Source organism: Desulfobotulus mexicanus (assembly GCF_006175995.1).
Lineage (GTDB): Bacteria > Desulfobacterota > Desulfobacteria > Desulfobacterales > ASO4-4 > Desulfobotulus > Desulfobotulus mexicanus.
Map to the genome: position 1 here is coordinate 1 of NZ_VDMB01000016.1, position 86,701 is coordinate 86,701.

Consider the following 86,701-nt stretch of genomic DNA (forward strand, 5'->3'; position numbering starts at 1 on the left):
CATCCGGAATATTACCGGGCTGCTTAGTGAAGGCTATGGGTTCACGAGCCTTCACGGAATACAAGGTCAAAAGCTTGATCGTATTCAGTCCGTCGCCATCTTTGTTGAATCCCTGCCGTGCCTCCGATTGATTTTCAGAGTAGGTCGAAACAGTGGTAGAATCAAACGCCAGCACAGGAGATTCTGCCAAGCGTGCCGCCCGAGCAGAAAAATAGCACTGGACGCCTTCTTCATTGCGCCCTACATCCTTAAACAGCTTACCATAAACGTCTTCAGAGATTGCTTCACGATATGGAAGGGGGTGCATCACCTGCCAACTCTCAAGGCGAGGCAGCGTGTTGCCACCGGAACCGATCCAGTAGCGTGCGATAGATAGAATTTTTGCCGCATCACCCTCACTAAATGAAGCACGTACATCATCATCAATTCCGGAAGCCTTGCCAACCCATTCCAGGATGTCCGTTAGCCCGGTATGCTGACGGGTTGCATCGGCAATACCTCCTTCGCCTTTGTTTTTTTTGGGACGAGTCACTACTACTTCTTGTGTTCCTTGCTTGATTTTGCCCTTGAGCTTCTGGCTTACCGTATAGGTCTTTTTGGCCTTTTCATCGTAGGCCGTAACCCTTTCATAGATATAAATATCTCCATTCGCACGCTTTTCACGTCGTTCACCGATGTGAGTTTTTCCTGTTATTGGTTTAGCCATGCGTAAATCCTTCTTTAGAATGTACGCTTTATCCGATTTTCAGGCTACTAAAGTATAAAGAGTAACCTAATCCCGTCTGCACAAAAATAAGGGGGCCGAATGTACGGCCCCCATGGAATATTCTATTTCTGCCCTGCCCCGCCTTCAGATTTCCGGAGCAGCATAACCCGCATCTTTATGGAAAACAAGCAAAGCCGCCGTGGTGGAGGTGGGGTGGAATTCCCCCGCCTCCGTCAGGGTAATTCCCAGATCTCGGGCCACAAGAAGGCCATGGATCACCCTGTTTTCTTCAATGGCAATGCCAGGATACCCCGGAGAATAACGACAACCCTTCTCTGCCCCCGCAAGGCATACAAGCCTTTCATGGAGCATGGCTGCAAGATCTTCGGCAATGCGGTCAGAAAGCCCCTGCAAAAGATGGGCGCTTTCCGTATCCCCTGAAACCTTGAAGGCTTCCGTAGCTTCAGAAGATGCCCGTCCCGCCGTGGCAATCTGCAGTCCCACACAGTCCCTTTTTCCATCCCCAAGGGGCCTTACAAAATCCGCCACACAGAAAACATCCCTTTTGCCGGAGCCGGTCTGCATCTCTGTATGAATGCGAGCCACCTCCCTCTCAGGATTCTCGGGATCAAAAAGAAGAATATACTGCCCCTCACTGTTGGCAGGAAACAGGGCCACGCGGCCAGAGGGTTTGACAAGGCCTTCTTCCTCAGCCTTTGTTATCCATTTATCATACAAAGCCTCCCCATCCTGCCGGTCCTTTCCCATTTTCCAGTTCAGGGAAAAGAGACTTTTTTTGCGTATGTCCATGGCTAAAGGAGAAGGATTCAGGGTTTCGGATATAAAGGATGAAATTTCAGGGTGTGCATCAAAGGAGATCTTACGCCTTGGCAGACTTGCCAGAAGCCCGGATTTTTCTCTGGATTTTTCCTGCCCGGAACGCCATGCAGAAATAAGCTTTTCCCGATTCTCTTCAATTACAGAATCCCTTCTTGATGCAATCAGTCCTTCCATGAGATTCACACTGTCCATGGCGGTCTGGCAGTAAAAGACATCGGGCTTAATATTTTCCACATCATCACCGCCCCGCAGGGCAACGGTGGCGGCATGGCGCAGATTCACAGGAGCCCCACCCACAAAGACCGGTATGGAAAGTCCCTCCTCATCCATGCGTTTGACCACAGAAATCATGTGATTGGCAGTCTGCACCAGAAGGGCACTCATACCAATGGCATCGGCCTTTTCCCGGATGGCCGTTTCCACAAAGGCATCCACAGGAACCTGCACCCCAAGATCAATCACCCGGAAGCCGTAATTTTCCAAGAGGGTTTTGGTAAGATCCTTTCCGATGGAATGCACATCCTGATAAACCGTACCCATGACAATGGTGGCCTTGTAGGCATCCTGAACAGCCCCTTCGGCCATAACATTTTCGAGAAATCCCATGACCGCCTTCATCACATCCGCAGCCTTCAGAAGATGGGGCAGCGAAGCTTCACCTGCTGCAAAACGCTCTCCCAGTACATTCATGGCCTCCATGAGATAATCGCTGATCAGGGCAAGGGGTTCATGGTCTTCCAGAGCTTTCACCGCATCCAGCACAATGCTGTCCTGATAGGCAATCTCCATACCCTTCCATGTAACCGTTCCGGCCTCCCGTTTTTTAAAACCGTCCTTAATCTTTTCACTGAGGGTTTCCGCAGGAGAAAGGCCCTCATAGGAAGAACGCCTTTCCACCCTGCGGCCCTGCTTGCGCTCGGCTATGTCCTCAAGGAGGGCATAGGCATCCATGTCCCTTTCCAGCACCACCTTCAGGCCAAGGGCATAATCTGAAGCGTCGAGACTTTCCACCGGAGCATAGTGATTAGGGTTGACAATGGCCGCATCCAGCCCCTTTTTTCTGCCCTCATCCAGAAAGACAGAGGTCAGCACCAGACGCATGTAAGGCTTCTTGGCAAGGCCGTTTGTGAGATTACTCACACCTATGGTGGTCATAATGCCGGGATGGGCATTTTTAATCAGGGGAATGGATTCCAGAGATTCCAGGGCAAAATTCATGCCTTCCACGGATTCCGATCCAATGGGAAAGGCATTGATGTCAACGAGCAGCTGGTCCGGTCCCACACCATGGGGAGCAACGGCCTCCACAAGGCGGGCGGCAATGGCCTTTTTTTCTTCCCTTGTCTGGGCAGGACCTTTGTCATCCGCCGCAAGGGCAATATAAAGGGGATTGTGAAAGGCCGTATGGGTGCAGATAAAGGCAGCCTTGGACATGCCTTCATGTCCTTCCATGGAAATGGAGTTGATCAGAGGCCTTCCGGGATAGGCTTTTACTGCGGCTATCAGCGCATCCGCATCAAAGGAGTCTATGCACAAGGCCCCTGGGAAATCCACGCAAACACCCTGAATAACCTTGGGCAGCACGATTTTTGTGTCCACGATATTGGAATCCATGCACACATCCAGAACCTCACAGCCCAGATCCTCAATCTGCTCCCGAACCACCTCATCCAAGGCATCCATATCCAGAAGACCATCATGCTCCACCGCATCCCTCACCTTTTTGGAACCCCGCACATTGAGGCGTTCGCCAATGCGAATCAGCCGAGAATCGCTGTCCAGCAGCACGGCCTTGGAAGGGCCAGCCAGCCAGACACCGCCTTCGGGCTTTCTCTCCTTCGGTTTTCTTCGGGCTGCCTCCTGGGCCACGGCCCGGATATGATCCGGCGTGGTGCCGCAGCACCCTCCCACAATATTCACGCCATAGGTATCCATGAAACGGGCCAGATGGGCAGCCAGATCTTTAGGAGACTGGGGGAATACGGTTTTGCCGTCTATGTTTTCGGGCAGCCCCGCATTGGGCAACACGGAAAGGGGCAGAGGGCTGAAACGGGAAAGCTTTGCCACCGTTGGCTCCATGAGATCCGGGCCGATGGAGCAGTTGATGCCCAGAGCGTCAATACCAATGCCCGAAAGGGTGACAATGACCGCATGGATGTCTGTTCCAAAAATCTGCATACGGCTGTGGGCATCCACCGTCACCTGACAGATAATGGGAAGGGCAACGCCCCTTTCCGCCATGGCTTTTTGGGCGCCGGATACGGCAGCTTTCAGCTCCAGCATATCCTGCTGGGTTTCAAAGAGCAGCACATCCACGCCCCCGTCCACAAGGCCTTTCACCTGCACCCGGAAATTTTCCTCTATACTTTCCCAGCTTCCCCGGTGAAGATCCGCTTCCGTGGGAGAAAGTACAAAGTTGGAAGGCCCCATGGAGCCAACCACAAAAAGGGGGCGACCATCGTAATCGGGCGAGGCTGCATAAAGCTCCTTGGCCTCCTTTGCAATGGCAGCTCCCTTAAGACTTATCCAGTAGGCCATGTCTTCCGACGACAGGGTATTTAACTGTATGTTCTCTGGAATTCCTTCAAAGGCAGACGAATCAAGACCTGAAAAATCAAATTCCTCAAGGCGCAGGGGGCTGGCTCCGAAGGTATTGGTTTCCACTCCGTGGGCTCCGGCCTCAAAATAGGCCAGATGAATATCCCGAAGGGCATGGGGCCTTGAAAAAACCAGCATATCCGAAAGCATTTCATAGGATTCACCGCCAAAATCCGCTGCGGTCAGGCCAAGGTTCTGTATCATGGTACCCATGGCACCGTCTAAAACAAGGATGTGGGATTTCAGGGCTTCAAGAAATGTCATGGGCTTTCCTTTAAAGATAAAATGGCAGAAGAATCTTTTAATAAACTTTGAAGAATTACCATATCAGGATCTTTTGATCTATGGATTTCTTTTTTTCGAAAAAAACCTGAACTTAAGCGACAGGGAAGAATTCTTTTTCTTTTGCTCCTCCCATGCTATGCATAAAGAAGATTCCAGCAAGTACACACCAAAACATCTGCCACCGCATCCCAAGGAAACGCCCATGATGTATCTGGACCTTGTCCTGAACCTTGCCCTCCTGATTGCCCTAAGTATTGTCTCCGGCTTCATCTCAAGAAGGTGGCCGAAAAAAAGCCGTACAGGCCCATGGCTGCAAGGCCTTCTCTTTGGCAGTGCCGCTGTTTTAGGTATGCTGAAACCGCTGGTTCTGGGTCCGGGTCTCATTTTTGACGGCAGATCCCTCATGATCAGCCTCTGCGCCCTCTTCCACGGTCCCCTTGCGGGCATCATTGCAGCCCTCATGGCCACCCTCTGCCGCATACAGCTTGGGGGCGTCGGCGCTTTCACGGGTATTCTGGTAATAATCTCTTCCCTTGCAATAGGCCTTGCCACCCATTTTTATCTCAAACCTCGACAAAACATTCCTTCCACAAAGGATCTCTTTCTTTTTGGCCTTGCTGTACATCTGGCCATGCTGGCACTCATGCTCACCCTTCCCGGAACCTCCCTCTGGCTGGTCATCCATAACATGGCCCTGCCCATCCTCCTCATCTATCCCCTGGCCACGGTTCTGGCAGGCAGGGTGCTGACGGAACAGGAAGTTTCCATCCAGTCCCTTGAAAACCTTGAAAGGGCAAAAAACAATCTGGATACCACCTTAAAATCCATAGGTGATGCCGTCATTGCCACAGACAGAAAAGGCAATATCACCCTGATGAACCCGGTGGCGGAAAACCTCACGGGCTGGAACCTTAGTGAGGCTTTACAAAAACCCCTCATCGAGGTCTTCCACATTGTCAGTGCGGAAAACAGAAATGCTGCGGAAAACCCTGTAAAAAAAGTACTTGCCAGCAAAAAAACCGAAGGCCTTGCCAACCATACCCTGCTCATTGCAAAGGATGGAACAGAGCGGCAGATTTCAGACAGTGCTGCACCCATTTTTCAGGATGAAGGCATTCTCACCGGTGTTGTACTGGTGTTCAGGGATGTCAGCGAGGAATACAGGATGTTGGAAAACCTGAAGGAGAGCGAAGAGGATTACCGCAGGCTGTTTGAAGAACATGCCGCAGTCAAGCTCATTTTAGATCCCGAAACCGGTGATGTAATTGATGCCAATGAAGCGGCAGCAAATTTTTACGGCTGGTCCAGAGAAGAACTGAAGAAAAAGCGCATTCAGGATATCAACACCCTGTCTCCGGAAGAAATAGCCGCAGAAATAGAAAAGGTGAAAAAGGAAAAACGTATTCATTTTGAATTCCGCCACCGCAGGGCAGACGGCTCCATCCGGGATGTGGCCATACTCTCCAGTGTCATCCGCCTGAAAAACAAAGAATACCTGCACTCCATCATCCATGACATCAGCCAGCGCAAACGCCTGGAAGCCCAGCTTATCCAGTCCCAGAAAATGGAATCCATCGGCAGACTGGCCGGAGGTGTGGCCCACGACTTCAATAATATGCTGGGTATCATCATGGGCAATGCGGAACTGATGGAAACAAGGCTGGATGCCTCACACCCGGCCATGGACGAGCTCAGGGAAATAAAAAAAGCAGCAGAACGCTCCACAGAGCTGACAAAACAGCTACTGGCCTTTGCCCGCAGACAAACCATAGCCCCCCGGGTACTCAACCTCAACCATAGCATTGAAGGCATGCTTAAAATGCTGCACCGTCTGATCGGTGAAGACATTGAGCTCCGGTGGCATCCTGCAGAAAATCTCCGTTACATAAGAATGGACAGCAGTCAGCTGGACCAGATCCTTGTAAATCTTGCAGTCAACGCCAAAGATGCCATTGCCGGTGTGGGAAAGATGACCATTGAAACGGTCAATGCCTCCTTTGGGGAAGACTATGGAGAAAGTCATGGGGACTACATTCCCGGCGACTATGTTATGCTGGCCGTAAGTGACAATGGATGCGGTATAGAAAAAGAGCATCTTACCCAGCTGTTTGAACCTTTTTTTACCACCAAGTCCCAGGGCAGCGGCACAGGTCTGGGACTCTCCATGATATATGGCATTGTCCGTCAGAATCAGGGTTTCATCAATGTCTACAGTGAGCCGGGAAAGGGCAGCACCTTCCGCATCTACCTGCCAGCAACGGATGAAGAAATTCCCGCTGCACCCGATGCAGAAAAAACATCCCTTCCGCAAGGAAAAGAGTGTATTCTTCTGGTGGAAGATGAGCCTGCCCTTCTTGAGCTGACAGGCCGCATACTGGAAAAGCTGGGATATGAGGTCATGGCCGCATCCACACCCAAAGAAGCCATTGCTCTGGCAGAACAGCATGGTAAAAAAATTCATATGCTGCTCACGGACGTGATAATGCCACAAATGAACGGACAGGAACTCAGCCTGAGCATTGAAAATTTCTGCCCCGGCATCCACTGCCTTTTCATGTCCGGTTATACAGCCAATGTCATTGCCCACCACGGTGTGCTGAAACCGGGTATCAATTTCATCCAGAAACCCTTTTCCATGAAAGATCTTGCGGGAAAAATACGGGAAACCATGGCTCGGTGAAACCACCGGCAAAACCTTCCAAGGAGACTGCCATGCCAAAGCAAGCCTTTGCCCTACGTCTGCCCTTTTATCATTCCATGCTTTTCCGCATCAGCATCCTTGTGCTCATGCTATCCACAGGTCTTCTCATAATTCTCGGGGGCTGGCAGTATCTGAGCGCAAAAAACAGATTTGAAATACGCCTTGAGGCGGATGCGGATCTCATCATAGAAAGGCTGGCACAGACCCTTCAGGAGCCCCTGTATAATTTTGACATGTCACAGGTAGATGCAGCCCTGCATTCGGAGATGAAGGATAAACGAATTCTGGCCATAGGGATTCATGGACAGATGAATCAGGAAAATGAACCAGACATCTGTATCGGCAGAAACCGCAAAGGAGAAGTTGTCTCAACGGAAAAACTTCCTGACACACGCAATTTCTTACGAAAAATGGATGTTACCCATAGAGATGAAACCATAGCTGCCATTACCCTGATCATGGATCCTGCATTTTTCAAAGATGGTCTCAGAAAGATTTTTTATGATCTGATCCTAATTATTCTGATTCTGGATATTCTGCTTTTCATAACTCTGGTTTTCACCCTGAGGCGGGTGGTGGTCATGCCCCTGCGCCGCCTAACAACCGCTGTACAGGATGTGGCCCAGGGTAAGGGGGATCTCACCCGTCGCATTCCCATAGCATCCAAAGATGAAATGGCACTGCTTTCCCACTGGATGAACACCTTTGTGGATGCACTGGAAACCAAGGCAAAAATTGCCCGCAAAGTAGCCGATGGAGATCTGACCGTCACCATACCCGTCCTCTCGGATCAGGACACTCTGGGCCAGGCCCTTGCCACCATGATTCGCAGACTGGCTAGGGCCGCATCGGAAGTACGCATCGCAGCCCGTCACAGCGTGGAAGCCAGCAGAGATGTTCTGACCATCTCCAACCGCCTGCGTCAGGGCACCCTGACACAGGCAGAATCCGCAGAAAATCTGAGTTCACGGATGAGGGAAATGAGCCTTGCAGTGTCCCGCAATCTGGCCACAGCCAGAAATACGGAAAACGGTGCCATGAAAGCCTCAGAAATGACCGACGCCAGCGGTAAGGCCGTGGAAGATGCAGCCCAGGCTATGATAAATATAATAAAACGTATTGGCATAGTGGAAGAAATAGCAAGGCAGACCCACTTACTGGCGCTAAACGCAGCCATCGAGGCCGCCCGGGCCGGAGAACATGGCCGTGGCTTTGCCGTGGTGGCCGATGAAATAAGAAAGCTTGCTGAAAAAAGCAGGGAATCCGCCGTGGCCATCGGAAAAATGGCAAGGGATGGCAGCGCCATGGCAAAGGATGCCAGAGAACATCTTGAATCTCTGGTCCCGGAAATCAGGGGAAATGCAGACAGGGTTATGGAAATCAGAACCGCCAGTGATAAGCAGGCCGATGCCATTGGTCAGGCTGCTGAAATTCTGGGGGGACTTGAAACCGTAGTGCAGGAAAATGCCAGATCCGCAGAACAGATGAGCCTTGCCTCCCAGGCCTTAAACCGCATTGCCGATCAACTGGAAAGTCAGGTACAGTATCTGCAGATCAGGCAGGAAGAGGATAAAAACTGAACATTACAGGATTCGAACCTCTGTTCAGCCATATCTTCTGAACAACTGCAAGTTACCCAGAAGCAACCCACGCAGTGTTGCGACGTATTGTCATAAAGTAAATTGTTGTTTGCCCCCAAATCCGCTACGGTTGCCACCGCAGCCGGAACAATACAAAATGTAACCCTATAACCATCTGAGTTTAAAAGAACTATGGTCAAGACACTCAAAAGTTACATTCAGGGCAGAGAATTCCGGTTATGTTTCTTATAAAGCTTTGCAAGAAAACTGCCTGCCAGCCCCATTTTTATCGTGGCCACCAGTGCCATTATAATTACCTTTGTCATTTTTATCCTCCCCTTTTAAATCCTTGACGGAAAAATCCTTCTTTTATGCATTATATTGACAGCAAAAAAGCTTTTACCTATGTATTGCCTTAAATGGAAAGCCTGCCCTCTGCCCATGGGGCAGAAAACAGACTTTAAAATCTTAATGCCCACATTTTTTGACAGATACTCCTGAACCCGATAAAAAGCCCGTATGATTTCACTGTTTCTGCTATACAGACTTAGATATTCATATTTCAGACAGTTTTTTATCCAAGCCTATAAGCTGATATAATATTATTTTTATTCAAAAAATACAATCAGGAGTTTTTCTGCCATGCGTTTTTTTCTGCTTTTTGCAACCTCCCTTTTCTTCTGCACCATGGTTCATGCAGAACCCCTGAGGGTGGCCCTGCTGCCCATCCCCGATGCCCTTCCCTTTCATGTGGCGGAAAGCAGGGGCTATTTCAAAGAAGCCGGAGTGACTGTACAGGCCATCGCCGTTGCCAGTGCCCTGGAGCGGGATCAGCTCATGCAGGCGGGCCGCATCCACGGCATGATCAATGAAATGGCAGGAACTGCCATATTCAACCGGGATGGTATAAGCATGCAGGTGCTTCAGATTGCAAGGAAACCCATGGGCAGCTCCCCCCTCTTCCGCATTCTGGCCAAACCAGGCAGTCCCTGTAAAAATCTTGAAGACTTAAAAGGTATTCCCATAGGGATCAGCCGCCATACCATCATTGAATACCTCACTGACCGCATGCTGCAGGATGCGGGAATAAAAGGTGAAGATATCCGCAAGCGCTCCGTTCCTGCCATACCGGAACGTTTTCAGCTTCTGATGCAGGGCCGGCTGGAAGCAGCTGTCATGCCCGACCCTCTGGCCTTTGCCGCCATGGATCAGGGAGCCGTTGAAATTGCCAATGATCTTTCGGCACCCTTTTACAGTGCCAGCGTTCTCAGCTTTGATATACGCATCATCCGGGAAGAAAGGGCCAAAACCGAAGCCTTTCTTTCGGCATGGAACAGGGCTGCGGAAGACATAAACAATAATCCCGAAGACTTCAGGGATCTTTTCATCCAAAAGGTGCGGACACCGCCACAGGTACAGAAAAACTATAAGATCCCGCCCTTTCCCGTGGCAGAACTTCCTTCACAGAAACAATGGGAAGACATGATGAACTGGATGCTTGGACAGGGCCTTATGGATCAGGCCCTGAAATATGAAGACAATATAGCTTTCCCCGAAGGGATAAAGCCCAGGCCATGAGTATGATCCGCATTCATCAGCTTTGCTTCGGATATTCCGGGAAAGCCCTTCTTTTTGAGAACTTCTCCCTGACCATTCCCAGAGGGGAGTCCTGGACCCTCATCGGACCCTCGGGCTGCGGTAAATCCACCCTGCTTTCTCTGATGGCTGGACTGCAGAAACCCCGCAAAGGCAAAATTGAGATTGAAGGACATACCCTGAAACGCCCGAGACCGGAAAGCGGACTGGTATTTCAGGACCATGGCCTGCTGCCATGGGCTACGGTGGCAGACAATGTTGCCCTGGGCCTGAACATCCGCCGCTATTACGGTGCCGATGGCAGGCATTCCCCCAGAGGATGGCAACATGATGCGGAAAAACAAAATAAAACCGTGTCCCGCTGGATACAGCGTCTCGGACTTGAGGGTAAAGAGGACCTGTATCCGGCCCAGCTTTCCAGAGGACAGCGTCAGCGGGCCGCCATTGCCCGGACCATGGTCATGAAACCGGACCTGCTGCTCATGGACGAGCCCTTCTCCGCACTGGATCCCCCCATACGGGAAGAGCTTCAGGGCCTGATGATAAGGCTTGGCAGGAGAGAATCCATTACCCGTATCACCGTTACCCATGACATTGCGGAAGCCGTGATTCTCGGAGAAAAAATTCTTGTTGCCAAAGCAGGCACCAACCAAAGGCCTACAATTCTGAAAAACCCCGTGGCACTGGAAAAAGACCCCAGAACCCATAAAGATTTCAATGCCATGTGCAAAGGTGTGCGCCAGGCTATGGGAGAGCAGCCATGAAATCCTGTACAAAGGGCATACTGGAATCCGGTGCAGGCATTGCCGCCCTTCTTGTTTTCTGGCAGGCCGGGGCCATGGCCTTGGACCGTCCAATTCTGCCCGGACCGGTAACTGTTCTGCCCCTTTTTTTCCAGCATCTGTGGGGAGATCTGGGACTTCACTTTCTTGCCAGTGCAGGCCGGGTAATCCTTGCCATACTCATTGCCGTATCTACAGCAGCCCCTCTGGGACTGATACTGGGCCAGTCTCCCCGTATCAACCGAATTTTCTCCCCTGTGATCACCATTTTATATCCCGTACCCAAAATCGTTTTCCTGCCGGTAATCTATGTGCTCATGGGCATCACAGACTTTTCTAAAATCTTTCTCATCTCTTTGATTCTTTTTTTTCAGATTCTTGTGGTGGTAAGGGATGAAGCAGCCAGTCTCACGCCGGAACTCATTGCTTCGGTACGATCCCTTGGGGCCGGAAGACGGGCGCTTTTCCGCTTTGTCTATCTTCCCGCCACCCTTCCCGCCATTCTCACAGCCCTGCGGGTTTCCGTGGGAACGGCAGTGGCCGTGCTTTTCATTGCGGAACAGGCCCTGACCCAGTGGGGCCTTGGTTACTATATTGTGGTGGAAACCTATCAAGTGCTGCGGTATCCGGAAATGTACACCGGCATCCTTGCCATGGGACTTCTGGGCAGCCTCCTTTACGGTGTAATCCGCATCATAGAAAGAAAATTTGCTCCCCATCTTTTCATCAAGGACATGGGATGAATACCACGACTCAAAAAGAGGCCTGGATACTGGCCGCAAGACCCAAAACCCTGCCCGCTGCCTTAGGCCCTGTAATACTTGGTATTGCCGCTGCAGGCAGCATGGGGAAATTTCATTTCATATCAGGTTTTCTTGCCCTGACAACGGCCCTGCTGCTGCAGATTGCCGTCAACCTTGCCAACGACTATTTTGATGCAAAGGCAGGCCATGACAATGAAAAGCGCCTAGGCCCCATACGAGTCACCCAGAGCGGCCTGATAGACGGCAAAAAGGTTCTGGCTGCCATGGTCCTGTGTATGGTTCTGGCCCTTTGCTCCGGCCTCTATCTGATTTTCCGGGGCGGAATTCCGGCTTTTTTCATCGCTCTTTTCTCTTTTATCGGTGTGCTGAGCTATTCCGCAGGACCCTTTCCCATGACGGAAAAGGGTCTTGGGGAAGCCGCAGCCTTTCTTTTTTTCGGACCCGTAGCCGTCTGCGGCACCACCTGGGTCATGGCCCTTGAATTCTCTGCACAGGCATTTATGGCTTCCCTACCTGCGGGACTTCTCATTGCCGCCATTTTATCGGTGAACAACATCCGGGATATTGACAGCGATGCAGCCACAGGAAAACGCACCCTTGCCGTACGCATGGGAGCCATTCCAAGCCGCTATTTTTTCACAGCTCTTGTTACAGTGGCCTATGTCTTCCCACTTGTCCTTGCCCTGAAAAGCAACACCTGGATGCTGCTGGTCTTCCTCTCCTTTCCAAAGGCCATTTTTGTGATTCAATCCCTATGGCACATGGAGGGTAGCCTTTTAAACGAAGTGCTGGCAGACACGGCAAAGCTTTCCTTTTTTTTCTGCCTTCTTTACGCTGCAGCCATGATGGCAGGTGTGCCTAAGGTCTAAGGTCAAGGTCTAAGGACTTTAAGGTCTTTAAAGACCCTAAGAACTTTAATAACCTTAAAAACTTCAGAACTTTAAAAAGGCCTTTGTGCCTTCAAGGAAAAAAAATGTTTACCATCAATATCCCAGGCTTCGGAAAAATCGAAGCCGATCACCTTGTCCTTGACTATAATGGTACTCTGGCCCAGGACGGACAACTCCTCGACGGCGTAAAAGAGCGTCTGCAACATCTCTCTGAAGATATCAAAATTCATGTGATCACCGCGGATACCTTCGGATCTGTGAAAAAGGCCCTGAACGGGCTGCCCCTCAGTATTGTTTCCATCCCGCCGGGAAATCAGGGGCAGGCAAAAAAAGAGTACGTGGAAAGCCTCAGAAAAGAGAAGGTCATTGCCATGGGCAACGGCCGCAATGATGTTGCCATGCTGCAGACAGCCCGTATAGGCATCGCCATCATGATGAAGGAAGGAACAAGCAGTCAGGCACTGATGCAGGCAGACATCACAAGCAGTCATATTTGTGATGCCCTGGATCTTCTTCTCCACCCCTTACGTCTTACGGCAACCTTAAGAGATTAAAAGGAGAACCCCATGATTCCCCGTCTTTTTACCCTTGCTGCTGTCATATGCCTGATACTTGCCATCTCCACCCTGATCCCCCGGGCAGAAGCTTCCAAAGAATGCCTGTTCGGATACAGAGCCATCTGTACCTTTACACCGGGCAGCACCATTATTTTAGGAATGATGGCCTATATTTTCCATGATATGAAAAAGAAAATGCAACAGCGCAGCGCCTGACCGGGCGTTCTCAAAAAATCAGATAAAAAGCCTTTATCTGGTACAGGGCTATAAGACTGACAGCATTCCAGCATAAAACATGATGCTTATCAGGCAGGTGATCAACCACTTCAAATCGTGTTTTTTTGCTCTTCGGAACAATATGCCCAGTACCCTTTATTTGCCTATGCAAAAAAATCATATTATACACATGTTCAATTAAAGGCGGCTTTTCCGGCCGCCTCTTCTGTTCACGAAACCATTGGAAAGGAAAACCATGAACACTGCTTTTGTCACCATTGATCCGGATCTCTGCAACAAAGACGGCATCTGTGCTGCGGAATGCCCCGTTAAAATTTTAGGCATCCCCAAAAAAGGAGAAATGCCCGCACTTGTACAGGGGGGAGAAGCCCTGTGCATCCGCTGCGGCCACTGTGTCTCCGTATGCCCGACAGCTGCTATCCGTCTGAACTTTCTGGCACCCGAAGACTGCATTCCTGTGGACAGGGATCTGCTGCCCGATGAAAAGGCAACAAAGCATCTTCTGGCCACCCGCCGGTCCATCCGCAATTACAAAAAAGAAAGCGTGGACAAAGCCCGTCTGGAAGAACTGCTTCAAACGGCAAGTTGTGCACCCACGGGCCATAACAGCCGCTGCGTTCAATGGCAGGTCATTTATGATACGGACGAGGTCCGCCGCCTCACCGCCATGGTGGCCGACTGGATGCGCTACATGATCAAGGAACAGCCCGCCATGGCCAAGGCCTTTCATCTGGAAGAAACCGTTGCAGGTTTTGATCTGGGGCTGGACGTGATCTGCAGGGATGCGCCCCACATTGTCATCGCCTGTGCCCACAAGGCTGCCCCCACAGCAGCCATAGACTGTGCCACGGCCCTTGCTTATCTGGAAGTAGCGGCACCTCCCATGGGCCTTGGAACCTGCTGGGCCGGATTCTTCAATATCGCAGCCACCTTCTGGCCGCCACTGAAAGAAGCACTGGCCCTTCCCAAGGGTGTCAACAACCATGGTGCCGTGCTTGTGGGAACTCCCCGCTTCAAATATCACCGCATCCCGACCAGAGAGGCTGCGGCCATCAGCTGGAAATAAAAAATTAAGGAAACATCCACCGGTGTGTCCCCTTAAAAATCCGGTGATGTTTCCTTCTAGAATGTTACTAAGGCTTCAACCGAAAAGACTACCTTGATCTTCTTATGGGCCATACGGACACTGGTCAAGATCCTTCCCTCCTGCATGACAGTCTCTATGTGCTGTGTTTTAATGTTCAGCATTACGCATCCCCCCGGCATCATACCTGCGTGCCGGAGGGAGATGTGCATTTCATCCTTTAAAAAAGAGCAGACTTGCTATAAAATATAAAAATATTTTCTTCTCCCATGCCTTATGCCAGATGCTGCCTTGCATCGGGCTTCTTTTCCATGCACCCTTAGCCGATCTTTCCCCGCCTTCCAAAGGAGTAAGCCATGCCCAGCCCTTTCCCCTCCCCCGCAGATACCGGAATCATCCCAGGCCTTGATGCCCTCAGCATCCTGAACAATGCGCCCATAGGTATTTTCTCTTCCACACCCCAGGGGCGTTTTATTTCCGTCAACCCTGAAATGGCCCGGATGTGCGGCTATGAATCCCCAAAGGATCTGATAGATTCCATAGAAAATATTTCCACACAGCTTTATGTTAATCCTGAAGAAAGAATAAGTTTTTTAAATATTCTGAAAAACATGGAGGGTAACTCACCCTTTGAATGCAGCTTCCTCCGAAAAGACGGCAGTTCCTTTCAGGCTTCCCTCATCGCCAGCATCATCCGTGACCATGAAGGCCGGACACTTGCCATCCACGGTTTTGCCACAGACATTACGGCTCAAAAACAGGCAGAGGCCGAAATCTTAAGCCAAAAAGAAAAACTTGAAAACATAGCCGTCAATGTGCCCGGTGTCCTTTTCCGTTTTGATGTACTATCCGATGGAAAATATGAGATTCCCTATGTGAGTGAAGGATCTCTGGATATTCTGGAAATCTTAAACCATAGAGAAGATTTTTTCTTAGCCTTCCTCAACGGAATCCATGCCGAAGATCGAAAGGCCTTTCTGGATTCCATTGAAAAGGCCGTCACAGAAGTCCGGCCCTGGCGTTTTGAGGGTCGTTATTTAAAACCATCCGGCAGCACCATCTGGTTCAGTGGAGCCTCAAGCCCCACAAGACATGAAGACCGCATTGTTTTTCACGGTATAATGCTGGATGTAAGCAATGAAAAACAAATAGAAATTAAGCTTGCGGAAAGTGAAGAAAAATTTCGTTTTCTCGTTGCTTATTCCTATGATCTTATCTGGACGATTAAAACCGATGGTGTATTTTCATATATTTCACCTTCCTGGAAAAACATATTAGGCTATGAACCTTCCAATATTACAGGAACGAAATTTCAGCCCCTCGTACATAAAGAAGATGTCTTCTTGTGCGAACAATATATGGAAAAAACACTGTTTTATAAAAAAGCATTACCTGGTCCTCAGTATAGGGTTAAACACGCAGATGGAACATGGCGTTGGCATGAAGGCAATATCAATCCAGTTTTTTCTGAAAATGGAAATTTTTTATATTTTGTTGGTATTTCAAGGGATATAAATGATCAAAAACTGGCAGAAGAAGCACTTCTTAAAGCCAAAGAACAGGCTGAAACCGCCTCAAAGGCAAAGGGTGAGTTTCTGGCCAACATGAGTCATGAGATCAGAACTCCCATGAACGCAGTTCTCGGCATGACCCATCTTCTCATGGATACGGAGCTTTCCGAAGAACAACGGCGTTATACGGAAAATATACAGTCAGGCGGAAAATCCCTTCTCACTCTCATTAATGATATCCTCGATTTTTCCAGAATCGAGGCAGGAAAAATGCACCTTGAGTTAATGGATTTTGACCTGAAAAGTCTTCTGGATGATTTCAAGAGCACCATGGCCCTACTGGCCAATGAAAAGGGACTTGATTTTTCAATCCGGATAAGACCGGAGACTCCCCTTCTTCTCCGTGGTGATCCTGCAAGGCTGCGCCAGATACTGACTAACCTTACGGCCAATGCCCTGAAATTCACCCAGAATGGTGAAATACAGATCTCCATTGCCGTCGAAAAGGAAGAAAATCAAGGCGTGTTGCTGCGTTTTACCGTCAAGGATACAGGCATTGGCATCCCTGAAAACAAAACGGATCTCATTTTCAACAAATTCAGTCAGGTGGATACGTCCATAAGCCGCAGATTCGGAGGCTCAGGCCTTGGACTTGCCATATGCAGGGAACTTGCAGATCTCATGGGTGGAAAAACAGGCGTAGAAAGCCTTGAAGGCAAAGGCTCCTCATTCTGGTTTACGGCCCGCTTCGAAAGAACTCAATCTGCTGAACAGGACCAGCGCCCAGGGCCAGCCTCCAATGATTCACAAAAACTTGCCCATGGCAAAATACCCATTCCACAGTTTACAGGCCGTGTTCTCATTGCAGAAGACAACGATACCAACCTTGAAGTAGCCAAAGGCCTTCTTAAAAAATTCGGCATCAGGGCAGACAGTGTGACCAATGGCCTTGAAGCCCTGCAAAGCCTGGAAAACCAAACCTATGATTTGATACTTATGGATGTGATGATGCCGGAAATGGACGGACTTGCGGCCACGGAAAAAATACGGAAACAGGAGCTGCAGGGATGGCTTCCGGACAATGTAATCCCCGGTACAGACCTGCCATTCTCCTTTCCCCGAAAAAAAACACCCATCGTCGCCATGACAGCCGGGGCCATGCCCAAAGACAGGGAGCGCTGCCTTGAAGCAGGTATGGACGACTATATTGCAAAACCTGTTCATCCCGATGAGCTTTCAAGGGTGCTTGCAAAATGGCTTGGGGGAGTAACTCCTGACGATACTTTTGACACATCATCCGGTGCTTTCTTATACCTGCCGGAAGAAAATGAAAGTTCTCACCTCTCCGGAATCAAAAGCTTTCCCGTATTCAACCGCAGTGCCCTGCTAAGCCAGCTCATGCATGATGAAGATTTATTTAAAAAAATTATCAAAATATCCATAGGCTCCCTTTTTCTGCTCATTCAGGAACTGCAGGCAGCACTGGAAACAGACAACGGTCCGGCTGTGCATCTGCAAATTCACACGGTCAAGGCAATGGCCAGCAGCATCAATGCCGATGCCCTCTGTGTGCTGGCAAAAAAAATGGAAGAAGCTGCCAAGGACGGAGACATGGACACCGTCCGTAAAGGTGTTGCTGCACTGGAAAGGGAGTTTGAAAAGCTGTGCAGGGCCTCTGGAAAGGATCTTTGATAAAAAATTTTATACTACGGGAGCCTGAATGTTGAAAAATCAGCCAGCCGGGCATAATAAAACAGGCGAGGCAGGAGAAAGTTCTCAGACAAGACTTTTCAGGTTGAGACATTTTCTTCTCTTTCCCGTGGTACTGGCCTTTGTTTTTTCATCTGCCCTTTATATCTATCTGGGTTACCAGACCAGCCTAAATACCATCTCAGGCTCCCAGAAAAAACTTGCCCATGAAATCGGCTCAGGCGTGGCACTTTCCCTTAATCGCCTTTTCAATACGGTAATCACCGTTGCCAGGGTCAATCAGGACATGCTGAACGAAGCGATGCTGGAAAATCCAGAACTCCTTGCACGCTATTTTGCATCACAGCTCTGGAATGTACCCATTCTGACCTTTGTTTCTGCAGGCAAGGCCAACGGAGAGTATATAGGGGCAAGGCGCAGCTTTGATAATGATGAGATTCAGATTTCAACGGTGCTGGAAAATGAGGGAAATATCTGGAAAACCTTTGCTCTGGATGCTGAAGGCCAGCGTGGGGAACGTATCATGGGCGGAGAATTTCCCTTTGATTCAAGATCAAGACCCTGGTTTCAGCACGGAGCCAAAGCCGGTGTTCTGTCCTGGTATCCGGTGTACAGGTATGCATCCTTTGATGAATTTGGCATGGGCGTCAGCATTCCCATCTATGACAGCAGCAGAAAACTTCTCGGAGTACTGACCGTAGATTTTTCTTTGCGGCATCTTTCGGATTTTCTCAAAAAAAACCACAAGCGGGGCCAGAGTCTTCTTTTCATATCAGAACCCAATGGAAAGCTGCTGGCCACATCCGCAGACTTTCCCGTACATTTTGAAGAAAAAGGAAAATTAATCCGCTATGGTCTGAATGATTATCCCATGGATATACTACAGGGAATTTTCAATGACCCGGCCCATGAACCCGAAGATCTCAAGCCCCGCTTTCTGAAAAAAAAGGGGCAGAATTATCTCCATCTGCGCCTGCCCTTCAGCGATAACCATGGTCTGAGACTCAATATTGACATCATACTTACAGAAGATGACCTTGCAGATCTTGTCACCAGAAACCTCTGGAAACAGGCGGGCTTACTTTTTCTCTTCTCCCTTGTCATTGCATTCTGGATAGGAAGATTTACACACTCCATAATCCGGTCCGCCGAAGAAACAACAGCCCATGCCCTGCGCCTGTCAAAGGGAGATTTTTCAAGCCTGAGCGAGTTTAAAAGCCCTGTTCTGGAATTTTTCCAGCTTACCTTTGCCGTCAATGCAATGGCAAAAAAAGTTCAGGAACTTGTAAGGAATCTTGAATACCAGATTGCCGAAAGAACGGCACAGCTTATGGAAAGCGAAGCCCGATACGCAAGCCTGTTCAAGGATTCCCCCTCCCCCTGCTTCATAATAGAAAATAACAGATACACAGACTGCAACCATGCGGCCGAAGCCATGTTCAACGAAACCCGGAAAACCATTCTCCAGTACAGCCCTGATTTCTTTTCCCCAGAATTCCAGCCCTGCGGCAGCTTATCTTCCGTACTGGCCGAAAAGAAAATTAATGCTGCCCTTGAACAGGGAAAACAGCAGTTTGAATGGCTTCACAGTCGGCGGGGCAGCGGAGATTTCTGGGTACTGGTTTCCCTTTCCGCCATCCGCGTTTCTGAGCGGATGGTACTTATGGCCGTATGCCGTGACATTACAGAACTGAAGGATGCTTACCACCAGCTTGAAGTCCGCAGTATGGAAGCAGAGGAGCTTGCGGCAAAAGCCGAAGCTGCCACAATGGCCAAGGGCGAATTTCTTGCCAACATGAGCCATGAGATCCGCACACCCATGAACGGTGTCATAGGTATGGCAGGTCTTCTTCTAGATACACAACTCAACGGTATCCAGCGCCATTATGCGGCAACCATAGAGTCCAGTGCAAAATCCCTTCTACAAATTCTCAATGATATTCTTGATTTTTCCAAAATTGAGGCAGGCAAGCTGGAGCTGGAGATTCTGGATTTTGATCTCAAACGCTTCATGGAAAGTTTCTCAGATGTCATGTCCCTGCGGGTACATGAAAAAAAACTTGACTGGATTTCTGCCATTGATCCAGATGTACCCTGCCTTCTCATGGGAGATCCCGGAAGGCTTCGTCAGATTCTGACCAACCTTACGGGCAATGCCCTTAAATTTACGGAAAAAGGGGAAATAAGGCTATGGGTGAGTGTTCAGGAAAAATTTGAAAACAGGGTAGCCTTACGCTTTACCGTGGAAGACACAGGCACAGGTATTCCGGCAGAAAGACTCCCCCTTATTTTTGATAAATTCACCCAGGTGGATGCATCCATAAGCCGCAAATTCGGCGGTACCGGGCTTGGCCTTGCCATCTCTCGTCAGCTTGCGGAACTGATGCAGGGTACAATCAGCGTGGAAAGCAAGGGGAAAAAAGGTTCCAGCTTCTGGTTTACCGCAGTCTTTGAACTACAGACTGGAAAACAGGCAGACCCTGAGAATACCCCGTTTAAAAGGAATTACAGACAAACACAGCCTTTGCCCTCTTTTTCCGGCCGCATCCTCGTTGTGGAAGACAATATCACCAATCAGGAAGTGGCCTTAGGTATTCTACAAAAAATCGGGCTCCGTGCAGATACGGCGGCCAATGGGCTGGAAGCCCTCCATGCCCTGAAAATTCTGCCCTATGATCTGATATTCATGGATTTGATGATGCCGGAAATGGATGGCCTTGAAGCCACACGCCGCATCCGGGACCTTGAAGCAGAGGCCGATGGATTATGTGTAGATGAGATCTCAGGAGTCAGAAGATCAAGGATTCCCATCATCGCCATGACAGCAGCAGCCATGAAAAGGGACAAAGAACGCTGCCTTGAAGCGGGTATGGATGATTACATCCCAAAACCACTGGAACCAATGGATCTTGTGCAGGTACTGGAAAAATGGCTGCCTGAAGCAACATGCAGAGAAGTTTCAGGATCTGCCTTTACAAAACAGAAGCTGGAATCATCTCTTCCGGACATTGGGCAGCAGGAAACAAAGCTCCCTTCATCCTGGAATCATCAGGGCCTTTTAAAACGTCTCATGGGGGATGAAAATTTAATGAAAAAAGTGGTGGGAATCTGCATGGACAGCCTTCCCCAGCGTATGGATGAACTTAAAACAGCCCTTCATGCAAAGGATCTTCAGACAGTTCTGTTTCAGACCCATACCATCAAGGGCAAGGCTGCCAACATCAATGCCGAAGCCCTCAGCCTTATTGCCGGAGAAATGGAAATAAGTGCTGAAGCCGGAGATCTGGAAACTGTCCTGAAAAAAATGAAAGACCTTGAAATATGCAAGCAGGAACTCCGCAAAGCAGTAAAGCAGATATTTCCAGAAATTTTAAAAGATGAAATCAGGGAAATAAATTGATGAAAAAAACACTGATGAAAAATCTGCTTCCGGCGATCTTTTTTCTGCTTTTTCTCCTTGTACTCATAGGAGCCGGGCTTCTCTGGCAACAGCAGAACGCCAGACTGAATGAAAGAATGGCCCAGAAAGCCACTGCCCTGTCCGGGCTTTTTCATCAGGGCCTTGAAATTCAGACAGATGGTCTTCGTGCTGCGGCCCAGATCATTGCCATGGATAAGGGCATGCAAGAAACCATGAAAGAAGGGAATAGAGAACAACTGCTTTCGGACTGGCGGGAAACCGGAAAAATCTTAAGCCAGAACAATGGCATCAGCCATTTTTATTTCTGGAATGCAAGGCGTGAATCCCTCATACGAATCTACAACCCTGATAAGCTGGGGGGCATCAATAATCGCTTCACGGCATTGCAGGCGGAGAGAAACCAGAAAGCATCTTCCGGGCTGGAGCTGGGTTCTCTGGGAACCTTTACCCTCAGGGTGGTGCAGCCTGTGTTCAGCAAAGGAGAACTCCTTGGTTATGTGGAGCTGGGTAAAGAAATAGAAGATCTTCTTCAGGCCCTTCATAAAGAAAATTCCACCACTGAAATTGCCATAAGCATTTTCAAATCTGAACTGCAAAGGGATGACTGGGAAAGGGGCATGGAGCTTTTAAAAAGGGAGGCGGACTGGGAGAGATTGCCCCACAGTGTTCTGATCTATGCTTCCATGGGCCGCCTGCCTGATATGTTTGACGGGCTTGCCAACCATGATCAGGTAAAAGGGCATGACCACAAACTTGTTGATCAGGAAGTCCAGTCAGAGGACAGGAGCTGGAGGGTGATGGCACTGCCCCTTCATGATGCTTCCGGCAGGGAAGTGGGGGATCTTCTTATCATCAATGATATTTCTTCCATAAAAGCGGCTTTCAGTAAGGATATAATCATAGGAGCCATGCTGACGGCCCTTCTTCTGGTGGCTCTTCTGGGTCTTTTGTTTTTCATGCTGCGCAGAACCGAGAGAATGATTTTATCTCAGCAGGAAGCACTGATGCAAAGTGAGGAAAAGTTCCGTCACATCACCGAAGGCATAGGGGATGTAGTCTGGCTGCATTCCCAGGATAACAGCTCTATACTCTATGTTAACCCAGCCTATGAGACCCTCTGGGGCCGGAGCTGCCAGAGCCTTTATGAAAAGCCCCAAAGTTTCATGGAGGCCGTGCATCCCCTTGACAGAAAAGATGTTTTCGCAGCCCTGGAAGTTTATATACTCTTAGACCATTTTGATATGGAATACCGCATCCTGAAGCCAGACGGTACCTTCCGCTGGATCCATAAGCGGGTCTTTCCTGTTCGTAGCATGGAGGGTGACCTGCTTTACCATGCGGGCATTGCCACGGATATAACGGCAAGAAAGCTTGCGGAACAGCAGCAGGAGGCCTTCCATCAACGGCTGCTGACGGTAATGGATGCCATGGATGCCCTTATCTACATTGCGGATATGGAAAGCTATGAACTCCTTTTCCTCAATGCCTTTGGCCGCAGGGCCTTTGGGGACGGTGTGGGCAGAAAGTGCTGGGAGGTGCTCCAGTCCGGTCAGAGCGGACCCTGTTCTTTCTGCACCAATTCAAGGCTCCTCAATCAAGATGGCAGCGCTTCGGGCATCCATCACTGGGAGTTTTTCAATACGGCCAATGACAGGTGGTATGACTGCCGGGATCAGGCCATTGTCTGGGAAGAAGGCCGTCTGGTGCGCATGGAAGTGGCCATGGACATCACGGAACGCAGGCAGGCCGAGGAGGAAGGTCGCAAAATGCTGTCTTTGCTGGACAGTATCCTGAACTCCCTGGAAGAGGGTATTCTCGTCATTGACCGCAGCGGAAGAATCAGCCGTCACAACAAAGCCTTTCTGGATCTATGGCAGATTCCCCCTGAAATTGCCGATGCAGGTGAAGAAACCCTGCTGAAGCATGCCCTGTCCCAGCTTTCAGACCCTGAATTATTTTATGTCAAAGTCCAGCATCTCTACAAAACCCTGGAGGCCAGCAGCTTTGATGAAATCCATTTTAAAGATGGCCGTGTCTTTGAGCGCTATTCCCAGCCCCAGTGGCAGGGATCACAGGTGATCGGAAGGGTATGGTGTTTCCGCGACATAACATCCCGCAAAAGGGTAGAGGATCAGCTCCGCAGATTGTCACAGGCAGTAGAACAAAGCCCTGCCAGCATCGTGATTACGGATCTTGAAGGCAAGATCGAGTATGTAAACCCGGCCTTTACCCGTGTAACGGGTTACAGCTTTGAGGAAGCAAGGGGCCAGAACCCGAAAATCCTGAAATCTCCGGACAGATCTTCCGAAGAATACAGGGAAATGTGGGAAACCATAAGTTCCGGAAAGGAATGGCGGGGAGAATTCAAAAACCTCAGGAAAAACGGAGAGATCTTCTGGGAAGCCGCATCCATAACCCCTATTTGCAATGATAATGGCAAGGCAACCAATTATCTTGGGGTCAAAGAAGACATCACCGAGCGCAAACGGGCCGAAGAGGCCCTTCTGGAAAGCAACCGGAAGCTGGAGGCGGCCATTATCCAGGCCAAAGCTCTGACTGTTCAGGCTAAAGCCGCAGCCCATGCCAAGGGTGAATTTCTGGCCAACATGAGCCATGAGATCCGAACCCCCATGAACGGCGTCATGGGCATGACGGGTCTGCTTCTCGATACGGAGCTGGATGAAAGGCAGCTTCGCTATGCCAGAACCATAGAGTCCAGTGCCCGGTCTCTTCTGGGTATTATCAATGATATACTTGATTTTTCCAAAATCGAAGCAGGGAAGCTGGATCTGGAAATTCTTGACTTTAACCTTGAAAATCTCATGGACGATTTTTCAGAAGTCATGGCCCTGAGAGCCAATGAAAAGGGGCTTGGCTGGCAGACCTCCATTGAACCCGATGTACCCTGCCTTCTTCAGGGCGATCCCGGTCGCGTGAGGCAGATTCTGACCAACCTTGCGGGAAATGCCCTTAAATTCACGGAAAAGGGGGAGGTTCAGATTCAGGTATGTCTGGAAAAACAAGGAAGAAAAGAAGTATGGCTCCGCTTTTATGTACAGGATACGGGCATTGGCATTCCGGAAGACAAGATCCCCCTTCTTTTTGACAAGTTCAGTCAGGTGGATGCCTCCATCACCCGAAGATTCGGGGGAACAGGCCTTGGCCTTGCCATCAGTCGGCAGCTTGCAGAACTGATGGGTGGGGAGATCGGAGTAGAAAGTCTTACGGGAAAAGGGACCACCTTCTGGTTCACGGCCCGTTTCGGTCTTTTGGAAAAAGAAAAAGAACTCCGGCTCCAGACCCATGAACGGCGGAATACACTGGCGAAACTTCCGCATTTTTCCGGTCGTATTCTTCTTGTGGAAGACAACATCACCAATCAGGAAGTGGCCTTAGGCATTCTTGGAAAAATGGGGCTGCACACGGATACCGCTGCCAATGGACTGGAAGCACTGGAACTTATAAATATTCTTCCCTATGACCTCATACTCATGGATGTGATGATGCCGGAGATGGATGGCCTTGAAGCCACACGCCGTATCCGGAGTCTTGAGACCAAAGAAGATCCTGATAAAAATAAAATAGCCACAATTCCAAGACCGGGGATTCCCATCATCGCCATGACAGCAGGGGCCATGCAGCAGGACAGGCAGCGCTGTCTGGAGGCGGGGATGGATGACTTCATACCAAAACCCGTGGAGCCGGGTATGCTGGCGAAGGTTCTGGAAAAATGGCTGGGTATCGGGAAAGCGGGGATCTTCCCAGCCCTTATCTCCTCTATTGAGAAAACCCATGGCAGACCGCAGGAAGGGGGGATGGGAAATCCCCCCGGGGCCGCTGTCGTATTTGACCGGAATGCCCTTCTGGAACGTCTCATGCAGGATAGAGATCTGCTTCGAAATGTACTGGAACTTTCCCTTGAGGTGATGCCCCAGCGCATTGGAGATCTGAAATCAGCCCTGGATGTCAAGGATATGAAAAACATACACCTGCAGGCCCATACCCTGAAGGGCATGGCCGGTAACATCAGTGCGCTGGACTTCAGTGAGCTTGCTGGGGAAATGGAAATCGCCGCAGCCTCGGGAGATCTGAAAGCTGTAGAGGGGAAAATGGAAGATCTTGGCAGTGCCTATGAAAAACTCCGCAGGGTTCTGGAGGGTTTTTTGAAGGATCAGCCGGATGCAGGCGAAAAGGGGAAGTCATGATGAAACATCCGACATATAAGACAAGGTTCATCATGGTTTTTTTTTGTTCGCTTCTGTTCTTTTTTCACACCTTTCTGTCTCCGGGCATGGCCTGGCAGGAAAGGGATGAAGAACCTGTGGATTCTGCCCTCCATAGCACCCGCTTCCTTGAAAGTATTTTAAGGAGTGCACCTGCGGGCATAGGCATGGTTAAGCATCGTGTTATCACGGCAGCAAATGACTATATCCTTGATTTAACTGGCTACTCAAGGGATGAACTTATGGGTCAGAGTGCCCTTATGCTATACCCATCTCAGGAAGAGTTCGACTTTGTGGGCCGGGAAAAATACCGACAGATCAGCCAGAAGGGCACAGGCTCGGTTGAAACCCGCTGGCTCCGTAAGGATGGGGAAATCCGCCATATCATACTTTCCTCAACCCCCCTTGATCCTGAAAATCTGGATGATGGCGTCACCTTTACCGTTCTCGACATCACAGAACGTAAAAAGGCAGAAGCATCCCTGCTGTCCCGGACCCGCTGGTTTCTTTTCGGTCTTTCCTCCTTTATTTTTCTACTGACGTTGCTGACAGCATGGCTTATCCTCAGCCTCAGACGACAAAAGCAGGCCCAACAGGCCCGGCAGGCAGGGGAAGTTTCCCTGAAGCGTCAAAATGAGATTTTAAATGCCCTGCTGACCAACCTTTCAAGCGGTGTGTTTATGGTGGAAGCCCCCAGTGGCAGGCCCCTCATCGCCAATCCCATGGCTGAAAAACTTCTGGGCGTGGGTGTGCTGCCCGAGGCAAGCCGTCACAATCTTTCCGAAGTATATAAAGCCCACAGACCCGGCAGCACAGAACCCTATCCTGTGGAAGAAATGCCCATCATCAAAGCCATGAAAGGCGAAAGTTCTTCTGTGGATGATATGATTGTGGAACGTCCCGATGGCAGCAAAGTCTGGCTGGAGATTTTCGGGGTTCCCATCCGCAATGAGAAGGGAGAGGTCTGGGCCGGTCTGGTTCATTTTCAGGATATTACAGAAAGAAAAGAGGCGGAGTCCGAGCGGGAGAAATTGCAGAATCAGCTTTTTCAGGCGCAGAAAATGGAGTCCGTTGGTGTTCTGGCCGGTGGGATAGCCCATGATTTTAACAACCTCATACAGGTAATGCGGGGCAATCTCGAACTACTTACCATGGAAACAAACTTTGATGTCCGGACGATGAAACGTCTTCATGTTGTGGTCGCTGCCATGGACAGGGCGGCAAAGCTTGTGCAGCAGCTTCTTCTTTTCAGCCGCAAGGTGGAATCCAGCAGGATGAAGGTGAATCTGAATCAGGCCATAAGAGAGGTGAGCCGTCTTCTGGAGCGCACCATTCCAAGGATGATTTCCATGGAGCTGCACCTTGCCTCAGATCTTGGTTCTGTATCTGCTGATCCTGTGCAAATGGAGCAGGCCCTCCTCAACCTCGCCAACAATGCGGCAGATGCCATGCCAGAGGGTGGCAGACTGATCTTTGAAACGGAAAATGTGCTTCTGGATGAAAGCTTTGCCAAAGCCCACCCCGGTGCGGGAACAGGCTCCCATGTGCTGCTCAGTGTATCGGACACGGGTTTTGGCATGGACACCGCAACCCTCACACAGGTCTTTGATCCCTTTTTCACCACCAAGGAGACAGGCAAGGGTACAGGCCTTGGCCTTCCTTCGGTGTATGGCATTGTAAAAGCCCATGGAGGACATATTCAGTGCTACAGTGAACCGGACCATGGCACGACCTTCAGGATCTATCTTCCTGTAATGGAGCAAGAGCGGGTTCAGGAAAGGGAAACTCCGGAGGAGATCTGCCCTGAAAACGGAAGTGAAACCATCCTTTTTGTGGAGGATGAAAAACCTCTTCGGAAAATGGGGCAGGAGGCTCTGGAAACCTTTGGCTATACCGTCTTGCCTGCCGCCAGCGGAGAAGAAGCTCTGGAAATATATAAAGTAAAGGGCCAGGAAATTGATCTGGTATTGCTGGATCTGAACATGCCGGGCATGGGTGGCCACAGGTGTCTGCGGGAGCTTCTGAAAAAAAATCCCCTTGTGAAGGTGCTGATCTCCAGCGGCTATTCGGCCAATGGTCAGGCCATGGAGGTTATGACCTCAGGTGCAAAGGGCTTTATAGCAAAACCCTGGCAGCTGAAAGATCTTAAACTCAAAATCCGGGAAGTGCTGAGTTAAAATCCTTTGGGAATTGACTTAAAAATACCGCACCTGGTGCTGTCCATGGGTTCAGGGGAAAGGCAGAGGACATGAGGGCTTTTTTGAAAAAACTGAATTTTTTCCAAAAATTCAGAGAGCTAAAACAGACAGAGGCAAAGGCGCTGGCCCAGCAGGAACAGTTGCAGGGCATTGCCGATCATATGCCGGGAGTCCTGTTCCGCTTTGATGCCCTGCATTCCGGTAAATATGAGATTCCCTATATGAGTGAAGGGGCCACAGCTCTTTTGGAAATTTGTTGTCATTCCCCCTCTTTTTTCACAGACCTTCTTGCCGGTGTGCATCCCGAGGACAGGGAATCCTTTCTTATATCCATTGAGAATGCCGTTCGCCGAGTCTGTCCATGGCATTTTGAGGGTCGCTATGTGAGACCTTCCGGTGGCACACTCTGGTTCAGCGGAGCCTCCAGCCCCAGGGTTTATCCGGATCGGACTGTTTTCCATGGTATCATGCTGGATATTACTGAACGCAGGCAAACCGAAGACCAGTTAAAAAAAAGTGAATATCATTACCGAATTCTGGCAGAAAATGTAATCGATGTCATCTGGGCCTGCGACCTGAATCTCAACATGACCTATGCCTCTCCCTCCGTATATTTACAACAGGGATATACACCGGAAGAGATTCTCAAGGTGGGGGCTCAGGACAGATTCCCCCTCCGCTCCCTTGAAATTCTCCAGAAAATCCAAGCCGAAGAAATGGAAAAAGAAAAAGATCCCCAATCTGCCAAAAACCGCACCATCCGAATAGAGGTGGAGGCCTATAAAAAAGACGGCAGTATCTACTGGGCGGAATTTGTACTTACCTTCATGCGGGATGAAAAAGGAAATGCCATCGGTTATCAAGGAGTTACCCGTGACATAACTGAACGGAAAAGGACAGAAGAAGACCTGATGCTTGCCAAGGAACAGGCCGAAGCCGCAGCACATGCCAAGGGTGAGTTTCTGGCCAATATGAGCCATGAAATCCGAACTCCCATGAATGGAGTTCTCGGCATGACGGGGCTCCTTCTCGATACGGAACTGGACGAAACCCAGAGCCGCTATGCCCGTACCATAGAGTCCAGTGCCCGATCTCTCTTGGGCATTCTCAATGATATTCTTGATTTTTCCAAAATCAAGGCAGGAAAACTTGAGCTGGAAATCATTGATTTTAACCTGGAAAGCCTCCTTAAGGATTTCAGTGATTCCATAACCCTGAGGGCTCAGAAAAAGGGGCTTGAATTTCTTTATGGCATCGATTTGGATGTTCCTTTTCTGCTGAAAGGAGATCCGGGGCGATTGCGCCAGATTCTGACCAACCTTGCGGGTAATGCGGTGAAATTCACTGAAAAAGGAGAAGTTGTTATCCGTGTGAGTCTGGAAAAAAGGGAGGGGGACGGGGTCTGGCTCCGATTTAAGGTTCAGGATACGGGTATGGGTATTGCTGAAGACAAACTCTCCCTTCTTTTTGAGAAATTCAGCCAGGCGGATGCCTCCATCACCCGCAGGTTCGGTGGTACGGGGCTTGGCCTTGCCATCTCCCGCCAGCTTGCCGGGATGATGGACGGGGAGATGGGTGTGGAAAGCCTTGAAGGCAGCGGTTCCACCTTCTGGTTCACGGCCCGTTTTGGCTTAGTGGAAGAAGAAAGCAGAATCCAGTCCCAAGCCCGTGCAAAGCAGAATACCCTGGCGGATCTGCCACTTTTTTCCGGTCGCGTCCTTGTTACCGAAGACGATGTCACCAATCAGGCAGTAGCTATGGGAATTCTTAAGAAATTAGGGCTTCGTGCAGATGTGGCAGCCAATGGCCTTGAAGCCATCCATGCCCTGAAAACCCTGCCCTATGATCTGGTACTTATGGATGTGATGATGCCAGAGATGGACGGCATTGAAGCCACACGTTGCATCCGTGGCATGGAGGCGGAGGGGAAAGACCTTTACGGAGAAACAAGCTGCAGCAAAAGAAAAGGAAGAATTCCCATCATCGCAATGACCGCCGGAGCCATGGAAAGGGACAGAGCGCGCTGTCTTAATGCAGGCATGGATGGGTACATTCCCAAGCCCGTGGAACCAGAGGAGCTTGCCAGGGTGTTTGGAGAATGGCTAGCCTCCCCTGCCTGAGGGAATCTTTAATTTCTTGAATAAAAGCAGGTATTATGTCATTTTCTGGTATATTATCATAAAACTTTATGCAACCGGAGTCTGACCTGTTTTTCCAAGTTATGTTTTGTCATGGCTCTTCCTCCGGACGCACCCCTTCCCCAAAGCTTTTCAACTTCATACCCTCAAAAGAACAGGACTTCCCATGCGTGTGCTGATAGCAGAAGATGACAGTGTTTCCCGCACCGTGCTGGAATCCATTCTCAGAAAAAACAATTACGAAGTTCTTGTAACCGAGAATGGTTTAGAAGCCTTTGAGGCCATGTGCCAGCCCGATGCTCCGGCCATTGCCATACTGGATTGGATGATGCCCCACATGACGGGCATCGAAGTGGTGCAGAAAATACGCAAGGAATGCAGGGACTGTCCGCCCTATATCATCATGCTCACATCCAGAAATGATGCGAAAAGTCTGGTTCAGGGGCTTGAAAGCGGTGCAGATGATTATCTGGCCAAGCCCTATGGTTCAGAGGAGCTTCTGGCAAGAATCCGTGTAGGGGAGCGTATGCTTCAGATGCAGAATACCCTGGCTACCCATGCAAGGGAGATGGAGACACTGGCCGAGGCAAGGGCAAAGCAGTTGATCCATGCTGACCGTATGTCCACACTGGGTGTTCTTTCTGCAAGTATGGCCCATGAGATAAATAATCCCGTCACCTTTATATCAGGCAATACCCAGACAATTAAAAGGGTCTGGAATATTCTGATGGAAAATCTTAAAAACCGGAATGCCCTCCCTGAAGATGACCCGCAGATAACCTTCATTCTGGAAGAAACGCCAGCCATGCTTGAGGGGATTCTCAAAGGGGTTAACCGGATTACTCAGATTGTAAAGGGACTGAAGCTCTATGCCCACAGGGGCTCCGGAGAAAAAACCCCCTGCCTCATTCAGGACATTCTGAAAAACGCCCTTGAGTTCTGCCGTAACATCATCCAGCCCCACATGGAAATCCATGTGGATATCCCTGAAAACCTTCCGGAAATCTTTGCTCACCCCCAGCAGATAGAGCAGGTCTTCATCAATCTCATAACCAATGCCATCCATGCCATGGGTAAAGCTCCTTCAGGGGAAATCCTGATCAAAGCCTGTGAACAAGAAAACAGTATACAGGTAGAAATAAAAGACCGGGGACCGGGCATTCCTGCAGATGTCCTTCCTAAGATCTTCCAACCCTTTTTTACCACAAAAAAAGCAGGAGATGGCACAGGCTTAGGCCTTGCCATCATAAAAGACATCCTTGAAGAACATGACGGCGGCCTCCATGCCGCCAATGCTGTGGAAGGCGGTGCCGTTTTCACCTTTCACCTGCCCTTGAATCTTCCGCACAGACGAAGCCCTTCAACTTAAGGTGATTTCTTGAAACAGAAACACCTCCTGTCACCCTCTCCCCCTGGGTGAAGTTATATGGGTAAATCTAATACCGGAAATAACCTGAGGAGAATTTAATGAAAGGACACCTGCTGATAGTTGATGATGAAAAGGAAATCCGTGACATGCTGAGCCGACACTTCCGCCTCATGGGCTATGAGGTTCTCACTGCGGAGCATGGCCTGGATGCCCTTTCCATTCTGGAAAAAAATCGGGTGGATGCGGTAATCAGCGATATCATGATGCCGGTAATGGATGGGGTGGATCTTCTACGTGAAATCCGCAGACAGTATCCCATGGTTCGCGTCATCATGATCACGGGCTATGTGACCCTGGAAAATGCCCTGGCCTGCATGCGCAATCAGGCTGACACCTGTATTTTCAAGCCCCTCAATGATCTTGGCGAGCTGGAGGAAGCCGTGCAGACAGCCATTGCGGCCCAGGCCCGCTGGACCCGTAAATTCAGAGAACTCACAGGAATGAAACCCGGCACCCATGGGGGGCGATCATGAGCTTTTCAGAAATGGGTATAGATCCTGAACTTCATGCAGAATTCATTGATGAGGCCCTGGATGGCATGGCGCAGATTTCCGATCTTTTTGTGCGCCTGGAAGCAGATCCGGACAATCAGGAAATCATGGGCGCCATCTTCCGCCCCATCCACTCCATCAAGGGCAATGCCGCTTTTTTCGGGCTGATGCAGACCAAGGTGCTGGCCCATGAGCTGGAAACCCTGCTGGACCGCATCCGTAAAGGTGGGGTTGCTGTTACTTCGGGCATCACGGATATCCTGCTCAGGGGTTCCGATGCCCTGATCTCCATGCTGCAGCGTTCTCGCCAGAACGAAAAAGAAGTGCAGGATGCCATTGCCTTTGAAAACCTTGTCAATGCAGTTAACCATGCAGCAGAGGGCGAAGAAGCCAGCGAAAGCATTCTCTGGCGCAAGCTAATGGAGCAGCTTGGTGCCAATACCGCTGCCATGGAAACGGCAAGACAGCTGGCCGGTTTCTCCACCGCAGGCAGAGCAGTTCTGGACAACAACCCTACAGAAGATAAGGGCAGCTTTGGAACAGACAGTAAGGCCCCTGCTTTTGCCCACGAGATAAGGACCATACTGGAAAATACAGGGGATGAACCCGATGCTAAAAAGCTCACAGAGCTTTTTACAGACTGCCTTAACGCTGCCAGCAATGAAGAATCAAAGGAATATGCAAAAAAAGCACTGGGAGAAATCCCCATGCTGGATGCCAGTATAGGCCTTGGAGATGAAATATCCAGAGAATCCCTTCTGGGGCATCTTGCGGACATGGATGCCTCCGGTGCATGGAGTCATTCATCAGAAGAAGAGATTGAAGAAAAAGCTGAGAACGGAACAGAAACCCCGGAAGCACCATCCGAAGAGCAGGATGAAAAAGAGCCGGAAGTATCTTCTCCGGCAGCTTCAAATACATCCGGCAAAACCATGCGCATTCCCGAAGAACGCATTGATGCCTTTTTATCCTATGTGGGAGATCTGGTCACCCTTGGTGAAATGTACCGCCACCTTCAGTCCAGAATCACTTCCATTCCTTCAGCCCACGGGGCTGCCATGGAGCTTCGCCGCACTAACGAATCCTTTGGCAACCTTTCCATGGCCCTGCAGAACAGCATCATGGCCATACGCAAGGTGCCCATGAAATCCCTTCTGCAGCGCTGCCCCCGCATGGTACGCGACATTGCAACTCCCAGCGGTAAAATCATTGAAACCCAAATCCTGGGCAATGACATACTTGTGGATAAAAGCCTGATCGATACCTTTGAGGCCCCCCTCAGCCACATGGTAAGAAACGCCGCTGACCATGGCATAGAAGCACCCGAAGAAAGGCTTGCCAAAGGAAAACCGGAAAAGGGCCATATACTCATTGAAGCTTCCGAAGCCGGTGAGGATGTAATCCTCAAAGTAAAGGATGACGGCAGGGGCTTAAACCTTGATGCCCTGAGGATAAAAGCCCTTGAACTCGGCTTTATCTCACCCGATGAAAAACTGTCCGAAGAAGCCCTTGTATCCCTTCTTTTCCGTTCCGGCGTTTCCACGGCCGAAGAGGTCACGGACATCTCCGGCCGGGGTGTGGGAATGGATGTGGTTAAAACCAGCATAGAACAGATGGGCGGCCGCATTGCTGTGGAAACAGCTAAGGATAAAGGCTCTGTTTTTGAAATAAGGCTTCCTAAAACAGTGAACACCCAGATACTCACCGGCTTCATCGTGGTCATGGAAAAAACCCGCTATATCTTCCCCATGGAAAGCATTGTGCGCTGCTTTGCCCCGGAAGAAGGAGAGATTGTCACCATACCCAAAAAGGGCCGCTGCGTTCAGGACAAAGGTGACTGGATACGGGTCCGCAGGCTAACGGAATGTTTTCAGCCACACAAAGAAAAAAACAGGGAAAAGGATCTTCCGGAAGGCATTGTGGTGGTGGTGGAAAGCGATACCGGCAGAATTGCCGTGCATGTGGATGCCATTGAAGGCGTGCAGAAAATGGTCTTAAAGGAAATTCAGGGATTAAATATGAACGAAAACTTCTTTGCAGGAGGTGCCCTCATGGGGGATGGCACCGTTGCCATGATTGTGCATGTAGCCAGCATCACAACAGAAAAATAAAAAAAGGAGAATGCCATGCAAGATTCCTGGACCATCGGAAAAAAGCTGATCGCAGCTTTTACCAGCCTCACTGTAATTGTGCTGTTTCTGGGGATTATCGGTTATTATGGACTCACTCAGATGGAAAATTCCATTGATGAAATCGGTGAAGTTCGCCTCCCCAGTGTTCAGAGCGTTCTGGAAATGGAGCTTCATTTAACAGAGATTGTAGAATCCATGCGTACTCTTCTCAACCCCAGCAACAGCATGGAGATAAGAAAGGCACAGTATGCTGATATTGCTGAAGCCAGAGAAGCTTACAATACTTACAGAGCCATTTATGAACCTCTGCCCCAAAGGGCCGACGAAGCCCGGGAGTGGGAGGCTTTCACAACCATACTTCCTCAATGGGTAGCTGCAAACAACGCAGTACTGGCCATGCATGAAGAACTTGACCGTATAGCCATACTTGACCCGAACAGTCTCATCGCTCACCTTCAGGCCTTCCGTGGAGATCATTATGCCCTGGAACTGCGGATAGCCAACCTTCTGATTTCAGGCCGGAATTTTGAAGGCGGTGAAAACCACAGAAGCTGCGGATTCGGCCGCTGGCTTGAAGGTTTTTCTACGGAAAACCCTGTACTGCTCAGAGCACTTGCATCCGTATCTGAGCATCATCGTATTTTTCACTCTTCCGTGGGTGAAATACGCACAGTCTTGCAAAACGGAAATCAGCAGGAAGCTGTCCGCATCTTCAATGAACGCATGCAACCGGCGGCCGAAGGAGTTTTTGAAGGTTTTTATCAGATGATAGCAGAAGCAGAGCGGGCTGGTGCACTTTATGACAGGATTAATAATGAAACCATGACCCGGCTGCGTAATTTACAGGAACAGACCATGCATCACCTGGAACGAGTCGTGGATATAAACATGGAAATCAGTGAAGAAGAAATGGCCGCTGCCCACAGTCAGGCCTTATTCCTTGAAATACTGGCCCTTGCTTCCATGATTGCTGGTGTCCTCCTTTCCATTGCACTGGGCTTTTTCATCACCCGCAGCATCAACACCAACTTAAGCCGCATCATAGCAGGGCTCTACGACGGCTCAGATCAGGTGGCTTCTGCCTCAGGTCAGGTTTCTTCCGCCAGTATCTCCCTTGCAGAAGGTGCCAGTGAGCAGGCCGCATCCATAGAAGAAACCTCTTCTTCCATGGAAGAAATGTCTTCCATGATCGGCAAAAACGCCGACAATGCAGGGGAAGCCAACAGCCTCATGGGCCAGACCCGCCAGGTGGTGGAAACTGCAAATAAATCCATGGCTGAACTAACCTCTTCCATGACGGATATTACCAAAGCCAGTGAAGAAACTTCTAAAATCATTAAGACCATAGATGAAATTGCCTTCCAGACCAACCTGCTGGCCCTCAATGCAGCCGTGGAGGCAGCCCGTGCCGGAGAAGCAGGCGCAGGTTTTGCCGTGGTGGCCGATGAGGTGAGAAACCTTGCCATGCGGGCTGCGGAAGCGGCAAAAAATACGGCAGCTCTCATTGAGGGAACCGTAAAAAAAGTAGAAAATGGAAGCGGACTTGTTACCCGCACCAATCAGGCCTTTGCTGAAGTGTCCGTCAGCAGTGAGCGTGTAGGACAGCTTGTGGCGGAAATTGCCGCAGCATCCAAAGAGCAGGCCCAGGGCATAGAACAGATCAACAAGGCCGTTGCTGAAATGGACAAGGTGGTACAGCAAAACGCTGCCAATGCCGAAGAATCCGCATCCGCATCCGAAGAAATGAATGCCCAGGCAGAACAGATGAAGGGCATGGTACAGGAACTGGTGGCCATGGTGGGAGGTGCTGCTGCCAGTGCCAGAAGAAATACCCATAGCCAGCCCAATTACAGGGAAGAAAGCTACAGCCACCCGGCCCCTGCAAGGGCACAGGCTCCGGCAAGGCAGAACCATGACAGAGGCCTGAAGAGACCACCCCAGACCAAGGGCAGGGAAATCAGCCCTAAGCAGGTCATCCCCATGGATGATGATGATTTTGGCCGGTTTTAATCATGGGAATGGAAAGTGAGAAGTAGAAAGTCACTATAGGGGCAGGCCACTGTGCCTGCCCATCCTTAATAAAGACCCTGAAGCAAAGATTTCTCAACATGTGATATACTGCTTTGGCAATCAGGGTTTTAAGGTTTTTGATATTGATAAAGGATAGGACATGACATAGGCTGTCTAAAACCCATCAAAAAATGCCATTTATTTTCACCGGTTTTTAATATCCACCACCTGACTATCCGTCAAAGGCAGAGGATTTTTGATAGTTATTTTAAAGGGAATGCAGTGAGCGCTGTTTGATAAGCGGATAAAAACCGGGCAAAAATTTGAGACCATTTTAGACGGCCTAAGCCTGAAAGGAAAGGAGCTTGCCATGACTACAGCGGAAAGATTGATAAACGAAGGTATGATGATGGGCCGTAATGAAGGTGAGGAAATTGGTGTGGTTAAAGGCATGTACAGCGAGAAGTACCAGACCATTATGAGTCTCCGTGAGTTTAATATGAAACCAGAGGATATTGCCAAGGCAACCAGGCTTACCCCTGAGAAGGTCAGAGAAGTCCTTGCCGCTGGTGACAAGGGGCTGGATCTGCTCATAGGCGACAGCGCCACCAAACAATAGTTGCGGCTCCATATCCATCTGCTCTGCTGTGGTTGCTGTATTTGCAGCCATTGCAGGGTTGGGGATTCTTTTTTCTTTGCCCTGCTTTATTTGACTTCTTCAGTTTCAGTTCAGCCCCTACCCTCCCCCGAATGCGGACACGATTCTTGGGAATTCTTTTTCTCTTTTATAATGGGTTTTTCTGTGTGGGCCTTGCCCTGCTGCATGTTAGGCTCGTAGGAGCGGGCGTATGAAAACAACGATCAGAATTACAACGGATCTGGTTTATCAATGGGCAGAATCATTAAAAGTCCCGTCCCCTAACTTTAACTTCGTAAAAAATCGTGTCCCTTGACTGTTGTTCTTGCATTCAATGGAAGCTGTATGATAAAAAGAGTTTACATTTTTTATCATATATGTTTTTTTGTAATTATTTTTTGAAACATGACCTTGAGCATCTCTATTCTTGCCACGTTTTGGATGCTACACATTAAAAAACTCTGACTCACTTAAGGGTATGCATACCCTTTTCATCAGCTTCTGAGTGACAAGGATAAAGCATGATAAAAAATGTTTTTTGTGTGGCTAAAACATTGCGGGGGGGGCAAAAACCCTTAGCAAAATCCTTCTTCTCTGTACCTGTCAAAAAATGGACCCATTACTTAAAAAAAACATCCTCCTGCCCTGCTTCAATTTTTTTCACTCCAAAATTCAGCCCTTCCCTGTGGTTATACTGGGTAATGGCAGAAACTTCCTACCTGCACCAATTCTTTTTCTTTCATAGGTGTTCAGAAAATCAGAAATCAAAAACAGAGAAACTGGCTGAAGCAAAAAAAACATGGGAGGAGATTTCATAATGAAAAATATTCGTATCAGTATGAAACTGACCGCAGGATTTCTAGCTGTTACTTCCATCGCCCTTGTCATAGGTCTGATGGGCTGGAATGCCATCGGCAAACTGGAAAAAGGAATCATCAACATGGCGGACAACCGCATTCCGGATTTACTGGCTTTAAGTAATCTGAACCGGGAACGCATGGCCGTCCGGGCACAGACACTGGATGTCTGGATTGAAGAGAATTCTGACCATGGGGTTGCGGTGGCCTCCTACCGCCGCATCCAGCAGCAGCGCAGGGCAAGCTGGGCTGAAGTAGACGAAGCCATGAAAACCCTCAAAAGCATCCCCAGGGCAATGCCCAGGGGCCGAGAACTCCTTGCAGCCGTTGAAAAAGAATATGAAGCATGGCGCAAGGTTTATGTGGAGCTGGACAGCCTGATAGACCGCTTCATCAACAGCAGAAATTCAGAAGAGCGTTCAGTCCTTTACCGTGAATACCGTGCAACAACGGACCGGATGATTCCTGTTTCCGAAGCCATGGGTGCGGCCCTTGAAGCACTCATTGAAAACAACAACACCAATACAGGCAGAATGGCTGCCGCACAGGTGGCACAGGCAGAACGCATGAAAGGAGTGATCCTGATTTTTATTGCACTGGGAATGGTGTCCGCCCTTGCCGTCAGCCTTCTTATCACCCGCAGTATTACAGACCCACTGAAAGAAACCGGCATAATTTTTAAGGCCATTTCCACAGGCGACATGACGTGCAGCGTACCCGCAGGACTGCTCAGAAGAAAAGATGAGCTGGGGGTCATGGGTAGCCGCATTAATGAAATGCTATCTTCCCTGAAAGAAGTTTTTTCCACCATGAACAATGGCGTCAGCACCATGGCTTCCTCTTCCACGGAACTTGCCGCCATATCCGAACAGACAAGTCAGGGAGCGGAAGAGTCCAGCTCCCGTGCTGAAACCGTAGCTGCGGCAGCCGAAGAAATGACCGTTTCCGCAAGAAACATGGCAGAAAAAATGGTTCATTCCTCAGAAAGTATCGGCAGTGTGGCCGTGGCCATGGAAGAGATGAGCAGTACCATTTCAGAAATTGCAGCGAGCACTGCCAAGGCCAGCAGGAGTACGGAAACATCCGTACAGGAAACAGAAGGCTTTGCCTCCATCATGGAAGAACTTGGTCAGGCAGCCAGAGAAATCGGCAGGGTCACGGAAGCCATCAGTGAAATATCCGAACAGACCAACCTCCTTGCCCTGAATGCCACCATCGAAGCGGCAAGGGCCGGAGAAGCAGGAAAAGGCTTTGCCGTGGTTGCCGGAGAAATCAAGATCCTGGCCCAGCAGACAGCGTCTGCCACGGGAGATATTCGCCAGCGCATTGATGGTATACAGCAGGTTTCCCAGAAAGCCCTTACGGATGTGCAGAACATTGTATCAAGCATACGGGGAGTCAATGAAATTGTGACAGGCATTGCCTCAGCAACGGAAGAACAATCCGCTGCCATTCATGAAGTAAAAAGCAGCCTTTCCAGAGCTTCTGCCATGGTCAATGAGGCGGATACTCAGAGTACAGAAATGACTTCTGTATCCGAAGAAATTGCCAAAGACATGGCTTCGGTCAGCATGGCTGCCATAGAGGTAAAAAGTGCCAGCAGTCAGGTCCTGCAGACGGTGCAGGAACTTTCAGGGCTTTCCGAAGAAATCCGTACCATGATGATGCGCTTTAAACTTTGAACCATCACCCCTGCACTCAGGCGAACTAGCTTCAGTACATTGAACAAATCCAGTTTATGGCCTGTGTGCAGGGCAAAGCCCCGACCCTTCTGGCTTCGAGAACCTCAGCCAGCACCCGAAAGGAGAGGGGAAAAAAACAGCCATCCCCCAAGGCCCCCTCTCCCCCACCGTTTTTTGCAGTCACATTTTTCAGAAAGGAAACAGGATGAAAAAATGGAACGCAGTCCTTGCTGCCCTTCTTCTCTTTTTCCCTTTTACACTTGCAGGAAGCTCTTCCCCCCTGATTATTGGCATTGATGCAGACATGAGCGGTGGATCAGCAAAGGCGGGCCAGTCCATTTACAGGGGCACTTTGCTGGCGGTCAATGAAATCAATGCCAGAGGCGGACTTCTGGGAAGGCAGCTCCATCTGGAAGTAAGGGATCACCGGGGCAACCCCGCAAGGGGCCTTGCCAATATGAAAGAATTTGCTGCCATGCCGGATCTTCTTGCTGTGATGGGCGGGCTGCATACACCGGTGGCTCTGGCCGAACTTCCCCTGGTGCATGAACATGGCATTCTTTTTCTCATACCCTGGGCCGCAGGAACCGACATTGTTGACAACGCCCATGATCCCAGTTTTGTGTTCCGGGTTTCGGTCCGGGATGCGGATGCCGGGGACTATCTCATTGGCAAGGTGCAGGAGGCGGGATACAAAAAACCGGGGCTTCTGCTGGAGCAAACTGGATGGGGCCGATCCAATGAACAGGCCATGCGTAGAGCCATGGAAGAAAAAAAAATGCAGAAGGCCGGAGTCCGGTGGTTTCACTGGGGAGCCCAGAACATGACACCCCAGATCCTCTCCTTGAAGGATGCAGGCGCCGATGTCATCATGCTGGTTGCCAATGCGCCCGAAGGACTTGCCCTTGTAAGATCCATGGCTGCCCTGCCCTGTGAAAAAAGGCTGCCCATCGTTTCCCACTGGGGAATTACAGGGGGTGACTTTGCAAATGAGGCAGGAGACCTTCTCCATGACATCTCTTTGTATGTTTTACAGACCTTCTCCTTCAGCGCAGCTCCGGTGCCCGAAAAGGCAGACCACCTTTTTGCCCTTTATAAGAAGGAATATCCAACAACCACCCTGCCCGAAGATATTCCCGCATCCCCCGGCCTTGCCCATGCCTATGATCTGGTGCATCTCCTTGCAAAGGCAACAAAAGCCGCAGGCACTTCAGAAAAAAGGGCCGTTCGTGACAGCCTTGAAACTCTTTTATCCCATGAAGGGGTCATGGGCAATTACAGCCCTCCCTTTACCCCCCAGCGCCACGATGCCCTGAACTCGGACAGTTTCATCACCGCCTGCTTCAATAAAAAAGGCAACATTGTGCCATGCCAGATCACACCGGCAAAAAGGCAAAGTGAGAGATGCCAATGAATCATATTGCCAGCCAGCTACCGGAGGCAAAGGAAGACGGCAACACATCAGGCTTTCAAGCGCCAACCAAAGAAAACCCTGATTTCCTGTCGTATATTCTGTACCGCATGATCCCTCCTTCCCTTATCGTTCTTTTTTTAATGGGCTGCATCATCATCGCCGTCACCCGATCTTTCATCCTTGCCAACGCCCAGGAAAGGCTGGAATATGAGGCCGACAGGGAACAGCAGAGGATAGAGGAAAAAATAAAGGACATTAAAAAAATTGCCTCTTCCCTTGCGGAAAACGATCTGATCATCAATGGAATCATTGATACGCTGGAAAGGGAACGCTATCTGCCCCTTTTTTTCCAGTCCTTAAATTTCACGGGTTCCGTTTCTTCCCACATTGCCCTGCTGGATTTTGCGGGTCATGTGATTGTTTCCAATGAGCAGAAAAGCTTCTGCCATGCCTGCAAAAAGGCAGCAGAACACCTGAAAAAAACAGGACTTCCCATTTTTTTCGACAAAGATATCCTCATGATTGCAAGCCCTGTTCTGATCCATGGCTTCCATGAAGGAACTGTCATTATCTCCTTTCATCCCAAAGATTTTACAGCCCTTCTTGAGCTGGACAACACCCCAACCCCAATTGCCCTTTTCAGTAAAAATGAAGAACAGACCCTCATGGCCAATGCAGGTTTCAAAAATGCATTCGGAGAAAAAACGCCAACACTGGACCCCTATCTTCTGGTGCGCACAAGAAATATTCTGGATATTCCGGATATCTACCTTGCCGTGGGGCAGGATAAAAAAGTGGCCACGGCAGCCCTGAAGTCCATAGGCTTTTATATGGCAGGAATCGCTTTTTCCGGAATCATCCTGCTGGTTCTTGCCATTTTTAACAGTACCCGTATGGCTGTCAGGGAGGTAAAAATTTTAAGCGATGGCATCCGGGGGATAATGGAGCATAAGGATCTGGCCCACAGGCTTGGGGCTTCCGGACCAAAGGAGTTGCAGCAGCTTGCCATGGCCTTTAACAACACCCTTGAAACCCTGGAATACAGCACCATTTCCAGGGAAGAACTGGAGCAGGTCAATTCAGCCCTTGAAGAAGCCATTACAAGGGCGCAGGCCATGGCCATGGAAGCGCAGATGGCAAGTATCGCCAAAAGTGAATTCCTTGCCAACATGAGCCATGAAATCCGCACCCCCATGAATGCGGTGATGGGCCTGAGCCGCCTGCTTTCCGACACGCCCCTCAATGACCAGCAAAAAGACTGGCTTGCAAAAATCAACCGGTCTTCCCGCCTTCTTCTGGGGATCATCAATGACATTCTCGATTATTCCAAAATTGAAGCAGGAAAGCTTGAGCTGGATCCCCATCCCTTTGCCCTGGATGCGTTGCTGGAAGAGGTTCAGGATCTTTTCATGGAATCGGCAGCGGAAAAGAAACTGGCCTTTACCCTGACCATCCCGGAGAACATGCCCAAAACCCTGATGGGTGATTCCTTAAGGCTGATGCAGATATTGAGCAACCTTGTCAGCAATGCCATCAAATTTACGGAAAAAGGTTTTATTTCCCTCATCGTAAAATTGAATCCTGAATCCATGGCGGGAAGTGAAAACAGCTCTGGATCTGAAAAGCCAGATACAGCACTGGCAGATCTTGTTTTCTCTGTGGAAGACAGCGGTATCGGCATGGATGAAGATCAAGTGGCAAAGCTCTTTCAGCCATTTTCCCAGGCAGATACATCAACCACCCGCAAATATGGCGGCACAGGCCTTGGACTTGTCATCACCAAAAGATTGGTGCAGGCCATGGGAGGAGAACTTGCACTCTCATCCTTCCCCAACAAAGGCAGCACCTTTTCCTTTGATCTGAAACTGCCCGCCACAACCATGCAACCGGTCAAAAACCATGAAAACGCCGAACGTCCTTCCTTCAGCGGCTACCGCATTCTTCTTGTGGAGGACAATCCCCTGAATCAGGAAGTGGCAATCCATTTTATTGAAAAAACGGGCGCAGCGGTCATCCTTGCGGAAAATGGCCTCAAAGCCATTGAAATGACAGAACGTGAAAAACCGGATCTGATTCTCATGGATCTTCAGATGCCTGTTATGGACGGCTTTGAAGCAACAAGAAAAATCCGGGAAATGGAAAAGCCTGATGCCAGACCCCTGCCCATCATCGCCCTTTCTGCTGCGGTGATGGAAAATGACCGCATAAGGGCCAGAGAAGCAGGCACCAGCGGCCATTTGGAAAAACCCATAGATGAATCTGAACTCTACCGAACCCTGTCCGGCTTCCTTGACCCCTGTGGCCTCATCATAAAAGAAAATACCTGCACCCCCACAGATCTTTTTCCTGAACTCAAGGGATTTAACGAAAAAAAAGCCATGGCCGCATCCCTCGGGGACAGGGCCTTTTATGTAAAAATACTGAAATCCTTTGCAAAACAGCTTGGGGAAGATTATATCCCCAAAGCAAAAAATATCCATCAACTCAATGCAAAAGAGATACAGCACATGGCCCACAGCCTGAAGGGAACAGCCGCAACGGTGGGGGCTGTTCAGATTGCAGAGATTGCTGCATCCATGGATGCCATCTGCAAAGATGAAAAAATCCCTTCCAAGGCCCTTGCTCTCTCCCTTGAAAGGGCCCTTGAATCGGCATATTCTGAGATCAGCATTTTTTTATCCTCGGAAAAAGTCCCGGAGCAAACCCTACAAAACCCCGCCGACGAAAAGGAAGGGCTTAAGGCGGCAAAAGACCTCCTTGACATGCTCTGTCAAAATGTCTTTGTGGAAGACACTCTTCTTGATCCTGCCCTTGATTTTATATGCAAAAAACACGGTGCAGACAAAGCTCTTAAAATCCGGGAGCTTGTGGAAATATTTGATCTCTCGGCAGCGGCTGAAGATCTTGATAAACTGCTTGGGGAAGAGGAAGCGGGAGACAAGGGAAACCCCAAAAAACCGTAAAGGAGTTTCAGGCATGACAATGAAAATAGAAAGAAACAGGCTGAAACCCCAAAAGATATTCCCAAACCCCATCCCTGCCCCATGGCTTTCCATGGCAGGGGCCCTTGTCCTGTTGTTTTTTACCATATCCATACCTGTGCAGGCAGAAGAAAGAAACCTTAGTGACAATCAAAGGCTGAAGGCCCTTTCCATGGCCTCCTTTGAAGCCATCTTTCTTTCGGAAAAAGGCATATGCATCGAGCAGAATCAAAGTGCGGAAACCCTGTTCGGTTATACCCTGGATGATGCAAGGGGAAGGCCGGGCACAGACTGGATAGCCCCCATAGACCGCCCCATGGTGATGGAAAAAATGATGTCCGGCTATGGGGGGGCCTATGAGGTCCGGGCTTTGAGAAAGGATGGCACAGAGTTTCACGCTGAAATTCAGGGCCGCATAATAGAGGTGGGAGACAGGCGGATACGGGTAACGGCACTGCGGGACATCAGCGACCGTAAAGAACTGCAAGCAAAAATGGCCGCCAGCACAAGGTTTTTTATGCTGTGGCTTTTCGGGGTCATCTTCCTGCTTCTTGCTCTGAGTACCGGGCTTTTTTTCAGCATTCTGCAACGGAAGCGCTCTGACTCAGAACTCAAAAAAAGAACATGGGAGCTGGAGTCCATTTTTAAATCCGCCAGAACCGTCAGTCTGATCAAGACCGACATGGATTCCATCGTTGAGGAATTCAGTTCCGGCGCTGAAGAAATTTTCGGCTATACCAGAGAAGAAATGATCGGCCGCCATGTTGGGATTCTGCACACAGAGGCAGAATCATTCATTCTAAAAAAATATGTGGACAGATTGGTGCAGGGAGAAGGCTTTACCATAGAAACCGAACTTGTAAGAAAAAACGGCAGCCTCTTTCCTGCCCTCTTCAGTGTCCAGCCTGTGTATGACACCAATGGCAGCATCATCTCTACCCTTGGCATTACCTTTGACATCAGTGAACTGAAAGCCGCAGAAAGTTCCCTTAGAAGAAGCGAGCTGAAATACCGCCTCCTGTTTGAAAACATGAATGCGGCCTTTGCCCTCCATGAAATGATCTACGATCAGGATGGCAGACCTGTGGATTACCGCTTCCTTGAAATCAACCCCATGTTTGAAAAACTGACGGGTGCCAAAAGGGAAATGATCACAGGCCGCACCGTTAAGGAAGCCATACCGGAAACAGAAGACTACTGGATAGAAACCTTCGGTCAGGTCTGTCTTACAGGGCAGCCCATATCCTATGAAAACTATTCAAAGGGTATCGGCCGCCATTTCGATACCTTTGCTTTTTCTCCTGAAAAGGATCATTTTGCCGTATTTTTTGTGGATATAACGGACAAAAAAAAAGCAGAAGAAAATCTTAAAACAAGTGAAGAGCGCTTTAACCGGGCAATTTCCGGAACCGGAGCAGGTCTCTGGGACTGGGATATGATAAAGAACACGGTGTATTTCTCCCCCCAGTGGAAAAAGATGCTGGGCTATGAAGACCATGAAATTCCAAACGACTTTTCCGGATGGAGACAATTATGGCATCCTGATGATGCCCTGTATATTGAAAAATCAATTCAGGAGTACCTTGATGGAAAATCAGAAAGCTATGAGGTTGAGCATCGCCTCCTGAATAAAGAGGGCAACTGGCAATGGATTCTGACACGGGGAGAAATTGAAAAGGATGCATCGGGCAGGCCCATCCGCTGGACAGGCACAAATATTGACATCACCCACCGCAAGCAGGCCGAAGACGCCCTGAAGCTTGCCAAGGAAGAGGCCGAAGCTGCCAATGCCGCCAAGGGAGAATTTCTGGCTAACATGAGCCATGAAATCCGCACCCCCCTCAACGCCGTGATCGGCTTAAGCCGTCTTATGGCAGATACACCTTTAAATATCCAGCAGCATAACTGGCTTGAAAAAATAAACCGCTCTTCCCGCCTCCTTCTGGGGATCATCAACGATATTCTCGATTATTCAAAAATCGATGCAGGCAAACTGGTGCTTGATTACCAGCCCTTTACCCTCAAGGACATCACCGAAGAAATAAAAACCCTCTTTAAGGATGCTGCCGAAAAAAAGGGGCTGGAGCTGGTACTGTCCGTCTGTCCGCAAATTCCAAGGGTGGTAAGGGGCGACTCCTTACGGCTGATGCAGGTTCTCACCAACCTTTTAAGCAATGCCATCAAATTTACTCCCAAGGGCTTTGTTGCCATGAGCATCGGCCATAATGTCTGCCACGCAGAGGAAAAAACGCCTGTCCATACGGTTCAAAGCCCAAAAGGACTTCTGTTCAGCGTGGAAGACAGCGGCATAGGCATGGACAATGAGCAGATAAAAAAAATCTTTCAGCCCTTCTCCCAGGCAGACACATCCACCACAAGGATGTTTGGCGGCACAGGCCTTGGCCTTGTGATCTCCAAAAAACTTGTGGAAGCCATGGGCGGCGAGCTTTTATTCCATTCCGAACCCGGTAAAGGAAGTACCTTCTTTTTTTACCTGAATCTGGAAGAGGCTTCTTCTGAAAGAGGCATTGCAGACAGACCGGAAGCTTTAGGGGAAAAGATGCACTTTCTGGTGGTGGATGATCAAAAACCCGCCAGAACCGTTCTGAGAAAAATCCTTGAGAGCTGGAATGCCAGCGTCCATGAGGCTGGCAGTGGGATGGAAGCCATTGAGGCGGTTATGGAGGCAGATAAAAAAGAAAAAGCTTTTGATTGTATTCTCATGGACTGGAAAATGCCCGGAGAACTGGATGGGCTGGGAGCCATTAAAAAACTGGATGCGCTGTACAAAAACAAGGTGCTGAAAGGCCCCAAATCACCGATATTTGTGATCAGTGCATACAGCAGAGAAGAGCTTCCCCGTGAAAAACCCCTTTTCAAGGCCTTTCTGTCCAAGCCAGTAACCGCTTCCGATTTATTTGAGGCCATGGTTGAAGCTCTGGGCAGCGGCAATCTTCCTCGCATCACCCCAAAAAAAGATTCAAAAATTCCTGCCCTAAGCGGTTACAGAATTCTCCTGGTGGAAGACAACGCCCTGAATCAGGAAGTAGCAACCCGTTTTATTGAAAAAACAGGTGCAGGGGTCATCCTCGCAGAAAATGGCCTTAAAGCCATTGAAATGACAGAACGTGAAAAGCCGGATCTCATTCTCATGGATCTTCAGATGCCCATCATGGATGGATTTGAAGCCACCCGTAAAATCCGGGAAACGGAAAGGCCCGACAAACAGGGGCTGCCCATCATCGCCCTTTCTGCTGCGGTGATGGAAAATGACCGCATAAAGGCCAGGGAAGCGGGTACCAGCGCCCATATGGCAAAGCCCATTGATGAGGCGGAACTGTACCGCACTTTAGCCAGATTCCTTGAACCCAGGGGCTGGATCAATAAAGAAAAACCAGAAAACGACGTGAATCACTTCCCTGAACTTTATGGCTTTAACCGTAAAAGGGCCATGGCAGCATCCCTTGGGGACAGGGCCTTTTATGTGAAAATGCTTACATCCTTTGCAAGGCAGCTTGAAGAAGTCTTTATCCCCAACACCCAAAAAATAACCAGGCTGAACCCGGAAGAAATCCAGCACATGGCCCATGCCCTGAAGGGAACCGCCGCAACGGTGGGGGCTGAACAGGTATCAGAAATTGCAGAAACCATGGATAAAACATGCAAGCAGGGCAAGCTTCCTCCTGATACCCTTATACATTCCCTTGAAAAAGCCCTTATATCTGCCGAATATGAAATAAGAAACCTTTTATCCTCAGAGCAGAAAGGGGAAAAAAAAGCCCCCCTTTCTGTCAATGAAGAGGAAGGCCGCAAGGCCCTTGGGCTTCTCCTTGCCAGCCTTCAACAAAGCGAACTTGCAGATGATGCCCTTCTGGACACGGCCCTTGATTTTATAGAAAGCATGCACGGCCCGGAAACAGCGGATGAAATCCGCAGATTTGTGGAAATTTTTGATATGGATCAGGCCGCAGGGCGGATTCAAGGATTGGTTCTTCCTCAAACAAAGGAATTTTGATGCATACTTTTGAAAATCCTCCTGAAAAATCAAAAATTATGGTTGTGGATGACCAACCAGTGAATATCCACTCTCTGGCAAGGCTTTTAAAGGACGACTACCAGATACTTGTGGCCACAGGAGGCATCAAGGCCCTTGAAATTGCCAGAAGTGACAATCAGCCCCAACTGATTCTTCTGGATATACAGATGCCGGACATGGATGGTTACGAGGTATGCCGAAGGCTTCAGGCCGATGAAAAAACCCGGAAAATACCAATCATCTTTGTCACTGCAAAGGATTCCGGCTCCGATGAGGAAGAGGGCCTTGCCCTGGGAGCCGTTGATTATATTTCCAAACCCTTTGTGCCCGGTGTTGTCAGGGCAAGGGTTGACAATCAGATCCGGTGGAAACTGGCCGAAACAAAGCTTAAAAAAAGCAATGAAGAACTGGAAAAAGCCACGGCCCTGGCACGGGATCTTGCCGTGCGTGCGGAGATGGCAAACAATGCAAAAAGCGAGTTCCTTGCCAACATGAGCCATGAAATCCGCACCCCCATGAACGGTGTCATGGGCATGGCTGGCCTCCTGCTGGATACGGAACTCAGTACACAGCAGCGCAGATACACAGAAACCCTCTACGCCAGTGCTTCTGCCCTGCTTTCCTTAATCAACGATATCCTTGATTTCTCCAAAATTGAAGCAGGCCATCTGGAGCTTGAGACTCTGGAATTCAACCTGAGACCCATGCTGGATAGTTTTGCTGGCATGTTTGCCTTTAAAGCGGATGAAAAAAATCTGGAGCTGATCATTTTCGTCGAAGATACCGTTCCGGACCGACTCATTGGCGATCCCGGCCGCCTTCGCCAGATTCTGACCAACCTTGTGGGCAATGCCATCAAGTTCACCCATGCGGGCGAAGTGCTGATCCACGTCAGCCTTGAAAAGGAGGAAGATTCCGGGGTCCGGCTCCGTTTTAATGTGCAGGATACCGGCATAGGCATCCCAGAAAAAAAACTCAACCGTCTTTTCAAACAGTTCAGCCAGGTGGATGCTTCCATATCCCGACAATTTGGCGGTACAGGCCTTGGTCTTGCCATATCAAAAAAACTTATACAGCTCATGCAAGGAGATGTGGGGGTAAAAAGTGAGGAAGGTAAAGGCTCCTGCTTTTCCTTCACCGCCAGATTCCAGACCGCAGAAGAAAAAAGCTGCAAAAGCATCCTGCCTGCTGAACTTGGCGGTCTGCGGGTTCTGATTGTGGATGACAATGCCACCAACAGAGAGGTGCTGCGTATCCGTCTGGAATCAAAGGGTATGATCGTTGAAGAGGCGGCAGGCGGTCCAGAGGCCTTATCAATACTTTATCAGGGCCTTGAAAAAGGCCAGATATATCCCCTGGCCATACTGGACATGCAGATGCCCGGAATGAACGGAGCCGTTCTGGGGCAGGCCATCAAATCCGATCCCAGACTGAGGGACATCCGCCTTGTCATGATGACCTCTGCCTGTATGCGCGGTGACGGCGTAAAAATGAAGGACATCGGTTTTTCTGCCTATCTGGCAAAACCCGTTCAGTATGGCGAGCTTTTCACCTGCCTCTTACTGGTGATGGGAAAAAATGAACCCTCTTCTCTCATAACAAGGCATACGGCCAAGGAAGTACAATACCATTGCGTACCGGATTTTTCTGAAAAGAAAACCAGCATTCTCCTTGTGGAAGACAATATCACCAACCAGCAGGTGGCATTGGGGATGCTTTCAAAAATGGGGCTGAGGGCAGACACGGCTGCCAATGGCCTTGAAGCCCTTGAGTCCATGAAAATGATTTCCTATGATCTTATTCTTATGGATATGCAGATGCCTGAAATGGACGGACTCACTGCCACAAAAATTATCAGAAAAACAGAAAAACTTTTTTCCATAAAACCCGTACCCATCATAGCCCTGACAGCCAATGCCATGAAGGGAGACAAGGAAAAATGCCTTGAAGCAGGCATGAACGCTTATCTTGCCAAGCCCCTGATGACCGAAGAACTTGCAGCGGTGTTAAACAAATGGCTTGAAACAGATGACAAGGACGGCAAAAACAAGGATGGCAAAAGTCCCTATCTCTCCTTTGAAAGAAATGACCATCGGCCAGACACCCATTCCCGGCCCTGTCAGGCCCCTGCAAGGCCATCTGTTGATTCAAAAGAATACAGATCATCCCTGATAAAACCGCCTTCAGCCCGTCTTGTCTGGAATGCCGAAACCCTTGAAATCATGCTTTCCGGTGACAAAGAGCTTTCTGAAACTATTAAAGAAACTTTTATTGTTGAGATTCATAAATATGCAAACAAACTTAAATCCGCACTGAAATCAGGCAATGCTGAAAATGCCAGGCATGAAGCCCATACAATGAGAGGCTCATGTGCTTATGTGGGCGCAGAAGTCCTCATGGATACGGCATCACATATAGAAGAAATGATACTATCAGGTAATATGGAAACGGCCCTTACTCTGGTTCCGGTTCTTGAAAATTGCCTTACGGATCTTCTTAAGGCTCTGGGCTCTGAATAATCAATATGCGGGGGCTTTCCATGGAAAACAGTGACCAGCTTGCAAACCTTAGCGAAAATACGGAAAAACCACGGGTACTGATTGTAGATGATCAGCCGTTGACCTTACAGGCACTGGCAGTACTCCTCAGAAACGATTACCGGATACTTGTTGCCACAAATGGCATCAAAGCACTGGAGCTGGCGCACAGCCCTGAACCGCCCAACCTGATTCTTCTGGATATACAGATGCCGGACATGGATGGTTACGAGGTCTGCCGAAGGCTTCAGGCCGATGAAAAAACCCGGAAAATCCCCCTCATCTTTGTTACAGCCAGGGATTCCGGCTCCGATGAGGAAGAGGGCCTTGCCCTTGGAGCCGTTGACTATATTTCCAAACCCTTTGTGCCCGGTGTAGTCAAGGCAAGGGTAAAAAATCATATTCTGCGTCGTTTTGCCGAGGATGCACTGGAAAAGGCATCTGCCAAAGCTGAGGAGCTGGCGCAACAGGCTGAGATGGCAAACATTGCCAAAAGCGAATTCCTTGCCAACATGAGCCATGAAATCCGCACCCCCATGACCGGTGTCATCGGTATGGCAGATCTTCTTCTGGACACCCACCTTGATGAAATACAGCATCGCTATGCCAAAAGCATACAGTCCAGCGGCAAAGCACTGCTGGATATTATCAACGATATACTGGATTTTTCCAAAATCGAGGCCGGTAAACTGACACTGGAAACCATATCCTTTGATCTTCAGCAACTCATGGATGACCTCGTGGACAGTATGGCCCTTAAAGCCATCCAGAAAGGCCTTGAGTTCATTGCATTCTGTGAACCGGATGTTCCCCTTCACCTCCTTGGAGATTCCGGCAGGCTGCGGCAGATACTGATCAACCTCACTGGCAATGCCCTGAAATTTACAGAAAAGGGAGAGGTTCTGGTGCATGTTTCTGTGGAAAGCATGGGAAAAGGAGACGTACAGCTCCGCTTTCAGATCAGGGATACGGGCATCGGCATTCCGGAGGATAGAAAAAATCTGCTCTTTAATGCCTTCAGCCAGATTGATGCATCCGTCAGCAGAAAATTCGGTGGTACAGGACTTGGGCTTGCCATATGCAGACAGCTTGCCGCCATGATGGATGGGGAAACAGGGGTGGAAAGCGTGGAGGGTGAAGGCTCAACCTTCTGGTTCACGGCCCGGTTTGGTCTTGACTCAGCGGACAATAAAAGCCGGTCAGCAATTTCTGCAACCCTTAAAGGACATCATATCCTTGTGGTGGACGACAATGCCAGCAGCCGGGACTTTATTTCCAAACAATTGAGAAATATAGGCTTTCAGCCCGAAACGGCAGCAGATGGTAAAGAAGCTTTTGCTTTGCTGAACACATTCCATGACGGTAAAAAACCTTTTTCCCTTGCCCTCATTGACAGGGATATGCCGGATACGGATGGCATGGCCCTTGGAAAAAAAATAAAAGAAGATAGCCGTTTTAAGGATCTTTTCCTTGTCCTGCTCACTCCCCTTGATCAGACATACAAGAGGCTGAATGAAGAATCCGGTTTTACGGGTTTTATGAATAAACCCCTGCGGCAATCGGATCTCTTCCATATCCTAAGATCAGTATTGACAGATGAAAAGCTCCCTTCCTTCGAAACCCTTGAAGGAAAAACAGTATGTCCTGAAATATATAGCCTTCCCTGCTTTTCCGGCCGCATTCTCCTTGCGGAAGACAACACCACCAATCAGGAAGTGGCCCTTGGTCTTCTGCAGAAATTCGGCCTTGGTGCAGACATCGCAGATACCGGTCTTAAAGCCCTCCATGCCTTTAAAAGCAGTACCTACGACCTTATTTTCATGGATGTAATGATGCCGGAAATGGACGGCCTTGAAGCCACAGGAAAAATCCGAAACCTTGAGGCAGACCGTTTAAATTTAATTGAAAATACAAGGGAAAAAGAATCAGAAACAGGCTTTTTACAAAAGGTTCCCATCATCGCCATGACAGCAGCAGCCATGCAGCAGGACAGGGATCGCTGCCTTGAAGCGGGCATGGATGACTTCATCTCGAAACCCGTAGAGCTTCCTGATCTAGCCCGGATACTGGAAAAATATCTGCCTTTAAACAATGAGACAGAAAAAGCACCCTTAAGGCCGGAAGAAAATAACCAGAAGAAAACAAAAGAAACTACACGCAGATCACAAATGCCAGAAGATATTGCCAATGCAACAGAAACAGATCCTTTGATTTTTGATTATGGGGGATTTTTAAAAAGATTCATGAACGACCAAGCTATCGTTGATAAGGTTTTATCCATCTGCATGGAAAGCCTTCCCCAGCGCATGGAAGATCTGAAAACAGCACTTAAAGCCAATGACCTTGCCAATGTGCATCTGCTGACCCACACCCTCAAAGGCAAAACCGCCAACATCCATGCAGCAACCTTTTCCTCCCTGGCAGGGGAAATGGAAAAAAACGCTGAATCCGGAAATCTGGATGGGGTACGCAAACAAATGACAGGCCTTGAAGATGCCTATGAAGAACTTAAAAAGGCTGTGGATCAGGTATTTTCTCTGGATAGCGGGAAGTGAAATTGAGCTCTCATTCCAGGATGCTGTTGCTCCCGGAACTTCATTCCGAGAGAACAAGAAGCAATGCTGCCTTTAATAAATTCCATACAGATATTAAAAACTTCACACTGATTCCTGAAGATACTCAGCAGATTGCAGGCTATGTGGAAGGACTTAAAAATGAATGTCCTGAAGCAAAGATTTCTCAACATGTGATATACTGCTTTGGCAATCAGGGTTTTAAGGTTTTTGATATCGATAAAGGATAGGACATGACAAGCAATACAGTTCTGAAATTCATAGGAAAGAGGCTTGTCATTGCCGCCATACTGCTGCTTCCTTTGGCCCTTCATGCAGAAAAGCTGGAACTGCTTGCGGATGAGAAGGCTTATCTGAACAGTCTGGGTGAAATAAGCATGTGTGTGGATAATGACTGGGAACCCTATGAGCTTGTAGATGAGCATGGCAATTTCACCGGCATTGCCGCAGATCTGATAGGCATTGTTGCAGAAAGACTCAATATCCCCTTTGTCATTATTCCCACAAAGGACTGGGCCGAAACCCTGGAAGTTTCCAGACAGGGTGGCTGCATGCTCATCCCTTTTCTTAACCAGACCCCGGCCAGGGAAGAATGGCTGACCTTCACCGAAGCCCTTTTTACAAACCCCAATGTTTTCATAACCCGTAATGAACACAACTACATTTCCGACCCTGCAGAGCTGGTGGACAGAACTGTGGTCCTGCCCCATGGAACATCCATGGGGCAGTTTCTGCGGGAAGATTACCCCAACCTGAACATAATCACAGTGGAAAACGAAAACGAATGTTACCGGAAGGTTTCCGCAGGAGAAGCGGACATGACCCTTCGTTCTTTGACCATGGCAGCCTATACCATCCGCAGAGACGGCTGGTTCAATCTTAAAATTGCGGGCCAGCCTCCTCAGGATCATTACATGAACCGGCTCCGCATGGGTGTACTCAAAGAGATGCCCGAGCTGCGGGATATTCTGAACAAGGCAATTGTTACCATCACACCACGGGAAAGGGATAGCATCGTCAATGAGCATGTGAACATTGTGGTGGAAACCCCGGTGAATTACAGGCATCTGTTCAGGGTCATAGCTGTTTTTTCAGTTTTTCTCATCCTCAGCCTTATCTGGGCCTGGCAAATCAAAAGCCGTAACAAGAAACTGCTGGAACTGAGCGAAAACCTGCGCCAGAGCGAACGCAGCCATCGCATCATTTTTGAAAACTCACCATTAGGAATGTTCTATCTGGATACCTCTGGGACCATAATGAAATGCAATGACCAGCTCCTTGAGATTATGGGCTCCACTCGTGAAAAACTCATCGGTTTCAATACCATGACCCTCTTGCCAGAACCTATCAGAAAAATTACACAAAAAGCCCTGAATGGTGAGCAGGTAATTCATGAAGACATCTACACTTCCATTACAGGCAAGAAAACATCCTACCTGCGTCTTATCTATAATCCCGTCCATCCCGGTACTTCCCCCACAGAGGTCATTGCCACACTGGAAGACATCACCGGACGCAGGCAACTGGAAGAAGAAGTCCGTTTCAAAGATAAGCTTCAAAGACTGGTTGCTGAAGTTTCAGCGGACTTCATCAATGCCAACACTACTAATATCGATATAAAAATAAATTCCATGCTCCAGAAATATGGAGAATTTATGGGCGTGGACAGAACCTTTGTGTTCAAGTTTTCCGAAGATGGGCAATACATGTCAAACACCCATGAGTGGTGCGCTCCGGGCATAGAATCTGCAAATGCAGCCATTCAGAATTTCCCTTTGGCCGAACTGCCAACTAACTATGAAATCTTCCACCAGCGAAAAATCTTTTATGTACAGGATGTGGATCAATTGCCAGATGGGCCGGATAAAAGGCTCTTAGAATTCCAAAAGGTCAAGTCAGTGCTCTGTATTCCAATTTTCCGTAACAACCAGATTTTAGGTCTTTTAGGCTTTGATGCTGTCATAAATAAATGCATTCTGGATCAGGAGCAGATAGAAATACTTAGGGTAATGGGCAATATCCTGGGCGACACACTGCTCAAGAACCGTTTTGAACAGGAACTCCTGCAGGCAAAAGAGCAGGCCGAGCTGGCCAGTATCGCCAAGAGTACATTTCTTGCCAACATGAGCCATGAGATCCGTACCCCCATGAATGGTGTCATGGGCATGGCAGGACTGCTCATGGATACCCGCCTTGATGAAGTTCAACATCGATATGCAAAAACCATAGAGTCCAGCGGCAAGGCTCTGCTGAATATTATCAACGACATACTGGATTTTTCCAAAATCGAAGCCGGTAAACTGACACTGGAAACCATAGACTTTAATCTGCAGGCTCTGATGGATGATTTTGTGGACAGCACAGCCCTCAAAGCCAGCGAGAAAAAGCTTGAACTTATAACCTTCCTTGAGCCTGATGTTCCCCGTCATATCCTTGGTGACCCCGGCAGACTGCGGCAGATACTTATCAATCTTACGGGCAATGCCCTGAAATTTACGGATAAGGGAGAAGTCATTGTTCATGTTTCTGTCGAAAATATGGATATAAATGAGGTACAGCTCCGCTTTTGCATCAGGGATACGGGCATTGGTATTCCGGAGGATAGAAAAGATCTGCTCTTTAATGCCTTCAGCCAGGTAGATGCATCCGTCAGCAGAAAATTCGGAGGTACAGGACTTGGGCTTGCCATATGCAGACAGCTTGCTTCCATAATGAAGGGTGAGACAGGAGTTGAAAGTGTTGAGGGTGAAGGCTCAAGCTTCTGGTTCACGGCCCGTTTTGGTCTGCAGGCGGATAAAAATAAAAGCAGGCCTGAAATCCAGAAAAGTCTTCAAGGGCTTCATATCCTTGTGGTGGACGACAATGCCAGCAGTCGCAAATATCTGTCCAAAGAACTTGAGTTTATGGGCTTTAAACCTGAAACTGCGGCAAACGGAAAAGAGGCTCTTGACAGGCTTGTCTCTTTCCATGGCCAGAAAAAACCCTTTCGCCTTGCCCTCATTGACAGAGATATGCCGGATACGGATGGCATGGCCCTTGGAAAAAAAATAAAAGAAGATGATCGTTTTCAAGATCTTTTCCTTGTCCTGCTCACTCCCCTTGATCAGACATACAAGAGGCTGAATGAAGAATCCGGTTTTACGGGTTTTATAAATAAACCCCTGCGGCAATCGGATCTCTTCCATGTACTGAAATCGGTATTGACAGATGAAAAGCTCCCTTCCTTCGAAACCCTTGAAGGAAAAACAGTATGTCCTGAAATATATAGCCTTCCCTGCTTTTCCGGCCGCATTCTCCTTGCGGAAGACAACACCACCAATCAGGAAGTGGCCCTTGGTCTTCTGCAGAAATTCGGCCTTGGTGCAGACATCGCAGATACCGGTCTTAAAGCCCTCCATGCCTTTGAAAGCAGTACCTACGACCTTATTTTCATGGATGTCATGATGCCGGAAATGGACGGCCTTGAAGCCACAGGAAAAATCCGAAACCTTGAGGCAGACCGTTTAAATTTAATTGAAAATACAAGGGAAAAAGAATCAGAAACACGCTTTTTACAAAAGGTTCCCATCATCGCCATGACAGCAGCAGCCATGCAACAGGACAGGGATCGCTGCCTTGAAGCGGGCATGGATGACTTCATCTCGAAACCCGTAGAGCTTCCTGATCTAGCCCGGATACTGGAAAAATATCTGCCTTTAAACAATGAGACAGAAAAAGCACCCTTAAGGCCGGAAGAAAATAACCAGAAGAAAACAAAAGAAACTACACGCACATCACAAATGCCAGAAGATATTGCCAATGCAACAGAAACAGATCCTTTGATTTTTGATTATGGGGGATTTTTAAAAAGGTTCATGAACGACCAAGCTATCGTTGATAAGGTTTTATCCATCTGCATGGAAAGCCTTCCCCAGCGCATGGAAGATCTGAAAACAGCACTCAAAGCCAATGACCTTGCCAATGTGCATCTGCTGACCCACACCCTCAAAGGCAAAACCGCCAACATCCATGCAGCAACCTTTTCCTCCCTGGCAGGGGAAATGGAAAAAAACGCTGAATCCGGAAATATGGATGAGGTAGGCAAACAGATGACAGGCCTTGAAGATGCCTATGAAAAGCTTAAAAATGAGGTGGAAAAGATTTTTTCTCTGAAAAGCAAAGACTGAACCTCGCCATGCCTAAACCAAGGGCTTTACGGCGACTTTCGGTATGGAATGGGCCAAAACAATGCTGTTTCCATACTGGACCTGCATTTTTTTAGAACCCATCAACTACTAAAAATCATTGGCATCAGGAATTCCCTGATACTGCTGCACATCCTTCACCCCCTGCGCCACTGCCGCTACTGCCGCAGAAAGGGCGTCCCTGTTCTTATTCCTGCAGATTGTCTCCATGCGACAGGCAGCATCCCGCAGGGCCTCAGCGCCCACCTGTGCGGAGATCCCTTTCAGAGTATGGGCTTCCAGCTTCATGCCATCGAAATCCCCCTCTTTCAGAAAATCCTGCATTTTCTCAAGATGAAGGGGAATGGCCGCATGGAAATCATCCATTATACCGGCGGCCAGCTCCAAATCCCCCATGGTCATGATTTCAAGGGTTTCAGGATTCCATACCTTTACTCCATGTTCCGGGGAGGATGGCATTTCACCTGCCCCGGCACCTTCATGGCTGCTCCGGTTTCCCAGCCATTTCTGCAGCACTTCAGCCAGCGCATGGGGAATGACGGGCTTGGCAAGGTAGTCACTCATGCCTGCTTCAAGGCATCTTTCCCTGTCCCCCTGCATGGCATAGGCGGTCATGGCAATGATTGGGATACTCCGGTTGATATGGGAGGCATCCCAGGAACGAATTTTCTGTGTGGCAGTGAGTCCGTCAATGACTGGCATCTGTACATCCATGAGGACAAGGTCGTAGGATTCTTTTTCAAGCATTTCCAAAGCCTCAGCCCCATCCCCCGCCGTATCCGCATCCAGCCCCAACCGGGATAAAATGCCAAGGGCCACCTTCCGGTTAATGGAATTGTCATCCACAAGAAGAATACGATATCCGCTTCCGGCAAAGGAAGGCAGGGTTTCCCGGATGGTGTGCCGGGTCAGGATGGAACCCGACGATGGCAGCCCCTCTTCCTTAAGACCCAAAGCCATGCAGCAGAGAGCCTGAAGATCCTGATGAATCACAGGCTTTGGGAGCACCCCCGTAAAACCGATATCCGCCAGCTCAGCGGCCTCCCCCCGCTGTGCAAGGGAAGAAAGCATGATCAGCCGGATATCCGCCAAAGCGGGCCTTGCCCTAATAATGCGGCCCAGCTCCCTGCCATCCATTCCCGGCATCTGCATATCCAGAACCGCAATGGGAAAGGGATCTTTATTATAAACGGCTTCTTCCAGCATCTGCAGGGCTTTTGGCCCGTTTTCCGCCTCGGCTGGCCGCATGCCCCAGAGATTCATGCGGATACGCAGCACCTCACGATTGGTGGCATTGTCGTCCACAATCAAGCAGGAAATACCTTTCAGGCCTTCGGGCGGGAGAGAAGGAATCCAGGCAGCCTGATCCTGGAGCTTCAACTGCAAAGTGAACCAGAAGGTACTGCCTTCTCCTTTACGGCTTTCCACGCCCATTTCTCCGCCCATGAGGGTGACAAGTTCTCTGGAAATGGCAAGGCCTAAGCCCGTCCCCCCATACTGGCGTGTGGTGGAGCTTTCCACCTGAGAGAATTTTTCAAAGAGCAGGTGCTGTTTTTCTTCAGGAATACCAATACCCGTATCCCGTATAGCAATATGAAGCCCTACATGATTATCTTCCCCGGAGAGTTTTCCTATGTGGATGCTGACTTCACCATTTTGTGTAAATTTAATGGCATTGCCCACAAGATTGGTGAGAATCTGACGCAGCCTTCCTGGATCTCCCTGCACCCGCGAAGGAACTTCCGGGGCCATGTCAAAAACAAGTTCAATATTTTTTTCCTGCGCCCGCAAGGCCATGGAAAGACAAAGCTCCTGCACCAACCTTTCAAGGTCAAAGTCCAGCATGTCAAGGCTCAGCTTACCCGCCTCAATCTTGGAAAAATCCAGAATGTCATTGATCAGCCCCAAAAGGGCACCAGCGCTGCTGCTGATGGTTTCCCCATAGCGTCGCTGCTCATCATCGAGCTGTGTATCAAGGAGGAGATCTGTCATGCCGATGACCCCGTTCATGGGGGTGCGGATCTCATGGCTCATATTGGCAAGAAATTCACTTTTAGCGATGCTTGCCATCTGGGCCTGCAGGGCCATTTCCTGGGCCTGACCAATGACATCCTCCAAAGCATGATTGGTCATTTCCAGCTCTTCTCTGGACCGGACAAGCTCCATTTCCGCTTCCTTACGTGCCGTAATGTCCTGAATGGAAAGAAAGATTCCCGAAACCACAGGGTCATGGAGAAGGTTGCAGCCTCTGGTTTCCACCCAGACCCAGTGACCCGTTTTATGACGGTAGCGATAGGAAATACGATCCTTTGCAAAGGGCTCCGTACTGACCCTCCCTATGGCCTGCCGCACGGCGGGCAGATCATCGGGATGAATCATCGCCAGATTATCCTGCATAGATGTCTTTTCTTCCGGAGTATAACCGAGAATACTTTCCACCTGAGAACTCACATAGGTGGCATTGCCGTTGAGATCAATAATCTGGGTGATGGTATCCGAATTTTCCTCCAGAACCCGAAACCGCATCTCACTGGCCTTCAGCCTTTCCTCCCATTCTTTCTGCTGGGTAATATCCGTCTGGATTCTGTCCAGACGGACGGCCCTGCCATCCTCATCCTTCACAAGGTAACAGTTGGCACTGACCCAGCGCACTCTGCCATCTGCATGGAGAATCCTGTAGCTGTGGTTTATGTATCCCTCTTCTTCAAGCTTCTGCCGTACATTCTCAAAGCGTTTCAAATCCTCGGGATGAACCGTACTGAAATAGATATCCGGATTGTCATGGAAAGACTGCAGGGGAAGACCGTAAAGGGATTCTGCGGAAGGGCTGATGTAAAAAAGAGTTTTCATGTCCGGCCAGCTTAAGGACCAGACCACATGGGTGAGATTATTTAAAATATCAATGAGCTTTTTCTCGTTCTCAAGAATTCTCTTCTGGCTTCGCCGCAGCTCGGCCACAGCCCTGCGGTGCTTGTAAATCCAGAAAAGAATGGCTGCAAATGCACAGGCTGTAAGGAAAAAAAGGGGCTGCGTGAAAAGGGCCAGAAACGTAAATAAAAGAAGGAGAGCGAGTCCGGCAAAGGAGCGTTTCAGCACTGTTTTCGTCCGGATTTGTTCAGAAGGCATGGCACACTCTTTCCGGTCAGCCAGGCCGCATGATACGGCCTGCCGATGTCATTAAAAAAAACCTGAAAAAAGCCGATGTTCAGTCAATCAGAGCGCGATAAACCGGGAAAGGAACTCCCTGTCTTCCTTTATCCACCGAGAATACACCGTTCACTCTTTTTTTGAAACCTCAAAAAAAGCCCCCTCCCCCCTGCCATGGGGAGTGCCGCATTGAATTATTTCTTGAACAAAAAAGTACTTTATGTCATTTTTAAAAAACTTTTCACTGATTCTTTTCCAGTTCCATCTCCATTAAAAAACTTCCGGCTTTCTGCCGAACCTTCTCTGTCCTGGCTTTTAAGACCTGTTTTTTTATTAAATCCCATTCCCGGCAAAACCTCCACCCAAGGAGATGAGGTAAATGGTGTTTCTGTTTTCATGGAATCATCTGAAAAATCCCCCTTTACCCAAAGAAAGGAAATCCGCCCAATGATTATTCAGGTATGCAGCGAAGGCCACCTTGAAGCAGCAGAAAAAATTGCCCGCCGCATGGCTTCAGATCCAAGGGTAAAAAGCCTTTTAATACTCGGATGCGATGGTAACGAATGGACAAAGGAAGAAGCAGATCCACTGTTCCAATCTCTTCCCGTTCCGGTTTTTGGAGGCATCTTCCCGCAGATTATTGCCGAGGGGAAGAACCTTGAACAGGGCACCCTTGTGGCAGGGCTCCGTCATCCCGTAAAACCCTTTGTTATTAAAGATATCAGCCGTCCTGAAACAGAGCTTGAAGATGAACTTGACGATCTCCTTTCCAGCGAAAACTTTTCTTCTGCAACACTTTTTGTCTTTGTGGATGGCATGGCAAAACGCATTGCAGAACTCGTGGAGGGCCTTTTCAGTACCCTTGGCCTTGAACCCAATTATGTCGGCGGCGGTGCCGGTTCCCTCAGCTTCAAGCAGAAGCCATGTATTATTACCCCGGAGGGGCTTCTTATGGATGCGGCCGTTCTGGGACTTTCTAAGGTATCAAGCGGCATCGGTGTCGCCCATGGCTGGCATCCGGTTTCAGAAACCATCAAGGTGACAGCATCCTCAGCCAACAGGGTTCTTTCCCTGAACTGGAAACCCGCCTTTGACGTGTACAGGGAAATCATAGAAAAACACGGAAATGTTTCCTTTGAAAAAACAACCTTTTTCGATATTGCCAAGGCCTACCCCCTGGGTATCGCCCGCATGGGCGCGGAAATGGTGGTGCGCGACCCCATACTCACGGAAGAAAATGCCCTTGTCTGTGTGGGCGAGGTTCCGGAAGGCAATTATATCCACATTCTGAACGGAGACATGGACTCCCTTATTAAAGGTGCCGTGGAGGCCAGAAACACGGCATCAGCCAACTACAGGGGAGAAGAAAAAAATCCGGTCCTCTTTTTCATGGACTGCATTTCAAGGGTTCTCTTCATGGGGGATGATTTCCGCAGGGAGATTCAGGCCGTAGAACAGGGCAGCGTTACCTTCGGAGCCTTGAGCCTTGGAGAAATAGCCAATACCGGCGATGCCTTCCTTGAGTTTTATAACAAGACAGCAGTTGCAGCCCTGCTTGGAGATGCCTGTGAACCCTGATATGTATAAGGATGCTTTCCTTCAGATCGCCTTTGCCATCAGTGGAGAATTCAGCCTCAAAACCATACTGAAAAACAGCCTTAGGGTTTTTCTCAGAAAGCTGAACTGCACCATGGCCGCCGTGGTGCGCACCGACAAAGGGGAGCCGGTGACGGAACACATCCTGCCCAAAGCCATGGCAGGCCATGGGGGCTACCTTGAACCCATGGCCAGTCTGGCCCATGCCCTGGAAGAAGCTCCGGCTCTCCCATGGCACTCCGTGCAGCATGGCGAACAGCACTGCTATGCCTTTATGCTGGAAGATTTCGGCTTTCTTTTTCTTGCAAGGGCTGCGGCCTTTGATAATTTTTTTCTCCATGAAATGGCTCCCATGGGCAAAATGCTCGCAAGGGCCTGCCTTGCCTGCCTTGCCCTTGAAAGAAGACAACAAAGCGAAGAAGAAATGCTAACCCGCAAGGCGCACTTTGAATCTGTTTTTACCAGCACCAATGACGCCATGGTTTACTTTGACACAAACCATTGTATTTTTAACGTAAATGAACGTTTTACGGAATTGTTCGGCTATACACTTGAAGAAGTATCGGGAAAAAATATCAATACGGTTGTTGATCCCCTGAAACAGGAACATGAATACGGCTCTCCCAGAATTCTTGGCGGAGAAACCATAGAAATGGAAGCCGTCCGATATGCCAGGGATGGCCGGGCCATTGAAGTCATGCTGAAGGGTGGCCCTGTCCGCATCCATGGCATCATTCAGGGCGGCTATGCCACCTACTCCGACATTTCAGAGAGAAAAAGAAATGAGCGCATGCTCCTTGAAAGCAATTTTCTTCTGGAAAAATCCATAGAAAGGGCCAACCATCTGGCCGAAGAAGCAAAAATGGCCAGCATCGCCAAAAGTGAATTTCTGGCAAACATGAGCCATGAAATACGAACCCCCATGAATGGCGTTCTGGGCATGGCAGGCCTGCTTCTGGATACAGCTCTGGACGAAAAACAGCGCCGTTATACGGAAACCCTTGAGTCCAGCGCCAAAGCCCTGCTCTCTCTGATCAACGATATCCTTGATTTTTCCAAAATTGAGTCCGGTCATCTGGAACTGGAAGCCCTGAATTTCAGTCTGAGACCCCTCCTGGATGACCTCGCCGCCATGATGGCTTTCAAGGCTGACGAAAAGGGACTTGAACTCATCTTGTTCATTGAAGAAAATGTTCCGGATCGCCTTAATGGAGATCCGGGCAGACTGCGTCAGGTACTCACCAACCTTGTGGGCAATGCCATCAAATTCACCCATGAAGGAGAAGTCCTGATCCATGTGAGTCTGCTGGCAGAAAAAAATGATGACATCACCATGGAATTCAGAATCCGGGATACGGGCATCGGTATCCCGGAAGACAAAATACCGCATCTTTTCAATCAGTTTACCCAGGTAGATGCTTCCATATCAAGGCGCTACGGAGGAACGGGCCTTGGCCTTGCCATCACAAAACAACTGATAGAACTCATGGGAGGAAATATTGAGGTTGAAAGCGTGGAAGGCAAGGGATCGGTATTCTGTTTTTCCGTAAAAATGCAGGCAGGCTTACCGGTACAGCAGGAACAGATTGCATGTGCAGCGCTCAGCGGTCTCAGGGTACTGCTTGTGGATGACAATGCGACAAACAGGGAGATACTGCATATCCGCCTGAAAGCCGCAGGCATGATCATTCATGAGGCAGAAAATGGCCCTTCAGCACTGGGGGCCATTTATCAGGCCCTTGAAGAAAAAAAACCCTATGCCATGGCCATTCTGGACATGCAGATGCCGGGCATGGACGGCGCATCTCTGGGCAGAGCCATAAGATCCAATCCCCTTCTTAATGATCTCCGCCTGGTCATGATGAGCTCCTCAAGCCGTCGGGGAGACAGCGCCATGGTAAATGAAATCGGCTTTTCCGCCTATCTGACCAAACCCGTTCCCTATGGCGAACTTTTCATCTGCCTCTGCATGGCCCTTGGCAGCAGGGAACCTTCGGACCTTGTAACCCGGCATACGGCAAGGGAGGCCCGCTACAGCCGCCAGCCTGATTTTTCAGAACAAAAAATCCGCATCCTTCTGGTGGAGGACAATCTCACCAATCAGCAGGTGGCCCTTGGCATGCTGGAAAAAATGGGCCTTCAGGCAGACACCGCAGAAAATGGCGAAGACGCACTTTTATCCATCAAAGCCCATGCCTACGATCTGATTCTTATGGATATGCAGATGCCCCGGATGGACGGTCTCAGGGCAACCAGGGAAATCAGAAGAATAGAAGCCGCTGAAAGCAAAAAAACTGTGCCCATTATTGCCATGACCGCCAATGCCATGCAGGGAGACAGGGAAAAGTGCCTTCAGGCAGGCATGAATGACTATATATCCAAGCCCGTAAATCCGGAAACACTGGCAAAAACCATTAAAAGGTGGCTGAGCCTGCAGCCTGCCCCTGAGACAATGCCTGTGGAAACAAGGGCGGCAGATTCTTTTCCTGCACCAGAAAAACCCCATGTACCCCAGAGCATATCATCGGATTTCATTACGGATACTCCCTCTGCAAACAGGCAGTCACCTGCTGCCTGGAACCCCATGACCCTTGAAACATATCTTTACGGGGATCTGGATATGGTGAAAACCATTCTGGAAACCTATACGGCACAGCTTCCCTCATCCATGCACACCCTGAAAACGGCCCTTGAATCCGGGAGCCGGGAAGAAGCCCGGCATAAAGCCCATGCGCTCCGGGGTACAAGCGCCAATGTGGGGGCTGAAATTCTTATGGATATGGCTGCAAAGATGGAAGAGAGTATCTTCCATGGGGATATGGATACCGCCGCTGCCATTTTCCCTGAACTGGAAAAAAAGGCGTACCATCTCATTCGGATTCTGAAAGATAAAAAAATGATACCTCCCTGACATGCCAGGAATAAAAATTGCTTAAACATATGGACAGGCCTTGAACCTGCTGATCTTCTCACCTGCACCTCCGGGAGAGGTCCGACACACAGGACACAAGCCGGGTCTGCTTCATGGACTGAAACCTGTTGGCCCGAGTGCCGGGGGGGGAGGGGCAATAAAACAGAAGGCCACCCGCAGAAACCAAACACCAAACAAATACACTACTGTATCAAACAATTACCGCCACAGGCACCCATGGGGAGAAACAGCAATGAAAGCGATCATAGACTTTTTTACAAAAAACAAAGCAGGCATCGTTTTTTTCAGTATCACCCTTGTCCTTTCCCTTTCAGTCGGCCAGATATTCCGGGATCTGCCCCTTATTTTTTTACTTCTTCCAACGGTGGCAGTCCTTTTTGTCTTTTACGTCCATGGGAAAAAGAAAGAATCGGATGCCATTGATCTTGCCACGGAATACTTAAAAAAAAGCGCCCTTGTGGATTATTGTGTCATGGGCAGCGCGTATAAAGCCCTGTCTGAACTGGAAAACGGATTTACGGACATTCTTGGAAACAGGGCGCAGATTGAAAGGGTATTCAGAAATGCCATGCAGGCAGACCAGAGCAATCATTTTTTAGGATTCTGGGTCTGCTGGTCTGAAAAAGAAGACAGCATCTATATCTACAGAGACGGCAATGACCTAAAAACCATGCCCCTTGATGACTACAAAGACTGGGACTACTACAAAATCCCCATGAGAAAGGGCGAAACCTGCATCATCAAACCCTTTTACTTTGAACTTGAAGGTCAGCAGGTTCTCATGACAACCCTTTCCATACCCTTAAAGAAACAGAACCGGATTACAGCCGTCATAGGTATTGACATCAGGCTTGAGGTGGCCAAAGAGATTGTTCCCGATCTTGTTTTTATGATGACGGATTATCATGGCAAATCAAAAGCTGAACTTGAAAAAATTGCAGAAACCCGCAGCAACGCCTTCCACCCCCTGTACCTGTCCATAAAAGCCCTTGGAATCTATTATGATAAGATTCTGGAATATGCCAACACAGTAGCTTCTTCTGCCACGGAGCTGTCTTCCGTAAGTGACGATACCAGCAGAAGTCTCCATACCCTTTCTGAAAAAACAGCAACGGTTGCCGCCGCCGCAGAGGAGGCCAGTGTGGGAAGCGCCACCATTGCCGCCAGCATGGAACAGGCGGCAACCAATCTCTCCAGCGTTGCCAGTGCCTCGGAAGAAATGAGTGCGACCATCAACGAAATTGCATCCAACACGGCGAAGGTGAGATCCATCAGCTCCCAGGCTACGGAGCAGGCAGCAACCACCTCTTTTATGATGCAGCAGCTTGGCACGGCCATCCGGGAAATCACCCTGTTCACAGAAACCATCACTGAAATATCGGAACAGACCAACCTTCTCGCCCTGAATGCCACCATTGAGGCTGCCCGTGCCGGAGAATCCGGCAAAGGCTTTGCCGTGGTTGCCGGTGAAATCAAGGAACTGGCCAGACAGACAGCTGTGGCCACAGAGGATATCAAAAAAAGGGTGGAAGGCGTTGAGGGTGCCGCCGGGGATGCCATCAAAGATATCGACAAAATTACTGCCATCATAAAAAATGTGGGGGAATACATTGCAGGTATTGCCACAGCCATTGAAGAGCAGTCTTCCGTAACCAGCGAGATGGCATCCAACATTGCCCAGGCTTCGGCGGGAGTTCATGAGGGAACCGAAGCCGTGGGCCAGACAGCTTCCGTATCCAAAACCATGGCTCAGGATATTGCGGATGTGAACAATGCGGCAGCCCATATCAGATCCGGTGGGCAGCAGGTACAGATAAGTGCTGCCGAACTCTCCCGCCTTGCAGAACAGCTCAAGGGACTTGTCGGCTGAGGCGACCATATATGACTCCGGCTTTATTTCATAATATGAGGACTAAAACACTGGAAACCACATGCCACTGAAATCAATCAGCTTTATCTGCTTTTTTCTGATATTTTGTCTGTCAGCCCTGCCCCTCTGGGCAAAACCAATCCTCCATGTTCCAGAGAGGGTATACACCTTTGACACCCTGCCCGAAGGCAGCATCATCACCCACCGTTTCATCTTTCACAATACCGGAGACAGTGAACTGCGCATACTAAAGGTAAGCCCCGGCTGAGGCTGCTCTGCGACCTCCTTTACGGGGCGCATCCCTCCCGGTGGCGAGGGACATCTTGATGTAAGGGTAAATACCGCAGGCTATGCCGGTCGCACACTGGTTCAGACCATACCCGTAAGAACCAATGCAACAGACAACCCTGAAATCCAGTTTGAAATCAGAGGTTTCATAAAGCCCTTTGCCATCATGGAGCCTTCCGTCATCCGCCTGCATGGCGCTTCCGGAGACACCATTGAACAGAAGCTTATCCTGAAACCGGACCCGGAATACCCTTTTGCCGTTACAGGCATACGTGCCACAAGGGGCGGAGACTTCGATTTCAGCATCTCAGCTCTGGATACAGAATACGGCTATCTTGTCTCCACTTCCAATACAAAAAAAGAGGCTGGCCGCTACTATGATACACTGATACTTGACATTGAAAGCTCCATAAGAAAAGACATCCGCATCCGGGTGCTGGGGGATATCCGGCCTCCGGAAAAAAATCAGCACTGAACCCTGCAGGATAAGGGGCAGGATTTGTGTCTGACTGAGGCCACACTTAAAAGGTGATCCTTACAGGACAGGACCGGGAAAATTTTTCATAATTGCAGGCCTTAGCCTGCCCGCATCATAGCCACCTGACCAGACATGGCTGAGTCAGATAAGGCATCAAAAAAGGAAGTTCTATGCAGATCTTTAAAGATATCAGCCTCGTTGCCTTTGACTGCGACGGCGTGATGTTTGACTCCAGCAAAGCCAACCAGACCTATTACAATACCCTTCTCAAAAATTTTGACCTGCCGCCCATGGATGAAAAGGACTTCCATTATGTGCATATGCATACCTCAGCAACAGCCATTGACTATCTTTTTGAGGGCAGGGTTGATCTGGAAAAGGTCAGGGAAAAGCAGAAAAACTTCCATTACCCGGATCTTTTTCCCCTGATGATTGAAGAGCCGCACCTGAGAAAAGTGCTGAAAATCCTTCAGACAGATTTTAAAACCGCCGTTGCCACCAACCGATCCAATACCCTGCGTCCCCTTCTGGATCACTTTGATCTCACAAAGCATTTTGATATGCTCATCACATCCATGGATGTGGTCAGGGCCAAACCCTGGCCCGACATGCTGGAAAATCTTATCAGCTACTTTGGCATAGGGCCTGAAAACCTTATCTACATCGGGGACTCTCCCCTTGATGCACAATCGGCCTCGGCAGCAGGCTGCCATTTTATCGGCTATGGCCCTAAAGATCTGGGGGCGGAAGTCCATATCACAAGCCTTGCAGGACTGCCGGAACTGCTTCAACCAATCAAATAAAAAGGTCAACGATGAAAAAACTACCCATAGGCATACAGAACTTCAGGGAAATCATAGAAAACGGGTATGTCTATGTGGACAAAACAAAAGACTACCATAACCTGATTCAGAACAAATACTGTTTTTTATCCCGACCCCGACGATTTGGCAAAAGCCTTATGCTTTCCACATTAAAGGAAATCTTTAAAGGGGAAAAAAAACTGTTTAAGGGCCTGTGGATAGAAAATAAAATTGACTGGAACATCCACCCCGTCATTCATCTGGATTTCAATCTTATTACCCATCACCTTGATATTGAAACCTTTGAAAGAACCCTTCTCCATGCCTTGAAGAGTAGCGCCCTTGAATACAATATTTCCATTGACGAGGAAGATCCCAAAAACTTTTTCCAGCAGCTTGTTACTGCCCTTTCTAAAAAAGCGAAGGTTGTACTGCTTGTGGATGAGTATGACAAAGCGGTCATCGACTATATTGATGCCCCGGACAAAGCAGGAACAAACAAAGATTATATTGCTTCCTTCTACGAAGCCATAAAGGGTCTGGATGCATGTTTCAGATTTGTTATGCTGACGGGTGTGACAAAGTTTAGCAAGGTCTCTGTCTTCTCAAAACTGAACAACCTGCGGGACATCACCTTCACCGACACCTACAGCACAATGCTGGGTATTAGGGAAGAGGAGCTGTATGCCAATTTTGAACCCCATCTGAAGCAAAGTGCCGACGCACTGGACATTAAAGATGACGAACTCAAATCAAAAATCCGAACCTGGTACAACGGTTACAGCTGGAATGGCAGAGACAAGCTTTACAATCCCTTTTCCATTTTAAGCTTTTTTGCCGAAAGCTCATTTAACAACTACTGGTTTGAAACAGGAACCCCCACTTTTCTCATAGAGCTGATCCGAAAAAATCATTTTCTGCTGCCGGACCTCGAAGGGATAGAGGTGGAAAATTACAGTTTCGGCAGTTACGGCCATGATAACCTTGAACCGGTTCCCCTTCTGTTTCAAACGGGTTATCTCACCATCAAAGAAAAAAAAAAGGGCTTTTCCGATGAAATGCTTTACAGACTGGGCCTTCCCAACAGAGAGGTAAAACGATCGCTTCTCAACAATATTCTTGGATATTATACAGGAAAAGGGGTCTCCCATGCCAAACCACCCTACCTGAAAATGCTTCAGAGCCTTGCCTCGGAAGATTTTGAAAGCTTTATTCACTTCCTGACAGCAGCCTTTGCTTCACTGCCCTATAACCTGTACCCGGCAAAGGAAGATTATTACCATTCCATCTTTTATCTGATCCTTGTCATGCTGGGAGCGGAAATTGATGCAGAAATACTGACGGATAAGGGCCGTATGGATGCCGCCATTCATTTTTCAGATAAAATATATATTGTGGAATTCAAAACAGGCGATGTCAAAAAGGGCATGCAACAGATCAGAAACCGAAGATACTGGGAAAAATTCGGTCTGCGGAATAAAAAAATCCTCCTGCTTGCCGTAGGCGGTTTTGACGAAAAGAAGATAGAATATCTCATTGAGCATCCCTAGCCTGCAGAACAAATCCATGGCTTTGGATCACAGGGGCAAGGGCTGCCCCTGCAATTTTTACCGAAAGTCGCCGTAAAGCCCCTGGCTTTAGCCATGGGGATATAAGGCGACGGTTTTGAATTGATTTGCATTGAAATATACAGACTCTTAGTATATAATAATAGTCATGAAATATAAAAACAATAACAATGTCGTATACTCCTGTAAATACCATGTAATATGGTGTTCAAAATATAGAAGACAAGTATTGACAGGAGCCGTTGCTGAACGGCTCAAAGATCTTATAAATCAAGTTGCTTCTGATCGTCAATCTGAGGTCATTGAACTGGAAATTATGCCGGATCATGTGCATCTGCTGATAGAAGTTGATCCCCAATATGGCATTCACAGGTTGGTAAAGCAGCTTAAAGGTTATTCATCAAGGATACTACGCAAGGAATTTTCAASTATAAAGTCACGCCTGCCAACTCTCTGGACAAACAGTTATTTTGTGGCAACGGTAGGAGGTGCGCCTCTTTCCATAATAAAACAGTACATYGAGGAACAGAAGAACCGATGACTGAAACCTTCATAYATGAGATACCGCTGATAACAACACCCCATGACGAGGCAGTGCTTGATGTGCGTCTGGATGCGGGAAGGAACYTGTACAACGCYTGCTTGCGTGAGTCCTTGCGCAGGCTGGATCTCATGCGTGAATCAAAGATGTTTCAGGCTGCGYGCAAAACTCCCAAARGTAAAGAAAGAACTGCCCTATTCAATGAGTGCAATAACAGGTTTGATTTTAAAGAATACAGCATTCATGCCTTTGCAGCAAAAACCTGTAAAGCCTGCTGGCTTGGGGATCACCTTGATGCATTCACAATCCAGAAGACAGCCTCAAGAGCGTTTAATGCCGTAAAAGAATATGCCTTTGGTGGACGRGGAAGACCCCGTTTCAAAAGATACGGTTGGTTCACCTCCATTGAAGGCAAAAGCAATGCTTCGGGTATTCGRTGGAGGAAGGGGCGTGTTCTCTGGAACGGTCTTGATATAGCTYCARGGTTTGATCTGAAGGATAAACATGGTGTCGAGGCYCATGCCCTTTCATGCCGGGTTAAATATCTGCGTCTTRTAAAACGGACCATCAAAGGTAAAATCTGCTGGTTTGTTCAGCTTGTCCTTGAGGGRAAACCCCATCAAAAGAGAAAAAATGAGMTTTCAGAGGATATATGCGGTCTGGATATTGGCCCTTCAACCATTGCCATTGTYGGCACTAAAGATGCTGTTCTGACTCAATTTTGTGATGAAGTCGTCCAGCCATGGAAAGAAATCAGACGCAAACAGCGAGCCCAAGACAGAAGCCGCAGGGCAAGCAATCCCGATAACTACAATGAGAATGGTACGGTAAAAAAAGGATCACGGAAATGGCACCGTTCAAACCGATACAAAAAACGCCAAAAACAGATTGCTGAATGTCAAAGAAAACTTGCTGCAACCAGAAAAAAGCAGCATGGAGAGCTTTGCAACAAAATTCTAAGCCTTGGCAAAAATGTAAAGACGGAACAATTATCCTATAAATCCTTCCAGAAAAACTATGGGCGCAGTGTTTCAGTGCGTGGTCCAGGAATGTTTGTCAGTGAAATAACCCGCAAAGCTGCAAATGCTAGCGGTGGTGTTGAGCTGATAAATACTCGGACAACCCGCCTTTCCCAAACCTGTATCTGCGGTACTGTCAAGAAAAAACCCCTTAGCCAGCGTCATCATATTTGCAGTTGTGGTGTAACGGCTCAAAGGGATCTTTTTTCGGCATTTCTGGCAAAACATTGTAGCAACAACACCCTTGGCATCCATCAGGCGAATAAAGACTGGTCGGCTGCGGAACCGCTGCTGCGACGGGCGATGTCAAGGGTAACAGAAACAGCAARTCGGAGGTCTGTGCCTTCGAGCTTCGGTATCCGGAGACAGAGCTGTTCGTCCGTCAAAGACAGATCGGAATGTATCGAGGTCGTGGATGCTGTAGCCGCAAGGCGAGAGCCACGAAGAGATGCAGTCCTTGCTGTCAGAACCCCCTGGCTTTAGCCATGGGGAGGTTCAGTAAGTCTCCCAAATCTCCTTTTGACGTTACAGGCATAAAAACAAAAACAACAACTCAAGATATTCTTGATGCTGTAAAAGAATCTCGGGCAGGGATTGGCGAATAAATATAAAAGTTTTTTGATTTTCTAGTTTAAAGCCTTCTCATCAGCAGGGGCAGGGCATCGTTAAGGGGCAGCCATTTTGTAAGAACATGCATCAGCTCTTCGGGAAGAACAGGCTTTGAGATGTAATCATCCATACCCGCCTCAAGACAGCGTACCCTGTCCTGTTGCATGGCTCCGGCGGTCATGGCGATGATGGGAATTTTTGTGTGCAGGCAAGAAGAATTTCCTTTTTCGATATGGTTCCCACGATGAATGCGGCCTGAAAACTGAGGTATGGATACCTGATGCAGTGGTTTCAAGGACGGTTTTTGCCTGACAGTCGGGGCAGATATCCTCACAGTCCCTGTATGTCCGGTAACATTTTGTGCCAAGAATTCTTTTTTCTTCAGGTACAGAAGCAAAACCATTCCAGTTGCTGTATAAAATGTTCATATCCGTATCATGGATGGAGACCATGTCCGGAATAAGGGAAAGCATCTGCTGAAAGCGTTCTTCGTTTTTTATGACTGTCTCATCCGCTACCCTTTCTTTCACAGGAGCGATTTTCGGGCAGAGGGCAGGATTTTCGCAGGTACAATGTGCTTTGTGTTTTTGTTCGACAAGTCGGTCTCTACGCTTCTTTTTTTTCATGGGCTTTTTCCTGAATCAAAGGGAGCCATTTTTCTACCTTTTCTTTCAGTTCCATGGCGTGTACGGGTTTGGCTATGTAGTCGTCCATTCCTGCTGCCAGACATTTTTCCCGGTCGCCTTCCATGGCATAGGCTGTCATGGCAATGATTGTGATTTTGCTGTTTTCTATGCCGGAATCAGCACTTCTGATTTTTTTTGTGGCTTCCAGCCCGTCCATCACGGGCATCTGCACATCCATGAGAACCAGATCATAGGTATCTGTTTTCAATTTCTGCAGGGCCTGTGCGCCGTCTTCAGCCAGATTCGCCGAAAACCCAAGTTTTTTGAGAATCCCCAGAGCTACAACCTGATTGGTGGCATCGTCTTCCACCACAAGGATGCGGGCTGTTTTTTCATGGAAGAGCTCCTGCGCTTTGCCAGAAGATGTATCGGATGGCATTGGGTTTTCGAGGACTTGCTGTTGTTTCTCCTGAATAATTGTAAAGTAGAAGTTGGAGCCTTGACCCATGATGCTGAAAAAGCCTATTTGGCCTCCCATCATTTCCACAAGTTCCTTGCATATTGCAAGGCCAAGGCCGCTGCCCCCGTATTTTTTTGTAATGCAGGGTTCCAGCTGGCTGAATTTCTGAAAAACAAGTCCGTTTTTTTCCTCTGGAATGCCTATGCCCGTATCTTCTATGGAGAAATGGAGCAGAACCTCTTTATGGCTCTCCATTAGGGGATGGATATGTAACCGGATTTCTCCCTTTTCGGTAAACTTGATGGCATTGTCCAGAATATTGAGAATAATCTGCCTTAAGCGCAGACTGTCTCCCCGTAGGTTTGTCGGGGTTTCGGGGGCTATGGAGAAGCAGAGTTTCAAGTCTTTCTGCCGGGCGTTGAACTCCATGGCAGATAAAATGTCCTGCACCATCCTGTTGAGGTTGTAGTCTGAGATATGAAGTTCCATGCGCCCGGATTCAATTCTGGAAAGATCCAGAATATCATTGATGATTCCCATGAGAGAGCTGGCACAGCTCCCTATGGTCTCGGCACAGCTCCGTTGTTCTGCATTCAGTTCTGTATCCAGCAGAAGCGTATTCATGCCCATTATGCCGTTCATGGGGGTGCGGATTTCATGGCTCATGTTGGCCAGAAAATTGCTCTTGGCGATGTTGGCGGCTTCAGCCTGCTGGCGTTTAAGGCGAAGTTCCTCCTCCATTTCTTTTCGGCCTGTGATTTCGTTGCTCAGGGTAGCCACACCTATAAATTTTTTGCAGTCCTGACCGTATACGGGAAATTTGCGGCTGAGGAAGGTGCGGATTTTTCCGTCATCCGTGCGGATGGTTTCTTCCATGGTGAGTTCCTCACCATGGGGAAGCAGCATGGCTTTTTCGTCGCCTTCCATGAACATTTGAATATCTTCAGGGCTGGCAATGCCGTGGAAAAGATCCCTGTCCGTTTTGTCCCGTAAAGCTTCCGGGTCGTTGTGGCCGGTGAGCTTGAGATAGGCCTTATTGACATGGATATAGCGCAGGTCTTTGTCCTTAAGAACTGCAATGGTATCACTGCTTTCCAGAATGGCAGAAAGGTAGGCAGCCCTTTCTTCTGTTTTTCTGTGGGCGGTGATATCCATGAGGGTTATCAGGGCATGGCGTTCTCCGCTGATAAAAAGGGGGGCACCGCCAACGATGAAGGATACGGGGTTAAGCTTGTTGGATATGGTGAAGCTGTGGGTGCTTTCAATGTCTGTACTACTCTGGCCCGTTTCAAATATTCTGTTGAGAACGGCACTGATGCGGCAGTGGGAACAGTTCTCATGGTTCCGGCAGCCCTGCAGGGCGTACTCACAGCCGAGAATATCTCCGGGATTTTTTAAAGCTCTTTTTTCCAGAGGTTCACTGCCTGCAATGGGCATGAGTGCTGCATTGATACGGGTCACAAGTCCCTTTTCATTGACGATCATCTTGCCTACGGGTGAGACATCAAAAATGGCCTTCAGGTTAGCCTGTTCCTGAAGCTCTGTTTCATGTCTTTTGAGTGTGATTTCCTGCTGCTTTTTTTCTTCTGTAATGTCTGTTCCGTGGGAGATGATGCCGCTGATGCTGCCCTTTTCATCCGTGGAAGGGAAGTACTGCATGCGCATCCAGCGTTCTCCCTTGCCCGGAAAAGGTACAAAAACTTCATAGCTTATTGTTTCTCCTCCAAGGCAGCGGTTGATATGGGGTTTTATGCTTTGCTCAAAAAGCTCTTCTCCCATGAGATCCGAGACGGACAGCCCCTTTATTTCTTCGGTACTCCGCTCGAAAAAACGGGCGTAGGCGAGGTTCACATACTGGTATAGATAATCTCTTCCCACCATGGCAATGGGGTGGGGAAGGGCATCCATAACCGACTGGGGAAGGGCTATGTTTTCTGGTTTATGGGCTTGTGTAGGCATATTCACGTCTTTTCTTTGTTTCATTTTTGAAGAGACGCCATCCTGATACATTTTTTCAAGCGACTGGAAACCGCTTCTGCTATGTTCAGTGGCCTGTGCAGTTTTTTTGGTTTTGCCATAAAAGAAGCTGTGAGCTTATTTAGAAGTTCTTAAGGTCATTAAAGTCTTTAGGGTCTTTAAAGTCCCTGAATATTTTAAGGAAGGGCAGGCGTTAAGGACTGCCCTTAACGCCTGGTTTTTACGGCCCCTGTTTTGTAGGGGCACCCTTTATGGGTGCCCGGAGCAAGAAATCTCCACTTCCTACTTCTCACTTCTCACTTTTTACACCCCATGATCAGAAGCGGCCGAAATCATCGTCATCATCCATGGGGATGACCTGCTTGGGACTGATTTCCTTGCCCTTCGTCTGGGGTGGTCTCTTTAGGCTTCTGTCCTGATTCTGTCTTGCCGGTGCAGGGGTTCTTGCAAGGGCCGGACGGTTCTGGCTTTCTTCCCTGTAACGGGGCTGGTTATAGGAATTCTTTCTTGCCCTTTCAGCAGCGCCACCCACCATGGCCACAAGTTCCTGTACCATGGATTTCATCTGTTCGGCCTGGGCATTCATTTCTTCGGATGCGGATGCGGATTCTTCGGCATTGGCAGCATTCTGCTGTACTACCTTGTCCATTTCCGCAACGGCCTTGTTGATCTGCTCTATGCCCTGGGCCTGCTCCTTGGATGCAGCGGCAATTTCCGCCACCAGCTGACTTACCTGGGTGTTACTGGAAGCCACCTCGCTAAAGGCTGTATTGGTGCGATTCACAAGCTCGCTTCCCTGCTGCACCTTTTTTACAGTACCATCAATGAGTTCTGCGGTATTTTTTGCTGCTTCCGCAGCCCTCATGGCAAGGTTTCTAACCTCATCGGCCACCACGGCAAAACCGGCTCCGGCTTCTCCGGCACGGGCTGCTTCAACGGCGGCATTGAGGGCGAGAAGGTTGGTTTGGAAGGCAATTTCATCTATGGTTTTTATGATTTTAGAGGTTTCATCGCTGGCCTTGGAAATGTCTGTCATGGAGCGGGTAAGCTCAGCCATGGAGGAAGTGGCTGTGTTTACCACCTCCCTTGTCTGACCCATGAGGGCATTGGCTTCCCCTGCATTGTCGGCATTCTGCTTGATCATGGAAGACATTTCTTCCATGGAAGAAGAGGTTTCTTCTATGGATGCGGCCTGTTCGCTGGCACCTTCGGCAAGGGAGATGCTGGCGGAAGAAACCTGACCCGAGGCCGAGGCTACCTGATCTGAGCCTTCATTCAAGCCTGCAATGATACGGCTTAAGTTGGTGTTGATGCTGCGGGTGATGAGAAGGCCCAGAGCAAGGGCAAGGATGACACCGAGGAGGGATGCCACAGTAACCAGAATTTCAATAAAGACAGCCTGAGACAGGGCGTTTTCTGTTTCCGTACGGGCTATTTCTCTGTTGATGTCTACAAGCTGATCGAGAATGCTCAGGGCAGCCCTTTCCCTTGCTGCAGTAACCACAAGGGCCTGTTCCTTCATGGCTTCAAAGATTCTTACCGATTCATCGGCTATGGCCTGCATCTCAGCAAAGCTTCTGAATACGCCATCCATGGCAGGCTGCATTTCGTTGTTGAAAATCTGGCGGGCTGCTTCAGTTCTGCCTGAAGCCACGGCTTCTTTGATGCGTCCCACAGCCTCATGGAAGCGGCGGTGGGGTGTTTCAAAATCCCGGAGGGCAGTTTGGAGCTGGCGGTTGTCCGTCTGGAAGGTGGGGAAATATCGGCCAGCATTGCAGGCTGTATGGTTTTCGCCCCCTTCAAACCTTGCTTCAGGATTTTCAATGAGGCTTCTTACCTGATCCACAACCATATAATGGTCTTTGGCAAACTGCTCGATGCGGCGGGAAAGGGCCATGGGATCGGCAATGCCGTTGGCATCAATGGCTCTGGCCATTTCCATGGAGCGGTCGTTTTCCCTTGCAAGGGCTGCAATGGTAGGTTGGAATTCGTTCCAGAGTCTTGCTCCATCCGGGGTTTTGGGGAGAGGACCGTAAATGGCAGCAGCTTCTCTGTAGTTGTTACGGGCTGTTGTAAAGCCCTCATACTGGCGCTGGCGCTGTTCCATGGAAAGGCCGGGAATGGCAAGGGTCCGCATATTGCCCCGGGCCAGTCGCAGATTGCTTTCCATCATGAGAAGACTGTCTACGGCAGGAAGTCTTACTGCACCTACCTCATTAATTGATTTTTCACCCTGATTTGCACCGTAAAAGCCTGCAATACCCACAAGAAGGGTAATGATGGCAACAGCTATAAAAGATACAATGAGCTTTTTTCCTATGGTCCATGTTCCCTGCATAGCTATCCTCCTGATTGTTTATTGGGATAAGGGGTTCATTCTTCCTGGGTGAGGGTGTCAATCTCTTCGGTGGTCAGGATGCTGTCGATGTCCAGGAGGATATTGACCTTGCCGTCCATTTTGGCCATGCCGAGAATATAGTCCGTATGGAGTTTTGTTCCAAAGGAAGGGGCAGGTTCGATGTCTTCGCCTTTGATGTTCAATACTTCAGACACAGAATCCACTACGCAGCCCATCTGGATGGAGGAGGAAAGCCCCCTTACCTCAACGACAATGATGCAGGTCCGGTCCGTGTAATCCGTGGCTGGCATGGAAAATTTCAGGCGAAGATCCACAACGGGAATCACCTTGCCCCGGAGATTGATGACGCCCTTCATAAAATCCGGTGTCTGGGGTACGGAGGTAATGGGCATCATACCGATGATTTCCTTTACCTTGAGAATGCCGATGCCGTAGTTTTCTTCTCCCAGGGAGAAGGTCAGATACTTGCCTGCACTGGCTGTTTCGTCCATGGAAAGCTCCTTTGCTGCTGGAGGGTGATGAAAGAATAAAAGGTGGGGAAATGAAATGTTTTTGCAGTTACTGTCTGAATGATACAGATATTCTCATGAATGGCTCTGTGAAAACAAGCTTTTTTCTATCTTATAATGTTTGTGGTGTTTTTAAAGCTATTTTTTGATAAAATAGTAGCTTCCCTGAGATGTGATACAGTCAGAAAATTTCTTGAAATACCATGATTTATTTGGTTTTGCTGTTCCAGTTTTTTTCACCTCAGCCATCTCAGGGAGACGGCTGGGGTGAAAGGCACCTTTGTTTTATAAATGGATCTTAAATCTTAAACTGCCCGACCATTTTTTTAAGGGATTCTGAAAGCCTTGAAAGCTCCCTTGCACTGTCATTGACCTGGCTTCCATTTTCTTTCATCTCACCCATGGCGTGATTTATACCTGCAATGTCCTTTGTGACCTCTCCCACCACGGTGGCGTTCTGGCTGGCATTTTCATGGACCAGCTCAATTCCTTGAGATACCTGAGCCACATTACCCGCAATCTCACTGGCTGCGGTGGACTGCTCTTCCACGGCTGCGGCAATATTGCCCACAACCTCACTGACATCATTGATTACCGTTGTTATTTCACCCACCTCCTGAATGGTGGTGGCTGTGGTGCCCTGAATATCTTCAATCTTTTCGCGGATATCCTGAGATGCCGCAGCGGTCTGCCTTGCCAGTTCCTTGATTTCATTGGCTACAACGGCAAAACCCTTGCCTGCTTCTCCGGCTCTGGCGGCCTCTATGGTGGCGTTCAAGGCCAGCAGATTCACCTGTTCTGAAATATCTGTGATGGTTTCGATAACTTTTCCGATGGCATCGGCGGCCTCTTTCAGGCTGCCCATATGCTTGGACATGCGGGAAGCTTTGCCTGCGGCATCATCGGAGACACGCCTTGCCTTGCCTGCGTTTTGGGCAATTTCGCTTATGGTGGAAGACATCTCTTCCGATGCCGTAGCCAGCAGGTTGGTGTTGCTGGAGGACTGTTCCAGGGCCGCTGCGGACTGATCCATGTTGGTGGAGATTTCTTCGGAGGCCGCTGCCACGGTTTCAGCACGGCCGGATACATCCTGAACGCCCTGCTGCATGTTGTCGGCAATGGTGGAAAGCTGGGTGGAGGAGGATGCCAGTGTATTAACCCCTTGTCCTATGTCACGGATAATACCTTGAAGTTTTTCCACAAAGACATTGAACCACCGGGCCAGCTCTCCCACCTCATCTTCTGTACTGATCTTAAGGCGCATGGTGAGATCTCCCTCACCTTGGGCAATATCCTTTAATCCGGCTACAGCCGAATTGATGGGGTTGACAATGGAGCGTACAAGGAGGGTTACAATAAAGCCCACAATAATAAGGGAAAGGATAATTACCAGTACCACGGCGTTTCTCACATCTCTGGAGCTTTCCAGAAATTCAGCATGGTCCTGGGTGACGGACATGAGCCAGCCCGTACTGGGAACAGGGGCAAAACCAGCCATTTTTCTCACACCCTGAAAAACATATTCATCGGAGCCGGAATTTCCCCGTAGCATTGTCCTTGCAATGTGCTCCATTCCAGGAATCTGATTGATATCTGTTTTAAGTATAAGGGCCTCATTGGGGTGGGCCAGCACCAGACCCTTTTCATTGAGCATGTAGCCATAACCTGTGTTGCCAAGTTTGCGGGAGGAGACCATTTCCGTTAGATAATTTGCATTGATTACAGTGGCAAAAACTCCGAGAAACTCGCCCCTGCCAGAAAGGATGGGTGAGTTTATGGGCAGGACTAGGCCGCCCGTGGCCTGGGAGCGCAGCACATTGCCGATGACGGTTTTTTTGGTGGACATGGCCCTTTTAAACTCATCATTGTTGGCAATATTAAATCCAACATATTCATTGCCATTGGGCATGACGCCGGTGAGAAGTTCTCCTTTGGCATCCGCAACAAAAATGCCCTGATAGTTTGATCCAAGGGCGGGGAACTGGACCTTGAGGTTTTCAAAAACATGGAGGGCCTGGGGTCTTACAGCTGCAGACCCCTTTGTGTGGGCTTCCACCAGAAGTTTTCTGATGTTTTCTTCTTTGGCAAAGGTGTCTGCCAGACGGACTTCTGCAATGAGAAGGTTGTCCATGAGATTGGCCAGATCCTGGGCAATGCCATGGGTGTTATCTGAGGCGATGACGGTTAATGCTGTTGTGGATCTGCTCATGGCAATGAAGCCTACGGCCAGAAGGGGAATGAGAACTGAAAGCAGGCTGACACTTAGCAGCCTGAAACCTATGGATCTGACATTTACGGCCATGGTCGAACTCCTTTTTAAGAATGGTTGACTGAGCTCCTTTGATTGGATGGAATCATAACTTTTTCATGGAAAAAAGTCCAATATCTTAAAGTTTTTTCATGGAATTTTCTTTTAAGTTAACAGTGGATGGCTGAATGCCTGCTGGCTGGTGTGGGATATGAACTGATTCTTTAAACACTTTCATGGATGGGTCTTTTTAAAAAACAAAGGATGGCGTCTTCCTCAGGGTTCTTCTTTCTGGGATGCAGTTTTTTTTAGTTTGCTTTTGTTTATTATAAGGGGTAGGGATATATTTATCCTTTTTCTGTTTTTTGTGCGCGAATAAAAACGGTGTTATTTTGTCTGCGGTGATAAGGAAAGGTAAAATATTTTAAGGTTCGGAATTAAAGGTTTTTTTGGGGTATGTTCAGGGCTATGTCTTTGTAACCATATGAAAAAAGGAGGGCGCCTGTGTTCTGTTTTCAGTGTCAGGAAACCATGAAAAACACCGGATGCACGGTAAAGGGTTTCTGCGGGAAACCCGAAGAAACGGCAAGCCTTCAGGACCTTCTGATTTTTGTCATGAAAGGCATTTCCGTTTATGGCGAAAAACTAAAGGAAATGGGGGCTGCTGACCGGAGCCATGACAACTTTATCATGAAAGGTCTTTTTGCCACCATTACCAATGCCAACTGGGATAATGCCCGCTTTAGCTCCATGATTGAGGAAGGCCTGCGGCGCAGGGAAAGCCTTGCCGTTAAATTCAGAGATCTTTACCGTGAAAAAAACGGGAAGGATTGCGCAGAATCTCTTCCTGAGGCAGCTACCTGGACGGCTCCTGCTGAGGCCTTTGGGGAAAAGGCAAAAAAGGTGGGCGTTTTACTAACGGACAACGAAGACGTCCGTTCCCTGAGAGAACTTCTGACCATAGGCCTTAAGGGCATTGCGGCCTATGCGGAGCATGCGGCTGTTCTGGGATTTCATAAGGAAGAAATTGGCGAGTTCATGATGGAAGCTCTGGCTTCGACCACAAAGGAGCTGTCCGTGGATGCCATGACTGGCCTTGTTATGAAGGCCGGAGAAATGGCCGTCAGCACCATGGCCCTTCTGGATGAGGCCAATACGAAAACCTATGGTCATCCGGAACTGAGCGAGGTAAATATCGGCGTTGGCAGCAAGCCCGGTATTCTGATCTCCGGCCATGACCTTAAAGATATGGAAGAACTTCTCTGTCAGACCGAAGGTACGGGCATAGACGTTTATACCCATGGAGAAATGCTGCCTGCCAATTACTATCCTGCTTTTAAAAAGTATACTCACTTTGTGGGAAATTACGGTGGTTCATGGTGGCACCAGAATGATGAGTTTGAATCCTTTAACGGTCCCGTGCTTCTCACCACCAACTGTCTTGTGCCTTTAAAAAAGGACAATAGCTATCTGGATCGTCTGTTTACAACGGGTGTGGTGGGCTATGAAGGGGCTATGCACATTGCAGACCGGCCAGAAGGCGGGGTCAGGGATTTCTCTCCCCTCATCGAGAAAGCCAGAAGCTGTGCACCACCGATAAGCCTTGAAGAGGGAAGCATTGTGGGAGGCTTTGCCCATAATCAGGTTCTGGCACTGGCTGATAAGGTTGTGGAGGCAGTAAAGAGCGGTGCCATCCGCCGTTTTGTGGTCATGGCCGGTTGCGACGGAAGGCACAAAAGCCGCAGCTATTATACGGAAGTTGCTGAAAGTCTTCCTTCAGATACGGTCATACTTACGGCGGGATGTGCAAAGTATCGTTACAATAAGCTGAATTTAGGAGATATAGGTGGTATTCCACGGGTGCTGGATGCGGGTCAGTGCAATGACTCCTATTCCCTTGCCGTGATAGCCCTGAAACTGAAAGAAGTTTTTGGCTTAGAAGACATTAATGAACTGCCCATTTCCTATGATATAGCCTGGTATGAACAGAAGGCAGTAGCCGTTCTTCTGGCCCTTCTCTCCCTTGGGGTTAAGGGAATCCGCCTTGGTCCCACGCTGCCGGCCTTTTTGTCTCCGGCCGTGGCTAAGGTGCTTGTGGAAAAATTTGATATCAAACCCATATCCTCTGTGGAAGAAGATGTGGCAGCTATGATGGCGGGTCGTTAATGTCTGGACGGATGCTGAGACTTTTCTCAGCATCCTTAAATTTTAAGGACTTGTTTTAAACAGGAGGTTTTTATGAAGGCACCTCCCGGCGGTATGAAAACCCTGCTTCTGGCCCTTGGTCTGATTGTTGTGGGTGCCGGTATTTATGCGGCAGCGGATTTTTCCATGAAAGCCACGGATGAGCCCGCATTCTGCGGATCCTGTCACATCATGTATGAGGTGGTGCGTACCCAGCAGAATTCTGTGCATGCCTCCCTTTCCTGCAATGACTGCCATGCACCTGCGGGCGGTATGCGGAAAATCATGTTCAAGGTCAAGGCAGGTGCCAAGGATGTGTACCAGAATACCTTTGGCGATGTTCTGGATGTGATTCATACCACCCAGGCCACAAAGGATGTGGTCAATGAAAACTGCATGGCCTGCCACACCATGACAAATCTCAATGTGGCTGATGCCAAGGAATCCTGTACGGACTGCCACCGTCAGGTTCCCCATTTTTCCAAGTCGCCCATTGCTGAAAGGAGGGTAGCCAATGAATAGGACTGCTGGCCGGAATATCCGGCTGCTTGTGGTATGCTGTCTTCTGACAGCTGGATTTGTAATGGGTGGCTGTACTCAGGTTCCGGACCCTGAAACACCATCTTATAAAACAAAACTGGGGGCGGACGAAATCCGCAATTCAGCCTTTAAAAAACAGTTCCCCCTGCATTATGAAACCTTCCTTGCCAACAACGATGACACGCAGATGACCGAATATGCGGGTTCAGTTCCCCATGAAAAACACCTCTGCGGAGATCTGCCAAGGGCTTATAAATACTGTCAGCCCTATCTGAAAAATCTCTGGATGGGTTATCCCTTCAGTTATGAATACAACCGGGCCAGAGGCCACACCTTTGCCCTTTATGATGTGTTGCACATTGATCGCATCAATCGTTACAGTGAGGAGGCGGGCCTGCCCTCCACCTGCTATACCTGCAAAACGCCCAAAATGATCGAGTGGGTGGATAAATATGATGATGATTTCTGGGCCATGGAGTTTCATTCCTTCAGGGAAGAGCTGGATCTGGATGACCACACCATAGGCTGTGCCACCTGCCATGATCCCCAGAGTATGGACTTGAGAATTACCAGTGTGCCTTTGGATGAGGCTTTGAAGCGCATGGGGCAGGACTGGCGGGAGGCGTCCAGAAATGAAATGCGTTCTCTGGTCTGTGCCCAGTGCCATGTGGAATATTATTTTCAGGATAAGGCATTGGGGCCTGAGGCCAAGCCCGTATTTCCCTGGGATCTGGGCAGAAATCCAGAAAATGTCTATGAATATTATAAGGATAAGGGTTCCACTGAACGCAAGGGCTTTGAGGGAAATTTTGTGGACTGGACCCATGCGGTTTCCGATACGCCCATGATCAAGATTCAGCATCCGGAATTTGAAACCTGGTATGATGGTCCCCATGGGGCCGCCGGTGTTTCCTGCTCCGACTGCCACATGCCCTATCGCCGCATGGACGGTAAAAAGAAAATATCTTCCCACCACTGGACTTCGCCCTTGAAAAGTGCTGAAAGCATCAGCCGGACCTGCGGGCAGTGCCACAGTGATAAAACACCGGAATATCTTAAGGAGCGGGTTGTTTATACTCAGGAACGCACCTGGGAGCAGTTGATGGTGGCTCAGGATCTTTCCGTGAAGGCCCATGAAGCCGTGCGCCTTGCCCGTGCCTTTGAGGGGGAAAAGCCGGATAATTATGAAGATTTAATGATCGCCGCTCAGGAGCGAATCCGTAAGGGGCAGATGTTCTGGGACTGGATATCAGCGGAAAACAGTGCTGGTTTCCATAATCCCGCCAAAGCACTGGAAACCCTTGCCCGTTCCCAGCAGTACAGTCAGGAGGCTGTGAACTATGCCATGCAGGCCACAGGTTATGCAACGGCACCAAAGCTTGAGGGCAATATCAAAGACATAGTATCGCCCATCAAAGAGCACAGCCGCAAGCTGCAGCAGAGTCAGGATCATCTGGACTCCCATCCCTGGCTGGGATATCTTCCCCTTCTTCCGGAAGCAGATCTTGTATGGGATCTGAATAAGCGGGTGGGGCCGGAAGCGCCATAAAACAAATTTGATTATAAGGTTCTTTTAGTTATGCGAACCTTAAGGCCCTTAAGGACTTTAAAGACCTTAGGGGCCTTAAGGACTTTAATGACCCCTGACCTTGAAGACCTTGAAGACCTTGAAGACCTTAATGACCTTAAGAACTTCAGAATTTTATGGATGATAGCCCTGTTTTTTTCTTGATCGACGGACAAAGAGGGGATATTCTTTTAAAAGTTTTGACCTTTAGTATCAGAATAAATGGAAATTTTTTATTTGTCGGACTGTTATGGATTCTGATCCGTTCTTCCACCGAAGGAAAAACATATGGAACTTTCAGCCGTTTTGACTCCTGCCCCGGAAGGAGGCTATGTGGCCTTTAATCCTGAGACAGGTACAACTACGCAAGGTGAAACCGTTGAAGAGGCATTGCTGAATCTGCGTGAAGCAACGGAGCTTTATTTAGAAGAATTCCCCCTTTCAATTGTTGGACGCCCCCTACTGACCTCATTCCAAATACCCGATTATGCCTAAGCTACCGGTATATCGGGAGCCGATGCGGTACGTGCATTGGGAAATCTGGGTTTTGTAGTCACTCGCCAGCGTGGAAGTCACATCATGATGCGCCGCAGCTCTTCCGGTTGTGTTGTGCCCAATCATCGTGAGTTGAAAACCGGAACCTTGGTCGGCCTTCTCAAACAAGCAGAAGTCTCACTGGAAGAGTTCATTGGGGCACTGGATTCTTGATACTCAGAGTTCATTTAATTCCGGAAATGGCTTTAAAAAGTAAAAAAAACTTGATCTCCCGCCTGTAATCTTCTATCTTATTTCTCAATTATTTTTCGGCAGTATCTGAATGGTTTTTTTTTGTATCACAATGCTTGATGGACACCTGCATTTCTGCGCTGTGTTTTTTCTGTGATCTATATTGTGTGCCGTTTGTTTTTTTCCGTATTCGTAAGGTGCGGGTACGGTATTTTATTATCCAAATTTAAAGGAGATGCTTTTTATGAACGGTTTACGAAACAAGCTCTTTGCTGTTATGATCGCCGCATGTTTTTTAATGGTTTTTATGGCAGGGTCGGGGATTGCCCAGAGTGCAAAAGTTAATATTAATACAGCCAGCGTGGAAGAGCTGATGCAGATTAAGGGTATTGGTAAAGTCTATGCAGAGCGCATTGTTTCCTATCGTGAATCCAATGGATCCTTTGGCAGCATAGAGGATTTGCAGAATATCAATGGAATTGGTCCGAAAACCATAGAGAGAATCAAAGATTTTGTAACTGTCTCAGAAGCAGGGCAGGATACTGCATCCTGATTTTCTTGATGGAAGTTGCGGGAGTCTTCCGGTCTTTTTTCCGGGAGGCTCTTTTTTATTGGGGAGTTTCCTTTTTTTTAGCCATCTTGATCTGAATTGGTTGCCAGAGCGGTTTATCCATGATTGGATACATGGCGGAAACAGATATGTCTGGAGGCTCTGAACCGGTGGAAGCTTCAGGCGAAAAAGATGTGAAAAATTCAGGGAGGATATATGTTTCTTGAAAATCTGACAATTGATCCGCGCTTTTGTGGTCCGTCCCAGTCCGGAAACGGAGGATATGTCTGTGGACGCATTGCAGGGCATATTTCCGACACGGCATCGGTTTCCCTCCGGGTGCCGCCGCCCCTTGAAAAAGAGCTTTGTATGGAAAAAGCCGAAGACAGAGTCAGGTTGATGGATGGTGATATCCTAATTGGAGAAGGTGCTTCTTCGGAGCTGGATATTAAAATACCCGATTTTATTTCCTTTGAAGAGGCTGTGGAAGCTTCTAAAAATTATGCTGGTTTTCGCCATCACAGTTTTCCCCGCTGTTTTGTCTGCGGAACCCTTCGGGAAGAGGGGGATGGGTTGCGAATTTTTGCTGGGGGTATAAAGGATAAGGGCCTTGTGGCTTCTCCATGGATTGTGGATGCCTCCCTTGCCGGAGAAGATGGAAGGGTATCTGATGCTTTTATCTGGGCGGCCTTAGATTGTCCCGGAGCCTTTGCCGTGGCGTCCTTTGAAAAGGGCAAAGCCATTGTTCTGGGTCAGCTGGAGGCACGTATTGAGGGGAAGGTAAAGCCCGGTGACCGCTGTATTGCCATGGGCTGGCCCCTCGGAGTCAATGGCAGAAAAAGAATGGCAGGTTCAGCTGTTTTTTCAGAGTCCGGAGACCTGCTGGGCCTTGCCCGTGCCGTATGGGTGGAGATTCCTGAAAATCTTTTTCCGCCGGAAAATCCCTGTACGGATTCTGTATAAAATAATCGTAATTATTCAGCACCGTTTTCCAAGTACCATACCTGCAAGACAGATGCACAGGCCCCGGCTATTTGCCCGTGACGCAATCTTATTCGGGAGCTTCTTGCCCTGTGCGGAAGCGGCAAAAACTCCCCGCCACAGGCAGGATAAGCTTTTTGATTACCATGGCAGGCTTAAGCACGCTGCCTTTGTGGCGGCTCAGACAGTTTGCCGCTTCTTTCGCACAGGCCTTCAAAGCTCTGATCCGAAACGATTGCAATGTCACTTGCAAATAGCCACGGAGCCTTGTAACAGTACGATGCTGCTGTAATTACAGCATTGTCAGTTCAGAATAAACTGTGCTGAACAGTTACAAAT

51 protein-coding genes and 1 pseudogene are annotated in these 86,701 nt (G+C 48.9%); 43 read left to right on the top strand and 9 right to left on the bottom strand.

Features of this window, described 5'->3' with window-relative positions:
• A pseudogene (locus FIM25_RS11965) lies at positions 1-706 on the bottom strand (IS1634 family transposase); the annotation flags it as partial.
• A 144-nt stretch (positions 707-850) separates the two neighbouring features.
• Positions 851-4,408 carry a homocysteine S-methyltransferase family protein gene (locus tag FIM25_RS11970; RefSeq protein ID WP_139449635.1) on the bottom strand — a complete coding sequence of 1,186 codons (3,558 nt, stop codon included), beginning with the start codon at positions 4,406-4,408 and terminating at the stop codon, positions 851-853.
• A 223-nt stretch (positions 4,409-4,631) separates the two neighbouring features.
• On the opposite strand from FIM25_RS11970, the gene FIM25_RS11975 reads away from it, so the two are divergent.
• The 28 genes from FIM25_RS11975 (at position 4,632) to FIM25_RS12110 (ending at position 56,766) form a co-directional block, all read left to right on the top strand.
• Complete coding sequence (locus FIM25_RS11975) at positions 4,632-7,109, top strand: PAS domain S-box protein (RefSeq protein WP_179953334.1); 2,478 nt, start codon at positions 4,632-4,634, stop codon at positions 7,107-7,109.
• Between the two features lie 32 nt (positions 7,110-7,141).
• Complete coding sequence (locus FIM25_RS11980; protein WP_139449640.1) at positions 7,142-8,710, top strand: methyl-accepting chemotaxis protein; 1,569 nt, start codon at positions 7,142-7,144, stop codon at positions 8,708-8,710.
• A gap of 642 nt (positions 8,711-9,352) precedes the next feature.
• Positions 9,353-10,288, top strand: coding sequence for an ABC transporter substrate-binding protein (locus FIM25_RS11985; RefSeq protein ID WP_139449642.1), 936 nt, complete (start codon positions 9,353-9,355; stop codon positions 10,286-10,288).
• Positions 10,285-11,070, top strand: coding sequence for an ABC transporter ATP-binding protein (locus FIM25_RS11990; RefSeq protein WP_139449644.1), 786 nt, complete (start codon positions 10,285-10,287; stop codon positions 11,068-11,070). Before FIM25_RS11985 ends, FIM25_RS11990 begins: the two co-directional genes overlap by 4 nt.
• Complete coding sequence (locus tag FIM25_RS11995) at positions 11,067-11,831, top strand: ABC transporter permease (protein ID WP_139449646.1); 765 nt, start codon at positions 11,067-11,069, stop codon at positions 11,829-11,831. Before FIM25_RS11990 ends, FIM25_RS11995 begins: the two co-directional genes overlap by 4 nt.
• Complete coding sequence (locus FIM25_RS12000; protein ID WP_139449648.1) at positions 11,828-12,721, top strand: 1,4-dihydroxy-2-naphthoate polyprenyltransferase; 894 nt, start codon at positions 11,828-11,830, stop codon at positions 12,719-12,721. Before FIM25_RS11995 ends, FIM25_RS12000 begins: the two co-directional genes overlap by 4 nt.
• 104 nt (positions 12,722-12,825) lie before the next feature.
• Positions 12,826-13,296 carry an HAD family hydrolase gene (locus tag FIM25_RS12005; RefSeq protein ID WP_139449650.1) on the top strand — a complete coding sequence of 157 codons (471 nt, stop codon included), beginning with the start codon at positions 12,826-12,828 and terminating at the stop codon, positions 13,294-13,296.
• 12 nt (positions 13,297-13,308) lie between these two features.
• Positions 13,309-13,515 carry a hypothetical protein gene (locus tag FIM25_RS12010; protein ID WP_139449652.1) on the top strand — a complete coding sequence of 69 codons (207 nt, stop codon included), beginning with the start codon at positions 13,309-13,311 and terminating at the stop codon, positions 13,513-13,515.
• A gap of 256 nt (positions 13,516-13,771) precedes the next feature.
• Positions 13,772-14,602: a nitroreductase family protein gene (locus tag FIM25_RS12015; protein WP_139449654.1), complete on the top strand. Its 831-nt coding sequence runs from the start codon at positions 13,772-13,774 to the stop codon at positions 14,600-14,602.
• Between the two features lie 374 nt (positions 14,603-14,976).
• Positions 14,977-17,823 (top strand): PAS domain S-box protein, encoded by a 2,847-nt coding sequence (locus FIM25_RS12020; protein WP_139449656.1) that lies wholly within the window; start codon positions 14,977-14,979, stop codon positions 17,821-17,823.
• Between the two features lie 28 nt (positions 17,824-17,851).
• Complete coding sequence (locus FIM25_RS12025) at positions 17,852-21,241, top strand: ATP-binding protein (RefSeq protein ID WP_139449657.1); 3,390 nt, start codon at positions 17,852-17,854, stop codon at positions 21,239-21,241.
• A complete protein-coding gene (locus tag FIM25_RS12030; RefSeq protein WP_139449658.1) occupies positions 21,241-25,467 on the top strand; it encodes a PAS domain S-box protein in 4,227 nt (1,408 codons plus the stop codon). Before FIM25_RS12025 ends, FIM25_RS12030 begins: the two co-directional genes overlap by 1 nt.
• On the top strand, positions 25,464-27,662 hold the full coding sequence (locus FIM25_RS12035; RefSeq protein WP_139449659.1) for a hybrid sensor histidine kinase/response regulator: 2,199 nt from the start codon (positions 25,464-25,466) through the stop codon (positions 27,660-27,662). Before FIM25_RS12030 ends, FIM25_RS12035 begins: the two co-directional genes overlap by 4 nt.
• A gap of 83 nt (positions 27,663-27,745) precedes the next feature.
• Positions 27,746-29,803 (top strand): PAS domain-containing hybrid sensor histidine kinase/response regulator, encoded by a 2,058-nt coding sequence (locus tag FIM25_RS12040; RefSeq protein ID WP_179953335.1) that lies wholly within the window; start codon positions 27,746-27,748, stop codon positions 29,801-29,803.
• 184 nt (positions 29,804-29,987) lie between these two features.
• Positions 29,988-31,190, top strand: coding sequence for a sensor histidine kinase (locus tag FIM25_RS12045; protein ID WP_139449661.1), 1,203 nt, complete (start codon positions 29,988-29,990; stop codon positions 31,188-31,190).
• Between the two features lie 98 nt (positions 31,191-31,288).
• Positions 31,289-31,723 carry a response regulator gene (locus tag FIM25_RS12050; protein ID WP_139449662.1) on the top strand — a complete coding sequence of 145 codons (435 nt, stop codon included), beginning with the start codon at positions 31,289-31,291 and terminating at the stop codon, positions 31,721-31,723.
• Positions 31,720-33,852, top strand: a complete 2,133-nt coding sequence (locus FIM25_RS12055; RefSeq protein WP_139449663.1) for a chemotaxis protein CheA — start codon at positions 31,720-31,722, stop codon at positions 33,850-33,852. Before FIM25_RS12050 ends, FIM25_RS12055 begins: the two co-directional genes overlap by 4 nt.
• Before the next feature lie 15 nt (positions 33,853-33,867).
• Complete coding sequence (locus FIM25_RS12060; RefSeq protein WP_139449664.1) at positions 33,868-35,883, top strand: methyl-accepting chemotaxis protein; 2,016 nt, start codon at positions 33,868-33,870, stop codon at positions 35,881-35,883.
• 370 nt (positions 35,884-36,253) lie between these two features.
• The gene (locus FIM25_RS12065) at positions 36,254-36,502 is read left to right on the top strand and encodes a hypothetical protein (RefSeq protein WP_139449666.1); all 249 of its coding nucleotides are present in this window, start codon (positions 36,254-36,256) and stop codon (positions 36,500-36,502) included.
• A gap of 539 nt (positions 36,503-37,041) precedes the next feature.
• Complete coding sequence (locus FIM25_RS12070) at positions 37,042-37,338, top strand: hypothetical protein (RefSeq protein ID WP_139449668.1); 297 nt, start codon at positions 37,042-37,044, stop codon at positions 37,336-37,338.
• Complete coding sequence (locus FIM25_RS12075) at positions 37,338-39,059, top strand: methyl-accepting chemotaxis protein (protein WP_179953336.1); 1,722 nt, start codon at positions 37,338-37,340, stop codon at positions 39,057-39,059. Before FIM25_RS12070 ends, FIM25_RS12075 begins: the two co-directional genes overlap by 1 nt.
• A gap of 205 nt (positions 39,060-39,264) precedes the next feature.
• Entirely contained in the window at positions 39,265-40,473 is a 1,209-nt protein-coding gene (locus FIM25_RS12080; RefSeq protein WP_139449672.1) for an ABC transporter substrate-binding protein, read from the top strand.
• 1,133 nt (positions 40,474-41,606) lie between these two features.
• Positions 41,607-43,436: an ATP-binding protein gene (locus FIM25_RS17905; RefSeq protein ID WP_425456386.1), complete on the top strand. Its 1,830-nt coding sequence runs from the start codon at positions 41,607-41,609 to the stop codon at positions 43,434-43,436.
• A 13-nt stretch (positions 43,437-43,449) separates the two neighbouring features.
• Positions 43,450-47,469, top strand: coding sequence for a PAS domain S-box protein (locus FIM25_RS12090; protein ID WP_179953337.1), 4,020 nt, complete (start codon positions 43,450-43,452; stop codon positions 47,467-47,469).
• Positions 47,469-50,009: a response regulator gene (locus tag FIM25_RS12095; RefSeq protein WP_139449678.1), complete on the top strand. Its 2,541-nt coding sequence runs from the start codon at positions 47,469-47,471 to the stop codon at positions 50,007-50,009. Before FIM25_RS12090 ends, FIM25_RS12095 begins: the two co-directional genes overlap by 1 nt.
• 20 nt (positions 50,010-50,029) lie before the next feature.
• Positions 50,030-52,582 carry a response regulator gene (locus tag FIM25_RS12100; protein ID WP_179953338.1) on the top strand — a complete coding sequence of 851 codons (2,553 nt, stop codon included), beginning with the start codon at positions 50,030-50,032 and terminating at the stop codon, positions 52,580-52,582.
• Between the two features lie 26 nt (positions 52,583-52,608).
• Positions 52,609-52,830 carry a hypothetical protein gene (locus FIM25_RS12105; RefSeq protein WP_179953339.1) on the top strand — a complete coding sequence of 74 codons (222 nt, stop codon included), beginning with the start codon at positions 52,609-52,611 and terminating at the stop codon, positions 52,828-52,830.
• A 3-nt stretch (positions 52,831-52,833) separates the two neighbouring features.
• A complete protein-coding gene (locus tag FIM25_RS12110) occupies positions 52,834-56,766 on the top strand; it encodes a response regulator (RefSeq protein WP_139449684.1) in 3,933 nt (1,310 codons plus the stop codon).
• 108 nt (positions 56,767-56,874) lie between these two features.
• Here the strand turns inward: FIM25_RS12110 and FIM25_RS12115 are convergent, their stop codons facing one another.
• Together FIM25_RS12115 and FIM25_RS17125 are read right to left on the bottom strand one after the other, a co-directional pair.
• A complete protein-coding gene (locus FIM25_RS12115; protein ID WP_139449686.1) occupies positions 56,875-59,910 on the bottom strand; it encodes a hybrid sensor histidine kinase/response regulator in 3,036 nt (1,011 codons plus the stop codon).
• A gap of 239 nt (positions 59,911-60,149) precedes the next feature.
• Positions 60,150-60,329, bottom strand: coding sequence for a hypothetical protein (locus tag FIM25_RS17125; RefSeq protein ID WP_179953340.1), 180 nt, complete (start codon positions 60,327-60,329; stop codon positions 60,150-60,152).
• On the opposite strand from FIM25_RS17125, the gene FIM25_RS12120 reads away from it, so the two are divergent.
• From FIM25_RS12120 to FIM25_RS12160, 8 genes are all read left to right on the top strand, one after another.
• Positions 60,328-61,509, top strand: coding sequence for an FIST signal transduction protein (locus FIM25_RS12120; protein ID WP_179953341.1), 1,182 nt, complete (start codon positions 60,328-60,330; stop codon positions 61,507-61,509). The genes FIM25_RS17125 and FIM25_RS12120 overlap by 2 nt on opposite strands.
• Positions 61,499-64,438: a response regulator gene (locus FIM25_RS12125; protein WP_179953342.1), complete on the top strand. Its 2,940-nt coding sequence runs from the start codon at positions 61,499-61,501 to the stop codon at positions 64,436-64,438. The genes FIM25_RS12120 and FIM25_RS12125 overlap by 11 nt, the downstream gene beginning before the upstream one ends.
• Before the next feature lie 253 nt (positions 64,439-64,691).
• The gene (locus FIM25_RS12130) at positions 64,692-66,329 is read left to right on the top strand and encodes a methyl-accepting chemotaxis protein (protein ID WP_139449692.1); all 1,638 of its coding nucleotides are present in this window, start codon (positions 64,692-64,694) and stop codon (positions 66,327-66,329) included.
• 61 nt (positions 66,330-66,390) lie between these two features.
• Positions 66,391-67,092 carry an OS_HP2 family (seleno)protein gene (locus tag FIM25_RS17715; RefSeq protein WP_268815279.1) on the top strand — a complete coding sequence of 234 codons (702 nt, stop codon included), beginning with the start codon at positions 66,391-66,393 and terminating at the stop codon, positions 67,090-67,092.
• 173 nt (positions 67,093-67,265) lie between these two features.
• Positions 67,266-67,898, top strand: coding sequence for an HAD family hydrolase (locus tag FIM25_RS12145; RefSeq protein WP_139449699.1), 633 nt, complete (start codon positions 67,266-67,268; stop codon positions 67,896-67,898).
• 11 nt (positions 67,899-67,909) lie between these two features.
• Positions 67,910-69,448, top strand: coding sequence for an ATP-binding protein (locus FIM25_RS12150; RefSeq protein WP_139449700.1), 1,539 nt, complete (start codon positions 67,910-67,912; stop codon positions 69,446-69,448).
• 166 nt (positions 69,449-69,614) lie between these two features.
• Entirely contained in the window at positions 69,615-70,007 is a 393-nt protein-coding gene (tnpA, locus tag FIM25_RS12155) for an IS200/IS605 family transposase (RefSeq protein WP_425456385.1), read from the top strand.
• A complete protein-coding gene (locus FIM25_RS12160; protein WP_139449704.1) occupies positions 70,004-71,509 on the top strand; it encodes a zinc ribbon domain-containing protein in 1,506 nt (501 codons plus the stop codon). The genes tnpA and FIM25_RS12160 overlap by 4 nt, the downstream gene beginning before the upstream one ends.
• A 148-nt stretch (positions 71,510-71,657) precedes the next feature.
• Here FIM25_RS12160 and FIM25_RS12170 read toward each other — a convergent pair whose 3' ends face one another.
• From FIM25_RS12170 to FIM25_RS12190, 5 genes are all read right to left on the bottom strand, one after another.
• Positions 71,658-71,930, bottom strand: coding sequence for a response regulator (locus FIM25_RS12170; protein ID WP_218961415.1), 273 nt, complete (start codon positions 71,928-71,930; stop codon positions 71,658-71,660).
• Positions 71,931-72,241: 311 nt separating this feature from the next.
• Positions 72,242-74,704, bottom strand: coding sequence for a PAS domain-containing protein (locus tag FIM25_RS12175; RefSeq protein ID WP_179953343.1), 2,463 nt, complete (start codon positions 74,702-74,704; stop codon positions 72,242-72,244).
• A 310-nt stretch (positions 74,705-75,014) separates the two neighbouring features.
• Complete coding sequence (locus FIM25_RS12180) at positions 75,015-77,036, bottom strand: methyl-accepting chemotaxis protein (protein ID WP_179953344.1); 2,022 nt, start codon at positions 77,034-77,036, stop codon at positions 75,015-75,017.
• A gap of 35 nt (positions 77,037-77,071) precedes the next feature.
• Positions 77,072-77,548 carry a chemotaxis protein CheW gene (locus FIM25_RS12185; protein ID WP_139449710.1) on the bottom strand — a complete coding sequence of 159 codons (477 nt, stop codon included), beginning with the start codon at positions 77,546-77,548 and terminating at the stop codon, positions 77,072-77,074.
• A 316-nt stretch (positions 77,549-77,864) separates the two neighbouring features.
• Entirely contained in the window at positions 77,865-79,868 is a 2,004-nt protein-coding gene (locus tag FIM25_RS12190) for a methyl-accepting chemotaxis protein (RefSeq protein WP_139449713.1), read from the bottom strand.
• Between the two features lie 450 nt (positions 79,869-80,318).
• Here FIM25_RS12190 and hcp point away from each other — a divergent pair, with 450 nt between their 5' ends.
• The 7 genes from hcp to FIM25_RS12225 all read left to right on the top strand — a co-directional run bounded on the left by hcp (position 80,319) and on the right by FIM25_RS12225 (position 86,344).
• The gene (hcp, locus tag FIM25_RS12195) at positions 80,319-81,980 is read left to right on the top strand and encodes a hydroxylamine reductase (RefSeq protein ID WP_139449715.1); all 1,662 of its coding nucleotides are present in this window, start codon (positions 80,319-80,321) and stop codon (positions 81,978-81,980) included.
• 72 nt (positions 81,981-82,052) lie between these two features.
• Positions 82,053-82,520, top strand: coding sequence for a cytochrome c3 family protein (locus FIM25_RS12200; RefSeq protein ID WP_139449717.1), 468 nt, complete (start codon positions 82,053-82,055; stop codon positions 82,518-82,520).
• Positions 82,513-84,087, top strand: a complete 1,575-nt coding sequence (locus FIM25_RS12205) for an ammonia-forming cytochrome c nitrite reductase subunit c552 (RefSeq protein ID WP_139449719.1) — start codon at positions 82,513-82,515, stop codon at positions 84,085-84,087. The genes FIM25_RS12200 and FIM25_RS12205 overlap by 8 nt, the downstream gene beginning before the upstream one ends.
• Positions 84,088-84,393: 306 nt before the next feature.
• Positions 84,394-84,600, top strand: coding sequence for a type II toxin-antitoxin system HicB family antitoxin (locus tag FIM25_RS12210; RefSeq protein WP_139449721.1), 207 nt, complete (start codon positions 84,394-84,396; stop codon positions 84,598-84,600).
• Between the two features lie 9 nt (positions 84,601-84,609).
• The gene (locus FIM25_RS17910) at positions 84,610-84,813 is read left to right on the top strand and encodes a type II toxin-antitoxin system HicA family toxin (protein WP_139449723.1); all 204 of its coding nucleotides are present in this window, start codon (positions 84,610-84,612) and stop codon (positions 84,811-84,813) included.
• A gap of 262 nt (positions 84,814-85,075) precedes the next feature.
• Entirely contained in the window at positions 85,076-85,384 is a 309-nt protein-coding gene (locus FIM25_RS12220) for a ComEA family DNA-binding protein (RefSeq protein ID WP_246052178.1), read from the top strand.
• A 213-nt stretch (positions 85,385-85,597) separates the two neighbouring features.
• A complete protein-coding gene (locus tag FIM25_RS12225) occupies positions 85,598-86,344 on the top strand; it encodes a hypothetical protein (RefSeq protein ID WP_139449725.1) in 747 nt (248 codons plus the stop codon).
• Positions 86,345-86,701: the final 357 nt, after the last annotated feature.

Bases quoted from the DNA above. Each gene is read 5' to 3' on its own strand.
- FIM25_RS11970 (WP_139449635.1), bottom strand. From the start codon at position 4,408: ATGACATTTCTTGAAGCCCTGAAATCCCACATCCTTGTTTTAGACGGT.
- FIM25_RS12130 (WP_139449692.1), top strand. From the start codon at position 64,692: ATGAAAGCGATCATAGACTTTTTTACAAAAAACAAAGCAGGCATCGTT.
- FIM25_RS12205 (WP_139449719.1), top strand. From the start codon at position 82,513: ATGAATAGGACTGCTGGCCGGAATATCCGGCTGCTTGTGGTATGCTGT.
- FIM25_RS12030 (WP_139449658.1), top strand. From the start codon at position 21,241: ATGAAAAAAACACTGATGAAAAATCTGCTTCCGGCGATCTTTTTTCTG.
- FIM25_RS12190 (WP_139449713.1), bottom strand. From the start codon at position 79,868: ATGGCCGTAAATGTCAGATCCATAGGTTTCAGGCTGCTAAGTGTCAGC.
- FIM25_RS12220 (WP_246052178.1), top strand. From the start codon at position 85,076: ATGAACGGTTTACGAAACAAGCTCTTTGCTGTTATGATCGCCGCATGT.
- FIM25_RS12080 (WP_139449672.1), top strand. From the start codon at position 39,265: ATGAAAAAATGGAACGCAGTCCTTGCTGCCCTTCTTCTCTTTTTCCCT.
- FIM25_RS12015 (WP_139449654.1), top strand. From the start codon at position 13,772: ATGAACACTGCTTTTGTCACCATTGATCCGGATCTCTGCAACAAAGAC.
- FIM25_RS12115 (WP_139449686.1), bottom strand. From the start codon at position 59,910: ATGCCTTCTGAACAAATCCGGACGAAAACAGTGCTGAAACGCTCCTTT.
- FIM25_RS11995 (WP_139449646.1), top strand. From the start codon at position 11,067: ATGAAATCCTGTACAAAGGGCATACTGGAATCCGGTGCAGGCATTGCC.
- FIM25_RS12225 (WP_139449725.1), top strand. From the start codon at position 85,598: ATGTTTCTTGAAAATCTGACAATTGATCCGCGCTTTTGTGGTCCGTCC.
- FIM25_RS12005 (WP_139449650.1), top strand. From the start codon at position 12,826: ATGTTTACCATCAATATCCCAGGCTTCGGAAAAATCGAAGCCGATCAC.
- FIM25_RS12095 (WP_139449678.1), top strand. From the start codon at position 47,469: ATGCATACTTTTGAAAATCCTCCTGAAAAATCAAAAATTATGGTTGTG.
- FIM25_RS12100 (WP_179953338.1), top strand. From the start codon at position 50,030: ATGGAAAACAGTGACCAGCTTGCAAACCTTAGCGAAAATACGGAAAAA.
- FIM25_RS11990 (WP_139449644.1), top strand. From the start codon at position 10,285: ATGAGTATGATCCGCATTCATCAGCTTTGCTTCGGATATTCCGGGAAA.
- FIM25_RS11975 (WP_179953334.1), top strand. From the start codon at position 4,632: ATGATGTATCTGGACCTTGTCCTGAACCTTGCCCTCCTGATTGCCCTA.
- FIM25_RS12060 (WP_139449664.1), top strand. From the start codon at position 33,868: ATGCAAGATTCCTGGACCATCGGAAAAAAGCTGATCGCAGCTTTTACC.
- FIM25_RS12075 (WP_179953336.1), top strand. From the start codon at position 37,338: ATGAAAAATATTCGTATCAGTATGAAACTGACCGCAGGATTTCTAGCT.
- FIM25_RS12070 (WP_139449668.1), top strand. From the start codon at position 37,042: ATGATAAAAAATGTTTTTTGTGTGGCTAAAACATTGCGGGGGGGGCAA.
- FIM25_RS12185 (WP_139449710.1), bottom strand. From the start codon at position 77,548: ATGGACGAAACAGCCAGTGCAGGCAAGTATCTGACCTTCTCCCTGGGA.
- FIM25_RS11980 (WP_139449640.1), top strand. From the start codon at position 7,142: ATGCCAAAGCAAGCCTTTGCCCTACGTCTGCCCTTTTATCATTCCATG.
- FIM25_RS12210 (WP_139449721.1), top strand. From the start codon at position 84,394: ATGGAACTTTCAGCCGTTTTGACTCCTGCCCCGGAAGGAGGCTATGTG.
- FIM25_RS12055 (WP_139449663.1), top strand. From the start codon at position 31,720: ATGAGCTTTTCAGAAATGGGTATAGATCCTGAACTTCATGCAGAATTC.
- FIM25_RS12090 (WP_179953337.1), top strand. From the start codon at position 43,450: ATGACAATGAAAATAGAAAGAAACAGGCTGAAACCCCAAAAGATATTC.
- FIM25_RS12000 (WP_139449648.1), top strand. From the start codon at position 11,828: ATGAATACCACGACTCAAAAAGAGGCCTGGATACTGGCCGCAAGACCC.
- FIM25_RS12035 (WP_139449659.1), top strand. From the start codon at position 25,464: ATGATGAAACATCCGACATATAAGACAAGGTTCATCATGGTTTTTTTT.
- FIM25_RS12150 (WP_139449700.1), top strand. From the start codon at position 67,910: ATGAAAAAACTACCCATAGGCATACAGAACTTCAGGGAAATCATAGAA.
- FIM25_RS12175 (WP_179953343.1), bottom strand. From the start codon at position 74,704: ATGAAACAAAGAAAAGACGTGAATATGCCTACACAAGCCCATAAACCA.
- FIM25_RS12045 (WP_139449661.1), top strand. From the start codon at position 29,988: ATGCGTGTGCTGATAGCAGAAGATGACAGTGTTTCCCGCACCGTGCTG.
- FIM25_RS12025 (WP_139449657.1), top strand. From the start codon at position 17,852: ATGTTGAAAAATCAGCCAGCCGGGCATAATAAAACAGGCGAGGCAGGA.
- FIM25_RS17905 (WP_425456386.1), top strand. From the start codon at position 41,607: ATGGCAAGTATCGCCAAAAGTGAATTCCTTGCCAACATGAGCCATGAA.
- FIM25_RS12180 (WP_179953344.1), bottom strand. From the start codon at position 77,036: ATGCAGGGAACATGGACCATAGGAAAAAAGCTCATTGTATCTTTTATA.
- FIM25_RS12065 (WP_139449666.1), top strand. From the start codon at position 36,254: ATGACTACAGCGGAAAGATTGATAAACGAAGGTATGATGATGGGCCGT.
- FIM25_RS12145 (WP_139449699.1), top strand. From the start codon at position 67,266: ATGCAGATCTTTAAAGATATCAGCCTCGTTGCCTTTGACTGCGACGGC.
- FIM25_RS12200 (WP_139449717.1), top strand. From the start codon at position 82,053: ATGAAGGCACCTCCCGGCGGTATGAAAACCCTGCTTCTGGCCCTTGGT.
- FIM25_RS12120 (WP_179953341.1), top strand. From the start codon at position 60,328: ATGGAATCATCTGAAAAATCCCCCTTTACCCAAAGAAAGGAAATCCGC.
- FIM25_RS17125 (WP_179953340.1), bottom strand. From the start codon at position 60,329: ATGAAAACAGAAACACCATTTACCTCATCTCCTTGGGTGGAGGTTTTG.
- FIM25_RS12010 (WP_139449652.1), top strand. From the start codon at position 13,309: ATGATTCCCCGTCTTTTTACCCTTGCTGCTGTCATATGCCTGATACTT.
- FIM25_RS12110 (WP_139449684.1), top strand. From the start codon at position 52,834: ATGACAAGCAATACAGTTCTGAAATTCATAGGAAAGAGGCTTGTCATT.
- FIM25_RS12050 (WP_139449662.1), top strand. From the start codon at position 31,289: ATGAAAGGACACCTGCTGATAGTTGATGATGAAAAGGAAATCCGTGAC.
- FIM25_RS11985 (WP_139449642.1), top strand. From the start codon at position 9,353: ATGCGTTTTTTTCTGCTTTTTGCAACCTCCCTTTTCTTCTGCACCATG.
- FIM25_RS12020 (WP_139449656.1), top strand. From the start codon at position 14,977: ATGCCCAGCCCTTTCCCCTCCCCCGCAGATACCGGAATCATCCCAGGC.